The organism is Pseudoalteromonas sp. AWH4_217 (assembly GCF_056161105.1).
Genome location: NZ_JBSWYM010000013.1, coordinates 115,343 through 209,328 on the forward strand (window position 1 = coordinate 115,343; position 93,986 = coordinate 209,328).

Consider the following 93,986-nt stretch of genomic DNA (forward strand, 5'->3'; position numbering starts at 1 on the left):
GGGTTACTATCACCGTCTTCACCGCTGGTTTCTTCGTAGCCAAGCCCTGCTTTTAGTTCAATATTTTCCAGCACTCGTGTCTGATATTGAGCACGCAAACGGTAGATAGTGGCATCGTCCTCATCAGACGCGATCGATGGCTTGACTGACACGCTACCGTCCTGGTAACCAAACGTCAGCGTGCTATCCATCGACAAATCAACTCGACCAATATGCAGGCTCACATCAAAAATAGAAGTCTCGTCCAGTATGTGGATATAACCCGCACCCACTGTATATTGCTGAATTTCAAATTCTGTATCCAAGTCAAGGGACTTTTGATTTGCAGCCAGTGTTAGCGGATTGTTATGGCTTACGTGAAGATCATCACTCACATTGTAGTAACGGCCTTCTATATACAGGCTATCAAAGCGCTTACTCAATACCAGATTGATACCGGTCAAATCATCAAATGGCTCTAACTCTAGATCTTTATCATCAAGTTCAAAACGTTTGTAACCCACTTCTACTTTGTCAAAGTTTATGGGATGAGCGGCTGCAGGTGCACCTGCCAGAAGTGTGACGAATCCAGCCACAAGAGATAACTGCTTCATATTTTTCCTTTTTTAATATGAACCTTAGAAATTGACTGCGCCATCAGATGAAATTGCTACCTGTTAGCGCGCAAAATCGCGCGGGATTATAGACGTGTCACCTGGCAATGTATACAAATTGGGGAAATTGTTGGGGACAGTCGAAGGCCAGTCAAATAACTGGCCTTCTGCTTATACTCAATACGCGATTAGAAGCTGTATCTAAAATTGATGTCCAGCGTGTTGTAATCATCAACATCACGATATTCTGCATTTACCGAGAACATATCGTTAAAGTGATAGCCTGCACCAACAAAGAACAACGGGTCACCATCGCTGCCTCCTTCGTCGGCTTTTTCATAACCAAGCCCTGCTCTTAATTCAATATCTTCCAGCACGCGTGTCTGATATTGAGCACGCAAGCGATACAAGGTGAAATCGTCAGAATTAGAGCGGTTAGACTGGAATGCCAGTGTTCTGTACGTTTCCGTGGCGTCCAACTTATTTTTCAGATCCATGCGGCCAATATGAAAACTCACATCAAACAGTGAGACCTCGTCCAATTCGTGAATATAACCCGCACCAAGCGTAAACTGGCTAATATCTAGCTCATAGTTAGCTTTAATAAAGTGCTCTACACCAATTTGCTCACTGGTACTCTCTGAATCACTTACACTGTAATAACGTCCCTCAACATAGTAGTTATCAAAGCGCTTGCTTGCCGCCAGGTTTACACCGGTATGCGTATCGAGAAAATTAGTATCAATACTAATACGCTTGTAACCCACTTCAACTTTATCAAAGTTGATGGTATGTGCCGCTGCAGGTGCACCTGCCAGAAGTGTGACTAATCCAGCCACAAGAGATAACTGCTTCATAGTTTTCCTTATTATTCTATCTCAAAAATACTGACTTCCGAGCCTGTCTTGACCCGAACTTGGGTGCGAATTATAAATATTTGAATTAAAATGTACAGAGTAACTGCAGAATATTGATTTAAAATGGGCAGATTGGGAATTATATAACCCAGTTTAGAAGGCTTCAGGGCTTACTCTCGCGTAAGCCCCAACTTATCTTACTCACATTGTGCTGGCGGGTAGGTATCTACCTCATTGGTTATATGTGAATAATAGTTATTGTGACTGATAGCCGTGGTACCGTAATGTCCGGCATCCGGGCCTATTGTGAAGCTATTTTGGGCACCCAGTCCGGCACGGATAAAGGCTTCAGCATCGGTTTTTGCGTTTCCGTACGCACGCACTATGTTCAGGCCCTGTGATTGCAGATGTTGGATCTGCTCTATCTTGTACTCAGCCGTTCTGAACAAACTGGTTTCATTGCTAAGAGAAGTGCGCAAGAAGCCCCGCGGCAGGCCCATCCAGTTTAACCAATCGCGTGTCCCTTTGGCGTACCAGTAAACACGGGCGGTCAGATAAACGGGCTGATACCCCAGATCCAAGTAGCGACGTACCAGACTGTAAGCCCCCTCTTTTTGGTCGGCTCGGTCAATACCTGTGTAGTCGCCAATTTGCTCAGCGTCTGATTCAGTCAAGGTACCATCGATATCGAAAAGTACGGCGGGTGTATCCGGCTGAACCACAGTCACAAACCCTTCGGCTCCGGTTCCATCCGCAGGCACTGCCGCATAGATACGGTACTGACCCGCATTCATTGCTGGTAGGGTGACACTGGCCTTGCCATCACTATTGGTCACGGCGTCACCCAGATAATGCCAGCTACTGTCTTGCTGTCCGCGCAGATAAAAGCGAACAGTTTCAAATTCCAGGTCTTTGTGTGCAATTGCACCGTAATCAAACTTTGCTGTCACTTTTACACTATTGCCTTCTGCCACAACTTCGTCGTGGACCATATGAAAGCTCGGCAACCAGGTAATGAACCGATTTAGGCCATTGCGATACCCGGCACTGGGTACCTCAGGTTTAGCGTAATTTTGCTCTATCCAGCTTGGCTCTGGGCATTGTGGCAGCGCCTGCGCACCAACAGACCATACAATGGCTGCCGCAGCAACCGTTTTAGCTGTGATATGAGTCAACCTTGATAACTTCATATATACTCCCATCGTTAAATTCGAGGCAAGAATATATACTCTAGATTACATTTTTATTAACGCAAACTTTTCACATTAACAAACATTTTAACAACAAGGTGTGATCAGGATCATAAACCAGGTGGAGCGGTTTTAGGGTTTGATGGCTTCGCAACATTATCTGCAACGCTTACTCCGGATGTGTGACTTCGAGCTGCCTGCTGTTTTACCCGAGCCGGAGTCGAGTGGATATTTCGCTTTGCAGCCACCCAGGCATACTTCTCGTACGATTCAAAAACATAGTTGCCACTGGGCAGCTGGATCTGGCCATAGATCACCTCATCGGTCAGGGTAAGATGCACCTGATAATGGTCGTCTGGCTGCTTACTAATTTGTCCGATTAAGCGTTTTTCACGTTCGGTTAGTGTTATCTCGACGATTTCTGCGCACACTTTTTCCTGTGTCTGCGGGATCAAAAACTCAAAGCTATCGCCCATACCTAACTGGCGAATACTTTTGACGTCTAATTCAAGGTAAGCTTCATTGTGCAGCTCAAAAGGTACCGTAGTACCAGATTTAAAGAAGGCTCTGGCGTTTTGAGACTCCTTATTGATGGTGTAATAAGTGCTCTGTAATTCATGCTGTGGCAATCTGACAGGACTGTTTTGCGGGCCCGAAGTCACCAATTCAGGTTCATGCGTCATCGCCTGATGCAGCTCAGATACATTAAAAGTCGTACTCACCTGCTCGCCCGACGATCCTTGCGCATCAAAGTATGCACTTACATTGCCATAAAACAGCAATAAAGCGAGTGACGACCACGTAAAGACGCCCATCAATATGTAAGTGAACACTTTCAACATATCAATAAATTAACAAATGAAGTACTTATGGGAACATTAATTGCTCTGCCGGTTTTTATCAAGTGAGATTAATTGCGATACATCTCGTCCATACGCATCTCAGATATAAATAATCTAATATCAATATGTTAAAAGAGAAACACTATTTACCTTTGTTTACATTACTCAAAACGGAGATAGCCTCAATACGCTGGTAAAAGGCTGAAATACGAACAATGTCTGCTCATCTGAGTATGACAATGCTATGCTTGAAACTTAAAGATCCCTGGCTCGCGGCTTAAAACCAACCATAAAGCGCGGGCAATCACGGGCAATAATGTAGAAGAGCAATAGGTCGGGTTAATGCAGGTTCATGATCTTACACTGATGTTGTCGCTATGGATTGCATCGCTTGCTGGTGCAACAGTGCTATTTGTGATTTCTAAAATGACTCAGACCATTTCCGGCACCCGGCTCTGGTCACTGGCCATGCTGCTACTTTCATGCGCCTATTTATCGCAGCTGAGCATGCAAAACCTCGACGTACAATGGCGGGTTTTAACTTTTAATAGCTTCCTCATTTTAGGTCACTCCGCATGGCTGATAGGCACCTGGCAATTTGTTCAGCGTACCCCATCAACACAAAAGATAGTCGCGCTTATCTTACCGGTTTTGCTCGCCTCCTGGCTGACCGCCACAGTATACCCTGAGCGAGAACTACGCATTACGATCATTGGTATCTGGCTGATAGCCGTAAGGTGTCACTACGCCTGGGTGCTTTACAAGCATGCACGACAAGACAAGAACGAGTTTCTGGCTGCACAAATAACCGCAGGCGTGGTATTGCTGGAAGTGTCATTTTCGGTGCTTTATACATTACAAGGTGCACTGGGTAATCTGCCGCAGATCGGTGAGGCCTTCAACTGGGTAGCCGGATACACTTGGGTTGCAGCACTGTTGGGGATCCTGGCCGGTGCGCCTGTTTTGCTGTTACTCAGCGCCGGGCGCTTTGTTAAGCAGTTGGAATTTGCAGCCAATCACGATCTGTTGACCGGACTGCTCAATCGCCGGGGACTTGCAAAGCAATTAAATGAACTATTGCCGCTAAGTAAAAGAAAATGCGACTCCCTCACCATCATGATGATAGACCTGGATCACTTTAAACGTGTCAATGACAGGTATGGTCATCAAAGTGGCGACCGCGCCATTAGCTGCATTGCAGAGGTACTTAAAAAGCAGTTTCGCAGTGCCGATCTGTTAGCACGCTGGGGTGGTGAAGAGTTTTGTCTGGTGCTGTTTGACATGCAACCCGACATGGCGGTCGTCTGTGCAAACAAGCTGCAAAACGCCTTTGCGCAACAAAGCCTGACGCTTGGGCTGGGCGACACGCCATTGACCATCAGTGTAGGCATTGCCTGTAGCCGGGAGATCAGCCAACAAGGCTTCGAATCCACCCAAAACCTGGCCGATGGTGCACTATACGATGCCAAACATGCTGGGCGAAACTGTGTAAAAGTCGCCAGCATGTCACTCAGTTTATTAGAAGAAAACCCGTAACAGGCTCATCAGGCAGTGAGATGTTGTGTCAGGCTGTCACGCATTGGCGTAGTTGGTCGGCCAATTAAGGTGCTTAATGTACCACTTTGGTCATTCAGCCAGCCCGAATTGGCCTGGATTTCCGCATCAGCCAGCAGCGCAGCAAACCCGGCCGGCACACCTACCTGCGTCAGAAACTCTGCATACTGCTGTTCAGAGACATAATTGGTTAGCAGGGTTTTGCCACTGAGTTCTGCTGCCTGTTCAGCCAACGTCTGCAAAGAGAAGCTCTCATCGCCCGCCAATTCATAGGTTTTGCCCACATGACCCGGCTCGGTCAGTACCACAGCTGCCGCTTCTGCGTAATCTGCGCGGGCAGCACTGGCAATACGCCCCTCGTGCATGGCACCAGTGATGGCTCCGGCGGCAAGGCTACCGGCAATCCCACCGCTGTAGTTTTCGTTGTACCAACCGTTACGCAGCAGCACATAGGGCAAGCCCGACTGTATGATTAGCTGCTCGGTGACTTGATGCTCTTCACTGAGCAACAAAGGCGACGTATCGGCATGTAAAATACTGGTATAAGCCAGCAAGGTGACTCCCGCGTGTTGCGCAGCGGTGATAACGGCTGTGTGCTGTCTTACCCGCTCGCCAATCATATTCCCCGATATAAGTAATAGCTTACTTACTCCTTCAAACGCACTATTTAGGGTTTCAGGCTTGTCATAGTCAGCATATCTGAGTTCAACTCCCAGCTGGAGCAATTCATCTGCCTGCTCTGGTGTGCGTACTAAGGCCACAATCTGCGAAGCCGCTACACGCTTTAATAATGCATCGATTACCAGACGACCCAGCTGCCCATTTGCTCCTGTTACTGCAATCATATTTTATCTCCACTTAGTGTGATTACTGTCGATAGGTTTATTGTCTGGCATAATCATTGTTACCATAAGACGGTCATTTCAAAATGGAGTGTTCTATAAATGATTACAATAAATCATAACTCCCTAAAGTTGCTGGCGATCTTCGCCACAGTAATAGACAGTGGTAGTTTTGCGGCGGCCGCGAGGCGTCTGCACTCCAGTCGCTCACGCATCAGTGAGCAGGTTTCTCAGTTAGAGTCGCAATTAAATGTGCGCCTGCTGCAACGCAGTACCCGCCAGTTAAAGCTGACGCAGGAAGGAGAAAAAGTGCTGCAACATGCCCGACAGCTCACTGGCATTTTGCAACATATTGAGGCCCAGCTAACAGATCCAGAGCCCAGTGGGCGGGTTAGGCTTACCATGAATCATGACATTGCCCATAAATTCATTTTGCCCAAGCTTGATAAACTGGCACAGCGCTACCCACAAATAAGCCTGGATCTCATTGTCGATGACGATCCGCTCGATTTAATTGAACAGCAAATTGACCTGGCCATTCGAATTGGCTTTGTTCGGGATGAATCTCTGGTTGCCCGTCTTCTGCATCAGGAGCGATTTGCCTTATTCGCCAGCCCAGCACTTATTGCGCAGCACGGCATGCCCACCACTGTGAACGAATTGGAGGCCATGCCCTGGCTGGAACTAAAGCAAACGGCAGAGCAAGGCGCGCAAATACTGTATCGCAATGATGAACCTGTGATTATCCACCCGCAGCGGTATCACAGCTGTAACTCACCCTATTTGTTGCAGCAAATGGTCGCCAGCGGGCTTGGCGTGGCCACTTTGCTGCCGTCAACCGTGCAACAGGAAGTTGGGCAGGGCAAACTGGTACACATTTTTGAGCAACTGCAAAGTGAGCCGCTGGTCTTCTCTTTGGTTTATCCCTCAAGAAGACAGGTACCTCAGCGCACCCGCGCCGTGATTGACTTTTTACTCTCGGAATCTTTGTTTGAAGTTTAATACCAATTTCACTTAATACCTGTTCAATTTGACGGAGCAAATATGGCGCTAACGGCGTTAAAAATTTCTCATTTAGAACAACTAAATAGCAAAATTTTTGCCTTGTTATCGACCATATTTTCTCGCCTCAAAATAGCACACTTAATTAAGCAAATTGGTATAAATTCTTTTTTATAGAACAAAAGGCGCGATTTTAAGAAATTTTAAAATCTAAAAACGAATTTATACTGTTTCATATCGGCTGAGGGGAAAACAACTAAGGGCGTTTCCCGCAAGCCCTGGCTTTGATTTTACAAACTTGAGGAAACGGTAATGACTAAACTAATTCAACTCGTTCAACCATTTGACCAAAACACATCTTTATCTCATCTCGCGGCGCTGCTAGCGCGCGTTGGTCTGTCAGCCATTTTTATTCTGGCTGCAATGAACAAAATTCAGTACTTTGAAGGCAATGCCCAGTACATGGCATCAAGTGGATTGCCGGGTGAGTTGCTCCCTCTGGTCATCGCATTTGAACTCATTGGTGGCCTGATGATTCTCGGTGGCCTGCTGACTCGCCTGACGGCCATTGCATTTGCAGGGTTTAGCCTGGTAAGTGCGCTGTTGTTCCACTTCGACCTGGCGGATCAGATGCAGTTTATTATGTTCTTCAAAAACGTGGCGATGGCGGGTGGCTTCCTGGCGCTGGCAGCATACGGTGCGGGAAAATTCAGTATCGACCATAAAGTACTGGCGTCTCAGCCGCTGGTAAAAGGTAAACTGGCTTAAATCGTCAATTTACCAATATTAAAAACGCGCAATGGCTATAGTCACTGCGCGTTTTCGGTATTATTCTGTAGCCATAACCCGCTTACCGTTGGCATCCACAACCAGCAAATAAGACTTACCAAAGTCGCCATTGCACAGGTCTATCGCATTACCCGCAACCTGCAGGCCATCTGCGCAGCTGCTGACAGCGTAGTAGTCAGTTACCTTGCCTTTCTCGGTTGTTGTCACTTTGCTGCCATCAACCATGACGTCATAGCTGCCGTTGGCAAACAAACGTACGTTAAAGACGTCCGCTTTATTGTCTGGCTTTTTAGCTACCACAGACAAAGCTCTTTCTCCGTTTGCTTCCCAGGCAATCACCCACAAGTTGGCACCATCTTTTAGTGTGGTGTTCATGCGCTCTTGCTTCTCGCCGCTGTTGCTGTCCTTAACACCCAGATTGATCATGTTGTTGATGGCTTTATAGCTGTAGCTGTATGTCTTGCCAACTTCCTTTGCAGGGACATCTGCCGACACCACACTGCCACTGTCAAATAAACCGCTGTAACCTGAACTGATAGATCTCTTTTTGGCATGAAAATCAGCCATATAGTCCAACGAGTTAACAAAAGACATTTTCGCATCATGGCTCAGCTGCTCGTCCAGCTCATCACTACCTTCGCCACATCCTGTCAGGGCCGCTGATAAACCCAGCACTAACGCAAATCCGAATCCTTTGTTGCCATTGTTCATAATCATCTCCATAAATCCATATAATAAAAAGTCATTCTGCCAGGCTTCACTGGGCCTGAAACAAATCATAAGTGTCATCCGGTACTCACCCAGGGCGGTACCCGACGGTGTCCTCTATCTGTATCTAACCATGCAGTTCACGCGCAAATATTAACATATCCATTACCTTCTCCAAGGTTGACAAGTGTGCACAATTGTTTAATTTTGTAAGCTAAATGACAGCGCTACCACACTCTTCAGAAAGCTTAATAAAAGCCACTAAAAAACCCTTTTAAATCAAATATTAAAAATCAACCAGAAAGATAAAACTGAAATATGAAAAACGCGTGAAACAGGTACTCAATAAACATCTGTATCAGGATAGAGCTGGCAGGTTAATCGCAGCTTAAAACATAAAGAATTCACAATAATGTAAAAAATAAAAGCAACCCGGAAAATGTCCTGTCGGGTTGCTTTTATAGGCTCAGATTTCAAGGACTTCTTCATCCTCATCAATGTCACTGTCATCAAAGGCCGATAGTAAGGCGACTTCGCTATGAATCAGCTCCGCCACCTGGGCAAGATATTGACATTCAAAGACATCCCCAACGCTCAGTTCAACCTGCCAGTGTTTGTTCACCTCACTCAACAGTCGCATCATCAATAGGGAGTGTCCCCCAAGGTCAAAGAAGTTGGCTGACATACTGATATCACCCGCATCCACGCCCAATAAACGTGCCACAATCCCGACCAGCTGTTGCTCCAGTTCGTTTTGCGGTGCAATGTACTCATCAGCCAGAGCTGTCAGCTCGACTTCAGGTAATGCCTTTCTGTCAATTTTGCCGTTCGCGGTAAGTGGCCAGGTATCGACCAGCTTCCAGGCTGAGGGCACCATGTATGGGGGCAGACTTGCTGATACACTTGCCATTAATTGCGCGGTCAACGTGTCTTGATGCGCTTCAGAAACGGGCTCAACATAGGCCACAATAACGCCTTTTTCTTTATTGACAGTCACCAGAGATTGCGCAACCCGCTCATCTGCATTCAGGGCGTTTTCGATCTCGCCCAGCTCCACCCGAAAGCCACGGATCTTGATTTGATCATCAACCCGCCCGACATATTCAATCAGACCTTCAGCGTTAAAGCGCACCAAATCGCCAGTCAGATACAAGTGCGCAGGCTGGCCCAGTTCGGCCGCATACGGGTTATCGATAAACCGTGCTTTACTCAGCTCAGGCTGGTTGAGGTAGCCAAGCGCCAGGCCATCGCCGCCCACACATAACTCACCAACCACAGTGTTAGACACTTTGCGCCCCTGCGGACTCAGGATCAAAATCTGATCGCCCTGCACGCCTCGCCCGATGGGCACACCGGAACTGATATCTTGCTTTGCCGGTACCGGATAGCAGCAGGTAAAGGTGGTGTTTTCGGTCGGGCCGTAGCCATTGATCACAGTCACATTCGGTAGTGCCGCCTGCACAGCCATCACCGCCAGCGGGTTCAGCACATCTCCGCCAGCCAGCACATGCTGTAGCGCCAGTGGCCCGGTACTGAGATCAGTACAGGCCTTGCTCCATTCGGTGAACAACCCGGAGGTTAACCACATGGCGGTAATGCCCCGAGTTTCCAACACTTTGTTGATCCCAGCCAGTGAGAGGTAGGCGTCAGGATAGAGCACACAGCGTCCGCCGTTAAGCAATGGCCCCCAAATTTCCAGAGTTGCCGCATCAAAGGCAATATTGGCGCTTTGTAAAAAGACCGTCTCTGAATTGAGCGTCATAAAGTTCGGATCACACACCAGGCGATTGACAGCCCGGTGCGGGGTCATAACCCCTTTGGGCGTACCAGTGGAGCCCGACGTATAAATAACATAGGCCAGTGACTGCGCCGTCAAACCTTCAGGATAATCCAGGTTTTCGGTACTCAGATCAGTCCAGAGGGCGTTATTCTCATCCAGTGTAACCTTAGCAACCGGGCTAAACGCCAGCACGTCGTGCTCTGCTTTGCCTGTCAACACCACTGACAGCTGGGTATCTTCAAGCATATACGCCAGACGAGATTCAGGATAACTCGGGTCCAGCGGTACGTACGCCCCACCCGCTTTTAAAATAGCCAGGGTTGCCACCAGTAATTCAAGAGAGCGACCCAGACACAGTCCAACTAAGGAACCTGCGCCTATCTGGTATTCGTCACGCAGATACCTGGCCAGCTGGTTGGCTCGCGCGTTTAGCTCACCATAGCTGAGGACCTGTTCGTTGAGCTGCACGGCAACTTGCTGTGGATTTGCCGCAGCTTGTTGCTCAAATAACGTATGAATACACTCAGTTCGCGGATAGTTTGCCGCGCTACTTTGCCATGCACTTTGCTGTGCTTGCTCGGTTGCCGGTAACACGGCCAGCGTGGCAACAGGCTGTGTACTGTTGCTTTCTAATGCCTCCACCAGTGCTTTCAGCGCGGTATCCATTGATGCTGCAATCCGGGTTGCTGCAATACTTTGATCAATCTGGAAATCCAGCGTAAAACTGGCCTGCTCGCCCAGATCATTGACAGACAAATCAAACGGATAGTTGGTTCTCTCTCGGGTACTCAATAGAGTGGCGCTTCCCTCAGGGGTCGGCTGGGACGGCTCGGTGTGGCGATAATTGAGAATGGCACTGAATAAAGGTGTGTTACCACTGATGGCGCTGTGACTTTGCGCTTCGGCCAGCGAGACTTGTTCATAAGGCAGTAACGACTGGAGCGCCTCGTTGACTTCATGGAGCGCCGTCTGTGCCGATTGCTGACCCAGCTTAACTTTTAGCGGTAAGGTATTGATCAGCATACCCATCATACGCTCAATGCCTGGCATAGCGTTCATCCGTCCCGACATCACAGTACCAAATACCACCTCATCGCGGCCCGTACCGGCGCTCAACACCTGTGCCCAGGCCAGATGGAACAGCGCTGCCGGACTGCATTGCAGACGTCTGGACAAAGCGCGGATCTGTTGTGACAACGCCGGGCTTAGCTCAGTTGCGCACTCTGCCACCGCATTTCCGTTGCCAGTCACCTGAGCCAGGCCAAATGGCAGAGTTGGCGTATCGATATCACCAAGCTGAGCAGAGAAAAACTCAGCGGTATTCAGCTTAGCACTTTGTGCCATGGAGCGGGCTATAAACTCACGATAAGGCAAAGGAGCGGGCAAATCAGCCTTGTTCTCGGCACTGAGTTCTGCCAGCAGTATTTCCAGTGACACATGGTCAGTGATCAGGTGGTGAAACTTCAGCAGTGCGTAGACTTTGCCCTGTTGATCCTGCGGTGAAACCATTAACTGGATCAGCGGCGCAGATTCAAGATCAAAGCCATGAGGTGCATTTGCCACATACTCTTCAAATTGTGCTTTCACCCTTGCTGGCTCAAGTGACAACAGCGTCACGGGCAGCTCGACTTCACGCAATACCACCTGCACAGCCTGCTCGCGGCCGCGCCAGAAAATGGCGGTACGCAGCACATCATGACGCTGAATCACAAAGTTCAGCTCATCGATGAGCTGAGCCAGCAGTTGTTCACCATCGAGCTCAAACGCCATAGTACTGACATACGGGTCGTGCTGCTGATTCATGGTATGGACAAACAGCACCCCTTCTTGCAACGGTGCCAGCGGGTACATATCCTGCACATTCGCCGCACCACCGGGTACCTGAGCTATGATGGCATCAATACTGTTCTGTGTTAGCTCAATCAGGGGCAACATCTCAGGTGAGATGGCGTCTGCTCTTGCTGGAATACGGTTTTGCGGCACATTAAATTCAAACTCAACCTGTGGCTGTGCGTCGAGATGCGCGGCCATCGCACTCAGACTGCTGGCCTTAAACAGGGCCTGTGCCTGGCATTGATAGCCTAGCTGTTTCACCCGGGTCAACAGCTGCATCACCAACAAAGAATGGCCACCCAGTGCGAAGAAATTCGCATCACGACTGATTTGCTCAACGGGCAGGTTAAGTACATCAGCCCAGATTGCCGCCAACGTGTGCTCAGTATCGCTCTGCGGCGGCACATAGTCGCCGTTTAAATCTGCCTGCTCCGGTGCAGGCAGCGCCTTGCGGTCAATTTTGCCATTTGGTGTCTGTGGCCACTCATCAATCAGCACAAAGCTGTTTGGTACCATGTACTCGGCCAGTGACTGACTCAGTTTGGTGACAATCGATTCAATCAATGCCTGCTTTGCCGTATCCGGTTGCTCGGTACACGGTTTAACGTAAGCCACCAGACGCTGGTTGCCCTGCGGATCTGACAACGCCATTACCAGTGCCGAATCCACTTCACTATGCTCACCAATATGATATTCAATCTCACCCAGCTCGATGCGCAGACCGCGAATTTTCACCTGATGATCCATCCGACCCATATATTCTATAGTGCCATCGTCACGAAAACGCACCAGATCGCCGGTTTTATAAAGTCGTGCGCTTGGTAACTCATCTTTAAACGGGTTGTCGATAAAACGCTCGGCCGTCAGCTCAGGACGGTTATGATAACCACGCGCCAGACCTTCGCCGCCAATGTGCAATTCACCGCAGGCTCCTTGTGGCAGCAAGTTGAGGGCTTCATCCAAAATCACTAGCTGTATGTTCTGAATCGGTTTACCAATCGGCACACTGCTGCCGTATGGCTGAGTGCAATCCCAGTAACTGACATCGATGGCCGCTTCAGTGGGGCCATACAGATTATGTAGTTGTGCTTTTGGCAAACAGGCTCTGAACTGTTCAACATGGCCTATTTGCAGCGCTTCACCACTACAGAATACCTGATTGATGGAGGTGCAGCGCTCAAGGTTGCCATGCTCTAGCATCACACCCAACATAGAAGGCACAAAGTGCAATTTGGTGATCCCGGCAGCGACAATCAGCTCACTGAGGTATTCCGGCTCTTTATGACCGCCCGGTTTTGCAATCACCAGCTCCGCGCCTTTGAGCATAGGCCAGACGAATTCCCACACGGAGACATCAAAGCTGTAGGGGGTCTTTTGCAGAATTCGGTCGTCCGGGCCACAGCCATATTCGTTGTCCATCCAGTCGATGCGGTTATGCAGTGCCTGATGCTCGACCAGCACGCCTTTTGGCAGCCCGGTGGAGCCCGAAGTGTAAATGGTATAGGCCAGGTTGTGCGCACTCAGACCTATGTCTTTTAGCGCAATATTGGTATCCGGATAGGCGCTAAAATCGAACTCATCCAGACGGGTAATATTGGCTTCGCCAAGGCTGACTCGTCCGGTAACTGCGGTTGTGCTCAGCACTACCGTAGCATTAGCATCCTCCACTAGGTAGTTCAGGCGTGCCGGTGGCAGCTCAGGATCCAATGGCACATAAGCCCCGCCGGCTTTGAGAATACCCCAAATGCCGATCACCATCTCCAGTGAACGCTCAACACATAAGCCCACTAATGAATCCGGTCCGATATTGTGCTCTGCACGCAGATAATGAGCCAGCTGGTTGGCTCTGGCATTTAATTCACCATAGCTCAGAGTCTGCTCGCCGAAGCGCAGCGCAATCTGCTCCGGTGTCGCCGCTGCCTGCTGTTCAAACAGTTCGTGGATACACAGCTCACGCGGATAATCCAGCGCGGTGTCATTCCAGCTGTGCAATTGTTGCGTACGCTCGGCTTCGTCCAGTACACACAGGCTCTGCACCGCTGTATTGCTCTGGCTGTCCAGTAAATCCAGCACCTGAGTCAGGGTCACTTGCAGATACTCGGCAATGCGCGCCGCCGGGGCACGTTTATCTACCTGAAGTTCAAAGCCAAAGCCATCGCCGAAATCATCTACCGAGAGGTTAAACGGATAGTTGGTGCGCTCTTCACTGGCAATCACCTTGAATCCGTCCTCCTGCTCCAGCTGCGACTCTTCCACCGCCGAGTGGCGATAGTTCAGCATCGCGCTGAACAGGGGCAGCTGACCACTTACGCCGCTACAGCGCTGCGCCTCGGCCAGTGACACCTGCTCGTAGGGCATCAAAGCACGCAGGTCGTCGTTAATTTGTGCCAGCAGGCTCATTACATCTTGTTCGCTCAGAGACACCCGCAGCGGCAGCGTATTGATCATCATGCCCATCAGCTGGCTGCTCAGGCCATCGTCGCTCATACGACCCGATAACACAGTACCAAATACCACCTCCGACTGACTGCTACACACGCCCAGCACTTTGGCCCACACCAGATGAAACAGCGCCGCCGGACTACTGTGATACTGGCGGGTCAGGCGGCGAATACGCTGCGCCTGCGCGTCATCCAGGGTGACATGTACGGTCTCAATGCCCGAGCCGTCATTCAGCACATCCGTCAGGCCATAAGGCAAGGTGGGTTCGCTGACATCACCCAGCATTTGGGTAAAGAAGGCTTCGGTGTCCAGACTCGCGGTGCGCGCCAGGGTGCGGCCAACAAATTCCCGATAGGGCACCGGCTCTGCCAGGCTCGCTTCATTGCCATTCAGCAGCGCCGTTAATTCATGGACCAGAATTTCCAGCGACACGTGATCTGAGATCAGGTGATGCTCGCACAGCAGCGCATAATGCTTGCCCTGCGCGGCATCTTCACACACGCTCAGTTGTAAAAGCGGCGCGTTTTCAAGCTCAATCCACAGCGGCTGCCCGGCCACATAAGCGCTGAATGCGCTCCAGACATCGTTTGCCTCACTGAAGTCCAGCTCAGCCACGGGCAATTCCACCTCACGCTGTACCACCTGAAGTGCAGTGGTGCGGTTGCGCCATAAAATCGCGGTGCGCAGTACATCGTGGCGGGCAATGAGGGTATTGAGTGCCCATTTAAAGCGCTCAAGGGACTCCGTGCTGTCGAATTCAAAGGTGGTGCTGGTAACATACGGGTCCTGCCCTTCACTCATGGTGTGTACAAACAGCACGCCTTCTTGCAAAGGTGCCAGCGGGTAGATGTCCTGAATGTTGGCCATGCCACCAGGAATGGTCGCCGCAATATCGGTGAGTTGTTGTTCATCCAGCTCGGTGAGTGTCACCATCTCCGGGGTGATGTGAGTACAGTCCGCCGGAATTAAATTGGCGGGCACACGACTTGATTCCTCATTCCCAAGTGCCCGAACCTGGCGTGCCATGTCCTGTAGCGTGTGTGCTCTGAACAGGGCCTGCACATCAGCCTGATACTGACGTGCACGCAGCTGGCTGACCAGCTGCATAATCAGTAACGAGTGGCCGCCCAGCGCAAAGAAATTAGCGTGGACACCCACCTTAGCGGCGTCGAGCGACAACAGTGAGGCGACAATCTCTACCACCATTTTTTCGGCGTCGGTGTGTGGTGCCTGATAAGGCTGCTCTACCGTTTTCGCCGGCAGGGCCAGCAGTGCACGTTTGTCCAGCTTACCATTGGCGGTCAGCGGCCACTGGTCCACAAAGCTGTAAGCCGAGGGCACCATATAATCCGGCAGGTTGCCGCTCAGATGCTGTTGCAGTGCGTCAATTAAGCTGCTGTCTTGCTCACTCTGTGCCTTCACAAAAGCGCGCAGTACCTTGCCGCCTCTGTTCGTACCATCAAGAGCGCCAGATTCGGCCAGTACCACCGCCGACTCGACCTGCTCATGGCTCATCAGCTGGGTTTCTATCTCCCCCAGCTCGACGCGGAAACCACGGATCTTGACCTGATCGTCGCTGCGTCCGACAAACTCGATTTCGCCGTCTGCGCCCATGCGTACCAGGTCGCCGGTTTTGTATAAACGGGCGCTCAGCGCAGGGTTGGCCGGGTCAAAGTAAGGATTGTCAATAAAGCGCTCGGCGGTGAGTTCGCTTTGATGTAAATAACCACTGGCCAGACACTGACCACTGATATACAGCTCACCCACCACACCCGGCGGGCACAAGGTCAGCTGCTCGCTGAGCACCAGGGTCGCGGTATTCACGTTGGCACGGCCAATGGGCACCGCCCGCGGCTCATCGTAACCACCGCTGATGGCATAGCCGGATGCCGTGACTGTGGTCTCAGTTGGACCATAGGTATTGAGCAGCACAAAGCCCGGTTTAAGCGACGCCACCGACTGTTTATCCAGCGCTTCACCGCCGACAATCACCAGTCGCAGTGCCAGCGCTTCAAGCTCCGCTTCGCTCAGCGCCAGCATATGCCAGAACGCCGTTGGCAGACTGGCCACACTGATAGCATGGCTGTCACAGAAGGCGATGAAGGCCTCGCGGCTCAGCGACACCTCTTCATCGCGCAGCACCAAAGTGGCGCCCTGAGCCAGCGTCGCCAGCCATTCTTCGACGAAAATATCGAAATTCATGGTAGAGAACTGCAACACGTTGTCGGCTTCGGTGATTTCGTAGCGCTGCTCACAGTTAGCGGCAAAGTTGATCAGGTTATGATGGCTTATCATCACGCCCTTGGGATTACCGGTTGAGCCTGAGGTATACATCACATAGGCCAGGCTCTCCGGGCTTAGTGCCACATCCGGGTTGCTGATTGGGTAGCCTGCAAACTGGCTGGCATCATCCAGCAGCACTGGTGTGACGTTAAAATCGCTCAGCATGGCTGCCACTTTTTGCTGGGTCAGCACCACAGACAGACCGGTGTCCTCGACCATATACGCCAGACGTTCCTGCGGGTAATCCGGATCCAGCGGCACATAGGCACCACCGGCTTTGAGGATGGCCAGTACCGCGACCATCATTTCCAGCGAGCGACCAACACACAGGCCGACCAAGGTATTCGGGCCCACCTGATGTTCAGCACGTAAATAGTGCGCCAGCTGGTTGGCGCGCTCGTTCAATTGCTGATAATTCAGTGTGCCCTCATGGCTCTTGACGGCAATACGCGCGTCGCTTTGTGTGGCGCGTGTTTCAATCAGCTGATGTACCGGAGTAGACGGCAAGGACACGCCCGGTCCACACAGTTGTGCAAGATGTGCCTGTTGCTCCTGCTTATCCATCAGGGTCAACTGAGCAAGTGCAGTGCTGGCAGCATGGTCGCTGAACAGTTGCAGTGCGTGGATAAGGTGACGATTCAGAGTTTCAATATAATGGTCTTCAAACAGCGCCAGATCGTAGGTCCAGCGCAGTGTGTAGCCTTCATCCTGTGGGGTAATGTCGATATCTATGTCGTACTTCAGCGACACTATCTCGCGCTCATATTGCGCAAAGCTCAGTCCATCCAGTCCAGCATCGGCCTGATCGCTGACACCAAACTCGCTGTCCATGGACAACATGATCTGAAACAGCGGATCATGCGACAGGCTGCGCTCTACATTTAAGCGCTCTACCAGTTGCTCAAACGGTACATCCTGATTGGCCTGCGCATTGCGATGCACATCGCGTACATGGGCGAAATAGTCTCCCAGCGTGGTATGCCTGGTCTGAGTTCTGAGCACCAGATTATTGACAAAAAAGCCGATCAGCGGCTCCAGTTCACTTTGCATTCGGTTGGCAACCGGCGTACCAATCAGGATATCCTGCTGGTTGCTGTGCTGCGCCAGCACCCAACTCAACGCACTGTGTACCAACATAAAGGGCGACATTTGGTGGCGCTGCGCAACAGCACCCAGCTGCTGACTAAGTGTGCTGTCAAGATTAAAGCTCTGGCACCCCGCAGCACTTTGCTTTTCTTCAGGGCGAGGCTGTTTTAAGGGCAGACTGTGGACAGACGGGGCATCGGCCAGGGTTTCCTGCCAGTATGCCAGCTGAGTTTCCAGTACATTTTCCTGCAACCAGGTTTGCTGCCACAGCGCATAGTCTGCGTACTGGATAGTCAGCTCAGGTAATGGGTTCGTTGCCCCCTGTGCAAAGGCGCGATATAAAGTCAGAAACTCCTGACTGAGTAATTCAATCGACCAGCCATCGGAGGCAATATGATGCATATTGAACAGCAACACCCCTGCTTGTTGCGCAGTGCCAGGGTTGGCCAGCAGAATATAACGCGCCCGCATCATCACATCCTTGGTCAGATCAAACGGGGTATTCAGCTCCTCATCAATCAGGGCTTCGAGCTGCGCCGAACGAGCACTTGCTTCCAGTGTGGTCAAATCGCTGTGGGCGATAGCAAACGTCACCTCGTCACGAATGTGCTGCCGTGCACCGTTTTCACCATCCACAATCACAGTGCGCAGTATTTCATGGCGGCGGATAATGGCCTGACAGGCACGCTCAGCCACCGCCAGATCCAGCTCCCCGGTGACCGTCATCAGAGCTGGCATATTATATTGTGCCGACCCCTGTTGCAGCTGATCGATAAACCATAACCGGTGCTGTGAAAAAGACAGTGGTGCAAACGTCTGATACTGCTCAGTACGCGGCGTAATAGCCTGGCGCTTGGGCTGTGTTTCGCTGTCGCTTAAATAATCCAGTAATTGTGTTTTATTCTCTCTGATCAGTTGCGCAATCTCTGCTGTGACTGCGCCCTTTTCAGCTTCGACTACAAGTGACCCGTCAGAGACACTCACCAAAATCAACTTTTCCTGAAGCAGACTGACTAACTGTTGCGGTTTCATTAAAACACAATCCTTTCTACATTATCTGATTGTTCTAACTTGTCTTTCAGAGCCTGAGCAGCGTGCAGCTCGTCTAACTGCAAGGCTTGTTCAGCCACCGAGGTGTACTTAAATAACTGTTTGATGGTCAGCGCGCAGTCAAACTTGGCCTCAATCTCTTTCATCAGTTTGACGACCAGCAAAGACTGACCACCCAGTGAGAAGAAACTCGCCTGCGTGCTGATATGCGCTTCATCCAGGCCAAGTACCTGTGACCAGATAGTCACCAGAGTCCGCTCGGTGTCGCTGTCAGGCGCAACATATTCACCACCGAGCCCGGCGTGCTCCGGAGCAGGCAGGGCTTTACGATCAATTTTGCCGTTGGGCGTTTGTGGCCATTCTTCCAGCAGCACAAAGCTGGCGGGGATCATATACTCAGCAAGAGACTCACCCAGTTGTGCTTTGATAGAGTCAATAAGTGCTTGCTGTGTATCGTCTGTATCCAGCGAGTGCGGTTTAACATAGCCGACCAGGTGCTGGTTACCCTGTTGGTCATCCAAAGCCATCACCAGAGCAGAGTCCACTTCGCTGTGCTCGCCGATGTGATACTCAATCTCACCAAGCTCAATGCGCAACCCGCGGATCTTCACCTGATGGTCAATACGCCCCATGTATTCAATAATGCCATCAGCGCGATAACGGACCAGATCGCCGGTTTTATACAGACGCTGACTGCTGCCTGCCTGGCTGTCATCGTAAAACGGGTTGGCGATAAAGCGTTCTTCAGTCAGATCAGCGCGATTGTGATATCCACGTGCCAGACCATCACCGCCTATGTGTAACTCGCCACAGGCACCTTTTGGCAACAGGTTCAGCGACTCATCAAGGATGTATAGCTGGATATTCTGGATTGGCCGGCCAATAGGCACATTGCTGCCATGAGGCTGCGCGCAGTCCCAATAGCTGACGTCAATGGCCGCTTCAGTCGGGCCATAGAGGTTATGAAGCTGCGCCGCTGGCAGCATGGTTTGGAACTGCTCAACATGGCTGATCTGCAACGCTTCACCACTACAGAAAACCTGCTGGATTGACGTACAACGGCTCAGGTCACCATGCTCCAGCATGACGCCCAGCATAGACGGCACAAAGTGCAATTTGGTGATGCCTGTCTCAACAATCAGATCGCTCAGGTAGCCCGGGTCTTTGTGGCCGCCCGGCTTGGCAATCACCAGTTCTGCACCTTTGAGCATCGGCCAGACAAATTCCCATACCGACACATCAAAGCTGTACGGCGTTTTCTGTAGTATCTTGTCGTCAGGTCCGCAATGGTATTCATTGTCCATCCAGTCGATGCGGTTATGCAGCGCCTGATGCTCAAGCAGCACACCTTTTGGCATACCCGTAGAGCCCGAGGTGTAAATGGTATAGGCCAGATTTCGGGCGCTCAGACCAATGTCGTTCGGTGCAATATTGGCATCGCTGTAGGCGTGATAATTAAAGCCATCAAGCTCAATAACGCAGGCCCCGCCCAGCATGACACGTGCGGCGACCTCTTGCGTGCTGAGCACGACACTGACATTGGCATCGGCAACCAGATAGTTCAACCTGGCGCTGGGTAACTCAGGATCTAGCGGCACATAAGCTCCGCCGGCTTTCAAAATCCCCCAGATCCCAATGACCATTTCAAATGAACGTTCTACACACAGCCCCACTAAAGTGTCTGGTCCAACGCCGTGTTCATTGCGCAGATAATCTGCAAGCTGGTTCGCTCTGGTATTAAGTTCACGATAGCTCATGGTCTGAGCGCCAAAACGTAAAGCTGTCTGACTGGGCGATTTTACAACCTGCTGCTCAAACAATTCGTGAACACACAGCGCTTGATCATATTCCCGCGCCGTATCATTCCATTGCTGAAGCTGTTCATAACGTTCCTGTTCAGATAGCAGCGGGAGCGTATCCAGCGGATTGGCTAGCTGTGCCTGAGTAAGCCGCGCCAGATATCTGAGCACACCTTGCAGATGTTTATCCAGCGCTGCGATGTGTTGCTCCGTGAACAGAGCACAATCATACAACCAGTTGACGGTCAGTCCGGCCTCATCCAGGTCGATATTAATTTCAATATCAAACTTGGTCGAACAGGCCTGTGGCAGTCTTGGGGTAAACGTCAGTCCTGCCAGTCCCTGCTCTGGTTGCTCTGCCAGGGCAAATTCTGAGTTGGTTGTCAGCATTATCTGGAACACCGGACTGTAAGCCGTTGAACGCGGGATCTGTAAGGCATCAACCAGCTGTTCAAACGGCACATCCTGATGCGATTGTGCACCGATATGAGCGTCTTTCACATGAGCAAGATAGTCACCCAGATTAGAATGCTGGGTGTTCACTCGCAGTACCAGAGTATTGGCAAAGTATCCGATAAGACCGGCCACTTCTGGCTGGGCACGATTCGCCACCGGCGTGCCAATCACAATATCCTGCTGATTACTGTGCCGCGACAAAACATAGGCCAGCGCACTGTGTACCAGCATAAATGGCGTGATCCGTGCCGCTTCAGCAAACGCTTTGAGACCCTGACTCAGCGAGCCTGGCAATAGACTGGTGAAGCCATTGGCATTGAATGCTTTTTCTTCCGGACGAGCTTTATCCAGTTGCAGACCATGCACCGCCGGCGCATCAGCCAATGTCTCACGCCAGTAATTGAGTTGTGTTTCCAGCGCTTTTGCTCCCCCTTGTGCCTGACTCAGCCAGTCGCGTTGCCACAAGGCATAATCGGCATACTGGATAGCTAAAGGCGATAAGGCAGCCTCGGTGCCCTGAGTGGCTGCTTCGTACAGCGCCATAAACTCGTTCGACATCAGCTCAACTGACCAGCCATCCGAGGCAATATGGTGCATATTGAACGCCAGCACACCACGCTGCGCCTCGCCCTGATCGGCATAGTTCAGCAAAATATACTGAGCACGCAGCATCAGGTCGCTGTTCAGCTTAAAAGGTGTTAACGCATCTTCTTTGAGCAACTGACTGAGGCGGTCTGCTTTGGTGTGCTCATTCAGGTCGCTTAAGTCATGCAGGGTCAGCGTCAACTGCGCCTTACTGCGGATCAGCTGGACAGGCTCGGCATCCTGCTCCAGATACACGGTGCGTAACGCTTCATGTCGAGCAATCAGGCGATTTAACGCGGCTTGTGCCGCATCCAGGTCTAATACGCCATCAACATCAAACGCCACCGGCATATTGTACTCGGCGCTACTGCCATTGAGTTTATCGATAAACCACAGACGCTGCTGAGCAAACGATAACGGCAGACGGGCATTTGCCTCACGAGGTTGCGCGACAATGGATGGCAGCACCTCAGTATCGGCCTGCTGCGCGACCCGCTGCGCTAGCTGTGCAATGGTGGTGGCCGCAAAGATATCCTTCACGCTCAGCTCACAGTTGAGCTGCTCGCGGATCCCTGCAAGCAACCTCATCAGCAATAAGGAATGTCCACCCAGTTCAAAGAAATTTACCTCGACGCTAACCTGACTGTGCTCAAGCTTAAGCAACTCGGCCCAGATCCCAACCAGGGTGTACTCGGTATCATTACGCGGGGCAACATACGCTTGCTGCGCAAGTCCGCTATCTGGCGCAGGCAAGGCGCGCCTGTCGACCTTGCCATTGGCTGTCAGCGGCCATTGCTGCACAGTGACGATAGCGCCTGGTAGCATGTATGCCGGTAACTGCTCACCAAGCGCCTCTTTTAAATGGCTCAGCCAGTGCTCATCAGCACTGTCCTGCGCACTTTTGACATAGGCAACCAGTTGCAGTGTGCCATCCACAGCAGGTACAGCCAGTACCAGGGCTGAGTCAACCAAAGCCAGCTCGGCGATACGGTTTTCAACTTCGCCCAGTTCAATGCGGTGACCGCGAATTTTCACCTGGTCATCCTGACGGCCCAGATAATGCAGCTCGCCCTGCTCGTCATAACGGGCCAAATCGCCAGCACGATACAAGCGTTCACCCAGCCAGGGATAGCGTCCCCTGTCGAATGGGTTGTCAATAAAACGTTCTGCACTGAGTGCTTCGCGGTTCAGATAGCCCAGTGCCAGGCCTGACCCGCCGACATAGATTTCGCCCGCACACCCTTTAGGTACCAGCTTTAACGCGTCGTCCAGCAATACAATATGCTGATCGCGCAGCGGTCTGCCGATATTGATTTGCGCACCTGGCTCAATGCGTTTATAGGTCACATGTACTGTGGTTTCTGTGATCCCATACATGTTGATCAGCTCAGTTTGCTGCTGTGCAAAATGCGTCCACCACTGGGTAACGTGACTTGGCGTAAGCCCTTCCCCACCAAATACGATGCTACGCAATGAGGATAGCGCCTGCCGGGCCGTAACCAGATATTCGGTGAGCTGTTTAAAGGCACTCGGCGTCTGGTTAAGAATAGTCAGTGCGTTGCGCTGACACAGTTTTACGAACAACTGACTGTCTTTGACTTCATCCAGGCTCGGCATCAGCAGTTTGCCGCCAAACAACAAGGCGCCCCAGATCTCCCAGACACTGAAATCGAAGGCAAAGGAGTGGAACACACACCAGCAATCGTCTTCACTGAAGTTAAAATCGGGCTGAGTCACATCAAACAGACGGACCACATTACGGTGGGTTTGCAGCACCCCTTTTGGTTTGCCCGTGGAGCCTGAGGTGTAAATGACATATGCCAGATTGTCTGATGTATGCGCTGCCAGCTGCACATTATCGGTGCTGTAGCTGGTTAGTGTCAGCTGATTAAGGTCGACAACAGGCGTGTCTTGTATCGCTAACCCATCAGCCACCTGATCTTCACTCAGTACCAGTGCCACGCCCGCATCCTGACAGATAAAATCGAGACGCTCTTGCGGGTAATTTGGATCAAGCGGCACATAAGCACCACCGGCTTTAAGTATTGCCAGTATGCCCACAATCATATTAACGCCGCGACCCACACACAGGCCTACCAGAGTATCCGGGCGAATATCGTGTGCGTCAATCAGGTAGTGTGCCAGTGCGTTCGCCCGCGCGTTCAGTTCATGATAGGTCAGCGACTCTTGTTGGTACACCAGTGCAGTGCGCTCGCCAACTCTGGCCACCTGACGCTCGAATCGGGCCTGAATGCTGCTTACACTATCTATACTTACCACTTCGCCGACATTCGCCTGCATCAGGGCATCCTGCTGTGTCTCAGTCAGTACCGCCAGCTGTGCCACAGGTGTATCTGATTCATGATTCAGTGCACTCAGTAACTGTTCGATGGCGCATGTGACATAGTCTCCCACCGCGTTAATGTCGACAGAGCGTTCAACCTGCAGATTGAAAGAAAAACCCTCACCCCAGTCATCAACACATAAGTTAAATGGATAGTTAGTGCGCTCTCTGGCGGCTGTGGCCTGCGCGCCGCCTTGCGCTGACGCTTCAGCCAGACGGGAGTGACGATAATTGAAAATGGCGCTGAATAACGGCGTTTGTGTGCTGACACCGCTGCATGCCTGCGCTTCAGTCAGCGATGCCTGCTCGTAAGGCATTAACCCGAGCAGAGACTTATCGACCTGCTGTAACAGCGCTGCTGCCGTTTTGTCTGCCAGATTAACACGCAGAGGCAAGGTATTGATCATCATGCCCATCATCTGCTCTATGCCCTGCTGAGCGCTCATTCTGCCCGATAACACAGTACCAAATACCACATCCCGGCTCTGACTACAGGCCGATACCACCATGGCCCAGGCCAGATGGAAAAATGCCGCCGGGCTCATGCCACGCTGTTGCATCTGGGTGCGGATCTGTTGCGATTGCTCCAGAGTCAGCTCAACATGCAAATCGTTACAATGCAGCTCATCGGCTTGGGTGCTGTCCAGCCCAAACGGATGGCAGGGCGTGTCGATATCACCCAGTTGCTCGGTAAAATAGTCACGGGTATTGAGCTGCCCGGCATTGTGCAGTGTTTGAGCAATAAATTGTCGATACGCCAAAGGTTCTGGCAATTGCCGGAAGGCTTGCTCATCCATTGCCAGCTCAGTCATAATCATTTCAACTGAGATATGATCGAGCAAAATGTGGTGCTCTTTAAGCACGCCACAGTATTTATCTGTGACGGGGTCGTGGGCCAGCTCCAGTTGCACCAAAGGCGCCAGCTCCAGATCCATACGATGTATGCCCTGTGTAACGTAAGCGTCGAGTTTTTGTCTGGCATCTTGCTGACCAGAGAACGACAACCAGGTTGGCAGCAATTCACAATGGCGCAATACCAGCTGTAAAGGGGCTTGACGCTCGCGCCACGCGACCAATGTACGCAGCACATCATAGCGTGCAATGATCTGATTGAAACGTGTGACAAACCGGTCAATTTCATCTTTGCAGCCAAACTCCAATGTGATGGTGGTCACATAAGGGTCGGTTTTTTCCGTCGCGCTATGAACCAGGAAAATACTCTCCTGCAAAGGAGCCAGCGGATAGATATCCGCGATGTTAGCTGCTCCGCCGGGAACACGTTGTGCCAGCGAATCCAGCTCGCTCTGAGTCATCGAGGCCAGCGTTACCATGTCCGGGGTGATCAGTGTGCATTGCGCCGGGATACCATTTTGCGGCAGTTCAGGGGCGCTCTGCTGTGTGCCATCCGTAATGGTTTTGGCCATTTCGCCCAACACCCGGGCATTAAACAGCGCCTGTACCGAGGTGCTCCAGCCTTGCTTTTTCAACCTGCTGACCAGCTCCATCACCATCAGTGAATGCCCGCCTAGCTCAAAGAAGTTGGCGGCCATGCTGACTTCGGCAAGCTCAAGGGTTAACAGCTCAGCACATAACTCGGCCAACACCTTTTCCTGCTCGGTGACGGGGGCCACATATGCCACTTCATAACCGAGACTTTGCGGCACTGGCAGCGCTTTACGATCTATTTTACCGTTGGGCGTTTGTGGCCACTCGTTTAACAATACGAAATTTGCCGGGATCATATAATCGGCCAGCGATTCACCCAGCTGTTCCTGCACGGAAGCGATCAGCGCCTGCTGTGTGTCTTCAGTCAATTCAATGGACGGCTTAACATAGGCAACCAGTCTCTGATTACCTTTATCATCCTTCATTGCCAGGACCAGGGCTGAATCGACCTGTGCGTGCTCACCAATGTGGTATTCGATTTCACCCAACTCGATGCGCTGCCCCCGGATCTTGACCTGATGATCCAGCCGCCCCATATATTCAATGTTGCCGTCTTCACGAAAACGCACCAGGTCGCCGGTCTTATACAGACGTTTACCAGGGCTTTGCGGATAAATTGGATTAGCGATAAAGCGCTCTTCGGTCAACTCAGGACGGTTATGATAGCCCCTTGCCAGGCCATCACCACCAATGTGTAACTCGCCGCAGGCGCCTTGTGGCAATAGATTAAGCCCATCGTCCAGTATGTATAGCTGAATATTCTGGATGGGCTTACCGATAGGAATGCTGCTGCCATGAGGCAAAGCACAATCCCAGTAGCTGACATCGATGGCTGCTTCCGTCGGACCATAGAGGTTGTGCAGCTGCGCCTCGGGCAGCCGGACTTTAAACTGCTCTACATGGCTTACCTGCAGGGCCTCTCCACTACAGAACACCTGCCTGATAGTACTGCACCTGGCCAGGTCGCCATGCTCCAGCATCACACCCAGCATAGAGGGAACAAAGTGCAATTTAGTTACACCCGTTTTCTCAATCAGCTCGCTCAGATAAGCGGGGTCTTTGTGTCCGCCCGGTTTAGCGATAACCAGCTCGGCCCCTTTGAGCATAGGCCAGACGAATTCCCATACCGAAACATCAAAACTGTAGGGCGTTTTTTGTAAGATTTTATCCTGTGGCTCACACCCGTATTCATTGTCCATCCAGTCGATGCGGTTATGCAGCGCCTGATGTTCCAGCAACACACCTTTGGGTTTACCTGTGGAGCCCGAAGTATAAATAGCATAGGCAAGATGATTGGCTGTCAGGCCGATGTCGCTCACCGCAATATTCGAACCCGAGTATGCAGCAAAGTCGAAGTTGTCCAGTGCAATGACCGCCGCATCGCCCAGTAACACCTGTTCAATCACCCTTTGTGTACTCAACACCACATTGGCGCAGGCATCTTCAATTAAATAATTCAGCCGACCTGATGGCAGTTCCGGGTCCAGTGGCACATACGCACCACCGGCCTTCAAAATACCCCAGATGCCAATCACCATCTCAAATGAGCGCTCGGTGCACAAGCCAACCAGAGTATCAGGGCCGATGTTATACTCAGTACGCAGATAATGCGCCAATTGGTTGGCTTTGGTATTGAGCGCCTCATAGCTCATGGTGCGCCCGTCAAAGCGCAGGGCAATAGCATCCGGTGTAGCTTTGGCTTGCTGTTCAAACAGTTCGTGCACACAGCGCTCGCGTGAGTAATCCAGCGCCGTGTCATTCCAATCCAGCAGCTGTTGTTGACGCTCAGTGTCGGACAGTAGTTTCAACGTATTAGGCTTGGCTAATAACTCAGCTGGGGTCAATGCTGCCAGTTGCGCAAGTACGGTGTTTAAGTGGTTAGCAATAGCGCTGACACGTTGTGCACGGAACAAAGCGGTATCATAGGTGATTTCTATCGCCACGCCCTGCTCGTTTAGTGCAACTTCGATTTCCAGATCAAACTTAGTCGTCACACTGCTGGCAGGACGTTGTGAAATGCGCAAGCCATCCAGTGCTAATTGCTGATCTCTGACACCATAATCAGAATTGGTGGTCAGCATGATCTGAAACAGCGGCGCATGGGCGCCGCTACGGGGAACGTTGAGCTTTTCGACCAACTGCTCAAAAGGCACATCCTGATTGGCCTGAGCGCCTAGGTGTACCGATTTCACATGAGCAAAATAATCGCCAATACTGTGCTGCCCGGTGTTGACTCGCAGTACCAGGGTATTAGCAAAGTAACCAATCAAGCCCTCTAACTCTGCGTGTCCCCGGTTGGCGATGGGCGTGCCTATGACAATATCATTGCTGTTGCTGTGCCGTGATAATACATAGGCCAGTGCACTGTGGATGAGCATAAAGGGCGTGAGCTGATGCTGTCGGGCTAAGTTTTGCAGCGCTTGTGCCTCAGCGGCTCCCAGCTCACTGCGTACCAGATCACCGTGCAGCTGCTTAGTGGCCGGCCGTTCAAAATCTGGCATGATCCCGTGTACCGCGGGTGCACCGGCTAAACTTTGTTGCCAGTATGACAGCTGCTCAGCGAGCGCTTGCGGGGTCAGGGTCTCACGCTGCCAGTGCGCATAATCAATATACTGCAATGGCAAAGGTGCCCAGCTGGCGACCTGTCCGCTCACTCTGGCCTGATACGCCTGAACGAACTCACCGGTCAGAATTTCCATCGACCAGCCATCCGATACAATATGATGCATATTCAGTAGTAACACGCCCTGCTGGGTGCCATCATTGTGCTGGTGAGTACACAGGTAGGTCACTCTGAACAGAACATCTTTAGTTAAATCAAACGGTTTGAGGGTATCGCGTTCTACGTGTACAGCCACCTCTGTAGCCTGGTCGTCGCTATTGCTCAAATCAATTTGCTGAATATTAAGCGCCACATCATCACGGATAGTCTGTTCAGGTCCATCCTCAGAATCACAGTAACCGGAGCGCAAAATAGTGTGGCGCGCCATTATGTCGTTGAATGCATCCTCTACGGCCGCTAAATCCACACGACCCTGCACATCCAGTACAAGGGGGATATTGTACTCAGCCGATGGCCCTCGCAGTTGCTCTAAGAACCACAGGCGCTGCTGCGAAAAAGACAAAACGCTTTGCGTTAACCCCAGAGCGGGGATCGCGTCCCCGGATTGGCTCAACGCATTTGCTTTTGTTGCCTGCTGACTCAACAGCTCAATAAGCTGAGTTTTGTTTTCCTTGAGTGCGCTTCTCAGCTCATCAGTCATACTGCCTTTTGCTGCTTTAAACTTGAGTTTGCCCTGCTCGACATACAGATGAACGCCCTGTGATATCGCTAACTCGAAAGCCTGATGTACATTCATTAAATCTCACCATCCTCAACTAAATCCTGATCGCAGATACTGTCTGCCGCCCGTGTATTGAGCTGTTGCATTCGCAACAAGTCGATGTGCTGGGCCAGCTGGGCCAGCGACTGCGCCGTAAAAATGTCCTGCATGTCTATCTGTTGTAGCTGTAATTCCGGGTCCGAGGTGATAGCTCTGACCAGCTTACTAACCAGCAGGGAGTGACCACCCAGCGCAAAAAAGTTGGCCGAGGTGCTTATTTCACTTTCCTGCAAATGCAGTAATTGCGCCCAGATGGCAACCAGGCGTTGTTCGCTGTGTGTTTCAGGCGCAATATATTCACCTTCAACGGCGGCCAGGTCCGGCTCGGGCAGCGCCCGTTTATCAATCTTGCCATTACTGGTCAAAGGCCACTGCGATACTGGCACAAACATCCCGGGTACCATGTAATCAGGGAGCCTGTCTGCCAGTTCTGTTTTGATCCGCTGGATCACTACCATATCGTCATTAATATTTTCATGGCCAGAGGCAGTATTAACAGCGGTTTGGTCACTAAGCTGCACATAGGCCACTAAGTGTTTGGCACCCGTTGCACTGGTCGCAACAGTGACCACCGCAGCATCCACATCAAGGCACTCACTCAGTAAGCCTTCTATTTCACTAACTTCGATTCTGAAGCCCCGGATCTTGACCTGCTGGTCGATACGACCCAAATATTCCAGCTCGCCATCGGGTAAATAGCGGACCAGATCCCCTGTTTTATACAAGGTTTCGGTTACACATTTATTGTGGCCATCGAAATAAGGGTTCGGCACAAACCGCTCTGCGGTTTGCTCAGGTAGCTGGTGATAGCCCCGCGCCAGACCAACGCCACTGATATGCAACTCGCCCACCACACCCGGTGACAACAAGGCCTGATTACTGTCTAGCACAAAGGCACTGGTATTTTTCAGGGGCTTACCTATGGTGACTTTCTGTCCGGGACGCAATTCAGCCCAGGTTGCGCAGATAGAGATCTCAGTCGGGCCGTAGGCATTGACCATCCGGTAGGTACCCCCCCACTGCTCCACCACTTCCTGATCGCAGGCCTCACCGCCTACGGCCAGCGCTTTAAGCGCTAAGTCATCACGAAACTCCATCATGGCCAGGAACGCCGGTGGCAAGAGCACATGGGTAATGGCTTCACTGTGCAGCAGCTGACCTATACTCTCCGGAGACAAACGCTGAACGCTGTCGGCAATTACCAGAGTGGCGCCGCTCAGCAACGCCATCACATATTCCCAGGTCCCTGCATCAAAGCTCATAGAGGCGAAGTGCAAGACCTTGCTTTGCTCATCGACTTTCAAATAATGGCGGTGGTTAAATGCAATATTCACTATCCCTTTGTGTTCAAGCAGCACGCCCTTTGGCTTGCCGGTTGAACCTGAGGTGTAAATGGCATAGGCCAGGTTTGACGACGTCAGCCCCGTTACCAGCTCGCTTGGGTTGTGGGTGGGGTAATCGACAAAGGTCTGTACTACTTGCTCATTACCCAGGCCATCAATGCAGACGCTGTGATAATCGGTTAAGTCAAGCTGCTCAATAATAAAGTGGGTTGAAAGGATGATTTTAACGCCGGAGTTTTCCATCATATAGGTGACACGCTGACGCGGATATGCCGGATCCAGTGGTACGTATGCCGCACCGGCTTTGAGGATGGCCAGAGTACCTATGATCATTTCCAGCGAGCGCTCAACACATAAGCCGATAAAGGTATCCGGCGTCACCTGATATTCACGAGTCAGGAAGTGCGCCAGCTGATTGGCACGCTCATTCAGTTCGCGATAAGTCAGCTGTTTATTGCCGAACTTAACGGCAAGCTGATCCGGGGTTTGCAGCGCCTGCTCTTCAAACACCTGATGAATGCACTTATCGACTGGATAATCCGCAGCATTGTTATTCAGACCATCGATCAGATAGGATTCGAGCTTGTCACCCAGAATAGACAGACGATTCAAAGGCAAGGTGCTACGTGTCTGAGCGCTCATATCCGCCAACGCTATCAAGGCATTATTAAAGTGTTCACTTAGCTGCTCTACAAATTCAGCGCCGAACAAGGCCACGTCGTAGTTCCAGATGGTCTCAATCTGCTTATCGCTAATATTCAGCGCAATTTCCATATCGAATTTGATGGCCGGATGACTGCCCTGAAGCGGAGACAGGCTCAAGTCTGGCAGATTCAGTAAAGATGATTCATCGGCGCCGTCGGTAAACTTGTCATTGGTGGTCAGCATGATCTGCACCAAAGGTGTATAAGACGAAGTACGTGGCAGATTCAGGGCATCAATGAGCTGCTCAAAAGGCACGTCCTGATTGACCTGGGCGTTCATATGCACCTGACGAACATGAGCAAAGTACTCGGCCAGAGTGCTGTGACAGGTGTTCAGGCGCAGTGCCAGGGTATTGACAAAACAACCAATCAACGGGCTCAGAGCCTCATCGGCGCGGTTTGCCACCGGCGTGCCAATGACAATGTCTGACTGGTTGCTGTGACGACTAAGTACTACACCCAAAACAGCGTGCATCAACATAAACGGGCTCAGATGAGCCTGTCTGGCCACCTCGCCCAGTTGCTGTGCTACATACGCAGGCAAGGTGGCAGTGACATGTGCCCCCTGTGTTTGTTTTACTTCCGGGCGATGATGCTGGGTCGGCAGGCTGTGTGCCAGCGGTGCATCTTCCAGCGCCTGCTGCCAGTATGTCAGTTGCTTCTCAAATTCGCCGCCCTGCATTTTGTCTCTTTGCCACACGGCAAAGTCGGCGTATTGCAGTGCCAGTTCAGGTAACGGGTTTACCTGCTCAGCTGAATAGGCCCGATACAGAGTCACAAACTCATTGATCAATACATCCATAGACCAGCCGTCAGAAGCAATGTGGTGCAGCGTCAGCAACAACACGCCTTGCTGAGTATGGCCGGTTCCCTGAAGCTTAAGATACTGACCGCGGATCGAAAGTTGTTGGGTCAAATCAAATGGACGCTGTGCCTCTTCAAGCAGACACTGAGACAACTGTGCCTGCTGTTGCTCACCTTCACAGTCACTGAGATCGACAAAGCTCAGAGTAACATCACTGTCTTGCAAAACATGCTGACGCACTTCATCATCCAGCTCACGATAAACGGTGCGCAGGATCTGATGGCGTGCCACGATAGTGCTGAGCACCTTTTCAACCAAAGTCAGTTCCAGTGCGCCTTCAACATTCAGCGCAACAGGCATATTGTATTGACTTTGACCTGATTGCATTTGCTCCAGCAGCCAGAAGCGCTGCTGAGTATAAGAGAGGACGCAGCCATCCGGATAGTGTCCGGGTTGCGGCCTTTGCGACTCGCTGTCTGCGCTTTGTGCATGAGACAGAAATGCGATGATTTCGGCCTTATTTGCTATGATGTCCTGCTTCAGTGTGGCCGGAAATTCGCTCACAGTCAGGTCAAAATGTAGCGCGCCCTCTTTGGCATACAGATAAACGCCTTGGTCTGCTGCCGATTTAACTAATTGTGCAATCATTATAGTGTTCCACTCATCATTACCGATTCATTGGCTTTTTTGTCTTCGAGATATTTTTGGGCCTGCTTGCTCTCAATTACCTGTGAAAGGACCGCTAATTCTGCAGCTTCGTAAATTTCCCGTAATGTCAGCTCTATTTCGAACTGGGTTTTAATCGCCCCCGCCAGCTTGATTAGATACAGAGAGTGCCCGCCCAACTCGAAGAAGTTAGCGCTGGTACTTATCTGCTCTCGGTCCAGGCCAAGCAACTCAGCCCAGATTGCCACCAGAGCATGCTCTGTGTCGCTTTGTGGTGCAATGTACTCTTGTCCTGCCAGCATACCTTGCGGCACTGGCAGGGCTTTTTTATCTATTTTTCCGTTTGGCGTCAGCGGCCATTCGTCTATCAGCACAAACTGGCCCGGGATCATATGTGCCGGTAACTCACATTCCAGCGTATTCTTAACATCACTCAACCAGGCTTGCTGCTGTGTTACCTCCTTTGTCTCACGCGTGAGACAAGGCTGCAGATACGCCACCAAATATTGTCCGCCACCTGTGTGTTCCTGGGCCATCACTAAAGACGTCACCACTTCGGGATGGTTATTGAGCCGGTGTTCAATTTCACCCAACTCTATCCTGAAGCCCCGGATCTTGACCTGATCATCTATCCGGCCAATAAATTCTATACGACCATCTTCGCGATAACGGACCAAATCACCAGTGCGATATAAGCGCTTGCTGTTATTAACACCCGCCGCTTCATAGTAAGGGTTGTCGATAAAGCGCTCGGCCGTCAGTTCAGGACGGTTCAAATACCCTCGCGCGACACCGGCACCACCCAGATAAAGCTCACCCACACTGCCAGTAGGTAACAGTTCTTGTGCGCAGCCAAGTACATACGCCTGACTGTTTGCAATCACCCGACCAATATCCGGCACCTGACTCAAGGCAGATGTAAAACGCGCCGCCGTCGAATAAGTGGTGTCTTCCGACGGACCATAGAGGTTGCATACGGCAACCCCCGGACACGCTTCTAAAATCTGATTCACCTGTTGCGCGGTCAGTGGCTCACCCGCCAGGTTAATCACTTTAACCCCTTGCGGCACCGCCCCCACTTCCAGCAAGGCTTTCATTGCCGACGGCACAGTGTTGATCATGCTGATATCAAGCTGCTGTTCGGCCAGTGCCATGGCATTGTTCACTATCACGCTTTGATAACCAAAGCACAGCGGTAAGAACAGCTCATAAATCGACAAGTCAAAGTTCAGTGACGTCGATGCCAGCACTTTATCCAGCTCTGCATCGCTGTATGCCTGTTTCGCCCACTGCAACATAGCCACTGTATTGCGATGCTCAATCATCACGCCTTTTGGTTTACCCGTCGACCCTGAGGTGTAGATCAGATAAGCCAGGCTCTGGGCACACACACCCGTTTCTGCTCGCGTTAAATCGTGTGCAGGATAAGCCGAAATTATGTCGTGATTATGAGACTCTGGTGCGTCCAGTAAAACGATGTTAGCATACCCCAGCGTTACCTCTTCTGCAACATTCTGTTGACTTAATACAACATTTAGACTGGCATCCTCAATCAGATAGGCCAGGCGCGATTGCGGGTAGTTAGGATCCAGCGGCACATAAGCCCCGCCGGCTTTGAGAATGCCCCAAATCCCGATCACCATTTCCAGCGAGCGCTCAACACATAAACCCACTAACGAATCCGGCCCGATATTGTGCTCTGCACGCAGATAATGGGCCAGCTGGTTGGCTTTGGCATTGAGTTCACCATAACTCAGGGTCTGCTCACCAAAGCGCAGGGCAACCTGCTCCGGCGTCGCCGCTGCCTGCTGTTCAAACAGCTCGTGGATACACAGCTCACGCGGGTAATCCAGCGCGGTGTCATTCCAGCTGTGCAATTGTTGCGTACGCTCGGTCTCATCCAGTACACACAGGCTTTGCACAACTGTGCTGCTCTGGCTGTCCAGTAAATCCAGCACCTGAGTCAGGGTCACTTGCAGGTACTGTGCTATGCGCGCCGCCGGGGCGCGTTTATCTACCTGAAGCTCAAAGCCAAAGCCATCACCGAAATCATCCACCGAGAGGTTAAACGGATAGTTGGTGCGCTCTTCACTGGCAATCACCTTGAATCCGGCATCCTGTTCCAGCTGTGTCTCCTCTGTTGCCGAGTGGCGATAGTTCAGCATCGCGCTGAACAGGGGGAGCTGACCACTTACGCAGCTGCAGCGCTGCGCCTCGGCCAGTGACACCTGCTCGTAGGGCATCAAGGCACGCAGGTCGTCGTTAATTTGTGCCAGCAGACTCATTGTATCCTGCTCGCGCAGCGACACCCGCAGCGGCAGGGTGTTGATCATCATCCCCATCAGCTGGCTGCTCAGACCATCATCGCTCATTCGACCCGATAACACAGTACCAAATACCACCTCCGACTGACCGCTACACACGCCCAGCACTTTGGCCCACACCAGATGAAACAGCGCCGCCGGACTACTGTGATACTGGCGGGTCAGACGGCGAATACGCTGCGCCTGCGCCTCACCCAGCGTGACATGTACGGTCTCAATGCCCGAGCCGTCATTCAGTACATCGGTCAGGCCATAAGGCAAGGTGGGTTCGCTGACATCCCCCAGCATCTGGGTAAAGAAGGCTTCGGTGTCCAGGCTCGCGGTGCGCGCCAGGGTGCGACCGACAAATTCCCGATAAGGCACCGGCTCGCCCAGACTGGCTTCATTGCCATTCAGCAGCGCCGTTAATTCATGGACCAGAATCTCCAGCGACACGTGATCTGAGATCAGGTGGTGCTCGCACAACAGCGCATAATGCTTGCCCTGCGCGGCGTCTTCACACACGCTCAGCTGTAAAAGCGGCGCGTTTTCCAGCTCAATCCACAGCGGCTGCTCAGCCACATGCGCGCTAAATGCGCTCCAGACATCCGCTTCCCCGCTAAAGTCCAGCTCAGTCACGGGCAGCTCCACCTCACGCTGTACCACCTGAAGTGCAGTGGTACGGTTACGCCATAAAATCGCGGTGCGCAGCACATCGTGACGGGCAATCAGGGTGTTCAGTGCCCACTTAAAGCGCTCGAGCGACTCGCGGCTGTCGAACTCAAAGGTGGTGCTGGTGACATACGGGTCCTGCCCTTCACTCATGGTGTGTACAAACAGCACGCCTTCTTGCAGCGGTGCCAGCGGGTAGATGTCCTGAATATTAGCCATGCCACCAGGAATGGTCGCCGCAATATCGGTGAGTTGTTGTTCATCCAGCTCAGTGAGCGTCACCATCTCCGGGGTGATTTTGCTACAGTCCGCCGGAATTAAATTGGCGGGCACACAACTTGATTCCTCATTCCCAAGTGCCCGAACCTGGCGTGCCATGTCCTGTAGCGTGTGTGCCCTGAACAGGGCCTGCACGTCGGCCTGATACTGACGTGCGCGCAACTGACTGACCAGCTGCATAATCAGTAACGAGTGGCCACCCAGCGCGAAGAAATTAGCGTGGACACTCACCTCAGCGACGTCGAGCGACAACAGTGAGGCGACAATCTCTACCACCATTTTTTCGGCGTCGGTTTGCGGTGCCTGATAAGGCTGCTCCACCGTTTTCACAGGCAGGGCCAGCAACGCTCGCTTGTCCAGTTTGCCATTGGCGGTCAGCGGCCACTGGTCCACAAAACTGTAGGCCGAGGGCACCATGTAATCCGGCAGGTTGCCGCTCAGGTGCTGTTGCAGTGCATCAATTAAGTCGTTGGCCTGCTCGCTCTTGGCCTTCACAAAAGCGCGCAGTACCTTGCCGCCTCTGTTCGTACCATCAAGAGCGCCAGATTCGGCCAGTACCGCCGCCGACTCGACCAGCTCATGGCTCATCAGCTGAGTTTCAATCTCACCCAGTTCGACCCGGAAACCACGGATTTTGACCTGATCGTCGCTGCGCCCGACAAACTCAATTTCGCCATCTGCGCCCATGCGCACTAAGTCGCCGGTTTTGTATAAACGGGCGCTCAGCGCAGGATTGGCCGGGTCAAAATAGGGGTTATCAATAAATCGCTCGGCGGTGAGTGCCGGTTGATGCAGATAACCGCTGGCCAGACACTGACCACTGACATACAACTCACCAACCACCCCCGGCGGGCACAAGGTCAGCTGCTCGCTGAGCACCAGGGTCGCGGTATTCACGTTGGCACGGCCAATGGGCACTGCTCGAGGCGCATCGTAGCCACCGCTGATGGCATAGCCCGATGCGGTGACCGTGGTCTCGGTCGGACCATAGGTATTGAGCAGCACAAAGCCCGGTTTAAGCGACGCCACCGATTGTTTATCCAGCGCTTCACCGCCGACAATCACCAGTCGCAGTGCCAGCGCTTCAAGCTCCGCTTCACTCAGCGCCAGCATATGCCAGAACGCCGTTGGCAGACTGGCCACACTGATAGCATGGCTGTCGCAGAAGGTGATAAAGGCCTCGCGGCTCAGCGACACCTCTTCATCACGCAGCACCAGAGTGGCGCCCTGAGTTAACGTTGCCAGCCACTCTTCAACAAAAATATCGAAGTTCATGGTAGAGAATTGCAACACGTTGTCGGCTTCGGTGATTTCATAGCGCTGCTCACAGTTAGCGGCAAAATTGATGAGGTTGTGATGGCTTATCATCACACCCTTGGGATTACCGGTTGAGCCCGAGGTATACATCACATAGGCCAGGCTCTCCGGGCTTAGCGCCACATCCGGGTTGCAGATTGGGTAGCCTGCGAACTGGCTGGCATCATCCAGCAGCACTGGTGTGACGTTAAAATCGCTTAGCATGGCAGCCACTTTTTGCTGGGTCAGCACTACAGACAGACCGGTGTCTTCGACCATATAGGCCAGACGCTCCTGCGGATAATCCGGGTCCAGCGGCACATAGGCGCCGCCGGCTTTTAGAATGCCCAGCACGGCCACCATCATTTCCAGCGAGCGACCCACACACAGGCCAACCAAAGTATCCGGGCCCACCTGATGCTCGGCCCGTAAATAGTGTGCCAGCTGGTTAGCGCGCTCGTTGAGTAAATGGTAGGTCAGGATGTCATCGTCATAGCTGACGGCCACTCTGTCCATGGTTTTCGCGGCCTGCTGCTCAAACAGCTGATGTACCGAAGCTTGTGGTAAATCCACAACCGGCCCCAGCTGTGCACTCAGTAATGCCTGGCGCTGCTCGGCAGAATAGGCTGTCCACTGAGCCGGTGATTCTTCTGATTCGCGCATGACATGGTGTAATAAGTTGTCGATGGCGGTATTCATCAGATCTGCCACCAGCGCCAACGGCACACGCGTATCAGCCTGGAAATCGAGGGTGAACGCATCACCAAAATCATTGACCGACAGATCCAGCGGATAGTTACTGCGCTCACGCACTGCTGCAATGTCGTACAGGCTGCTTTGTTGCTCATCAAGGTTTTCAGAGTGACGGAAGTTCAGCGTGGTGCTGAACAGCGGCGAACTGGCATCCACTTGCGAATGACGCTGCGCCTCGGCAAGTGCCACCTGCTCATAGGGGATCAATCCCTGCAGCTGCTCGTGCACCTGAGTCAGCAAAGTTCTGGCATCTACACCCGCCAGCTGGACACGCACCGGCAAGGTATTGATCAACATACCTAGCATACGTTCAACGCCCGCCTCTCCGCTCATACGCCCGGAGAGAACAGTACCAAAGACCACATCCTGCATATTACAGCAGTGGCTCAGCACCTGTGCCCAGGCGGCATGGAACAGTACTGCCGGGCCCATTTGTAATTGGCGCGACAACTGACGAATTCGTTCATTCAGCTCAGGGGCCAGCGCATAGCTAAGCTCCTGCGAATTCGACCCGTCCCCCAGCGTATCAGCCAGGCCAAAAGGTAAGGTTGGCGTATCAACATCACCCAGACGGGCCGAGAAAAATGCCGCGCTGTCGAGGGTTTTAGCAATGTGTTGTGATTTGGCAACAAACTCGCGATACGGCACCTGAGGTGGCAAGCTTTCCTGCTCACCCGCCACACATATGGCGAGTTCTTCCAGAATCAATTCAACCGACACATGGTCGGTGATCAGGTGATGATGCTTAAACAAAGCATGGACTTTGCCACTGGCCTCGTCCCGAACAACCTGCATGCGTACCAAAGGTGCCTGCTCGACATCAATTTTATGATTGCCGTGTTCAACAAAGTCATTAAAAGCCACCAGCACATCTTGCTCGGCACCAAAGTCCAGCCACTCAACCAGACTGCCTACCTCGCGCTGAACCACCTGAACCGCTTTGTCCCGACCGCGCCAGAGGATCACGCTACGCAAGATATCATGGCGCGCGACAACCTGCTCCAGCGCCGTAACAAAGCGCTCAAACTTGGTGTCATCAGCAAAGGTCAGTGCCGCAGAAATCACATAGGGGTCAAACTCTTGTTGCAAAGAATGCGCAAACAAAATGCCTTCCTGCAGTGGTGCCAGCGGATAGATATCCTGAAGGTTTTGCACACCGCCGGGGATCTGCGCACAGACTGAATCAATCTCGCTTTGGCTCAGAGAGATCAGTGGCAGCATCTGTGGCGTAATAACCGTGGTATCAGCCGTTATCCCATTCGCGGGCACTTGCCAGCTCAGCTCTTCTTCCAGCTTACTCACTGTGCTGGCCATTTCAGCCAGTGTCTGGGCCTTAAAGATAGCTGCCGCTTCTGCCGTAAACCCGGCCTGTTTAAGCCGGGCATGGATCTTCATCACCAGCAGTGAGTGTCCGCCCAGTTCAAAGAAGTTCGCCGTGCGGCTGATGTTGCTCGCTTCAATACCGAGCAGCTGCGACCAGATGTCGCTGAGCAGAATTTCCGTGTCTGTTTCAGGCGCTTCGTACAGGCCCTGCCCTGCGGCCATATCTGGTTCTGGCAGCGCGCGTTTATCAATTTTGCCATTGGCATTGAGTGGCCATTGCGTCATTGCTACAAACGCTCCCGGAACCATGTAGGCCGGTAAACTATCGCCCAGTGCCTCACTTAACCAGTGACTCAGTGTCTGGCCCTCTGGCACCTGAGTTGCAGGCTCAACATAGGCCACTATCATGGCATTATTGCTGAGGTCTTTACGAGCAATCACTAAGGCCTGCTCAACCTGCCCCAGCGAATTAAGTGCGTGTTCAATCTCTCCTAACTCGACGCGAAATCCGCGGATCTTAATCTGGTCGTCTACCCGACCAACGTACACAATCTGGCCCTGCTCGTCGTAGCGTACCAGGTCGCCGGATCGATAAAGATACTGAGACTGTCCCGGTAAATTCACAAAGGGATTATCAATAAAACGCTCAGTATTGAGTTCAGGGCGATTCAGGTATCCCAGAGCTAATCCGGCTCCCCCCAGATAAAGCTCACCGACAGCGCCCACCGGCAACAACTGCTGCTGTGCAGACAGAATATAGCAACGATCACCGCAAACCCCGGTGCCAATCGGCAGCACGCCACGGGCAATATCGTCAGTATTGACCACATACCAGGTGGAAAAGGTAGTATTCTCTGTGGGTCCATATACATGAACAAACTGACAGTTTGGGTTACTGGCCAGCGCTTTTTCCCAGCTGTTCAGACGCGCGGATTCACCACCGGACAACACGCAACGCAATGAATTCTGAGTTACCCCGGTGCGGCTCCACTCATCAAACAGCCCGGTGGTCAGGAACATGGCTGTGATCTGCTGTTCGCGGATCACCTCGTCCAGACGTGTTACCGTCATATATTCATCGGGGAACAGCACACAACGACCGCCATTGAGCAAGGGTCCCCAGATCTCTATGGTTGCTGCATCAAAGGCGATATTGGCACATTGCAAAAACGCCGTGTCACTCCCCAGCTCAATAAAGTCAGGACTATCTACCAGACGTACCACCGCACGATGCGGCGTCATGACCCCTTTAGGGTTTCCGGTTGAGCCCGAAGTATAAATCACATACGCCAGAGACTGCGGTGACTGCGCGTCATTGCAGAGCGGATTATCCGTACCGTACTTAGCAAACCGGCTGTTGTGGCTATCCACGGACACTAACTCTGCACCACTGAACGAGAGCCGTTCGCAAAGCGCTTGTTCAGTCAATATCACCTGCGCACCGCTATCCGCCAGCATATACTCAAGCCGGGACTGGGGGTAATTGGGCTCTAATGGCAAGTAGGCACCGCCGGCTTTCAAAATGGCCAACGTCGCCACCACCAATTGAATGGAGCGGCCAATGAACAGGCCCACTAAAGTGCCATTAGTCACGTTATGTTGCTCACGTAAGTAATGTGCCAGCTGGTTAGCCTGCGCGTTGAGCTCGCCATAACAGAGTGTCTGCTCATTGAGTTGCAGTGCAATGGCATCCGGCGTTTTTGCGGCTTGCGCTTCAAACACCTGTTGGATCTGCATATCACTGCGATACCAGGGCTCATCCGCCTGCCACTGCACCAGCTGATGTTGCTGTGCCTGCTCGGGCAGTACGCTGTAAGCAGCGGTTTGCTCCGGTGTCTCTTCTAATGCTGTCACCAGATTTGTCAGCGCATTGGTCAGATAAGCCGCTATCTGCTTTGCATCAACCTGTTGGTCAATCTGATACTCCAGCGAGAAGCCTTGCCCTAAATCATTTACCGACACGCCAAACGGATAATTGGTACGCTCTTTGGCGCTCAGTAAAGTCCAGGCAACATTGCTGTCGTGCAGTGTAGTTATATCATCCTGCGCGGCAGAATGTCGGTAGTTCAGCATGGCACTGAACAGGGTTGCGCCGCTGGCCAGGCCACTGTATTTTTGTGCTTCGGCCAGCGATACCTGCTCGTAAGGCAACAAGGCTTTAAGACTCTGATCGACCCGCTTAAGCTGAGTCAGCACAGGAGCCTCATCCAGTGAAACACGCAATGGTAGGGTGTTGATCATCATTCCCATCATGGTCTCAATGCCCGCCATGCCATTCATCCGGCCAGACATCACACTGCCAAATACCACCTCCTGCGACCCACAACAGGCGGCTATCACCTGCGCCCAGGCCAGATGAAACAGGGCTGCCGGACTCAGTCTTTCACGCCGTGCCAGGGTGCGGATTGCGTCACTCAACTCAATCGATAATGTGTCATGGTGATCAACGATAGTCTCACCACTGCCTGTCACCTCACTCAGACCAAAAGGCAGTGTGGGGGTTTCTATATCGCCCAATTGCGCCGAGAAGAATCCGGCTACGTCAAGCCCTCGATTGTGTTCAAGCGTATGCGCGATAAAGGCACGATAAGGTAAGGGCGTGGGCAATGCCGAACCGGGTTTATCACATAGCTGTTGTAACTGGGATACCAGGATATCCAGTGAAACGTGATCCGTTGTGAGGTGATGGAAAGTCAATAATGCGTAGCACTTGCCCTCGTCACAGGCTTCTGTAACAGCCAACTTGATAAGTGGTGCCAGTTCAAGGTCCAGAGTGTGCTGATGCTCAGCCACATAGGCTTCAAATGCGGCTTTGATCGGTTGCTCAGTATCAAATACCAGATGCGACACGCTCAGCTTTGCTTCGCGCATCACCACCTGCACAGCAGTTTCGCGCTCGCGCCACATCACCGCTGTGCGCAGCACATCGTGGGTTGTCAGCATACGTTGCAGCGCCTGCTGGAAGTTCGCAAGCTGTTCAGATCCGGCAAACTCAAACGCCGCTGTGGTAACATACGGGTCAGCCTGGGTGTTTAAGGTATGCACGAATAACACGCCTTCCTGAAGGGGTGCCAGTGGGTATATATCGGCAATATTGCGGTGTGCACCGGGTATTTTTGCGGCAATCTCATCGATTTCATGCTGGCTCAACTCAACCAGATCCAGCATCTCAGGCGTCACATAGCCACAATCAGCCGGGATGCCATTTGCCGGCACTTCAAACGTGCTGCCATCTTTACCCTGCCTGTCCAGCAGTTCTGCCATTTCCCGCAACGACGCGGTGGCAAACAGATCGTGAACCCGCGCCTGCCAGCCCAGACTTTGCAGCTGACTGGCCAGTTGCATCAGCAACAGGGAATGGCCGCCCAGCTGGAAGAAGTTGGCAGTCGCGCTTACATCATCGACTTTGAGTAACTCAGACCATAAGGCCGCCAACGTAATTTCGGTATCCGTTTGTGGTGCAAGATATTCCCCCTGCAGCGCAATGGTTGTACACGCCAGCAGGGCTTTCTTATCAATTTTACCGTTCGGGGTCAGTGGCCACTGAGTCAGCAATGTAAAATGCCCCGGCACCATGTGTGCTGGCAGCCCCTGCTCTAGCTCTCGTTGCAGAGCAAAGACAAACTCAGCCTGCTCCGACTCTGCCACCGGCTGCTCCGGGATCACACAGGCCAGTAACTGATTGGTGCCACCCTGGCGCTTTGCCAGCACCACACATGAGTGCACGGCCGAGAGTTTATTCAGGCCGTGCTCAATTTCTCCCAGCTCGACGCGGAACCCGCGCACTTTAACCTGATCGTCAGCACGCCCGACAAACTCCAGCTCACCATCCGGCAAATAACGAACCAGATCGCCACTGCGATACAGACGCGCTCCGGTCTGCGGGTTTTGCTGATAAAAGGGATTAGCGACAAACTTCTCTTCGCTTAATTCAGGGCGATTCAGATAGCCTTGCGCCAATCCGGCACCACCGATATACAACTCACCAATAGAGCCAACCGGCAGCATTTTTTGATATTCATCCAGGACAAACAAAGACACATTATCGAGCGCCTTACCGATGCGAACCGCATTACCCGGCATCAATTGACATACAGTGGCACACACCGATGCCTCAGACGGACCGTAGGCATTATAAAAACCATAACGTGAGGACCATAAGTCCATCAGTTCTTGCTCGCAGGCCTCACCCGCCACAATCAGACATTGCAATGCATAGTCTTCGCGATATTCCATGGTCGCCAAAAACGCCGGAGGCAAGGTCACATGAGTGATCTGCTGCTGGACAAATAAATCGGCCACTTTGGCCGGTTCAAGACGTGCTTCATCGCTGCTGATCACCAGAGTTGCGCCGTTCAGCAGCGCCATCACCCAGTCCCAGGTGCCTGCATCAAAGCTGATTGACGCGTAATGTAATACCCGGCTTTGTGGCGTGATGGCAAACCGGGCTTGCTGATTCTGCGCCAGATTGACAATACCACGGTGGGTACACATCACGCCCTTAGGTTTGCCCGTCGACCCCGACGTATAAATCAGGTATGCCAGCTCATCGCTGTGTTGCTGTATCTCTGTGCTGAGGTTGTCCAGGCCACACTGAGCCCATTGTCCAGTCTGGGTGTCCAGCGAAATCACTTTGTCAGCGGCAAATGCCAGCGACTCACGACACCGCTCATTGGTCAGGATCACACTGACTGCGGAGTCTTCCATCATGTAAGCAAGGCGCTCTACCGGGTAATTGGGATCCAGGGGCACGTAAACACCACCCGCTTTTAGAGTCGCCAGGATGGCTATCATCATTTCGATGGAGCGATTGATGCACACGCCAACATAGCTGCCCGGCATAACCCCTTGTTGCGCTAAATAGTGCGCCAGTTGATTGGCCCGTTCATTCAGTGCCTGGTAGCTCAGGGACGTCTCACCAAACACCAGGGCGCAGTGTTTAGGCGTGGCAGCAACTTGCTGCTCAAACACTTGCTGTATCGTTAACTGAGAGGCATAGTCAACCTGATTGCCATTCCAGTCGAACAGCTGCTGTTCAACTTCCTGCTCAGTGGCTAACGTGTAATCACCAATCAGCATGGTTGGGTTGGTTACCACATCGGCAATCATGGTCGTCAGACGACTGACATGGCCATCAATCTCATCCTCGTTGAAGAAGTTTCGGTCAAAGTTAAACTCAACATGGACGTTATTAATATTATCATGGCTGCGCACATAAATAGACAAAGGGTATGAGCTAAAGCCACTGTTCAGTACCGCCTTGTAACTGGACACTTCGCCAAACTGGGTATCGGAAGGGTGATCTTCCACTGACAGCTGAATATCGAACAACTGGCCCTCACCCTCATTCATCGGCCGAAGGTCGCGGATCATTTCATGCAGCGGATACTTTTGATATTTGTAGCTGCGTTTGAGCTCGGCAGCCACGGCTTTAAAGGTGTCAGCAAAGCTATCGGTACGAGAAAAGGCCACGCCAACGGGGATCACCGACGCCATCATACCTATAGTCTGACGTAATTTAGCCGAGCTGCGGTTGTGGACGGGCATTCCGATGTGGACCAGATCACGCTTATCATTCATCTGCGAAAAATACACCGCGACCAGGGTGGTGAAAAAGTGTGTTGCCGAGCAGCCATAACGCGCGGCAACCGCACCGATTTGATTGTACTGCTGCTGGGTAAATTCGTATTCGCGACGGGCAAATGGCTGGTCATCAAACTGATTGGTTTTCTTCAGCAGCAGCGGATCGGGTAAGGCCTTAAACTTTTCCTGCCAGAAAGCCCGGTCTTTTTCGAACCGGCTACTCTGCCGATAGGCCTGGTCTTTTTCAATAAACTCGCTGTACGACGGGCGTTCTGGCACTTCTTTAATGAAATGCCCCTGTGCATCCATCGCCAGATACGTTTCACTGAGGTACTCAAGGAACAGACTGCCCGCGATGCCATCCACTATCAGGTGGTGGAACACCATACACATGGCACTCTCCTGCTCGGAGATTTTTAACCAGTGGATACGCCATAAACAAGGGCCATAAATATCAAAGGGGGTAGACATCTGAGTCTGGCAATAGTCTGCTGCACGCTGATGCGCATCCGTATAGCCACTGAGGTCAATACACTTCCAGTCCAGTTCCAGATCATCATTGATGATTTGCCAGGGTTGGGTGTCTTCCAGTACCAGGTTGATACGATAAGCATCTGTGTGCGCCACGACGTGATCCAGTGCATGCTTAAAGCGTATCGGGTCCAGTGCCCCTGTTAATACAAACCGACCCCCAACGTTGTACAGTGGGGATTCACTCTTGAATACTTGCTCCATCCAGACTGGTTGCTGAGATGATGTCAGGGGGTAACGTCTATTATTCATTCTTGGTCTATCCATACTCACTGGCCCCGATGCGCGGAGACCTTGATAATACACTGGCCTTAAGGCATCACCGTAAGGCACAAAACGTGGCGGGCCAAAAGCCCGCTATCTGGCTTTCAGGCCAGCGCTACAGGCTGTTCAGCAACAGGGTCTGCAGATGCAAATGACGTGGTTACGTCTTCCATCTGACCGGCTTCAAATTTGAGAATGCGGTCAGACAGTGAGAAGTAATGTTCGTCGTGACTGATCACGAATACGGTCTTACCCAAAGACTTAAGCTCAGGTAAGAGTTCGCGATAAAAGAAGTTTCTGAAATACGGGTCCTGATCGGCTGCCCATTCGTCAAAGATATAAAGCGGTGTGTCTTCCATGTATGACAACAACAGTCCCAGACGTTTTTTCTGACCCTGAGAAAGCTCAGTGGTCGATAAAATGCCCTTTTCTACCGTGACTTTCTGATCCAGTTTCAGCTTGCTCAGATACTGACGAATTTTGTTGTCATCGGCCAACATGCCGTTGGCATCGATCACTTGCTCAAACAGGTAGAAGTCAGAAAAGATGGTGCTAAAGTGGCAACGGTACCAATCCATTGCATGCGCGGCATCCCGACCATCAAGGCGGATACTGCCGCGAGTTGGGGTATACAAACCACATAACACTTTGGCGAAGGTAGATTTACCACAGCCATTGCCGCCAATCAGGAAAACGATTTCGCCACGCTGGATTTGCGTACTGATAGGCCCGATGGAGAAGTGGTAGTCGTCGCTGTCATCACGACGGTATTCATATTCGATGGCCTCAATGTCCAGAGTGTGCCAGTTATGCTCAGGGTGCAGTGTGTTGTCCAGCTGATCAGTCAAAATCTCTTCCGATAGTTGCAGCTTTTCTATTTTCTGGCTCGACACTATGCCCTCAGCAACCACAGAGTAGGTGTTGATCAACACCGTCAGTGGACCTATCACATAGACCAGCGTCAGCACAAAGCTCACCACCACCTCAGTGGCTATGCCGCTCAAAAACAGTTGTGACATAAAAACCACAGACCCCAGCGCCAGAAACAAGATCAGATTGGTCCAGTTGCTCAGAATGATAAATATAATGTGTGCTGAAATTGTCGACTTTTTAATTTCCTGAATATTTGGCGTCACCACCTCTTTGTAAAAGAAGCGCTTACGGTTGAAGTTAATATTCAGTTCTTTACCACCGTCAATCAGGGCACGAAAGTTCTTAAACAGGCTGTCATCCAGTTCCCGCACAGCCTGAAAGCGCTGAATGCCCAGGCTCATAAGCAGCTGGGCGACCAGCATAGCTAACAACAACACGCCACCGACAAACAAAAACAGCTGCCAGGACTGATAGCTCATATAAGCAAAACACAGCAATACCGTGGCCAGGTTATAGGCCACATGCGGTACGGCACTCAGGGTTGCGGTGAGTGATTCAATGTCTTTGGTCAAAGTTGCAAAAATACGATGCCCACCCACGCGCTCAATCTGCTCATAACTGGTCGACAGAACACGCTGAACCAGATTCTCGCGAATACTCACCATGATCTGAACGGATAACTTAGTCAGTATGTACTGAGAGATCACACTAAAGGTAAGAAACCCTGCCAGTGCGGCGAAAAAAATGCCCAGTGCTTTGAGTACGTCAGAGTCCGGGTTAGACACATTTTCTATCTCAGCATTGACCAGTGAGATGATGCCGATGCCGGAGAGCGCACTGACAACACTCAAAAGCGTGGCAAGTATGAGTAGTTTCTTATGAGATAAAACTAGCCGATATAACATAAAACAGCCTTGTAATGGTTACTAATTCTAAAATAGGTATTAGGCAGGCTGAAACTACTTTGCCCCAGCCTGCATGCTTGGGTCAGATAACCCGTTTTACTCTTTGTTGACTCAGGCCAGTAGCGCCATGAGCTTGTCTGCCAGGCCACTGACATAAGGACTTTTCACCATAGTGACATGCTTGCCTTCTGTGTGGATGGTCTCTACCTGTGTGCTGACATATGCCTGCAACTGGGTCTGTTTTTGCTGCCAGTATGTTGCTCCCAGCTCAGGAGTCACTATCATGCTTACGGTACCATTCAGGCTGGCTTCGGGCTGATAGCGTCTTGACCAGTCCACCTGCTGAAAATACACAGTGAACAGGCGCTGAGTCATACCCAGGCTGAGCCAGGACAACAACTGCTCTTCGCTGTCTTCAGGTTTAAGCGCTTTGGCATAGGACAGCATTAACTCCTGCTTTTCAGCTTCGCTGATCTCGAACTGGGCTTCATCATCGGTTGCCACTAAACACTCGCACAGTAGCAGCTGTGTTTTACATCCTAATGACTCCAGTTTCAGTGCAGTTGCAAATGCTACGGCTCCCCCTGAACTATGGCCCATCAGTACAGCCGGTTCTGCCTCTGCGCCACGCGCATTGCGCTCACTGACAATGGCATCTGCATAGCAACTGATAAGTTCATCCCAGCTGTCGATAACCGGGTCCTGCTCGCTCATGCCCACAGGCTCCAGGCTCATGATCTGCACCTGAGGTAACGCCCGTGCCAGGTCCATGTAGCCGCCGCTGGTCATGCCTGCTCCGGGCGCCAGATAAATCGTTACTGTCGGGTCAAAATCCAGTGACAACACGGGCCGAATTGCCTGCCATTGCTGGTCATTATGGTGAGCAATGCACTCGGCCATGGCGCTGAGTGTGGGTCGCTCAACCACTTTGTTGATAGCAATCCCGTGGGTTTTGAAAACTTGATCAATGTTTTGCACCAGCTTCATTACCAACAACGAGTGGCCACCCAGTGCAAAGAAGTTGGCGTCACGGCTGATCTGTTCGGCGGGCAGTTTAAGCACATCGGCCCACACCTGCGCGAGCATCACTTCAGCATCCCCTTTCGGTGCCTCATAACCACCTGCTAGGGCGGACAACTCTGGCGCAGGCAGCGCCTTGCGGTCAATTTTTCCGTTTGGCGTCTGTGGCCACTGACTAATATAGATAAAGCTATCGGGCACCATGTACTCGGCCAGTACCTCGCTAAGCTGTGCTCTGATTGCAGTCGTCAGTGCCTGCTCATCGTATTCCCCCAGCGGCTTCACATAAGCCACCAGGCGCTGACTGCCATGCTCATCCGTTAAGGCCATCACCAGCGCCGAGTCTACGTCGCTGTGCTCACCGATATAAAACTCAATTTCGCCCAGCTCGATACGCAAACCACGGATTTTCACCTGATGATCCAGCCGGCCCATATATTCAATATTGCCGTCTTCGCGATAGCGCACCAGGTCGCCGGTTTTGTACAACCGCTGGCTGCTGTTTGCTGCACTGGCATCGAAAAACGGGTTGGCGATAAAGCGCTCGTCAGTCAGTTCCGGGCGATTCAGATAGCCGCGGGCCAGGCCTTCACCGCCAATGTGTAACTCACCGCACGCCCCTTGCGGTAGCAGGTTCAGTGCTTCATCGAGGATCAGGAGCTGAATATTCTGAATGGGCTTACCTATCGGCACACTGTTGCCATACGGTTGTGCACAATCCCAGTAACTCACGTCGATGGCGGCTTCCGTCGGACCATACAGGTTATGTAACTGCGCAGTTGGTAAGCTGGCCTTAAACTGTTCGACATGACTTATTTGTAATGCCTCACCACTACAGAACACCTGTTTTATTGAGGTGCCGCGGCCCAGGTCACCCTGTTCCAGCATCACACCCAGCATCGAGGGCACAAAGTGCAGCTTAGTGACGCCGGTGGCCACAACTAACTCACTCAGATAGCCAGGATCTTTGTGTCCACCGGGCTTGGCAATCACCAGCTCGGCACCTTTAAGCATAGGCCAGACGAACTCCCACACTGATACATCAAAACTGTAAGGGGTTTTTTGCAGAATTTTATCTGAACTATCACAACCATATTCTTTGTCCATCCAGTCGATACGGTTATGCAGCGCCTGATGCTCAAGCAGTACACCTTTGGGTTTGCCCGTTGAGCCTGAGGTATAAATCATATAAGCCAGATGCTGCGACGTCAGGCCGATTTCATCGACGGCAATATTTCGCTCGTCATGGGCGTCATAATCAAACTCATCCAGCGCCACTACCTTTGCTTCGCCCAGTTCAACGCGATTAGCCACAGCGCGGGTGCTGAGCACCACATCGGCACAGGCATTCTCAACCAGATAATTAAGTCGGGCGGCGGGTAATTCAGGGTCCAGCGGCACATAAGCACCACCGGCTTTGAGAATGCCCCAGATGCCAATCACCATTTCGAAAGAGCGTTCAACACACAGTCCAACCAGTGAATCCGGACCAATGTTATGAGTGTTGCGTAAATAATGTGCCAGCTGATTGGCCTTACTGTTCAGCGCGGTATAGGTGAGGGTCTGCGCCTCGAAGCGTAGTGCAATATTCCCGGGGGTCGCTGCGACCTGTTGTTCAAACAGCTGATGCACACAGGCCTCACGCGCATAACTTTGCTCAGTGTCATTCCATTGCTCCAGATAACGATGTTGCTCGTCATCGGGCAACACCGTCAGCGCAGCAACCGGCTGGAGTGAGTGGCTTTGCAGCGCATCCAGTAACTGAGTCAGCGCGGTAACCAGATACGCATTGATACGCTGGCCATTCACCTTGTTGTCGATTTGCAGCGTAAGTGAAAAATCACTGCCCAAATCATCGACCGACATCACACACGGATAGTTAGTACGTTCTTTCACGCCCAATAATTTCAGATCAGCTGCTTCATCGGGCGCGCTCACATCGTGAGAATGACGATAATTAAGTACCGCGCTGAACAATGGCATATTGCCTTCAACGCCCGAAGCCTGCATGGCCTCAGAAAGCGGAGCTTGCTCATGGGGGAGCAGCGACTGCAGTGCCGCATGCACATCGAGCAAAGCCTCCTGTGCACTGCACCGGTCTAGTTTGACACGCACAGGTAAGGTATTAATCATCATGCCCAGCATGTTTGCCATTTCAGGACCGCCCTGCATTCGCCCTGATAACACAGTGCCAAACACCACATCCTGCTGACCCGAACAGGCGGCCACTACCCGCCCCCAGGCCAGATGAAATAACGCAGCCGGGCTCATTGCCTGGCTTTTGGCATAGTCTCTCACTTTACTGGCAAGCTCAGCCGGAATGCGCTGTTTAAACTCGTCAATTTGACCACCATCGCCGTTTACTTCACTCAGCCCAAACGGATAGGCCGGCTGGTCAAAGTCGCCTAATTGCGCTTTGAAATATTGCTGAGCGTCGTGATGCTGCTGGTCGTGTAGTACACGAGCGATAAAATGGCGATAGGGTGTCACAGCAGGCAAACTGGCTGCGCCTTCGCTTTCTATCCGAGCCAGCTCAGCAATCAGAATATCCAGCGAGACATGGTCAATCAGCAAGTGGTGTACTTTAAGCACAACATAAATTTGCCGGGATTGTTTATCCTCCATCGCCTGTAACTGCATCATAGGTGCCGATTCCAGCTCAAGGCGGTGTGCACCGTGTGCGACATAATTTTCGAACACCGCTTGCACATCCTGCCCGGCGTTCACCGGCAGCCATTGCGCCGCAATCTTCGCCTCACGCAGTACCACCTGGACGGGCTCTGTCCGGCCGCGCCACAAAATCGCGGTGCGCAATACATCATGACGGGCGATCAGCGCATTGAGCTGCGTCTCCAACAGCTGTAATAACGCTCGCTGAGAGAATGAAAACGCCATGGTTGTAACATAGGGGTCGCGACCATCACTGAGAGTATGCATCGCCAGGATCCCCTGCTGCAACGGCGCCAGAGGATAGATATCCTGAATGTTTATAGCACCACCCGGAATCTGCGCCGTTATCTCATTGATCTCGTCCTGCGTAAGGCTCACCAAATCCAGCAGTTCAGGCGTAATTTCAGTACACACAGGAGGGATCCTGTTTTGCGGCGCCACAAAGCCTTGTTCTGCATCTTCACTCAATTGAGTCGCCATCTGCGCCAGTGTGCTGCTGGTAAACAGGGCCTGACTATCAACCTGATACCCTCGCTCTTTGAGCGCAGCAATAAGCTGTATCATCAGCAACGAGTGACCACCCAGCGCAAAGAAATTAGCCGTTGTGCTGAGCTCTGCCGGGTCGCGTTCAAGCAATTCACCACACACGTCAACCACTACCTGTTCCGCCTCAGTAACGGGGGCCGTGTATGCTGCATCCACCTCTGTCAGTACGGGCTCTGGCAGCGCACGGCGGTCGATTTTTCCGTTGCTGGTTAACGGCCAGTGCTCAATCAGGACCAGCGCATCCGGGACCATATAGCCAGGTAACCGCTGTGCCAGTGTCTGGCTCAGCTGAGTGTTATCCACGGCCCCAAGCTCCCGTGCTGCACAGGTTAGCTCAATGTAAGCCACCAGGCGTTTATTTGCTTCGCCGTTTACTACCACCAGCGCACTGGCCACGCTCTCCAGCTGCGTGATTTGTTGCTCGATTTCGCCCAGCTCAACCCGGAAACCGCGGATCTTGATCTGGTTGTCGGTACGACCCACATAGTCAATGACGCCATCGGCCTGAACACGTACTAAGTCACCGGTACGATAAAGGCGTCGATAGGCATCACTTTGAGCGTCGTCATAGAAAGGGTTGGCGGTGAATTTTTCTGCGCTCAGTGCTGCCAGGTTTAAATAGCCCAGCGCCAGTCCGGGTCCGCTGACACACAACTCACCCACACTCCCCAGCGGTACCAGATCATTGCCGCTGAGCACCATCACACTGTCGCCCTGCAGTGCACGACCAATCGGCACCGCGTTTGCGGGATCAAAGTCCGCAGGAACCGGATAACAACAGGTAAAGGTGGTGTTTTCGGTCGGACCGTAACCATTAACCACTTGCACTGCTGGCAAAGCATGTTGCACCCGGGCCACAGCCTGCGGGTCTAACACATCACCACCGGCCAGCACAGTGCGCAGCGAGCTCAGCTGTGTCTGTGCCTGCGTGCTTATCTTACTCCACTCACTAAACAGTCCGGCGGTTAACCACATCGCATTAACCCGGTGCGCCTCAATCGCCTGATTCAGTGTCTCCAGTGTGATATGGGCTTGCGGATAGATCACGCAGCAACCACCATTAAGCAGCGGCCCCCAAATTTCCAGCGTTGCTGCATCAAACGCCACATTCGCGGCCTGCAAAAACACCGTATCCCGGTCCAAACTCATAAAATTGGGCGACATCACCAGTCGGCTGATGGCCCGGTGTGGCACCGCAACCCCTTTGGGTAATCCGGTCGAGCCCGATGTATAGATCACATAAGCTGGGTTTTCTGGCTCAGGCAAGTGCTCAGTAAGCTGTGCAGAGCCAAAACGCATAAACGCATCACACCCCTCAATTGTGAGTGCAGGGGTCAGCTCCAGTGTCTGTATATCGCTGTTTTGCAGTATCGGGCGATGTTCAGCACAGGTGATCACCAGGTTAAGATCAGCGTCTGCCACAATATGGTCGATGCGAGACTGCGGATAGTCGGGGTTCAGCGGTACATAGGTCGCGCCACTTTTGAGCACGGCCAGCATGGCGACTATCATCTCGATACCGCGCGGCAACAATAAACCGACATACGCCTGGCGACCTTGTGCTATCAGATAACGAGCAAGACGACTGGACGCACTGTCGAGTTCACCATAGCTAAGCTGACGCTGACCACACTCCAGTGCGATATGCTGCGGCGCAAGTGCGACACTGCGGCTGAACAACTCTGTCACCGTCTGCTGAGCATCCTCTGTCAGCTCACTGGGGGTCATCAGCGCCGCCAGCTGCGCCTGCTCTGTTGCATGAAGCGCCGAGATTTCACTCAACATTGGCTGACTGGCACTCGCCGCAGCACCTGCCAGCCTTTCGATAACCGCCACCAACTGGGCGTTGAAACGTGTAATGAGCGCCGGGCTGAATAAGGCTTTGTCATATAACCAGCTAATATGAACACCTTGCTCATCCAGACTCAGGTTAATCTCCAGATCAAATTTGCAGATAGGTTCATCGCCACTCAGCGGTGTCATGCTCAGCTCGGGCAGTGCTACGCTGGGCGCCTGTTCACTGGCCACCCCATAATCAGAGTTAGTGGTCAAAACTATCTGAAATAAAGGTGTATGAGCACTATCACGCTCTATATTCAGTGCCTCGACAATCTGCTCAAACGGCACATCCTGGTGGGACTGAGCCTGCTGGTTGACGTGGCGAATATGGGCTAAAAAGTCTGCCAGCGTGTCATGCTCTGTGCTTGCTCTGAGCACCAGAGAATTGACAAAAAAACCAATCAGGTCTTTCAGCTGGGCATCGCTGCGATTTGCAATCGGAGTGCCAATCACTACATCTGAGGTGCCGCTAAAACGCGACAAGGTCAGTGCCAGCGCACCATGCATGAGCATAAACGGGCTGAGCTGATACTGTTCACACAGCTGAGTAAGTGCTTTGGCAACAGACGCCCCCAGCGAGGCGTCATGCCTGGCGCCCAGATACCCTTTTTGTACGGGCCTTGGATAGCTCAGCGGCAGGCTATGCAATGCGGGTAAATCGGTCAGTGTCTGCTGCCAAAATGTCAGCCCGGATGCGAGCACCTCTTCGCTCAGCCACTCACGCTGCCAGTGCGCATAATCTTTGTATTGCAAAGCCAGCGCAGGCAGCGGACACGCATTGCCCTGCACCAGGCTGGCATAAATCGCAAAGAACTCCTGGCTCAGAATCGCCATCGACCAGCCATCAGAAGCAATATGGTGCATGTTTAATAACAAGTACCCCACCTGGCCCGGAGCCGTGTCACTCATGCTCACCCAGGTTGCACGGATCATCAGATCCTGGCTCAGGTCAAAGGGTGTCTGAGCATCTTCTTGCAGCAACGCATCCAAAGCCTGTTGCGCTGCATCAGGTGCCTGCACACTCAGATCCACACTGGTTAATGAGAAAACCACATCATCGCGCACAACCTGCACCGCTTTGCCCTGTTGAGACTGGTACACAGTGCGCAACACCTGATGACGCTGCACAATTTGTGCGAGCGCCTGTTCCACCAATGCAGGCTGCAGCTGACCTTCGACACGATAGATCTGCGGCATATTATAGTGCGCACTGCCGCCGTGTAGCTCATTGAGCATCCACAGACGCTGCTGTGCAAAAGAGAGAGGCGCGCTGCAACCCGGCGTCTTTTTCAGCGCCGGGCGCTTATGGCTGCGGGCATAAAGCTGGTGTAAAAAAGCCTTGAGTGCGTCTTTGTTTTCGGCCAGCTGACGTTTCAGCTGACTGTCCATTTCTTTGGGTAGCTTGAGGGTGATTTTTTCATCCTGAGACTGAAAAATAACACCCGCCTGTTGTAGTTGTTGAAAGAGCAACTCAACACTCATAGCTCAAAATCCTCAAATTCATTGTTGTCTTGCTGCGCTGGCAGCGTCTGGTCATGAATGGCCTGAACCGACTCAATAAACCCGGCAATTTGCTGAATATTTTCGCAGCGATACAGGTCGGCGATTTGCAGTTCAATTTCAAGATGCTGGTTAAGTGCCTGCAGTAACTTCATGACCAACAGTGAATGGCCACCCAGCTCAAAAAAGTTGGCCTGTGTACTGATCTGCTCAGCTGGCAGGTCCAGTAACTCAGACCACAGTGCAACCAGCTGCGTTTCCAGCTCGCAGGCCGGTGCCACATATTCAGCCTGCATCAGACTGAAATCCGCTTCGGGCAGAGCATGTCTGTCGATTTTTCCGTTCGGTGTTAACGGCCAGTCTTGCACCAGTACAAAGGCTGCGGGGATCATATAGGCAGGTAACTGAGCGGCCAGTGCCTGGGCCAGCCCCTGAATATGCGCACCTTGTTCCTCCTGCTTGCCACTGCAGTTCAATTCCACATAGGCAACCAGCTGTTTATCCCCCCCGGTGTGCGCTTTAATGGTGATCAGAGCCGCGGCAACATCGTCCAGCGCTTCCAGCTGGCGTTCAATTTCACCCAGCTCAACCCGAAAGCCACGAATTTTAATTTGATCATCTACCCGGCCGGCATATTCAATCAGTCCGTCAGTATTGCAGCGCACCAGATCGCCGGTGCGATACAAGATTTCGGGCTGGTTGCCCTGAGTCTGATACGGATTGCGAATAAAGCGCTCTTTGCTTAGCGCTGGCTGATTAAGATAACCCAGTGCCAGACCATCCCCCCCAACGCACAGCTCACCAACCACACCTTGTGGTACCCGACGGCCATGCGGCGTTAAGATCAGCAGCTGGTCGCCCTGCACTGCGCGACCAATTGGCACGCCTGAACTTAGGTCGCTGTGTTGGGGCACCGGGTAACAACAAGTAAAAGTGGTGTTTTCCGTTGGTCCATAACCATTGATCACTGTGACCTCAGGCAGTGCCCGTTGCACGGCGGCAACCGCCTGCGGATTGAGCACGTCCCCACCGGCCAGCACGTTTTGCAACGCCAGGGTGTCAGCTGCCAGTTCATTACACACTTTGCTCCACTCGGTAAACAGCCCCGAGGTCAGCCACAGTGCCGTGATCTCCTGAGTACGCAATACCCGATTCAGCCCATCCAGTGTGATCAGGCTGTCCGGATATAACACACAGCGCCCGCCATTCAGTAAGGGCCCCCAGATCTCCAGCGTCGCGGCATCGAAGGCAATGTTGGCACTTTGCAGAAATACCGTCTGGCTATCCAGAGTCATAAAGTTTGGCGCATGTACCAGGCGATTGACGGCACGGTGTGGGGTCATTACGCCTTTAGGTGTGCCCGTGGAGCCAGAGGTGTAAATCACATAGGCCAGCGATTGCGGTGTCAGCGCATCTGCCCGGGTCAGATTGTCTATACTCAGGGCTGACCAGGGCGTGTCAGCGTCATCCAGCATCAGTTTTGTCACCTGACTGAAGGCCAGAATCTCTTGTTGCGCTCGCTCGGTCAGGATCACGCTCAGCTGAGTATCTTCTAACATATAGGCCAGTCGCGATTGCGGATAGTTAGGGTCCAGCGGTACGTACGCACCACCGGCTTTCAGAATCGCCAAACTGGCCACTATCATCTCTACAGAGCGGCCTATACACAGGCCCACTAAAGTTCCGGAGCCAACCTGATGCGCTTCGCGCAAATAACGCGCCAGCTGATTGGCTTTGGCATTCAGTTCATCATAACTGAGGGTCTGCTCATTCAGCTGTAAGGCAATACTGTCCGGTGTAGCTCTGGCATGCAGTTCAAACACCTCATGAATACAGGCACTGCGAGGATAACTGGCTTCGTCACTTTGCTCCTGACTGAGTTGTGTCAGCTCAGGCTCACTCAGTACTGCCAGTGTTGCAACCGGCTGCTCACTGTGCTCATTCAATGCCTCCACCAGCGCGTCTAACGCGGTGTGCATTAGCTCAGCGATCCGTGCTGCACTGACGCTTTGTTCAATCTGATAGTCCAGACTAAAACTATCGCCCTCTCCCAGATCATTCACCGATAAATCGAACGGATAATTGGTGCGTTCACGCGTGCTAAGCAGCGCCACGCCGGGCGACGTATCCTGTTCACCCGCTGGTTCCGACTGTGTCGCCGAGTGGCGATAATTCACGATGGCACTGAACAGCGGCGTATTGCCGTCTATCCCACTGTAACTTTGCGCTTCGGCCAGAGATACCTGTTCATAGGGTAACAGCGCCTGCAAGGCATCATTGACTTCTTTAAGTGCAACATGGGCCGCCTGATGACCTAATGATACGCGCAGTGGCAAGGTATTGATCAGCATCCCCATCATACGCTCAATGCCCGCCATACCGTTCATCCGGCCAGACATCACAGTACCAAACACCACTTCATCACGACCACAACAGGCACTGAGTACTTGCGCCCAGGCAAGGTGAAACAAAGCCGCCGGGCTGCACTGATGGCGTTTACATAAAGTGCGGATCAGCTGAGACTGCGTGTCGCTGAGCGTCGAGTGATATTCAACTACCGAATTACCATCCCCGGTGACCTGAGCCAAATCAAACGGCAAGGTGGGTGTATCTATGTCGCCCAGTTGTTCAGTGAAGAAGGCTTCAGTGTCCAGTTCAGCGCTTTGCGCCATTGAACGAGCGATAAATTCCCGGTAAGGCAAAGGCGCTGGCAGTGCCAACACATTGTCGGCTTCGAGTTCACTCATCAGGATCTCTAATGACACATGATCGGTAATGAGATGATGGAATTTGAGCATGGCGAATACCCGCCCCAGTTCATCCTCTGGCGTGACCACCAACTGGATCAGCGGCGCAGACTCCAGATCAAACCCATGTGGTCCGCTTGCAACATACTCAGTAAACTGTGCCTCAATGTTGCCCTCACGGAGCGCCAGTTCAGTAACCGGTAGCCTGGCTTCACGCATGACAACCTGCATCGCCTGCTGACGACCACGCCAGAAAATCGCGGTGCGCAGCACATCATGGCGTTGGATCAGCCAGTTCAGCTGGGTAACAAACCCGGACAATTTACCCGCTGATGTGAACTCAAAACTGGCAGTAGTGACGTAGGGGTCATGTTGTGGATTCAGCGTATGAACAAAGAGTACACCCTCTTGCAGAGGCGCCAGTGGATACATATCCTGAATGTTGCGCATCCCGCCAGATGTCGCTGCGGCGATGGCATCAATCTCAGATTGTTCAAGCGTTGCCAGCGTCAGCATGTCGGGCGTAATGGCATCACACTGAGGTGGTATTTTATTCTCAGGGATGGCAAAGGTGTCGCCGGCCTCGCAAATAACCTCCGCCATAGCCGCCAGGTCAACGGCCTGGAACAGCTGCTGGGCGCTGCAACTGAGGTTGTGCTGCTGCAGTTTGGCCAGTAACTGCATAATCAGCAAGGAATGGCCACCCAGTTCAAAGAAGTTAGCGGTGGCACTGATTTTATCCTGCTCCAGCCCCAGCAGCTCGGCCCACAGGCTTGCCAGCAATTGAGCGAGCTCAGTCTCGGGCGCCACATATTGTGCACTGCTTTGTTGTAACGCATCCGGCGCTGGCAGGGCTTTTTTGTCAATTTTGCCGTTTGGTGTCAACGGCCACTGTGGCATGACCACAAACAGACCGGGTACCATATGGGCCGGTAATTGTTGCCCCAGACGTAATTTGATATCGCTGATCCAGGCTGCCTGTTGCGTCTCATCCAGGGTTGTCTCACACGTGATACAAGGCTGGACATAAGCCACCAACTGCTGCTGACTATCCGCCAGTGTGCGCGCCAGTACCTGCGACAATGCAACATCTTCGAGTTGGTTAAGGCGATGCTCAATCTCACCCAGCTCAATACGGAATCCACGGATTTTCACCTGGTCATCGCTGCGACCAATAAACTCCAGTCGTCCGTCCTGCCGGTAACGCACTAAGTCACCAGTGCGATAGAGGCGAGGGCTGCAATCCGTGCTGTGTGTCTCGTAATAGGGGTTGGCAATAAAGCGTTCTTCGGTCAGTTCAGGCCTATTGAGATAACCACGGGCAACACCGGCACCACCCAGATAGAGCTCACCAACACAGCCAATCGGCAAGCGCTCCATCGCGTCACCCAGCACATAGGCCTGACTGTTGGCGATGACATAACCTATGTCCGGCACCGACTCTAGCTGTGTGGAAAAGCGCGCACAGGTTGAGTAGGTGGTATCTTCCGACGGCCCATACAGATTACACACCTCAGCCTCGGGCAAGGCTGCAAAAATTTGGTTTACCTGTTGCGCTGTCAGTGGTTCACCGGCCAGGTTAACTGTAGTCAGGCTTGCGGGTAATGCGCCCACATCCAGCAACGCCTTCATTGCTGAGGGCACGGTATTGATCAGGCTGATATCCAGCGACTGATCCGCCAATGCCAGGGCATTTTTAACCACCACCACTTCGAACCCAAAGCTTAAAGGTAAGAAGATTTCATACACCGACAAGTCAAAGTTCAGTGACGTTGAGGCCAGTACCCGGCGCAGCGCCTGATCGCTAAAAGCAGCCCTGGCCCAGTAAAGCATTGCGACTGTGTTACGGTGTTCGATCATCACGCCTTTTGGTTTGCCCGTCGACCCCGAGGTATAGATCAGATAGGCCAGATGCTGTTCAGTCACGCCACTTTCACAGCGCCCGATATTTGCCGTGGAATAATGCGAGAACGCACAGCCGGGCTGTGCAATCAGGTCATCCAGCATTACCCTCTGCGTACCGGGCAATGACACTGTACCGGTAAGCGTTTGCTGGGTCAGGACCACTTTCAGGCTGGCGTCTTCAATCAAATAAGCCAGACGCTCCTCAGGATAAGCCGGGTCAAGCGGAATATAAGCGCCACCGGCCTTGAGAACAGCCAGCATAGCAATGATCATTTCCACGCCACGCTCCAGACATATCCCCACCGGACAATCCGGAGCAATGTGATGCTCAAACCGCAAATAGTGAGCCAGCTGATTGGCTCTGGCATTCAGTTCACCATAACTCACAGCAACTTCGCCACACTGCACAGCAATGCGTTCAGGTGTTTGCTCTGCCTGTGCTTCAAATAGCTCGTGAATACAGCGCTGTTGTGGATACTCAATGGCGTTGTCATTAAACCCGCTGAGCTGTGTAATCTCGGCATCAGTCAGCATAGGGATAGCAGCGGTGCTCAGCTTACTGTCGGCATTGAGCTGTGCCAGAAAAGCCAATGTGTTGTTGAGGTGCTGCGCCAGGGTTTCGATGCGCTCGCGCGTGAACAGTGCCACGTCATAGGTCCATTCAATTGCGCCGCCGTCATCACTTACCGAGGCATTGATGTCCAGATCAAACTTGGTCGTTGCGCCATTGCCCTGCAATGGGCTGATGGACAGACCTGCCAGCTCAGTGGTATCAGCATGTGCATCGCGCACACCGTATTCGGAGTTCGTGGTCAGCATGATCTGGAACAGTGGGCTATGGGCTGTGCTGCGCGGTACTTTCAACACTTCAACGAGTTTTTCAAAAGGCAGATCCTGATGAGACTGAGCATCCAGGTGTACCTGCCTGAGCTGAGCCAGATAGTCACCAAGTGGTTGCGCCTGAGTATTCACCCTCAGGATTAATGTATTGACGAAAAAGCCGATCAGCGATTCGAGCTCCACCTGACGGCGGTTAGCCACAGGCGTGCCGATGACAATATCATGGTGATTACTGTTGCGAGACAGTACCAGCGCCAGCGCCCCATGGATCAGCATAAACGGGGTTAACCCATAGCGACGGGCAACGGATGCCAGCTGCTGACATAACTGTGCACTCAAAATCTGTGATACCACCTCGCCCTGATATGTTTTCACCTCAGGTCTGGGGTAATCGAGCCCCAGGGCATGAACTCGGGGCAGTTCAGCCAGTTGCTGCTGCCAGTAACTGAGCTGGGCATCCAGCACCTCACCTTGCAGCCAGTCACGTTGCCATTGTGCATAGTCGGCATACTGAATGGAAAGCTCCGGCAACGGATTTGGCTGACCATAACCAAAGGCATGGAACAGGGCAAAGAATTCTCGGATCAGGATGTCCATAGACCAGCCGTCGGTGGCGATATGGTGCATATTGATAAACAACACACCTGCATCTCCCGCTGGCAGAGTCGCAAAGCGCACCCGCAGCATAAAGTCTTCAGCCAGATTGAAAGGCTGCTCTGCGGCCTCACGAACAAAGCGCTCAATACCACTTGCCTCGTCCTGACCTGTCAGGAGTGACTGCTCAACAGTAAAGTCTTGCGGGTCAAGCAGGGATTGCTGCACACCTTGAGCGGATTGCCGGAAAACGGCTCTGAGCACCTCATGACGGGAAACAATTTCACGAAACACCCGCTCTATCAATGCCACATCTAGTTGTCCACTGAGCCTGAACACCATCGGCATATGGTACTCGGCGGAGCCACCCTGAATTTGGTCCAGCGTATACAGGCGTTGCTGTGCAAATGATAGTGGATAATGGCTGAGGTCTTCACGGGGGGTCACCGGATTTACCTGCGGGGCATCGCTATAGTGTGTCAGCGCCTCAATAATCGCACTTTTATGTTGTTTGATCTGCCTGGCAATGTCGGGCGTTATGGCCCCTTTTCTGGCTTTAGACTTTAATGCCCCGTCCTGCAGAAATAGCCGGATCCCCGCCTGCTCAAGCTGCACGAGTAGCTGTTTGATATTTTCCATAATGACTGACTAACTCATATCTGTGTTAACTGCAAAAGCGCTGCGCCCGCAACAGGTGTGCTGTTCGTGTATCCGAACAAAACCCCGACACTGGCTTAGCCTCTACGACTTAAAGCCAGCCTGAGTGAACACTCAGGCTGGCAGGTTTATACGTGCTTTTTGGTACCTGTGCTCATGTTGAGCGGGCGAATTAAGTAGCCCGCCACCTTTACCAGTCCATTTCCTCCAGCTCAGCATCATCTTGGGTCTGCAGGTCGCTCTGGCGGCTGAGCAGATAATCAATATGTAAGGCCTGCTCTTTAAGCTGAGGTTGAGCAAACAGCTCTTTGATAGAGAACTCCACCGCAAAACGATGTCGGATCTGAGTCTCCAGCCGGGTTACCAAAATGGAGTTGCCCCCTTGTTCAAAGAAACGTGCATGGCTGCTGATCATTGCGGGATCTATACCCAGTAATTCGGACCAGACCTGGGCCAGCGCCAGCTCAGTTTCAGTCTGTGGCGCCACATAGGGCTGCTCAGAGTCTTCTGCGGATATATCCGGCAGGGCTTTTTTATCAATCTTACCGTTCGGAGTCAGCGGCCATTGCATAACCACCACAAAGCGGCTCGGCACCATATATTCCGGTAATTGCTCATACATATCTTGCTCAACGCCTGAGATAAGCTCTGTGGTGTTTTCAGCCTCAGTGTGTGGCTGAATGTATGCGACCAGCATATCGGCCCCGTTACTGGCTTGTTTCACTAACACTACGGCCGAATCCAGTTGTGGACAGCGGTTTAATTGCGCTTCAATTTCGCTTAGTTCAATCCGAAAGCCCCTGATTTTAACCTGAGCATCCAGACGACCGACAAAGTCAATACTGCCATCAGGCAGAACCCGGGCCAGATCTCCGGTCTTATACAAGCGTGTGCTGTCACGATGGGCCGGGCAATAATAGAACGGGTTATCGACGAACTTTTCAGCGCTCAGTTCGGGACGTTGATGATAGCCACGAGCCAGACCATCACCGCCAATATGCAACTCCCCAATCACGCCCGGAGGCACCAGATTCATTTGCTTATCCAGGACATACAGACTGACATTGTTCAGGGGTTTGCCTATGGTGATTGGCGCGCCCGGATAGAGCCGCTGATAAGAAGCACATACGGAGGCTTCCGTCGGACCATAGGCATTAAAGAAGGGATAATGTGCCGACCACTGATTGGCCAGCTCCGCTTCACACGCTTCACCGGCGACAATCAACGCCTGCAAGGCCAAAGACGTATCGAGCGGCATCATGGCCAGGAATGCCGGTGGCAAAGTGACATGGCTGATCTGTTGCTCTGCCAGCAGCGCCGTAATGGCCTCAGGCGAGCGTCTTTGTTCACTCTGTGCAATCACCAAAGTCGCGCCATTTAGCAGCGCCATGGCATATTCCCAGGTACCGGCATCAAAACTCATGGAGGCAAAGTGCAGGATTTTGCTGCGCGGGGTGATAGCAAATGCCCGACGCTGATTATCCGCCAGGTTCACGATCCCCTGATGCTCAAGCAACACGCCTTTTGGCTGGCCTGTTGACCCTGAGGTATAGATTTCATACGCCAAACTGGTAGGCAATAGTCCGAGTGCTTTGCTGTCCAGGTTTTCATCACTGCAATGACTGAAAGGCCCCAACGCAGCATCACTCAGCAGACCGTCTACAGTAATAAGATCATAATCCGAGAGGCGCACAGCTTCGCTGATGGCCTTGCTGCTGATAATGGTTTTGATCCCAGCATCTTCGAGCATATAGCTCAGTCGCGCGGGTGGGTAGGCCGGGTCAAGTGGTACGTAAGCGCCCCCCGCTTTAAGCACCGCGAGTGTGGCGACGATCATTTCCAGCGAACGCTCCAGCGCAACACCTATCAATGTGTCTGACTGTATGGCGCCGCGTTCACGCAGAAAGTGTGCAAGCTGGTTGGCTCTGCCATTAAGCTGAGCATAACTCAGTTGTTGATCGGCAAAGATCAGCGCAATATGCTCAGGATTACGCGCTGCCTGCTGTTCAAATGCCTGATGGATACATAGCGACCGATCATAGTCATGGTAATTGTCGTTGAGGGCATTAACCAGATACTGGCTTTGCTCGTTAGCCAGCACACTCAGCTGTCCGGGTGAGTTGTTCAGGCTTTGTGTCATCTCAGTTTGCACCAGGCGCTCTAGCAGCAACATCAAGTGCTCGCTCAATTGGGTGATATGCGACTCAGTGAACAGCGAAGTATCGTAAATCCAGTTAGCCTGCAGCCCGGATTCACTCATGGAAAACTCCACTTCGAGATCAAATTTTGCCACGCAACCGGCCTGCATAACGGGTGTGATCACCAAGCCGTCCGGCGCGCTCTGCGTTGAGCCTGACTGTGTCTGAGCGCTGTTGAATGAGGTCATGATCTGACAAAGCGGCGCATGGGCATCACCCCGGGGGATCTGCAATGCATCAACCAGCTGCTCAAACGGCAGGTCCTGATGACTTTGTGCATCCAGATGAACGGCTCTGACGTGTTGCAGATAGCTGTCCAAAGAAGGCTGCTCAGTGTTGACCCGCAGCGCAAGAATATTGACAAAAAAGCCTATCAGCGGCTCAACTTCCGCCTGCATCCGATTCGCTACCGGCGTGCCAATCACCACATCAAGACTGTTGCTGTAACGACTGATGGTCAGTGCCAGTGCCGCATGCAGCAGCATAAATGGCGTCATCTGATAGTGCGCAGCCATATCACATAATTGTGTCGCCAGCTGTGCAGATGCTTTGCCCGATACCATAGCACCATCATATTGTTTTTCGGCAGGTCTTGGACTATCCAGTGGAATACTGTGTACGCCTGGCGCTTCACTCAGCTGTGCCTGCCAGTAATCGAGCTGCTGTTGCAGCACCTCACCTTGTAGCCAGTTACGTTGCCACTGGGCAAAATCAGCATACTGAATCTTCAAAGCAGGCAGCGGGTTGTCCTGGCCAGCACTAAATGCGCAGTAAAGCGTAAAGAATTCTTCTCTGAACAGGTTTAATGACCAGCCATCTGAGGCAATATGATGCATATTAAGCAGTAGCACACCTCGCTGCGAACCCAGGCTAATATAGCTGGCACGTAGCATCAGGTCGGCGGCTAAATCAAAGGCCGCATGCGCATCTTCAGCCAACAGCTGATCAAGTTGTTGTGCGTGCGCACCATCCAGATGACTGAGTTCCAGATGTCGTATCACCACAGGTTGTACCGCCATGATCACTTGCACAGGTCCTTGTTGCCCTTCCTGATAAACAGTCCGCAATACCTCATGACGCTCTACTATCGCCGTCAGTGCCTGCTGGGCCAGAGTCAGATCAAATGGACCTTCTATTTCAAAAGCCGTGGGCATATTATACTGAGCAGAGCTGCCCTGAAACTGATCGATAAACCACAGGCGTTGCTGAGCATAAGATAGCGCAAAGCGGTTTGTATTTCTCTCCTGTGGTTCAATGGGTGGCCGAGTGGCTTGTGTGCCTGACTCAATCAGGGCCGCCATTGTCAGTAACGTGCTCGCTGAGAAAACCTGTTTAACCGCAACCTCAATCTCAAACTCACTGCGGATCAAAGAAACTAACCTGACTGACAGCAAAGAGTGGCCACCCAGCGCGAAGAAATCAGCATCGCGAGTCAGCGTTTCTGCTTCACACCCTAACAGGGTTGACCAGATCTGCGCCAGTGCCTGTTCAGTCGCAGTGTGCGGCGCCTCTCCCTGACACTGCGTTTGAGTTAAGTCGATGACAGGCAGTGCACGCCTGTCAATTTTGCCGTTACGGGTCAGCGGCCATTGCTCGACCACCACAATGGCGGCAGGCACCATATATGCGGGCAACAGATCTTTTAGCTGAGTCTGTAAAGCGGTGATCAGGTGCTGCTGTGTCTCATTTGTCTCACACGTGATACAAGGGCGCACATATGCAACCAGGTGTTTATTGTCGCCCTCGCCAGTGGCAAGCACCAGCGCCGATTCCACCTCTGGGCAGGACTCAAGCACCGCACTTATCTCACCCGGCTCAATACGGAAACCTCGAATTTTTATTTGTTCATCACTGCGGCCCAGGTACTGTAAGTTGCCCTGCGACGTCATGCGCACCAAGTCGCCCGTTTTGTAGACGCACGTGATATCCGTCTGTGGCACCTGCAACTGTGATGTATCAAGAAAACGCGCTTCAGTCAGGCTTGGGTTGTTGTAGTAACCCAATGCCACACCGGGTCCGGCAACATAGAGCTCACCCACACAGCCCACAGGCACGGGCGCTAAATCGGCGTCCAGGATCAGACAAGTCGTGTTGGCAATTGCCTGGCCTATACTGACTTCTTCTTCGTTTGAGTTTTGTACATGATAAGTGGTGGCGACATGCGTCTCTGTCGGGCCGTAATGATTATATAAATCACACTGCGGATGCTGTGCCATAAATGCGCGAATACTGGGGGTGATCTTCAGCACATCTCCGGCAACACACACTTGCTTAAGTGCTGCCATAGGAATACCCGGATGTTGCGTAACCTGCTCAGCCAATAGGTCAAACACAGCTGGTGGCACAAATAAGCGTTCAATATTGTGCTTTGCAACCAGAGCACCCAGCTCTTGTAACTGGTCTTTTTGCTGCTGAGACATGAGCACCAGCGGAGATCCGGTATACCAGCTTGTTGCCAGCTCCTGAGCGGACACATCAAATGTCAGTGGCGTAAATTGCAATGTGCGGTAGGGCTGTGTAATGCCGTCAACATACGCTTGATGCATACACAGATTAACCAGCGTGCTGTGGCGCTGGCTGACACCTTTTGGCCTGCCTGTTGAGCCTGAGGTATACAGGATATAAGCCGGGTTGTCGGCTGCCACCTCCGGGAGCTCGGCAGGCCGTTCAGGAGGTTGCCACAGCACGGGGTCGTCCAGCCTTACGCACGGCATGCCGGCAAAAGAATCCAGCGAGTGAGATAATACCAGCGACAGTGAAAGTTCAACGACAATATAGTTTAATCTGTCTGCCGGCGCCTGGGGGTCTAGTGGTACATAAGCCCCACCCGCTTTCAGTATTGCGGCAATCCCGCACAAAGTGTCAACACAGCGTTGCGCCACAATGCCCACCGGTTGGCCCATGCTCACCTGATGCTCTGTCAGCAGGCGCGTTGCCAATACATCAGCACGTGCATTTAACTGCGCAAAAGTGACCTGAGCTCCTTGTGTTTCCACTGCCACGGCATCAGGATTGACCTGAGCCTGATGTTCAAGCAAGTGATGCACAGCCGGGTACTTGGGGTCAACTACGCGACCACAGCCTAGCGCTAACGCTTGTTGCTGCTCTTGCTCACTCTCCATCGGTATGGCTGCAAGCCTGGCAGACCAGTCTCCTGCTTCGGCCAACTTAGCCAGAGCACTCAGTACATTGCATAAGTGCTGACTCAGCTGACTGATATGTGCTTTGCTGAACAGAGCAATATCATAAGTCCAGCCCACCGACACGCCCGACTCATTCATTGACATATGAATGTCTAAATCAAATTTGGTGGTCAGGGCAGCTTCGGGCATAGCCTGCAAAATGGCGGCCCCAAGCTTTATTCCCTGCGCGTCAGCCGGTGCTGTTCCATAGTGGTTATCCGTGGTCAGTAAAATCTGAAACAGTGGACTGTAGGCGTTATTGCGGGGCACATTAAGTACTTCAACCAGCTGCTCAAATGGCACATCCTGATTGCTCTGTGCACCCAGATGTACCGCTCTGACGTGGCCCAGATAGTCACTCAGAGTGTCATGTGCTGTGCTGACTCTGAACACCAACGTGTTGACAAAAAAACCGATTAAAGGAGCCAGAGCCGGATCCTGGCGGTTAGCGACCGGACTGCCAATAACAATGTCTTTAGTGTTACTGTGTCGGCTTAAGACTAACGCCAGCGCACCATGTAACAACATAAAAGGGGTTAACTGAAAGACTCTGGCCAGTTCCAGCAACTGAGTTGCAATGGCACCGCTTAGCTGTGCCGTAACCAGTTCTCCCTGATACTGTTTTTCAGCAGGCCGGCTTGCATCTAATGGCAGCTGGTGCAGTGCTGGCACATTCTCTAACTGCTGTTGCCAGAAATCTAACTGTTTGTTTAGCCCTTCCCCGGCAAAGGTCTGCTGTTGCCAGTGGGCAAAGTCTCGATACTGGATAGGCAACGGCGTCAGTGTACCTGGTATGCCTTGCTCAAGCGCCTGGTAAATGGCAAAAAACTCTTTGGTCAGCACATCCATCGACCAACCGTCGGAGGCAATATGATGCATATTGAAACTTAAAATGGCCTGGCAAACAGCACTGTCATCATGCGTCAGCTGCAAGTAACTGGCCCGCACCATCAAATCCTTGCTCAAATCAAATGTTCTGGCAGCGTCACGAATAAGATAAGCGTCAGCCGCACCGTGGGGGTCTGTCTGCTCGCTCAGATCCTGCACTGTGATGGTTAACGACGTATTGTCCAACACCTTCTGGCAGGGCTCACCATCGCGCTCATAAAAAACCGTTCTCAATACTTCATGGCGTTGTATTATCTCATTCAGGGCCAGCTCTACCCTGTCGATGTTCAGCTGTCCGTGCACCTCAAACGCCATAGGCATATTGTATTCACTGGAGCCACCATTGAGCTTGTCGATAAACCATAAACGACGCTGAGAAAAGGACAATACAGTATCAGCATGCGGCTCTGATTTTGTGGCTACAATAGGAGACACGGCCGGCACCTTTTGGTGTGCCAGAATAGACTCTATGATCTGCGCTTTATTGTTCTTCAGAAAATCTTTTTCTTCTGTGGTCAGGGCTTTCAATTTACCCCTGACGAGCAACTTACCCTGCTCATCGACAGTGAGTTTGATCCCTTTTTCACTGAGCTGTAAAAAGAACTGTTTCATATTTTCGCTTTTGCAATCAAATTGATGATAAAGAAAAGCACTGGCAGACATGTCATTAGTTGAAGTCGCCAGGTGCACACAAATCCAATCAGCCATAACCCTTGTACTATCAGCGAGAAAAATCCTATCCTGGCCGTACTTATCCAAAACTTTCGGACAATCATGGCGCATATATTATGTGCCGTGCGAAAACAGCATTCTCAGCGGCAAAATAGCCCACTTAATTAAGCGAATTGGGGTACGAAGAGCAACATGCACACACAACCTGCCCTCCGGTTTTTATGTTGCTATTGCACAGCGCCAACATGTCTGAATGTCTGGTCGCAATGCTAAGATATGTATAAATTCATAGCCTGACTTACGCGTCGAGCTCACTACCACTTAATGAACGTAATGAAGAAGCAGGGCACACATATACACCACTACAACCGTCTTTATAGCCAAAGTCATAGGCCAGTTTGAAGATATGATGGAGAAGCTGCACATCTATTGCGTCTGAATTCATGTTGTGAATGTTCAGATTGATGCCCAACTCAGTCAATGCGTCATTTTTCATCTTATCAGTCCATGTTAAAAAGTATTGCAAAGTGTTAAATGTTTTACGCAAGCGCATTATTATGTAATCTGCACTTTTTTTCTACACTTTTGTTTCTAAAAATTATAAATTTCATAAAACAAACAAATAAACCACTATTTTTATTAGGCTTATTTATTTTACAACTCTGCACACTTAATCAGTAAGCACCATATAATGCAGATAAAACCAAATCAAACAAACCATTAACAAATAAAACATGCGTTAAATTTTAGTCCTCAAACAAACCGCACTCTACCCCGCAGACAGCTAGCAGAACCTTCGCCTGATGCTGGCTAACTCAGCCCCTTCAGTCTGCTTCGTTGGGGATATTTATACCCCGTACATCGGGACAATAACATGACGGTTTGAGGAATTATATGTTTCAAAATGTACCACTGAGAAGGAAATCAGCTTGTCCCAGACAACAAGCTTGCGGTGAACATGACATTTACTGATATGATTATTTTATAGATTATAGTTTCATGTACCAGGTAATAAATACGACACAATTAAATGACTTTTTACTGTCACATTACAAAAAAAGTGCCTTTTATTTTCAGAACTGCAAAACTGGAATGACGCTAACCTCCAGGTACCTGCGGGGCGGTTTGAAGCCAAAATATTTAAATGCTTGTCTCAATATACGCGCCAGATTACTCAGATAAAAATACCCAAAAAGTGCACATAATTAATAAGAAAATGCTTATTTAAAAGCAATGATAGTGGGGTAATGTTGACGGGAACATATCGCAAATCACAATAATCTATCGTCAAGCAATGGCTCTGAGTTGGCGAGATTATGCCGCTATGTTCACTGATACATGCGGCAAAGCACTGATATAATCCAGATTTTTCAGCTTATGACTCTTGCTCAAGGTAAGCAATGACATGCTCCAGCGCCGCGGATACGGCTTTTTTGTCCTGCCAGTCCAGTGATGACCAGTCTACCCCACATGCCAGTTGCGTAACATCTTGCGTGAGCAGTCTTTGCAAAGCCGTATGAGATGAAAACGACGTGGTAACAAAGGGAGAGTTGCTTTTCGCAGGCTGCTTTTTGATCCCCTGTAATTGTTGTTCAATCAGCTCTGAAACCGCTCGTTTGTCCATGGCATTCAGGGTCGACTTATTTTGCGCTTCTTTATACTGGGATTCCAATGACAAAATCAGTCGCTTCATTTTGATAAAAGAGTAACTACAACCCCTTTCATACGCGGACATCACCACTGGGTAGCGAGATAAGACCTTGTAATTATCGTACGCGCCCATTGAGATACCAAGCTTAGGTACTATCTCTCTCACTGTGAGACGTGATAACCCGGATTGCAAACGTGCTTTGTTTAGCTGTTCGATTTCGGTTACCGCATTTGAAAATGCCTGTAGCTTGCCATACTGAGGTAAGTCTTCACGGCTGGCATTTTCCTGAAACTGCTTCACTTTAGTGAGCAACGGCTTACTGTCGTAGACCTTAAACTGGGCGGCAGCGCCATACCCTTTTGCATATACCAATGCAAAAAAGCGACGGTGGCCGGTTAGAATTTGGAAGCGGCCGTCCTCCAGAGGATACAAAGTAGGTGCCTGGATCATCTCAGACACGGAAATGTTGTCACCCAACTCAATGATAGAGTCTATGGTCTGGGAAGCACGCTTCCAGTCTTCGGAGCCGTGCTTAAGACAGTTAATAATGATGGATTTACCAATCAGAACATGGTTTTCGCCCTGATAAAGCTTAGTGAGTTGCGCCTTGCTTAATTTACGGGCCACAAACAGGCGCGCATCTTCATCATCAATACATATCGAAGGTAAAAAACGGCCATTAGTGGGATCCGGAACAATTGAGCTTAAAAAAATACTTTTATACTCAAAGGACTCATCATCAAGTTCTGCTTTATTGTTCAGATTGCTCAGCAGCATTTGCTCTAACATAATTATTACTCTATTGACTACCGACTCTGACAGCCAGCAAGACGCTCACTAAAAACTAAAAACATGGGCTTTGTCTGCCTACTTTCAGCCCGTAGTGTAACGGAAACAATCCGTTGCAACAATCCAGGCTACTCAGCCTGCCGAGCCGCCTAAATTAAATGCCACATTTTGGTATCGGTCAAGGCAGCTGACGATTATTTTGCCTTTTACAGAGCAGCTATCAGGTTGTTAATGGCCAGCTCCTGCGACACCTGGCCATCGATGTAGGGCTGTAAATACCGCGTTAGCTTAGCTAACTCGTCCTGGCGATTTTTATATAATCCTTTCCAGGAGACATAAGGTACAAAGGCATGGCCCTGTGCGGCGAGTGATTGCCGGGTTACCTCACCAACAATATAAAACAACATAGGGTGCCACAATGATTTAAAGGCTTCTAGCTTGCCCTGCTGTTCAGCCTGGCGTTTCAACGCCTGATATAAAGGAGAATCGGGGAAGCTGGTATGCGCCACCTCATGAAACACCATTTCAAGCGCAAACCAGTCTTTATAACCATCCTGAAATGTATTGATAAACGTAAAAAAGTTCCTGCCTGAGGTAAATGCGCCAGCGTGCGTAAAAGGCCGGGCAACCGTAGAAACCTGATGTTGCTCCACCACAATCACGTCTGTTCCTAAGATATCAATCAATCGCGAGCAAACACTGTCGCCATACTCATTGAGGAGTGCGATGCTGTGCTCAGTCCAGGCCTTGTTCTGTGCCTGATGTTGTGGCCATATCTCATCCCGATAGCTACTCATCACCGCGAAATAGCCGCGTGTCAGGTCGTTGACTGGTAAATCGGTGATAACATTATCGGGCTCCAAAAGGTGCTGAGTCAGCTCACTTAGTTCCGAATCACTGAACAAAGGGTGATATCTGGGTTGGCTTGTCAGTACACGATATTGCTCGATAGCGGCATGCCATTTTTGCTGATCTTGGTCATTGAGTCCGCGAGGAAGCATACTGGGATTGCGTGCCAGAAAACTCAGGTAGGCATGTAAGTTGTCCTCAGCTTTATTGTTAAACACCAGTGCTCGTTCATTACAGTGCCAGCTTGGTTCCGACGCCTGCGCAGATAATGGGGTGTGTAAAACAACACTTACCATAGCGGCAAGTAATCCGATTTTATTCATTGTGCTTTCCTTATTATGCCTGTCGCTGTTAGTCGCGATTCAGCGTACCTTATTATTATACGCTGCCAGTATCCAATCGGTAAACTGAGCGGTCCATGAACGATACAAATTCTATTTAATAGAACAAAACCTTCAATATTTGCAAATTTCATTCTCATGATGTCGTTGCTAAAGTGACTTTATCAGGCAAACACAGCGCATTGGACTAACTTTAACTGATGGCGCAGGCAACGAGGTTTTTATGCAAATTATTCGTATCAACAAAGCGCAGGCTACGCAGGATGGTGCAGGCGTAAACATCACCCGGATTGCGGGCTTTGATGGTAAAAGTTTGGATCCCTTTTTGATGATCGATGAACTGAAATCAGACAACAGCAGTGACTATATGGCTGGCTTCCCACCACATCCACATCGCGGTATTGAAACCTTTACCTACATTCGTAAGGGCGGCTTTGAACATCAGGATCAGATGGGCAACAAGAAAGCCATTCGCGCCGGAGATGTACAGTGGATGAGTACCGGACGCGGCGTGATCCATTCGGAAATGCCACTGAGCGATGCCGAGCAGGGCATGCACGGTTTTCAGATCTGGCTCAATATGCCCGCCAAAGACAAAATGCGCGCTCCCCGTTATCAGGATACGACAGAGCACAGGGCCCCCGTCATAGTCACCCACTCTGGCGCTGAGCTCAAGGCACTGGCTGGAGAGTGGCACGTTGAAGGGCAAACAGCCCGTTCACCGATAAATGACTTAGCAGGTAATGGCGCCATTGCAGATGTGGTTTTACCCCCTCAGCAACAGGTCACGCTTGATATGTCGGGTTTTGGCAAAGTGCTGCTCTACATTCATACAGGCAGTCTGGCCGATACACGCCTGAGCGCCACTTATCAGCTGGAGCTTGACCCATCTCACCCTGTAGTGCTGCACAGTGGCGAGCAAGGAGCTGGCATGCTGGTGCTGGCAGGCCAGCCAATCGGGGAGAAAATTGCCCATATGGGGCCGTTTGTCATGAATACACAGGAAGAGCTACATCAGGCCGTGCGTGACTATCATGCCGGTAAATTCGGTAGCATTTAACGCATAGTCAGAATTAACCAAATTGAGAGGACAAGACAATGGGACGATTGATTGAAGGTAAATGGCATGATGTCTGGTACGATACTAAAAGTAACCAGGGTAAGTTTCAACGCGAAGATGCCCAGTTGCGCAATTGGGTAACCGCCGATGGCAGCGCAGGACCGAGCGGAGACAGCGGCTTCAAAGCCGAGTCTGGCCGCTATCATTTATATGTGTCGCTGGCATGTCCCTGGGCACATCGAACCCTGATCTTCAGAAAGCTAAAGCAACTTGAAGCCCATATTGACGTCTCTGTAGTGAGCCCGGACATGCTGGAACACGGCTGGACCTTTGACAAGGAGACGCTCAGCAGTGGTGACACGCTATTTGAGCACAGCTACATGCACCAGCTGTATACCCGCAATAAAACAGATTACTCTGGCCGTGTGACAGTGCCTGTCCTTTGGGACAAACACACCAACCGGATTGTTAGTAATGAGTCGAGCGAGATCATTCGCATGTTCAATTCGGCCTTCAATGAACTGACGGGCAACACCGATGATTACTATCCTGAAGCGTTGCGTCAGGACATTGATGAAATCAACGAGTTTGTATATCACAAAATCAACAACGGAGTATATAAAGCGGGGTTTGCGACAGAACAGGCAGCCTACGAAGAAGCCGTAACAGCCTTGTTTGAAGCTCTTGAACAACTGGAACAACGACTGAGCAAGCAGCGTTATCTGGTGGGCGATACACTCACCGAAGCAGACTGGCGCTTGTTTACCACACTGATCCGCTTCGACAGCGTGTACCATGGCCACTTTAAATGTAACCTGAAACAGATCGAAGACTATCCGAATCTGGCAGGGTATATCCGTGAGCTATATCAGTGGTCGAACGTGGCCGAGACGGTGGATTTTTATCATATTAAGCGTCACTACTATTTCAGCCACACTATGATCAACCCAACCCAGGTTGTCCCTGTCGGCCCGGACATAGACTACACACAGCCGCACAATCGCGGATAACAGCTTTCAAGCCACTGTAAACCCCATTTACAGTGGCGTTTAAATACCACAACGACAGATCCCGCCACACACATTCCGGTCCATATATCACTCTTCTTAATTTAAGGTTTGACTATGCACTTTCGATAAAATTGCTGGAATAGGAAATCAATTGGTGTAAAATTAGCCATAGTCTAACGTGAGTTTTAAGGAGCGAAATCATGAAGGCAGATAAAGAAACCCGTAAAAAAGCCGCCAGTAAAATAGGTATCAGCATGGTAACGGGCGTAGCAATTGGTACAGCCATTGGTGTTTCATCGGAAAATATTGCCAATGGTGTGACACTGGGTATCGCAATCGGCGTTGCAGTAGGGATGCTACTGGATATCAACAGTTAGACAGCAGCGGAGTCAACTCAATCCACATGCTCGCTTATTTAAGATCAGCCGCAGTGCAGGGTTTGCATTTTTTGCTTGCGCAATGTTCGTTTTCTCGTTGCTGGGCCTGTCTTGTGGTCGTGTCTGCACTGAATTACTTTGGCTACTCTGTGGAGCAATTTTTCAGCCTGGCATCGCTAAACCTGTTAGTGGGACTCACCTGCTTAATCCTGATGAATGACTATAAACTGGGTTTGCCCATGTTTGGTGGCCCGCCTCACTACAAGTATCCTGACAAGCCTGAATTCAAGCAACGACGACATACATGGTATGCCATTTCTACCTGTGTATTTTGGTGCTGTATCGGCATCCAGTCTGCGGTGCTACTGTTCCATTTTATAGCATAAGTTGTTTAGACACTCAGACTTCACAACTCCGTTATTTTCCGCTTACAGCTCAATCACTTATCATTTCCGCGGCGATTGCAAACGCTTTTTCCAGGTTGCTGCGGCCATCTTGCCCGGACAATTTATAGTGACTGGGACTATCAATATGAAAAGTCTGGTGCTCCTCCAGCATTTTGATCCTTAACATCTCGCGCTCTTTTGCACTCAGGTGATTCTCGTGTAACTTGTCCAGCTCACCAGTATCAAGCCAGATACCGCCACAGCCCGGACATTCGTCAATTTCAACGACACGTAATGGACTGAAATAACGGCGCATCATTACGATATCAGGACATTTAGGGCAGTTGACTCGGTTACTTTCATCAGCGAGTGGAGCTGAAAACTGGCGTAAGTGCTTAGCCAGCACCTCTGCACGCAAGTCAGCTGGATTGGTGAAATTAGCCAATACCTGGTTGTCAAAAAAGACGCCGCCACTGTGTTCAGATATAAACACCTCAATACCACCCACTTTAACCTTTTTCAGTGGGTGTAAAGTTCTGGGACACTGCATACTCGAACTCCAATCTTCTAGTAATCGCTGTACTCATTACCGAGCCACGGAGCAAAAGAGTATACTTTTTGTGTTCAGATTTGCAAAATTCAAACACTAAGTGCCAAACTCCTTTGGTCTGTCAAAAAAGTAGCCTTGCGCATAATCCACCCCCAGCTCACGAGCAATATCCAGTTGCTGTTGGGTTTCAATGCCTTCGGCCAGTACCTTACCGCCATACAAGTGTACCGTATCAACAACCTGTTTGATCTCCTCAATAATCTCAGCACCATAATCGAGCCGACTGATAATGGTAATACAGAGCTTTGCAACGTCGGGCTTCACGGCATTGATCAGGGCCAGCTCGAAAAAACCACAGCCAACATCATCTAACCAAAAGGTGTAACCCAGCTGCCGCAGTTCAGCCATTTTCTGTTTGATGGGAGCCCAGTCCTCGACGGGCAGATGTTCTGTTAATTCGATGCAGATCAGGTGAGCATATGGATAGCAACAAAGTGTATCCGATACCTCTGCATCAAATAGTAATCCCGGAGATAGATTAACAGTGAGCCTTTTCGAGTGACCCTCCTCGGGTGCACAATCACAATGCTGCTGATGCGCAGAAAAATGCGTCATAAGCGCCAGCTTTTCCATATCAAATTGCCGCCCCTGTGCCATCGCGGCACCAAATAGTTTATCCGCGCGATGTAATTGTGACTCTTTCGGGCCCCGGATCAGGGCTTCATAGCCAAATATGCCCTCGCTTTGCACTAACTGAATTGACTGCCAATACGGGAGCAGGTTTTTGTTGGCAAAAACCCTCAGCAGCGCTTCTTTGCTATCCGGGTAGAGCTCGTTTAGTGCGCAGGCTGCCTCTGCACGAATAACCTGCTCTTCCTGTGGTTGCTCCGTCACAACAGCTGAACTAATCTGAATCTCCGCCTCATGGACAAGCTGATTATCCAATTCTTTCAATAGGTGCTGTGCAACGCACTGACTGCACGCACGCTCAGCCTGCGCCGGTGTATCAAACTGCGCGGATTCGAACCACAACTCGCCCAGTTCAAAAATATCTTGCTTCAGCCCTGTTGATTCGTTTTGCGACAGTAAAGCAACCAGAGCATGCCACACTTTCTGCGCAGTGGACTGACCGATACGGTCGATGATATCGGGCCACCCCGACAAAGAAACTAAGGTTAAAGTACGCAAGCGCCCTCCAGGTAATTGCTGCTGGTGTCCGCTTGCAGTATAGCAGGGGAAATCGTAACCAGCCGGAGCGGCCAATACCATTCCCTCTTACCATCTCTATAGAAACCATAAATATTTCAAATAACTAAAAGAGTGTTCTCAAAAACAGAATGCTTTATCCGGATCTTTGAGGCATCCACCCTAACGTTAAACTGTTACCATTTTCGGCAGTACAAAAATCACTTTGGAGTAACATTATCATGGGCATGAAAAATACCGCGCGTGACTATGGCACAATAGCCAAATGGCTGCACTGGGGCACAGCGCTGTTATTTCTGGCGGCCTATGTGAGCGTCTATTATCGTCAATGGTTTACCGACGCCCAAACAGCACAAAACTGGACCGCACTGCAACTGCACTTGTCTTTTGGTATTTCGATAGCGGTGATCGTCACACTCAGAGTTATCTGGCGATGGTTTAATACCACACCAGCAGCCGAGCCGGGAACCCCTATAGAGCACCTGGCAGCTCACTTTGGCCATTACGCCTTATATGCCGTGATGATCATTGCGCCACTCACGGGGTATATCGGCACAGGCGTGGACACCGAGTTTTTCTTTCTGTTCGACATTCCTAAGTTTGAAAGTACCGCGGTATTTACTGTGCTCATCGAGCACGGCATGGGACTGTCATTTGCCGAATTTGAGCAACCCATAGATTTTATTCACAAGGAAATTCTGGGTGCCTGGTTGATTTGGATGCTGATCTTAGGCCATGCCGCTGCAGCGCTTTACCATCACTTTGTAAAACGTGATCGAACTTTGCTCAAAATGACACACGGTGGCGAGCGCTAGGCTTGCTTTAAGGCAACACTCTGGATGAATGTACGAACTACCAACAGAGGGAAAAAGCCTGTCAAAAGCTGGCAGCTGAGCCCCCTGTAATGACAGTGATGTACCTGCTTTAGGAAATAGGTGTTGGCTGGTTAACAGCCCATATTTAAAATCAATAAAAGCAGCCTAAGCTGCTTTTATTATTACGGGTTAGCGTGTACAACCGGAATCAACGCCAATTTGCTTCCAGACGCCCCAGGTACCCGACTCACTTGGCACATCACCACGCGTCCACCAGCGTGCTTCATACTTAAAGCCCTGATACGTCACCTGATCTGGCTTATCATACACTTTGCTTGCATCCCAGTTGCCCGGACACCCCGTGTCACCACCTGATGTAACTGTCGCAGTGGCGTTAGCACTGTAGTTCACCTGACTTTCTTCCAGTGTGAAGTTCAGCACCACACCCGCAGTTCCGTTGCGGCTTGCACCAAATTCAACACCAACCTGACAACTCTGGTTTGCCGTCAAGGTGCTCGCGCTACACGTATTGACCGGATTAACCAGACCAGATGTCACGCCGTTGCTTGTCAGGTTGACTGACTTAAAGCTAAAAGGCGTATTGCCTGAATTGGTGATAGTGAAGGTATGCGCTTTGGTTTCGCCGACTTTAAACCCTGTGAGGGTATCGTTTGCCTTGAACGACACAGACACCGGCTCAGCACCGCCTTTCACACTGTCGATCCAGCTACGCAGCGCCGCCACATCTGAGTACACGCCATATTTTTCCGGGCGGGCACAGCCAACACCCCAGCTGACAATCCCCAGCTGAACGACCTGACCACCGGAATTCGCAACAATAGGGCCACCACTGTCACCGCTACACGAATCTTTCTGACCCTGAGGGTAACCTGCACAGAACGCCACACTGCCAACATTCTGATAGGCACCGCCGGACTGACGACATACCTGATCAGAAACAAGTGGTACGTCTACTTCATACAGATTGGTAGGACGGCTCCCCCCCTCGCTCAGGCGACCAAGGCCCGCTACTGAGATTAAATCACCAACCCGTACATATTGCTCAACATTCCCCTGAGCTAATGCAACCGAGCTGCCCTGAGTAGGTGTGCGTACCAGTTTAAGTAACGCAATATCATAGTTCAGGGTGCTGCTGTTATACTGGGGATGTACGTACTTATCAGCCACAGCAATGCGGTCACCATCATTGCCACCAAGTAAAAACCCCGCGACCTTAACATTCAAAAAGCGCGCAGATTTATTGTTAACACAATGTGCAGCCGTCAATACGTAACCATCACCCACATAACTGCCGCCACAAAACGCGGTGGTCCCGTTAGAATTAAGGATCTGGGTGTAGAATGGCCAGTCTGCGGTGTTAGCTGGATTACCACCGACAATTTCAGGCTCATAATATTCAGCGCTTATGCTATCAAGTGAGTGTTCACCAACACCGGCCGGCTGAGCGATAGCTGCGGCACTCAGGCCCAGCCCCAGCGAAACAGACAGCGCTGTCATTGAAAGTGTATTTTTAACCTTTAACATGTGTATACCTTGTTTTTCCTTTATTGGGAACCGATAAATATAAACAAAAACTTTACATTCGTAAACAAAAAAACGAAGTGACTCATTTTTCTGTCAATGCTCCGCGTCTGTAGATCAGGTCTGATAGCTTAAGGAGGACCTCGCAGGTTTTGCGGCTCATTAATTGGATAACGAGGTGCCCTTTACCCTATGAAAGTAAAGCTAAGATCAGTAAAGCTTAGCTCCCCCGGCTCAGCAGGGAGTAAAGTGATAGAAATCCCGGCTCTTCTTTGATCTGTATTAAGTCAACCTCAAGCTATGACATGAATTCACTGTTGCTCAACACAAAACTGACCACTTTTCATTAAATTAGTGTTACATTTCTATATATAAATGCGCCAAAAGCGAAAGGAGTGGATGTGTTATCCCTCTGGGGGCATCCGGTTATAAGCAGTAAGCAAGCAACTGCAACAATAAATTGAATGGTAAAGCAGATGGAAATTGAAGATAACTATAAAGCGCTGCATGCATTGATCCAAGAGCAATGCGCAGCAAAAGAATTTCACCTTAAGAAGAAGCTTTCAGGTAAATCCGGTGATTCGGTTTACCTGTGCGACATAATAATCGATAACCCATCCTACTCCGGTTTCGCAGTTATAAAATACAGCACCAACCACCCTCAATATTCAAAAGATGAATTCGCGGCCCATCAACTTGCAGCAAAAACACTCCCTGAATTTGCTGAGCAACATATTCCAAAGTTGATCAAAAAAGTTGACGGTGACAATCAGTCGGCTTTCATTATGACGATTGCAGGTAACGGGCTGTCACTCACTGAAGAACTGGCCAGCCTGACGCATGATATTCAAACTCAGATTATGTGCCATATCTCTGAACTACTGCTAGAAAAATGGCACACAGGAAGTATCGCTGCAGAATGCTCCGCACAAACAGTGCTGTCAAACTGGCTCGACTACCGCCTTGGAGAGCAAAGCACACTCCCAAAACTCCTTGATGACTTGCTGGATATCTCGGCTCAGGAAGCGTCTTTTTACTTTGCGGGCAAATCTTTTACCAACCCCTTTTTCCATGCAAAGACCCCGGGGTTGCCGCTAGGTGATATCAAATTAAGGCCACTTGAAGGATATATGCATGGTGACTTACACGGTCATAACTGCTTATATGGAGGACAGGACAGAGGTAAGCAAAGTGCTTTCTTAATTGATTTTGAGCAATTTAAAGAAGGTGTCCCGTTATTCTTTGACCATGCCTATCTTGAATTTTCTTTGCTGCTCAATAATCATACTGAATTATCCATACAAGAGTGGACCAATGTTATTGATCTGCTGACTGATATCGAAGAGAAAAAAATCTCAGATACCATTGATATAGATGGTGAGATATATAACAGGGTTCGGCAAATTCAGCGCTACCGTAAAAGTATCAGAGGTTGGGTCACCAAACACTACAGCGCCAGGTTCGAGGATGTGTATACACAAATCTTACTGGCCAGAGTGGCCGCGGGCCTCAATTTTGCCAATAAGGTCCGCCTGGCAGATGACGACGAGCAATCCAATAAAATGAAGGTGTTCGCGTTCCTTTATGCCGCAACCAACCTGAATCACCTGTACAAAACCAAGAAAGTAGCGATTGATGAACCGCAAGTAATTGCCCAACCTGTATTTGCAACGCCCATTGAGAACAATGAGGTTATAGAGCCCCTGTGGAAAGAATGTGATTACTTTCACCGCCATAAAGCCAAATACCTGCTGATCGCCGGATCAAAGCTCAATAACCTGAGCGCCGAACATGCGGAGTTGCTTACCGCACTGCCTTGGAATCTGGTATTAGATTTTGACACTGAACGTAATGGTTTACTTGGTAAATCTGAGCAGTACATAAAAAACAATAAACCCTGGAAGCGGTACTTTCCGGAACAAATTGATAATACACTTGAAACTGACATCCTGGTCTGGCTGAGTATCAATGGCCATGAGTTGGACGTTAGCTCTATGTATAACGGGTTTAAAGCCTGGCGCCGGACGGTCCCCAATAAACTGCGAGTTTTGAGTGAAGAGCTCGCCAAACATACTTCAGTATTGCCGGTAAACCTGGTAGTCATTGCTGATAAAACGGAGTCAAACAAGACGGATAAGATCATCGAAGCACTCGATGAATATTTGGGGGATAAGCTCAAAGTGGTTGTTCTTTGCGACGACGACGACGAACAGCAAGCCTACGAGGAACTTGGCAGCAATCTTGAGTTAGACGAATTTCAGTGTATCCAGTGTCCCCCTCAGGATTTTGTTAAAAGTATTTCGCAGTACTACACCTTACCCTCTCAAAGTGACAAGGTGCTTATCCCAAGCCTAAGTTCTCACAACAATGAGTTTTCTAAAGTCGAAGTACCAAAAGAGCTTTATGCACTCAGTTCGAAATGCTTGACCATATTACACTCGGGCCTGGTCCAAGACAAAACTGGTATTGGGCAATTTCGTAAAGGACATAAAATTTCCTGGGCCGAATTAGAACAGGACCTGGCAATTGAAATGCCTCAGGATAGCAAAATCATCAAACAGGCTAGTGGGGCTCTCAAGAAAAACAGTTACGAGAAATTTACCATCTACCACCCACCAGGGTCGGGCGGCAGCACAGCAATCAGAAAAGCAGCCTGGCGCCTGAAAGATGACTGGCCAGCTGTAGAAGTAATTAAAAACAGTGTCAACATCCATGAATATATTGAGAAAATATATAATTTAACCAATCTGCCAGTGCTTGTTGTTGTCGATGGCTCAGTACTAAATTCAACCGAAAAGGAAAAGCTGGTTAATGAGTTGAAAGTTCGCGGCGTGATTCACTTATTGCTGGAGTCGGAACGCGGATCCATTACTCCCACGAAGAAACACAAAGCCGCACTTGCGGTGCCCTGTCCTTTAGAGCTGAAAGATGCCAGGTTATTTTGTAATTATTACACTGCAATTTCAGACCCATCAAGACATGTATCATTGGAAAATCTCACCAATGACGAAAATATGGCAGCTTATCGACAGCCTTTCTTCTACGGCTTTTATGCGTTCGAAGATGAGTATGGAAACATAGAAAGCTTTATTGAAAATTCAACAAAAGACCTCCCGGATGACAAGAAGCGATTACTGTTATGGGTAGCTTTGATCTCTCGTTACACACAAGAAAGCCTGCCTAAGAGCTTTCTTAATGTGATGCAGGGTAAAGAAGCAAGCAGCGCATTTCGGATCAAAAATGTATTTGGCTCAAGCGCTGAACCACTCTTTAAGGAAAAAAATAACTCTGTCAGCATTATTCACCCCATAATTGCGCAACAACTGCTCTTTAAATTGCTGGGCAAGCATGAACCCATAGCCTACCCGGAGAGACTGCGCGACGCATGTATTGCCTTGATAGACAGTCTCAGCACTAATAAGCTTTGTAACGAAGACAAAACGGGCCAGATCCTCCAGGGGTTATTCATATTCCGTCAGTCCGGAGGTAACCAGGACAGTGGCAACAAAGCCAAGTTTTCGGAGCTTTTACAAGAGATAAAAAGCCCTAACAAGCAACACAACGTGCTTAAGCATTTATGTGAAAAGTTCTCCGATGAGCCTCACTACCACAGCCATTTTGGCAGGCATATAAACTATGATAACAGCCGAGATAGCAGTGAAGCTATCCGCTATTTTGAGCGAGCCATAGAGCTGGATGCAGAAAGTGAAGTGCACTATCACGGCCTGGCCATGGTATACAGCAACTTAGTTATTGCCACTCTTGACGACATTTCGAGAAACCCGGAATCGCAACAAGGGCATCGTATTCGGGCTATCGAAGTCATTGAGCGGATTGAGAAGAATTATGAACAATCTAAAAGCTTCTTTAAAAAAGCGTATGAATTTACCTGGAAATCTGAGCACGCACTGGTTTCTTATACCAAATTAATTGAAAGAACAGTGGATGCAATATACAGACAGAGTAAACCTGCTGATACCGCGCATGGCGAATATAAATATTGCGACTTCTTTAAACAAAATAACCAGGCTGCCAAGTGGTGCCGAGAAGCATTGGAAGAGCTGGAGTGGGCAATTTCAGAGCTAAAACAACTCCAGGCCGAAGGTGAAATGTCACACCATGCGGAGGAAAGAATTTCAAGAGTTCCCAAATATTATGATGACAAAGCAAGTCTGATTGAGGGGCTATCAAGCCTGATTGCTTCACATGCGGATATCGACCATTCAAACACACGCAGACTGCTGGCCAGTACGTACTTCAAGATCCATGAAGAATCAGGCCTGACAACTCAGAAACTCAGCAAAGTGGTAGAATTAATGGAAAACAATATTGCTGGTAACAATGGGGATGACCGGGATATTAAGTATTGGTTTAGAGCATATCGCATGCTGCCTAACTTTTCATATCCGGAAGCCATAGATAAAATTGAGGCCTGGGAGCAACTTAAAAGTTCTCTGCAGGCATCATACTACCTCTATATTCTGCACTACTTTTTCTATCAACAGGGGGTAGGACCCAGCCAACAGAAGGCAAAAGATTACATTGAAAAGTGTAATAGAAACCTCTCCATATCAACGACAAGTAAAAAGTCATTTGAATGGGAGTCGTCAGACAACAAAAGAGTACTTCCGCTTGTAAACTCAAATGAGCTTGGCAAATGGGACGGCTTTTTTGAGCATACAAAAAAACTCAGACGAGTCACAGGTATGATTCTTTCCGTTGAAAGCCATGTTAAAGGAACTATCCGCATTAATGGGTTCGAAGCATTTTTCGTACCTAAGAGCGAATTCACAACGGATGATGTCAACACGGAAGTCAGTTTCTATCTGGGTTTCAGTTTTGAAGGACTCAGGGCCTGGAAAGTAGAAAAGCAAAAACGTTCATAACACGTTTTACGTAATATAGGCGTGGCTCCTGACATAGAGGTTCATGTGTCGGGAGCACGCTGCGTACTGCGTTTAGCAAAAACAACGGTTAGATATAAGCTAGCTGTAATAAGGAAAAAACAACCTGACCCGGGCGCCCGGACCATCCGGGTTATTATCCAGTTTAATACTGCCTCCGTGAGAAAACATGATCTGCCGACACAGAGCCAGCCCTATACCACTGCCTTGTGCTTTCGTTGTGTAAAACGGCACAAACACATTTTCCGGATTTGAGATCCCAGTCCCGTTGTCGACCATAGTCAGGACCAGCTGACTCATTTGAGTGGAGGAGGAAAAGGTGATTTCGGGATGCTGATCCGACGGTACCGCTTCCAGCGCATTCTTGGTCAGGTTAAGTAAGATTTGTTCGAACTGTTGTTTATCGGCCATCACAGTAGCAGACTCATCGACCGCAAACCGCCAATGGATCTCAGGATAAAGCGCTTCCAGTGTCTGGGTGACAAAACCCAACTTAAGTGGGGTCTTATTGGGCTGGGGTAAGTGCGTCAGGCGAGTGTAGCCTTCGAGGAAAGTGCTGAGTGAGCCTGCCCGCTCGCTGATGATCCCCACCCCCTGACGCAGGCTTTGTGCAGACGGCAAATTATCTTGCTGAGCCAGGCGTTTGTTGAGCTGCTGGGCGATAGTACTGATCGGGGTCAGCGAGTTGTTTACCTCGTGACTCAACACCCGCAGTAACCCCTGCCAGGCAGTGCGTTCTTTTTCCATCAGCAAGCGCTCGGCATTACTGATGATTAAGAACTGATGGGTTTTGCCATCGCTGATAAATCGCTCTCGCAGCACCAGATATTCTCCACTGAGCCGGCCATCATCCAGTGTCACTATTTTGCCCTCACAGGCCATCAGCTGCTGGCCCAGTGTACTACTGGTGAGTTTCAGCGGATGCTCTGCACTGGGCTTATGCGTTAAGAGTACCGCCTGAGCAGGCTGGTTGGCCATAATCACGCGCTCGTGCTCATCCAGCACCAACACCATGGCATCCATTTGATCGATAAATTTATCCAAGAGCAGGCGGGACTCCACCGCCATCGCTTTATGATGACTCAGGCTCTCTGCCAGCAGATTCACCTGGCTCAGCAACTCAGACATTGCCCTGTCACCACTAACCCGACCTCGTAACGAATAGTCGCCAACGGTCATCGCCTCTATCAGATTTGTCAGGGTTCTGAGTTGATGCGCCAGTAAGACTTTACTCGCCACGACCAGATAGCAAAACAGCAAGCCAAATACAGTGGCAATAAACACCACTAAGTAACTATTCCAGCCCGCCATATGCAAACCCGTAATCATCAGCAGATAACACGGCAGACACACCGCAATGATCAGGCGTTGCAGGCGGGTCAGTCCAAACCTGGGTTCTTCAGGCACCATTACTCTGCCATCCCAAATTTTGCCAGTCGACGGTAATATCCACTGCGACTCAGCCCAAGTGAACGGGCCGTTTCACTGGCATTACCTTTATGATGGCGCAGTCGCTGACGCAGCACAGCTTGTTCGATTTCGTCCAGCGTCAGGTTTGGGTTATCAATATTTTGCACCTGCTCTTCACCTGTCGCAACAATTGCCAGATCTTCGGGCATGATCAAGGCAGAATTGCAGACAAACAAGGCTCTTTCCAGCACATGACGCAGCTCCCGAATATTGCCGGGCCAGTCATAATTGTGCAGTGCGACAGCCGCTTCCTCACTCAGTGTTGGCTCAGGTTTATTGTATTTAGCCGCAAACTGCGCCAAAAAGTAGTCGCTCAGCGGTGCGATATCTTCCGCTCTTTCTCTGAGAGATGGCACTCTGAGTTCAACGGTATTGAGCCGGTAGTACAGATCCTGACGAAACGTCCCCGCCTGAATATGCGCAGGTAAATCGCCATTGGTGGCTGAGATCAGGCGCACATCAGCAACCTGAGACTGGCTGCTGCCAACGGCCTCAAACTTACGCTCCTCCAGCACACTCAGTAGTTTGGCCTGCTGTGACAGCGGTATATTGGCTATCTCATCGAGAAATAAAGTGCCATGACGGGCCATTTCGAAACGCCCTGCCCGCGCAGCCTTAGCATCGGTGAACGCCCCTTTGACATGGCCAAACATCTCACTTTCAAACAGGCTTTCAACAATCGCGCCCATATTTGCCGTAACAAAAGCCTGCTCAGCACGCGCGGAGCATCGATGCACATAGGCTGCCAGCATGCTTTTTCCGGTACCGTTGTCGCCTGTGAGCAAGATATTCATGTCGCTTTGCGCCAGCTGCTCAAGCTGTGTCAGAAGCTGTTGCATCGCCTGAGAGTGCGCCACGATTTCATTGCGAGCTTGCGGATGAGCCGCCTGCTGCAACAGCCGGTTTTGTTGTTTGAGGCGCTCATTCAGCCCTTGCGACTGCGCCAGTGTGATGTGTGTTTCCAGTGTATGTAGCAAACGCTCATTGTCCCAGGGCTTTTGCACAAAATCCTGAGCACCACTGCGCATCGCATCCACCGCAAGTTCTATGGTCGCCCAGCCGGTCATCATGACAATCGGCAGCCGACTATCCAGCTCTCTGAGCTCAGAGATCAAGGCCAGTCCCTCCTGGCCTGAAGTCGTATCCTTACCAAAATTCATGTCCAGCAAAGCGCAGTCAAACGACTGCACTTTGACTTTCTCTAATGCGGCCTGAGCGGTGGTGACACAGCTCACCTCGTACCCTTCGTCCTGCAACAAAAAAGATAAGCCCGCAATGACGTTCATATCATCATCGGCCACCAAAATATGCCGTTTTATGCTCATGCCGTATTTATACTTCCTTCATTTTAAAGCCGCTATTCATAACGCAGCGCTGAACTCGGTTCAAGTTTTATCGCCCTGCTGATAGGCATATAAACTGCCAGCAGCACCACCAAAGTCAATGCAATGCTCACTAAACAAGCCATCACAAAATAGGCACTGACCGGGAACAAGCCTTCAGTGAAACTTTGAAATCCCATCGCAATCAAGCTAAACAGAAGCAACGCCATCCCCAGGCCAATCACCAATTGCGTCGCTCCCTGGCGCATAAACAGCGCAATAATAGTGCGATCACGAGCCCCCACGGCCCGGCGAATACCGATTTCGTGTGTCCGCTGTGCCACTGCATTGGCAGTCAGGCCATAGATACCAATCACCGCCAGTGCCAGTGCAAAAGCGCCCGTTGCGAAGGTCAGGTGAGAAATAAACCTCATCGACTCACGCATCTTGTCACGATTTTTAATCGCTGGCATCACGGTTTGTGTCACGTCCAGGTTAGGCGCCGTGTTATACATGGCACGGTAGAAAATTTCCTCCGCGTTTGCAGTGCCAGGCAAGATACGATAGGAAAGCTTTTGAAGCGTTTGCACAAACTGGCTACCACTGAGATATATTTCATCGGCTGAATCCAGCCTGCCGAACAGAGATTTCGGATTCATCAGGTTCGACACCACACCGACAACGTACACCTGTTCACGGTTCCCTTCGATCTCCATCACAAAATGTTGCTCCAGTGCCGATTCTCCTGGCCAGTATCTTTGGGCCATTGAGTCACTGATGATCACGACTTTACGTTTGTCCACCGTATCGGCTCGGTTAAACAGACGCCCTTCAAGCAAGCGAACCCCAGTGGTCTGGAAATCACCAATCATCGAGATCGTATCTATCTCTATGCCTGTTTGCTCTTGGTCAAATTCCTGATCCGCAAAGTGCACCTTTTTTGGTCCCAACCACTGCACAACCGATACATGAGTGACCGCACTGTGACTTTGCACTTCGTCCATTAAAGCATAGGTCAGATTCAGACGTTGCTGTGCGCTTGGGTAGGTGCGCTCTGGCGTACTATAGCGGGTACTCATCACATTCTGATAGTCATCACCCAAATCAATATTAACAAACTTGTTGGCGATCAACGCCGATACAGAGCCGACCAGCATTAGCAGTGCCACCAGAAACACTTGTGTGGTTACTAAAATTCGCGATAAACGGCCTGCTTTTCGGCTTTGCGCACCCCGAGTTCCGTCTCTGAGTGTGGCATTAATGTCTTGCCGGGTGCTGCGCCAGGCCGGCAAAAAAACAGCCATAAACAAAGTGCCGAGCATATAAACCAGTGCCATCATCAGGGTTGCACCATCCAGGCCATAACGCCACCAGAATAGTCCGGCGCCGGGTAACCAGGAGCGCAGCCCCACGTTGACATAATCCAGTAAGGCACCGACCAGACAAACGCTTAAGAAAGTGCCCAGCACAGTGATCAAAATACCTTCCCACATCAGCTGGCTGATCAAGCGCCCGGAACTGGCACCCAAAGCATTTCGGATAGCGGTTTCTTTTTGTTTTTCCAGTATCCTGGCCAACAGCAGATTGCCGACATTAATACAGGCCAAAAGCAATACCACCCAGGAGATCGCGCTCAGAAATAAAAACACCGTTGCGCCTTCGCCTCCGGTCTGAGCCATTTGAAAAGTCAGAATACGCGCCTGCTTTTGTACTGCTTCCATGCCATAGCTTTGCTGATTTTGCAGCTGTAAAGAGCGTAGCACCTGAGTGATTTCACGCTCGGCGTGCACAACCTCTACGTCCTCTTTTAGTCGGATATAGACATTGAATTGCTCACTAATCGGAGCCTGTGCATCAAAGATGCTATCCTGCAAAGGTAACCAGATACGGGCAATATGCGGAAAACGGTAGCCTTGTGGCATGATTCCGACAATTTCCGTTTGTACGCCGTTTAGCTCAATTGCCCGGCCAAGCAACTGAGGATCGCGATTAAACTCATCTGCCCACATTTCTTCACTGATCACAGCCACAGCCGGGGCACCAGGCTGACTATCCTGGGCAGTAAAGGTTCGCCCGACCAGTGGTTTAGTTCGGCTGAACTCAAACATACCAGCCTGAACAGCAGCACCGAAAAAGTTTCGCCCGGCCTCCCCTTTACTCATTCGCACATCCTGATCGCGGTAAATCCCCAATTCAGAGAACACCGACACGCCCTGTTTCACAGCCATAAATTCATTGGCAGTGAGCATATCGAACTCACCATCATTATACACGGCAAGGCGCTGCGCGCTTTCGCCTTCTGGCAAAGGCAGGGGCTTGTAGATAGTGGTATACAAGAATGAGAACGTGAACAATGCTATCGACAAACCACCCAATAATACCCCGAGCGTCATAACGGTAAATTTCGGCGACTTATAAAGCTGTCGCAACGCGTATTTTAGATCCAGCATCATGGCCATCATAATGCCTCCAGATCGGCGGCGACCTGAGTTGTCGGGCGTGGCGCTTGTGTATTGCGGGTGTCACCGACCAGGCGACCATCGAACATTTCAAGGCTACGACCGGCACGCTGCGCCGATGCAGGGTCGTGCGTAACCATACAAATGGTGGCACCTTCACTGTGTAACTTGTCAAACAGCGTTAGTACCGCCGTTGCATTCTTTGAATCCAGGTTCCCCGTCGGCTCATCAGCGAGAATTATGGCAGGATCATTCACCAGGGCTCTGGCAACGGCAACACGCTGCTGCTGACCGCCCGAAAGCTGTGACGGGAAATGTGCAGTACGATGACCCATCTCGACTTTCTGTAACACTTCCTGTGCTTTTGCCTGCATCACTTTGCGGCTGATACCAGATTGGTAGCTCAGTGGCAGCATCACGTTCTCTTCTACCGTCAGATCTGAGATTAGATTAAATGACTGAAAGACAAAGCCAATTTGCATACTGCGAATGGCTGCGCGCTGATCGCGAGAGAGCGCAGACACATCTTGGTCGCCCAGCATATAGCGCCCCTGAGTGGGTGAATCGAGTAAACCCAGTAAGGAGAGCAGAGTTGACTTGCCGCACCCGGACTGGCCAGTCAGTGAAATATACTCACCCTTGTTGATACTCAGATTAATGCCATGCAGTGCCTGGGTTTCAATTTCGTCGGTGTAAAAGCTTTTTGTTATATTTTCTAATGTTATGAGTGCGCTCATGGATGACTCCGTTTCAGAGCCAACAGGGTGCAACAAACACCAGCTGTTGACAAGGTTAAGGCGTAATACCTGTTGTTATTGATAACGACTTTGAGTATGTGATATCGCGTGTCTAATTCAGTTTGATTTCGGCATGATCCTGCCAGTCACTGCTGTCGGAAATAATGATTTCATCGCCGGCTTTGAGCCCCGAGACAATCTGTACCTGATTGACTGAGACCTTGCCCAACGCCACCACCGTTTTATGCGCAAAGCGACCAGCCTGATCGAGCTTATAGAGTTGTATCTGGCTGGATTTTGGCGCATAAGTTGGACGCCGGACGTACAAAGCATTGCTGAGATGACTCACCTGGATCTGTGCATCGACAGTCAGCTCAGGGCGCGCATCCGCCGGCAAATCACGCGGCAAAGCAACATCAACCTGGACCATACCATCCACCACGGCCGGATCGATGCGTGTTACCGTACCGGCTATTTCATTGTTGCGGGTATCCAGCATGACAGACTGGCCAGCCTCTATGTCCTGAACTCTGACTTCGGGCACTTGCAGCTCGGCATACAAATTCTGTTGCGAAGCTATCAGCGCGATACTGCCGCCCAGACTGACTTGCTCGCCCAACTCCAGCGAAATTTGCTGCACGACACCGGCTTTGTCGGCGTGCACCAGCAGTGCATCAACCTGCTCCTGCATCCGTCTGAGGTTGTTCTCCAGCAGACCAAACCGAGCAGTTTGTGCCGCCTTAGTTGCTTCAATTTCAGCACGCATTTTGTGCGCCTTTTGCTTTGCTGCCTGCCACTTTTGCTGTTCGCGCTTTACCGCCAGCTGACTTTTCTGATAATCAAGCTGCGACACAGTGGCATTCCCTTGCTCTATCAGCAGCGTTTCGGCATCCAGTTTTAGCTTTTCAGCCTGATAGCCCAGATCGGCTGATACCACCTGATTGTCGAGCCCCACCAGTTGCGATTCCAGCGCCACTATTTTTGCATTGTTTTCGGCTTTCGCCGCAGCCAGTTCCCAGCGGGCCTGGTCAAGCTCCCGCTGTAACTGCGGGTTAGACAATTTAAGCAGCAGCTGCCCCACCTGTACCTCGGCACCGGCTTTAACCAGTACCTGCTCTACCCGACCCGACACCTGCGCCGCCACCCAACGGATCTCGGCAGGCTTTAGTACACCAGTGGCCCGAATATTGACCTGAAAGTCGCCCTGCTCCACCCTGGCCGTCACCACAGTTTCCCGGTCAACAAAATACGACGCATCGCCACTAAACTGTCGTATTCCGTAATAACCCAACGCCAGCGCCAACACCGGCAGCAAATAACCCAGCTTTTTCCAGCGTGCAGGCTGTTTAAGATCTCTTTGTATGTCCATTTTGCCTCTGTGCTTCGAAATGTGTTTGCTACAGAGATTACAAGCTACGTGCCAGAATAAAACACCATTTAAGGTGTTGTTTTATAATAGCTTTTAATTTTCATCACTCAGAACAAACAAAGAGGTGTGTCGATTTTGAGACAGGTGAAACTATGAGGTGTGCCAGAAGTGAGACAGGTGTTAAATTGAAAAGGAGTAAGAAGGCGAAACGAAGCATGCCTTCGTTTCTATTGTGCTGGTGCAAACATAACTAGTTATATAAACTTGCAAACCTGCAGCTTTTGCCTTCACATATCTCTTTCATTGCTTTTTTGCAGTGCGGTGCCACGTCTTTGGGATAGTCAATTTCCGCATTTTTCATCGCGAGCACACTAAGCACCCCGACTTGACTCTCATAAGTGGCAGGCAAGTCCACACCGATCTGGCTACCACCCAAGTGTTTGTGCGCCCAGTCGGGCACCCCTATGATCATGTCCCCTGTCAATTCCAGGTCCTGCTCTAAAAAATCACGATTGTTTGGGAATAATGAAGGCCTGCTATTTACTGTGTAATCCACGGAAATCCGAAATGCATAACCTGCATCTACAAAGTAAGTCTCGGATGCATCAAAAGGATGCTTATATAAATTCAGGGTCGACTGATGTTGCGACACGGAATAGGGAGTAAAACAATTTTCCAGCTTAATATTCTCACCAAAAAAGTAGCTGCATCCGCTTAGTAATGACGCAGCAACACACAAAGTGGTCATTTTATTTTTTATTATCATAGAATTACCTCGTTTACCAAATCCATTTTACACCACCAAGAAATGGCTCTTTGAAAACCGGTTGGACACTCACAGCGTTCCTGAATTAAAACCAGGTGAAGGATACATTCTTCTTTCACCCAAAACACTAAGTTGAATGTTCAAGAAACATAAAAGCCTGCCTCACAATTGGCCTTTCGTAAGTATAAGACACAGCAACTTAGCATCGAAGCAATTTATTTTCAATGACTTACATTTCTGTAAATGACAGATAGTGCTGGTTAATCTGAGTAGAGTAGAGAGCCTGATGAGTAATGCCTATAGTCTGCCAGGACATTACAATTGTGGTTATTACCACCCACATCTGCCTCGAATCTTGTTTAGCAACGGGTGCACTTTCGTTTGGCTACCCCACTCTTAAGTGGCTGCTTCGGTAAACTTGAAAAGCAGGCACTGGAACAGGTGCCTCTACTGTTAAATCCCGGGGTTGAATGAGATCACGTACCTTGGGGTGGCTGTCCTTGGACATCTGCCATAGAAACCCGATACCAAGAGCGCAAGCGCTGTTCACCTATACAGGTATAAGTAAATATGGCCGATTTGTCTGTCAAATTTCGTTTTCTCCGTGCTTGAAGGTCTCGTTTAAGTCAGTTATCATTTTTAATTTAAGAGAGTCAATAAGTTAGTAGTTTTACATAACAAGACCCCCAAGTCTCGCTATCACTATCAACGAGGCTCGGTTTTAACAGAGCCGTTTTGGCTTGAGTAGCTAGTACAATAGTGGTAGGTTATTGTTCTTATTATAAATAAAATAATTTAGCTATGATCTGTACGGTTTTAGGAAATGGTTTAACCGACATTCACGCTAATAAGCCGTTAGCCTTCAGGGGGAAGAATGTGGACTCCAAAGATATAGTTCTTTCAGATTTGAAGTTGGCGATTGAACAATTATGTCTGCATTTAAAGACAGATGAGAGTTGTATCTGGACTAACCATTTTGAAAAGCAACTGAAGCATGTAGATGATCTAATTGAATATGGTTATGTCGAAGAAAACTTATATGAAATTTCGAGCTCTATAAGGGCAGTCTACGGCGGTATGGGTAGTTTCAATGACTACTACAACCCTCACCAGTCGAAAGAAAGAAACGAATTAATTAAGCTGTACGCTTCAAGTAGTGACCTGTCTTCAAAGGTCTATGACCTTGCAGTCAAACTAAAACAGAGTGAATAAAAAGGTTAACAAGGCGCTGAAGCAAGGACGCGTATAAATGCGCGCCGCTTAGCTTGACGTTGGTATGACTCCCACTGTCAAGTTAAACACACTGATCCTTGCCTAACTTTAAGCCATAATTTCTTAACTCGAATTAGAGAGAGTTAATGCATAGGATGAAGCAAGTAATTTCGTCGGTTTTCTTGCTGGTATTCGTTGGTTACTCATTTTCATGAGCAGAGCAGACCTTACTTAACTCGACGTGGCACCTGTTTTCAGTCTATGTTCGTGGTTCAATGCTGCGTTAGCTGCATTGCCATCCTAACGCCGTGGTAGTGTTCAATTTTCTGTGTCATTTCGATAAGTTAAGATACAAAAAGAGAAATGACCCATGACTACACAAAAATTTGATTTAGACTCTGTATTGAAAGCGCTCCAGGACGGCAAAAACCTCACTGGTAAAGATGGAGCTCTCACCCTGGAACAACGCAGACACCCATTCAAAAACTTGTCTGCTATGCCTCCGCCATCTAAGCTTTTAACCTGCTCCAAGGATAAGGATGAAGCAAATGCCAATGGCACGGAAAAGCCAGATCAGTTTAGTTGACACAAAATATTACCATTGCATCTCGCGCTGTGTCAGGCGAGCCTTTCTATGCGGTAAGGATGAAAACAACAACGCAGACACCCATTCAAAAACTTGTCTGCTATGCCTCCGCCATCTAAGCTTTTAACCTGCTCCAAGGACAAGGACGAAGCAAATGCCAATG

General features: G+C 50.8%; 37 protein-coding genes and 3 pseudogenes (1 of these 40 cut by a window edge). 12 read left to right on the plus strand and 28 right to left on the minus strand.

Features of this window, described 5'->3' with window-relative positions; translation table 11 throughout:
* The 4 genes from ACXAH1_RS16750 to ACXAH1_RS16765 form a co-directional block, all read right to left on the minus strand.
* Nucleotides 1–593: the 5' portion of a hypothetical protein gene (locus ACXAH1_RS16750; RefSeq protein WP_475198236.1), read on the minus strand. Its footprint begins 115 nt before the window's first position; 593 of the gene's 708 nt are visible here — the first part of the coding sequence; its start codon is at nt 591–593; its stop codon lies beyond the left edge, outside the window.
* A 188-nt stretch (nt 594–781) separates the two neighbouring features.
* Complete coding sequence (locus tag ACXAH1_RS16755; protein WP_475198238.1) at nt 782–1,450, minus strand: outer membrane beta-barrel protein; 669 nt, start codon at nt 1,448–1,450, stop codon at nt 782–784.
* 197 nt (nt 1,451–1,647) lie between these two features.
* Complete coding sequence (locus ACXAH1_RS16760) at nt 1,648–2,640, minus strand: LNS2 domain-containing protein (protein ID WP_475198241.1); 993 nt, start codon at nt 2,638–2,640, stop codon at nt 1,648–1,650.
* Between the two features lie 110 nt (nt 2,641–2,750).
* Entirely contained in the window at nt 2,751–3,482 is a 732-nt protein-coding gene (locus ACXAH1_RS16765; RefSeq protein WP_475198244.1) for a hypothetical protein, read from the minus strand.
* Between the two features lie 342 nt (nt 3,483–3,824).
* Here ACXAH1_RS16765 and ACXAH1_RS16770 point away from each other — a divergent pair, with 342 nt between their 5' ends.
* Nucleotides 3,825–5,018 carry a GGDEF domain-containing protein gene (locus ACXAH1_RS16770; RefSeq protein ID WP_475198245.1) on the plus strand — a complete coding sequence of 398 codons (1,194 nt, stop codon included), beginning with the start codon at nt 3,825–3,827 and terminating at the stop codon, nt 5,016–5,018.
* 8 nt (nt 5,019–5,026) lie between these two features.
* Here ACXAH1_RS16770 and ACXAH1_RS16775 read toward each other — a convergent pair whose 3' ends face one another.
* Nucleotides 5,027–5,881: an SDR family oxidoreductase gene (locus tag ACXAH1_RS16775; protein ID WP_475198248.1), complete on the minus strand. Its 855-nt coding sequence runs from the start codon at nt 5,879–5,881 to the stop codon at nt 5,027–5,029.
* A 99-nt stretch (nt 5,882–5,980) separates the two neighbouring features.
* Between ACXAH1_RS16775 and ACXAH1_RS16780 the strand changes: the two genes are divergently transcribed.
* Both ACXAH1_RS16780 and ACXAH1_RS16785 read left to right on the plus strand, forming a co-directional pair.
* Entirely contained in the window at nt 5,981–6,880 is a 900-nt protein-coding gene (locus ACXAH1_RS16780) for a LysR family transcriptional regulator (protein ID WP_475198250.1), read from the plus strand.
* 312 nt (nt 6,881–7,192) lie between these two features.
* Nucleotides 7,193–7,648 (plus strand): DoxX family protein, encoded by a 456-nt coding sequence (locus ACXAH1_RS16785; protein ID WP_253050551.1) that lies wholly within the window; start codon nt 7,193–7,195, stop codon nt 7,646–7,648.
* Between the two features lie 60 nt (nt 7,649–7,708).
* Here ACXAH1_RS16785 and ACXAH1_RS16790 read toward each other — a convergent pair whose 3' ends face one another.
* The 14 genes and pseudogenes from ACXAH1_RS16790 to ACXAH1_RS16855 form a co-directional block, all read right to left on the minus strand.
* Nucleotides 7,709–8,380, minus strand: coding sequence for a hypothetical protein (locus ACXAH1_RS16790; protein WP_475198286.1), 672 nt, complete (start codon nt 8,378–8,380; stop codon nt 7,709–7,711).
* Nucleotides 8,381–8,843: 463 nt separating this feature from the next.
* Nucleotides 8,844–18,833 (minus strand): amino acid adenylation domain-containing protein, encoded by a 9,990-nt coding sequence (locus ACXAH1_RS16795; protein WP_475198252.1) that lies wholly within the window; start codon nt 18,831–18,833, stop codon nt 8,844–8,846.
* Nucleotides 18,833–28,840 (minus strand): amino acid adenylation domain-containing protein, encoded by a 10,008-nt coding sequence (locus ACXAH1_RS16800; RefSeq protein ID WP_475198253.1) that lies wholly within the window; start codon nt 28,838–28,840, stop codon nt 18,833–18,835. The genes ACXAH1_RS16795 and ACXAH1_RS16800 overlap by 1 nt, the downstream gene beginning before the upstream one ends.
* Nucleotides 28,840–32,364, minus strand: a complete 3,525-nt coding sequence (locus ACXAH1_RS16805) for a non-ribosomal peptide synthetase (protein ID WP_475198254.1) — start codon at nt 32,362–32,364, stop codon at nt 28,840–28,842. The genes ACXAH1_RS16800 and ACXAH1_RS16805 overlap by 1 nt, the downstream gene beginning before the upstream one ends.
* Entirely contained in the window at nt 32,364–45,374 is a 13,011-nt protein-coding gene (locus tag ACXAH1_RS16810) for an amino acid adenylation domain-containing protein (RefSeq protein WP_475198256.1), read from the minus strand. The genes ACXAH1_RS16805 and ACXAH1_RS16810 overlap by 1 nt, the downstream gene beginning before the upstream one ends.
* Nucleotides 45,375–45,490: 116 nt before the next feature.
* Complete coding sequence (locus ACXAH1_RS16815) at nt 45,491–47,164, minus strand: cyclic peptide export ABC transporter (protein ID WP_475198257.1); 1,674 nt, start codon at nt 47,162–47,164, stop codon at nt 45,491–45,493.
* Between the two features lie 111 nt (nt 47,165–47,275).
* Complete coding sequence (locus ACXAH1_RS16820; RefSeq protein WP_475198288.1) at nt 47,276–51,556, minus strand: non-ribosomal peptide synthetase; 4,281 nt, start codon at nt 51,554–51,556, stop codon at nt 47,276–47,278.
* Nucleotides 51,557–51,607: 51 nt separating this feature from the next.
* Nucleotides 51,608–53,128, minus strand: a pseudogene (locus ACXAH1_RS16825) (amino acid adenylation domain-containing protein); the annotation flags it as partial.
* Between the two features lie 21 nt (nt 53,129–53,149).
* Nucleotides 53,150–54,721, minus strand: a pseudogene (locus tag ACXAH1_RS16830) (condensation domain-containing protein); the annotation flags it as partial.
* Complete coding sequence (locus tag ACXAH1_RS16835) at nt 54,718–61,464, minus strand: amino acid adenylation domain-containing protein (protein ID WP_475198259.1); 6,747 nt, start codon at nt 61,462–61,464, stop codon at nt 54,718–54,720. The pseudogene ACXAH1_RS16830 and the gene ACXAH1_RS16835, both read right to left, overlap by 4 nt.
* Before the next feature lie 208 nt (nt 61,465–61,672).
* On the minus strand, nt 61,673–68,362 hold the full coding sequence (locus ACXAH1_RS16840) for an amino acid adenylation domain-containing protein (RefSeq protein WP_475198260.1): 6,690 nt from the start codon (nt 68,360–68,362) through the stop codon (nt 61,673–61,675).
* A 358-nt stretch (nt 68,363–68,720) separates the two neighbouring features.
* A complete protein-coding gene (locus ACXAH1_RS16845; protein WP_253044522.1) occupies nt 68,721–68,918 on the minus strand; it encodes a hypothetical protein in 198 nt (65 codons plus the stop codon).
* Between the two features lie 879 nt (nt 68,919–69,797).
* Nucleotides 69,798–70,862 carry a hypothetical protein gene (locus ACXAH1_RS16850; protein WP_475198261.1) on the minus strand — a complete coding sequence of 355 codons (1,065 nt, stop codon included), beginning with the start codon at nt 70,860–70,862 and terminating at the stop codon, nt 69,798–69,800.
* A gap of 206 nt (nt 70,863–71,068) precedes the next feature.
* A complete protein-coding gene (locus tag ACXAH1_RS16855; RefSeq protein WP_475198263.1) occupies nt 71,069–72,034 on the minus strand; it encodes a hypothetical protein in 966 nt (321 codons plus the stop codon).
* Between the two features lie 241 nt (nt 72,035–72,275).
* Between ACXAH1_RS16855 and ACXAH1_RS16860 the strand changes: the two genes are divergently transcribed.
* From ACXAH1_RS16860 to ACXAH1_RS16875, 4 genes are all read left to right on the plus strand, one after another.
* On the plus strand, nt 72,276–73,112 hold the full coding sequence (locus ACXAH1_RS16860; protein WP_475198264.1) for a pirin family protein: 837 nt from the start codon (nt 72,276–72,278) through the stop codon (nt 73,110–73,112).
* Between the two features lie 38 nt (nt 73,113–73,150).
* Nucleotides 73,151–74,122: a glutathione S-transferase family protein gene (locus ACXAH1_RS16865; RefSeq protein ID WP_475198266.1), complete on the plus strand. Its 972-nt coding sequence runs from the start codon at nt 73,151–73,153 to the stop codon at nt 74,120–74,122.
* Between the two features lie 200 nt (nt 74,123–74,322).
* Complete coding sequence (locus tag ACXAH1_RS16870) at nt 74,323–74,499, plus strand: glycine zipper domain-containing protein (protein WP_475198267.1); 177 nt, start codon at nt 74,323–74,325, stop codon at nt 74,497–74,499.
* A gap of 53 nt (nt 74,500–74,552) precedes the next feature.
* The gene (locus tag ACXAH1_RS16875) at nt 74,553–74,885 is read left to right on the plus strand and encodes a hypothetical protein (RefSeq protein WP_475198269.1); all 333 of its coding nucleotides are present in this window, start codon (nt 74,553–74,555) and stop codon (nt 74,883–74,885) included.
* Nucleotides 74,886–74,934: 49 nt separating this feature from the next.
* Here ACXAH1_RS16875 and ACXAH1_RS16880 read toward each other — a convergent pair whose 3' ends face one another.
* Together ACXAH1_RS16880 and ACXAH1_RS16885 are read right to left on the minus strand one after the other, a co-directional pair.
* Complete coding sequence (locus ACXAH1_RS16880; protein ID WP_138550930.1) at nt 74,935–75,435, minus strand: TFIIB-type zinc ribbon-containing protein; 501 nt, start codon at nt 75,433–75,435, stop codon at nt 74,935–74,937.
* Between the two features lie 96 nt (nt 75,436–75,531).
* On the minus strand, nt 75,532–76,704 hold the full coding sequence (locus tag ACXAH1_RS16885; RefSeq protein WP_475198270.1) for an EAL domain-containing protein: 1,173 nt from the start codon (nt 76,702–76,704) through the stop codon (nt 75,532–75,534).
* Nucleotides 76,705–76,862: 158 nt separating this feature from the next.
* On the opposite strand from ACXAH1_RS16885, the gene ACXAH1_RS16890 reads away from it, so the two are divergent.
* The gene (locus ACXAH1_RS16890) at nt 76,863–77,456 is read left to right on the plus strand and encodes a cytochrome b (protein WP_475198272.1); all 594 of its coding nucleotides are present in this window, start codon (nt 76,863–76,865) and stop codon (nt 77,454–77,456) included.
* Nucleotides 77,457–77,645: 189 nt separating this feature from the next.
* Here ACXAH1_RS16890 and ACXAH1_RS16895 read toward each other — a convergent pair whose 3' ends face one another.
* Nucleotides 77,646–79,001 carry a trypsin-like serine protease gene (locus ACXAH1_RS16895; RefSeq protein ID WP_475198273.1) on the minus strand — a complete coding sequence of 452 codons (1,356 nt, stop codon included), beginning with the start codon at nt 78,999–79,001 and terminating at the stop codon, nt 77,646–77,648.
* Between the two features lie 473 nt (nt 79,002–79,474).
* Here ACXAH1_RS16895 and ACXAH1_RS16900 point away from each other — a divergent pair, with 473 nt between their 5' ends.
* Entirely contained in the window at nt 79,475–83,884 is a 4,410-nt protein-coding gene (locus ACXAH1_RS16900; protein WP_475198275.1) for a P-loop NTPase, read from the plus strand.
* Nucleotides 83,885–83,983: 99 nt separating this feature from the next.
* Here the strand turns inward: ACXAH1_RS16900 and ACXAH1_RS16905 are convergent, their stop codons facing one another.
* The 6 genes from ACXAH1_RS16905 to ACXAH1_RS16930 all read right to left on the minus strand — a co-directional run bounded on the left by ACXAH1_RS16905 (nt 83,984) and on the right by ACXAH1_RS16930 (nt 92,025).
* The gene (locus ACXAH1_RS16905; protein WP_475198276.1) at nt 83,984–85,312 is read right to left on the minus strand and encodes a sensor histidine kinase; all 1,329 of its coding nucleotides are present in this window, start codon (nt 85,310–85,312) and stop codon (nt 83,984–83,986) included.
* The gene (locus ACXAH1_RS16910) at nt 85,312–86,697 is read right to left on the minus strand and encodes a sigma-54-dependent transcriptional regulator (RefSeq protein WP_475198277.1); all 1,386 of its coding nucleotides are present in this window, start codon (nt 86,695–86,697) and stop codon (nt 85,312–85,314) included. The genes ACXAH1_RS16905 and ACXAH1_RS16910 overlap by 1 nt, the downstream gene beginning before the upstream one ends.
* Nucleotides 86,698–86,729: 32 nt before the next feature.
* Complete coding sequence (locus ACXAH1_RS16915) at nt 86,730–89,156, minus strand: ABC transporter permease (protein WP_475198279.1); 2,427 nt, start codon at nt 89,154–89,156, stop codon at nt 86,730–86,732.
* Entirely contained in the window at nt 89,153–89,890 is a 738-nt protein-coding gene (locus ACXAH1_RS16920) for an ABC transporter ATP-binding protein (RefSeq protein WP_475198280.1), read from the minus strand. Before ACXAH1_RS16920 ends, ACXAH1_RS16915 begins: the two co-directional genes overlap by 4 nt.
* 112 nt (nt 89,891–90,002) lie before the next feature.
* Nucleotides 90,003–91,259 (minus strand): efflux RND transporter periplasmic adaptor subunit, encoded by a 1,257-nt coding sequence (locus tag ACXAH1_RS16925; RefSeq protein WP_475198281.1) that lies wholly within the window; start codon nt 91,257–91,259, stop codon nt 90,003–90,005.
* 250 nt (nt 91,260–91,509) lie between these two features.
* On the minus strand, nt 91,510–92,025 hold the full coding sequence (locus ACXAH1_RS16930) for a hypothetical protein (RefSeq protein WP_475198283.1): 516 nt from the start codon (nt 92,023–92,025) through the stop codon (nt 91,510–91,512).
* Nucleotides 92,026–92,901: 876 nt separating this feature from the next.
* Here ACXAH1_RS16930 and ACXAH1_RS16935 point away from each other — a divergent pair.
* The 3 genes and pseudogenes from ACXAH1_RS16935 to ACXAH1_RS16945 all read left to right on the plus strand — a co-directional run.
* Nucleotides 92,902–93,237 (plus strand): DUF6966 domain-containing protein, encoded by a 336-nt coding sequence (locus ACXAH1_RS16935; RefSeq protein ID WP_475198284.1) that lies wholly within the window; start codon nt 92,902–92,904, stop codon nt 93,235–93,237.
* A gap of 370 nt (nt 93,238–93,607) precedes the next feature.
* Complete coding sequence (locus ACXAH1_RS16940) at nt 93,608–93,823, plus strand: hypothetical protein (protein WP_475198290.1); 216 nt, start codon at nt 93,608–93,610, stop codon at nt 93,821–93,823.
* Nucleotides 93,786–93,896, plus strand: a pseudogene (locus ACXAH1_RS16945) (transposase); the annotation flags it as partial. The gene ACXAH1_RS16940 and the pseudogene ACXAH1_RS16945, both read left to right, overlap by 38 nt.
* Between the last annotated feature and the right edge of the window lie 90 nt (nt 93,897–93,986).

What these genes read in the sequence shown, in the direction of transcription:
- ACXAH1_RS16780 (WP_475198250.1), top strand. Translation starts at nt 5,981, where the DNA reads ATGATTACAATAAATCATAACTCCCTAAAGTTGCTGGCGATCTTCGCC.
- ACXAH1_RS16900 (WP_475198275.1), top strand. Translation starts at nt 79,475, where the DNA reads ATGGAAATTGAAGATAACTATAAAGCGCTGCATGCATTGATCCAAGAG.
- ACXAH1_RS16895 (WP_475198273.1), bottom strand. Translation starts at nt 79,001, where the DNA reads ATGTTAAAGGTTAAAAATACACTTTCAATGACAGCGCTGTCTGTTTCG.
- ACXAH1_RS16915 (WP_475198279.1), bottom strand. Translation starts at nt 89,156, where the DNA reads ATGATGGCCATGATGCTGGATCTAAAATACGCGTTGCGACAGCTTTAT.
- ACXAH1_RS16850 (WP_475198261.1), bottom strand. Translation starts at nt 70,862, where the DNA reads ATGTTAGAGCAAATGCTGCTGAGCAATCTGAACAATAAAGCAGAACTT.
- ACXAH1_RS16760 (WP_475198241.1), bottom strand. Translation starts at nt 2,640, where the DNA reads ATGAAGTTATCAAGGTTGACTCATATCACAGCTAAAACGGTTGCTGCG.
- ACXAH1_RS16920 (WP_475198280.1), bottom strand. Translation starts at nt 89,890, where the DNA reads ATGAGCGCACTCATAACATTAGAAAATATAACAAAAAGCTTTTACACC.
- ACXAH1_RS16885 (WP_475198270.1), bottom strand. Translation starts at nt 76,704, where the DNA reads ATGGTATTGGCCGCTCCGGCTGGTTACGATTTCCCCTGCTATACTGCA.
- ACXAH1_RS16765 (WP_475198244.1), bottom strand. Translation starts at nt 3,482, where the DNA reads ATGTTGAAAGTGTTCACTTACATATTGATGGGCGTCTTTACGTGGTCG.
- ACXAH1_RS16865 (WP_475198266.1), top strand. Translation starts at nt 73,151, where the DNA reads ATGGGACGATTGATTGAAGGTAAATGGCATGATGTCTGGTACGATACT.
- ACXAH1_RS16910 (WP_475198277.1), bottom strand. Translation starts at nt 86,697, where the DNA reads ATGAGCATAAAACGGCATATTTTGGTGGCCGATGATGATATGAACGTC.
- ACXAH1_RS16795 (WP_475198252.1), bottom strand. Translation starts at nt 18,833, where the DNA reads ATGAAACCGCAACAGTTAGTCAGTCTGCTTCAGGAAAAGTTGATTTTG.
- ACXAH1_RS16890 (WP_475198272.1), top strand. Translation starts at nt 76,863, where the DNA reads ATGGGCATGAAAAATACCGCGCGTGACTATGGCACAATAGCCAAATGG.
- ACXAH1_RS16785 (WP_253050551.1), top strand. Translation starts at nt 7,193, where the DNA reads ATGACTAAACTAATTCAACTCGTTCAACCATTTGACCAAAACACATCT.
- ACXAH1_RS16775 (WP_475198248.1), bottom strand. Translation starts at nt 5,881, where the DNA reads ATGATTGCAGTAACAGGAGCAAATGGGCAGCTGGGTCGTCTGGTAATC.
- ACXAH1_RS16860 (WP_475198264.1), top strand. Translation starts at nt 72,276, where the DNA reads ATGCAAATTATTCGTATCAACAAAGCGCAGGCTACGCAGGATGGTGCA.
- ACXAH1_RS16770 (WP_475198245.1), top strand. Translation starts at nt 3,825, where the DNA reads ATGCAGGTTCATGATCTTACACTGATGTTGTCGCTATGGATTGCATCG.
- ACXAH1_RS16880 (WP_138550930.1), bottom strand. Translation starts at nt 75,435, where the DNA reads ATGCAGTGTCCCAGAACTTTACACCCACTGAAAAAGGTTAAAGTGGGT.
- ACXAH1_RS16845 (WP_253044522.1), bottom strand. Translation starts at nt 68,918, where the DNA reads ATGAAAAATGACGCATTGACTGAGTTGGGCATCAATCTGAACATTCAC.
- ACXAH1_RS16755 (WP_475198238.1), bottom strand. Translation starts at nt 1,450, where the DNA reads ATGAAGCAGTTATCTCTTGTGGCTGGATTAGTCACACTTCTGGCAGGT.
- ACXAH1_RS16800 (WP_475198253.1), bottom strand. Translation starts at nt 28,840, where the DNA reads ATGAATGTACATCAGGCTTTCGAGTTAGCGATATCACAGGGCGTTCAT.
- ACXAH1_RS16835 (WP_475198259.1), bottom strand. Translation starts at nt 61,464, where the DNA reads ATGGAAAATATCAAACAGCTACTCGTGCAGCTTGAGCAGGCGGGGATC.
- ACXAH1_RS16930 (WP_475198283.1), bottom strand. Translation starts at nt 92,025, where the DNA reads ATGATAATAAAAAATAAAATGACCACTTTGTGTGTTGCTGCGTCATTA.
- ACXAH1_RS16840 (WP_475198260.1), bottom strand. Translation starts at nt 68,362, where the DNA reads ATGAAACAGTTCTTTTTACAGCTCAGTGAAAAAGGGATCAAACTCACT.
- ACXAH1_RS16940 (WP_475198290.1), top strand. Translation starts at nt 93,608, where the DNA reads ATGACTACACAAAAATTTGATTTAGACTCTGTATTGAAAGCGCTCCAG.
- ACXAH1_RS16855 (WP_475198263.1), bottom strand. Translation starts at nt 72,034, where the DNA reads ATGAATAAAATCGGATTACTTGCCGCTATGGTAAGTGTTGTTTTACAC.
- ACXAH1_RS16815 (WP_475198257.1), bottom strand. Translation starts at nt 47,164, where the DNA reads ATGTTATATCGGCTAGTTTTATCTCATAAGAAACTACTCATACTTGCC.
- ACXAH1_RS16925 (WP_475198281.1), bottom strand. Translation starts at nt 91,259, where the DNA reads ATGGACATACAAAGAGATCTTAAACAGCCTGCACGCTGGAAAAAGCTG.
- ACXAH1_RS16790 (WP_475198286.1), bottom strand. Translation starts at nt 8,380, where the DNA reads ATGAACAATGGCAACAAAGGATTCGGATTTGCGTTAGTGCTGGGTTTA.
- ACXAH1_RS16905 (WP_475198276.1), bottom strand. Translation starts at nt 85,312, where the DNA reads ATGGTGCCTGAAGAACCCAGGTTTGGACTGACCCGCCTGCAACGCCTG.
- ACXAH1_RS16805 (WP_475198254.1), bottom strand. Translation starts at nt 32,364, where the DNA reads ATGATTGCACAATTAGTTAAATCGGCAGCAGACCAAGGCGTTTATCTG.
- ACXAH1_RS16870 (WP_475198267.1), top strand. Translation starts at nt 74,323, where the DNA reads ATGAAGGCAGATAAAGAAACCCGTAAAAAAGCCGCCAGTAAAATAGGT.
- ACXAH1_RS16810 (WP_475198256.1), bottom strand. Translation starts at nt 45,374, where the DNA reads ATGAATAATAGACGTTACCCCCTGACATCATCTCAGCAACCAGTCTGG.